The sequence below is a fragment of the Streptomyces asoensis genome (assembly GCF_013085465.1).
Classification (GTDB): domain Bacteria; phylum Actinomycetota; class Actinomycetes; order Streptomycetales; family Streptomycetaceae; genus Streptomyces; species Streptomyces cacaoi_A.
In genome coordinates, this window is record NZ_CP049838.1 from 7,318,220 (window position 1) to 7,433,562 (window position 115,343).

Sequence of the window (115,343 nt, forward strand, 5' to 3'; positions counted from 1 at the left end):
ACCCCCCCGCTGAAGACGCCGGACCACCGCAGTGCACAAGCACCTGTGCACAGGCGAGTGTGTACGCATGTCCCAGGAACCCGGTGCCAACGAGCCCCCGGAAGCGGAACACGCCTCCGCGGCCCCCGTCGAACTCGGCGACCTCGCCGCGCTCAGGGCGCTCGCCCAGCCACGCCGTCAGCGCATGCTCGAACACCTCACCCTGCACGGCCCGGCCACCTCGGCGACCCTCGCCCGCGCCCTCGGCCTGAACACCGGATCCACCAGCTACCACCTGCGTGAGCTGGCCAGGTACGGCTTCGTCGAGGAGACCGACGCAGAGAAGCCCGCGCACCGGGGCGAGCACCCGGCCGAAGCGCGGCGCGCGGAGCCGTCCACGCATCGGGAGCGCTGGTGGCGGGCGGTCCCCGGGGACCGCCGATTTCCCCCGCGCAGCCGTCAGAGTCCCGAGATGCGGCTCGTCATGGACGAGCTGAACCACCATGCCTACGCAGCCGATCCGGACCTCTTCGAGCGGCTCCAGAGGGACGCGGAGGACGACGACCCGTGGGCGGACGCGTTCCCCACGTTCAGCATCGGTATGACCGGGCGGGCTGCGCCGGCGGTCGTACCGCTCGTGTACGCCACGGTGGTTGCCGGGGCCGGGCTGCTCGCACTGGTCGCCACCGCTGTGCCGGGACGCGTGGCGCTGAGGGTGCGCGCGGTGACGGTGGCGACGGCGCAGGAGTGAGCGATCCCCCGGCCCCCTGCCGGGAGGCGTGATCTCCGAGCCCCCGGGGAGCGCAGGATTACCTTGCGCTCCCGGAGGGGTGAGCTCGCCCGGCCTGCCGGTACCGTCTGCTGCCGCCCATGAACCCCCGCCTGACGTGCGGGGGTTGCCTCCCGCACCTCCTGAAAGGCGGCCCCGCCATGCCCGTGCCCACCCGCTCCCGAAGACCGCTCGTCGTGTCGGTCCTCGGCGCCGGTCTGCTGCTCACCGGCTGTGGAGTGTGGCCTTCGCAGGCCACGGCACCGGCGGGGGCGGTCAAGGGCAGGATCACGCTGGGCTTCGTCAACGGCGGTACCACCGAGTTCCATACGTGCCTTCAGGAGTCCGTCGAGCGGACGGCCCGCAACAACGGCGTCCATCTCTTCACGGCCAACTCGCGCCAGGACGGCGACACGGAGGTCTCCAACATCGAGGCCATGATCGCCCGCAAGGTGGACGCGCTGATAGTGCAGACCGTCGACGTCGAGGCCCTCAAGGGGGACATCGCGGAGGCGAAGGCGGCCGGGGTGCCGATCTTCCTCACCTCGGTCACCCCCGACGACACGTCCGACCTGCTGGGGGCTGTCGTGGTCGATCTGAAGGAGGTGGGGGAACTGGACGCCGAGTGGATCGAGCGGGACGCCGCCGGCCGCGCGGTGAGCGTCGCGGTGATCGCGGGAGCCCCCGGTGCCGCCTCCGACCTGCTCACGGAGGCCTTCGCCCAGAGGCTGCCGGACAATGCCGAGGTGGTGGCGAGCCGGCCCGGCATGTACGACCCCGTCAAGGCGCGGACGGTCGCCGCGGCCATGATCAAGGACAGTCCCGGCCTCGACTACGCCTTCGTCGCCAATGAGGAGATGGCGTTCGCCGCCCGCAAGGCCTTCGACGCGGCCGGGGCCGAGGACGTCAGGATCGTGACGGTGAACGGCACCGACGAGGCACTGGCCGCGCTCAAGGCCGGCAGCCTCGCCGCCACGGTCTCCAACTCGGCCGCGGACACCGGTGAACTGGCGGTGCAGAACGTCGTCTCCCTGCTCCGCAAGGACCAGCGGGCCGACAGGATCGACAAGACGCCCGTCCGCCTGGTCACCCGGGACAACGCCGACACGGCCCCGCTGTACTGCCCGCCGGACTGAGCCCGGCGCGCCGCAGCCCCGCTAGGACGTCACGGGGAGCCCCGCCGCCCGCCACGCCTGGAAACCGCCGACGAGGTCGGTGGCCCGGTGCAGCCCCAGTTGGTGCAGGGAAGCGGCGGCCAGGCTCGACGCGTAGCCCTCGTTGCAGATCACGACCGCCCGCACGCCATGACTCGTGGCCTCGGGGAGGCGATGACTGCCCTGGGGGTCGAGACGCCACTCCAGTTCGTTGCGCTCGACGACCAGGGCACCGGGGATCAGACCGTCCCGCTCGCGCAGGGCCGCGTACCGGATGTCGATGAGCAGCGCCTCACCCGCGCGGGCGGCCTCGTACGCCTCTCGCGCCTCCACGCGCGCGTACCCCGCACGCACCCGCTCGAGCAGCTCGTCCACGCCCGTCGGCCGTTCGCCGTCCGGTCGGCGCTCCTGAGGTATGACCGGGCCGCTCACTGCCAGTCCTCCGGGCGCTCGACCTGCTCCAGCCGCAGGACGTGTCCCGTACGGCTGTAGCGGCGGATGCGCGGCAGCGGGGGGTAGTAGGCGTGGACGGAGACGGCGTGTTCCTCGGTGGACCGGTTGAGGACCTCGTGGACGTGGTGCCGTCCGAAGGAGCGGCCCCGGCCGGCCGGCAGTGTGCGCTCCCGGTCCACGTCGTCCGTCAGCTCGAGGGTCTTCCAGCCGTCGGTGGGCAGCCGCGCGGCGAGCGAGTACTCCTTCAGCTCGCCCTGCGCGATCAGGAAGGCGCCGACCGAGTCGGCGTGGTCGTGCCAGCCGGTGCCGGTGCCGGGCGGCCAGCCGATCAGCCAGGCCTCGCTGCCGCCGGGACCCTCCAGGCGCACCCAGGTGCGGCCCTCGGGGTCGAGGGGAAGCGAGGCGATCAGCTCGGCGTCGGCGGCCGTGCGCCGGACGAAGTCGAGGAGGTCCGCCTGTGTGGGCGCGGCGGCGACGGCGGCGATGGGCACGGAGGGAGAGACAGACACGGATACCGTCCTGGGAGCGTTCGCGGGGAGCGCGCGGCCGCGCACGAGGTGAGGTGCGCATCGGCGGCGCGCGCCGGTGGGAATGGGGGATGCGAATTCAGCAGGACGGGCGACACACGCAGCCCGCATAGCGGACGAGGTCCATATGGACCCTCCGCCACAGGCGCACATCGGTGTCGGTCACGATCCGGAGTACACCACGCCGGTGTACCCCGGTCAACTCACTGTCACCATGTGGACCGCACAGTCACAGCCGGTGCGATCGTGCGATTTTCGTTCGGCTCTCTTCCGGCTTTCGGCTCCGGTTCTCGCCCGGTCGTCGTCCGGTCGTAGTCCGGCTTCTCGTGCCGGCGTGCGCCGGGCGGGGCCGTACCGTCACTTGGCCGCGGAGCCCGCCGTGGCCCCCGCTTCGGACGGCTCCCGTGTCCCCGCAGGCCCGCCCACCGTCGCCTCCGCCGCCGCGTACAGATCGGCCGCGCGTACTCCGTCGAGCGCGGTGACCAGATGGCCGTCGGGCCGGATCAGCAGAACGGTGTGCGCGGCCGCGCCCGGATAACTCTCGGCCACCAGCAGCTCGGCCGGGCTCGGCAGGGCCGTCACCGCGGCGGCGAGCCGGGGCATGATCCCGGCGCCCACCCAGTGCCTGCGCTCCCACACGCCGGTGCCCGGCGCGATCAGCAGGACGAGCAGGGCACCGCGCCCCAGCCGGTCCCGCAGCCGTACGAACGAGCCGTCCTCCGCGGTCACGCGCACGTCCTCGACCGGCGCACCGGGAGGCGTGTCCACCGGCACCTCCGCCTCCAGATGCCGGGGCGCGAGCGGCGAACCGTCGTAGGTGCCCGGCGCGCCCAGCGGACCGCGGCCCAGGTGGCCGTCGGTGAGCAGCACGTCGTGACCGCGGGTCGTGCCGGGGACGTAGGCCCTTATGCCCGCGCCGCCGCGCAGCACCGGCAGTGCCTGGTCGGCGGCGCGCAGCCGGGCGGCGACGGCCGCGCGCCGCTCCGCCTGGTAGCTGTCGAGCAGCGCCTCGTGCGACCCGTGATGCCAGGCCAGGGCCAGCTTCCAGGCCAGGTTGTCGGCGTCCCGCAGGCCCTCGTCGAGGCCTTGGGTGCCGAACGCGCCGAGCAGATGCGCGGCGTCCCCGGCGACGAAGACCCGCCCCACGCGCCAGCGGCGGGCCAGCCGGTGGTGCACGGTGTGGACGCCGGTGTCGAGCAGCTCGTAGGCGGGCGTGGAACCGCTGCTCCAGCCCGCCAGGGTCTCCCGGACACGGGCCACGAGCAGCTCGGGCGTGACGAGGTCCTTGCCGGGCGGCAGCAGCCAGTCCAGGCGCCAGACGCCGTCCGGCAGCGGGCGTCCGGTGACTTCCCCGGCGGAGGGACCGGACACCCGCCACGGCGGGGTCCGATGGAGCAACGCCTGATCGGGCCACGGAAGTTCCGTGCGCAGCGCGGCCACGGCGTGTCGTTCCACCGCGGTACGGCCGGGAAAGCGGATGTCGAGGAGTTTGCGGACCGTGGAGCGCGGGCCGTCGCAGCCGATCAGATGGCTGCCACGCCACCACGTGCCCTGGGGGCCGCGCGTGTGGGCCGTGACGCCGGAAGGTTCCTGCTCGATGCCGTCCAGGCGGCTGTCCACGGCGATCTTCACCAGCCGCTGGCCCGCGAGTGCGGCGCGCAGGATGCCCGTCAGCACATGCTGGGCGATGTGCAGGGGAGCGGGATCCGTCGCGTCGTCGAACCTGACCTCGCGCGTCACCTGCTTGCGCCGCATCGACCGCCATCCGGCCCAGTGGACCCCGGCCTCGTCGAGGGGCACTCCGGTGAGCCGCTCGATGAGGGCGGCGGTGTCCTCGCGCAGGACGACGGTGCGCGCGAGCCGTGGTTCGTCCTTGCCGGGGCCCTCGTCGAGGATCACGGACGGCACCTGCTGGCGCGCCAGCGCAAGGGCGAGCGTGAGCCCCACCGGCCCCGCTCCGACGATGATCACCGGGTCCACGGCGTGCCGCCCCCTGCCCGCGACGGTGTCCTCAGGGACGTAAGGGAACAAGAGGTAGGAGCAGGGTGCACGATCACAGAACGTATGCAACTCATTGTCGCTGTTTGCGTCAAGTGACGGACGGACGTGGCGCCTGGAAGGATCTCCGCGTTGTTCACCTTTGCGCCAGTCGAGGGCTTTCAGTCGTGGCCTGCCCTCTTGGTCCTGCTCCCCTGGAGTGTTGCCCGGAGCGCCGATTCGAAGACCTGGAACGTTCGAGCACGGCAGGGCTTGGACCATGTCGCTCAAGTGCTCGTGGCGACCGTGCCGAAGGGCGAGAGCCCGCCAGTTCCTCAGGTGAGCGATGCCGTGCTCGACGCGGATATGCCCTGAGGAGTGGGCCTTGCGCTGTGATGCGTGCGTTTCCTTCCACCAGGCGGGGGCGCTCTTCCTGGACTTGCGGTGCGGAGGTGTCACCACGTGTCCGCCGGTCGATGCGCCCAGGCCTTGGCAGCCGGCGTTTGCGAGGACTTCTCTGAACGGGGCGTCGACAAGAAGCCTGGTCGGCCGAGCTGGCAGGGCTGGGTGATGTCCGCGCAACTGCCTGGCAGCACCGCGCCGGCGAAGAGAATCCGCCCCCCGGCGTCCGTCAGGATCATGGACCTCACGGCGTTCCGCCTGGTCTTGCCGGAGATGAACTCGTCCCGGTCCTTGCGGCCGACGGCTGGGCGGCGCACGCGGATCTCGGTGCCGTCGATGATTGCGGTCTGTCCGTCGGCGCCCAGGTGATCACGTCGGCCGGGGTATGCAGCCGAATGCCGGCGGCGATGGTGCAGCCACGATGCGCCGGCAGCGGCCGCACGGACCGATCTTCAGCCATCACGTCTGGCCGTGACCCCGGGACGCGATACTCACAAACGATCAACTCGCGCGTCTCAACCCCCATCATGCGCAGCTCAACGAGCCGCCCTTCCGCCGGGCCGCGGCCCACTGTGCACGAGCTCGTTGGCTGAACCGACGAGACCCCCGAAGGATTGAGGTCAGGCAGCGCTCTCGGTGGCCGCGATGCGAGCAAGCCATGCCACATGAGCGGCCTGGACACGCGTAGGGGCACCCAATTTCGAGCGTATGGCCCGGACGTGATCCTTTACTGTTTCCGGGCTGATGAAGAGGGTGCCGGCGATTTCCCGGTTCGACATACCTCGGCTGAGGAGGTGCAGAACCTCGTGTTCCCTGCGGCTCAAGCGGCATATTCTTTCGCGTGCAGATTCTTCCTGAGGCGTCATTACGCCATTTCTGAGGTACTCGCTGATCATCGATTCGGAGATCTCTGGCGAGACGACACGGCAGCCGTTCGATATTGCTGGAATCGCCCAGGGAATGTGCCGTGCGGCGGTATCCCGGAGTAAGATCCCGGCTGCACCCATGGCTAGGATCTGGCGAACATCGCTGTCGGGAACTCGCTCTGCTAGTACAAGGATGGGAACCCTGATGCCGGAATTCGCGGCATTGTGCAGGAATTCAACCGACTCGCTGCCTTGGGTGTGAATCCTGATAATGATGTCTGGTTTCGCTTCTGCGGCGGTGACCGTAAGAAACCTCTGAGAGGTCAGTACGGCGTGGAGAGTGTCGTTCAGTAAGTTCTCTTCACCGCTGATCACAATTCTCATTTCGAACCCCCGGAAATGCTCCACTGGGCGCGGAGTCATGCCACTAGGTCACCTGGTCAGGGTTGCCTATTTCCGATTATCCTTTCCTTGGCTTTGGTGTGACGTCAAGCGATTTCATTCTTCCCGTCGGAAGATTTGAGGTTTCCCTGAGGCCTGGTGATGTGCTCGGAGTCTTGGGGGTGCCGCTTTTGCGGTGAATAGCCGATTTGGGGGCAATGTGAGGAGAACCCCCCCGGAAAGGGGATGTTGGGGGACGCGTGAGTCGCATTGAATGGTGACCGGTTCGGCAAGGGGTCGAATCGAATGTACCGCGTTGCAGGACGTGGCGTTGTTGATCGCGATGAATGTCGGTCACCGCCGCAGGCGGCACGGCACTGCAATTGAACAAACCGTGACTCATGGAATCGGGTGAAGAAAGTTGCTAGTTGGTATCCGAGCTCGACGGGCTGTGACGACTGCGGCACTTGGAGTCCTCTTTGCCGGCGCGTTCGCGCTCCAGGCCGGGACATCCGCGTCAGCTTCAGAATCCGCGGCCGCAGGACGTCCCAGTGGTTGCCACTACGAGGTTGGCGGCTACTGGGGCTCGATCGCTCAATGCTCCGATGACAATGGCGGCTCGTACGCGGCCACTGTTGGGTGCAAGTTTCCGAACGGAAAGATCGTCGACTACGACGGCCCTTGGAGGAAGGCAGGGAAGTCCATAGCGTACTGCCAGGGAGACTCCAAGGCCGTGTACGCGGGAATCTGGACCAAGGTCTCCTGAAGTAGGCCGGACCGATCGAGAAAGGGTCAGTGAAAATGAACAAGCTGTGGAAGGCGCAAGCCGCCGCCATGGGAGTGGTGGCGTGCTTCTCTCTCGGGCTCCAAGGTACTGCCAATGCGGCGCCGGTAAGTGACGCATCCGTCATGGCTGCCCCGAGTGGATGTTACGACGGTAAGTACGACAACGGGTGGTATGTCGTTTGCACTAAAAGTAATGGCGGAAAGTATAGGGCGTGGGTGCGCTGCCTTGCTTTTGGCGGTGGCCCAGACGTTGAGCGTGATGCAGTGGTCTGGAAGTCCAGCGGGCAGTCCATCGTCTCCTGCCCACCGTTCACCCAGGTCAAGACCGGTGGTAAGTGGACAACGGGTTAACCTACTTCCGGGGACGGCCCGCCGATTTCTTCGGCGGGCCGTTTCGGCTGTCTGCCCTGATCGCAGGCAGGCTGAGGTCTGGCTGTGATGCCGAGCGGGCGCCGATGAGTTGGTCGAAGACGCCGCCGTTCACCACGCTGCGAAATACCTGTGACAGTTTCCCGGCACGCGATGCTTTCGGACCGGATAGCGCCACGGGATCCCGGCACGGGCGCCATGCAGGATGGCGTCCATGATCCGGCGCAGAATCTGCTGGGGCTGGGGCTGGGGCTGGGGAGGGTCCGGCGTCCAGACCCTCGTCTCCGCGCTTGGTGCGACGGCCGGCGATCCGTCCGATGCCTACTGAGCCTGAACGGCCACACGGAAAGATCAGGGCTCTGGCAGGGCGGAGATGAAAAATGATGGGGTGACGCCATTGTTCGCGTCACCCCTCGTGCCGAACCCGAAGATCGGTCGAACCTATTCCTTGATGCCGCCGCCCGGCTCGGGTGGGGCGTGGCCCACGGTCTCAAGGTCCTCGATCGCCTCCACTCCGACCACCGCGCCCGTGCTCTTCTTGCTGCGGCGCAGCCTGCGTTCCAGCCAACTCGCGAAGCTCGTGAGGGTGAAGTTGATCGCAACGAAGATGACGGCCACAACGGTAAAGCTGGCGATGGTGTTGGCGCCGTAGTACGAGCTCATTGGGCTCACTGCGGCGATCAGGTCGGGGAACGTGAGTACCGCGCCGCCGAGGGCGGTGTCCTTCACGATCACGACGAGCTGACTGACGATAGCCGGCAGCATTGCCGTGACTGCTTGAGGGAGCAGGATCGACGTCATGGTCTGGGTCTTGCGAAGGCCGATCGCCTGCGCCGCCTCGGTCTGGCCCTTGGGGAGGGAGAGGATGCCCGCGCGGACGATCTCCGCCAGTACTGAGGCGTTGTAGAGCACCAGGCCGGTGACAACCGCATACAGTGGGCGGTCGTCGGAACTGACGTCCGTGTACTCGGAGTACAGGGCCACACCGAAGATCATCAGGATCAATACTGGGATGGCGCGGAAGAACTCGACGATCGCGCCGGCCGGAATTCGGATCCATGTATGGTCCGAGAGGCGTGCGATCCCGAACACGGCGCCCAAAGGTAGCGCGAGGAGCATGGACAGGGCTGCCGCGATCAGGGTGTTCTTCAGGCCGGGCAGAATATATGTGGTCCACGCCTCGGAGCCGGAGAAAAATGGCTCCCACTTCACCCACTCGAGCTGGCCCTTTTCGTCCAGGCTCTTGTACACCCACCACAGCACTGCGACGAGTACGGCCAGGAACAGGACCGTGAAGAGTGCATTGCGCCGCTTGGCCCGGGGTCCCGGGGCGTCATACAGGAGGGAGCTCATCGCTTCACCGCTACCTTCTTGCCCACCCAGCCGAGAATCAAGCCGGTCGGCAGCGTCAGACACAAGAAGCCGAACGCGAATACCGCGGAGATCAGCAGGAGTTGTGCCTCGTTCTCAATCATTTCCTTCATGAGCAGGGCGGCTTCGGCGACACCGATTGCAGCGGCTACTGTGGTGTTCTTGGTCAAGGCGATCAGTACGTTGGTCAGCGGGCCGACCACCGAGCGGAAGGCCTGGGGCAGCACGATCAGTGTCAGGATCTGGGTGAAATTCAGCCCCACCGCGCGGGCCGCCTCCGCTTGGCCGACCGGCACGGTGTTGATGCCCGAGCGGATTGCCTCGCAGACGAACGCCGAGGTGTAGGCGATCAGGCCGAGCACGGCGAGCCGGAAGTTGATGCTGTCGAAGTCGTGGGCGCCGAGGCTGATGCCCAGGGTCTGGTTGAGCCCCAGCGAGGTGAACAGAATGATCACCGTCAGTGGGATGTTCCGCACGATGTTCACGTAGGCGGCGCCGAAGCCGCGCATCAGGGGCACTGGGCCGACGCGCATGGCTGCCAGCAGGGTCCCCCAGAACAGGGAGCCGACGGCCGAGAGCAGCGTGAGCTGCACAGTCACCCAGAAGGCGCCCAACAGGTCGTAACCTTCAAGAAAGTCGAACACGATCTCCCGCGCTTCCGCGTGTGGGTTGGCCCGAGTGCGCCGCCCTCAGCGGGCGACGCACTGGCTGGGCGCTTCATCAGCTCTTGACGTCGCCGATCTTCGGCGCTGCCTCCGCCTTGTAGTTGGCCGGGCCGAAGTTCTTCTCCACGGCCTTCTGCCAGGAACCGTCAGCGACCATCTCCTCAAGAGCCTTGTTGATCTTTGCCTTGAGGTCGCTGCCCTCCTTGACTCCGATGCCGTAGTTCTCGTTGGTCATCTTCAAGCCGCCGAGCTTGAACTTGCCCTTGAACTGGTCCTGAGCGGCGTAGCCGGCGAGGATCGAGTCGTCCGTGGTCAACGCGTCGATGGCCTTGTTCTGAAGACCGCTCAGGCAGGCCGAGTACGTCGGGTACTTCTGGAGGTCCGCGTCGGGAGCCAGCTTGTCCTTGATGTTCTGCGCCGAGGTAGAGCCGGTCACGGAACACAGCTTCTTCTTGTTGAGGTCCGCCGGGGACTTGATGGTGTCGTCGTCTGCGCGGACGAGGACGTCCTGGTGGGCGAGGAGGTAGGGGCCGGCGAAGTCGACCTTCTTCTCGCGCTCCGGGTTGATCGAGTACGACGCAGCGATGAAGTCGACGTCACCACGCTGAAGCATGGTCTCTCGGTCGGCGCTCTTCGACTCCTTCCACTCGATCTGGTCGGCGTTGTAACCGAGCTTCTTCGCGACGTAGGTGGCGACATCGACGTCGAAGCCGGAGTAGCCCTGCGGAGTCTTCTGGCCGATGCCGGGCTGGTCGAACTTGATGCCCACAGCGATCTTCTTGTCCCCGCCGGAGGAACCGCTGTCGTCCTTGTTGTCGTCGCCGCCGCAGGCGGTGGCGGTCAGGGCGAGGACGAGGGCTGCGGCGGAGGCGGCGGTGACCTTGCGAAGCTTCATGAGGAACTTCCTTAGAAGAGTGGTGAAGTACTGCGTGCGGTGCGGGTTCCGTCAGATGCAGGTCAGTGGTGCAGGATCTTCGACAGGAAGTCCTTGGCACGGTCGCTGCGCGGATTGCTGAAGAACTGGTCGGGCGCAGCCTCTTCGACGATGCGTCCGTCCGCCATGAACACCACGCGGTTTGCAGCCGATCGTGCGAAACCCATCTCATGGGTGACGACGATCATCGTCATGCCGTCCCGGGCCAGCTGCTGCATGACTTCGAGGACCTCGTTGATCATCTCGGGGTCCAGAGCCGACGTCGGCTCGTCGAAGAGCATGACCTTCGGGTCCATCGCCAGCGCCCGCGCGATGGCGACGCGCTGCTGCTGACCGCCGGAGAGCTGCGCGGGGTACTTGTCGGCCTGGGTGGCCACACCGACCCGGTCGAGGAGGGCGCGCGCCTTCTCCTCGGCCTTCTTCTTGTCGGCCTTGCGGACCTTGATCTGGCCGAGCATCACGTTCTCGAGCACGGTCTTGTGCGCGAACAGGTTGAACGACTGGAACACCATGCCGACGTCGGCACGCAGCCGGGCCAGCGCCTTGCCCTCCTGGGGCAGCGGCTTCCCGTCGATGGTGATCGCGCCCTCGTCGATCGTCTCCAGGCGGTTGATGGTGCGGCACAGGGTCGACTTGCCGGACCCGGAGGGTCCGATGACCACGACGACCTCGCCGCGGTCGATCGTGAGGTCGATGTCCTGGAGAACGTGCAACGCGCCGAAGTGCTTGTTGACGCTCTTCAGGACGACCAGTTCACCGCTCGCGACCGCGTCTTCCTTGGTCACCGATACTTCGGTCATCGCTCTGGTGCTCCGTCCTCCTCGGTTTCGGAGGACAGTAGTGACCTGCTGCGACCAGCGTCATTACATCTGAGGGGAATCTGAGCATCACGATCCGATAGCAATCGGACACGTGTCGTAGCACTTGTGACCTGCGGGCGTATCGGGCGGATAACGGAAGCCGGGTGCAACCGGAACCCTCTTGACGGCGTCCTCGTCCATCAGCGTGACTGCCATGATGCACACACGCGTGTGCCCGCGTTTTTCCCGACGGAGAACCGAACGCCCGTTGTAGTGAGTCAGACCGTATGCCCGATGAACCGGAGGAGGCCGGCATGAGACTGCTGCTCGTCGAGGACGACAACCACGTCGCCGCCGCCCTGTCCGCGGTCCTGAAGCGGCACGGTTTCGACGTCACCCACGCGCGCAGTGGCGAGGAAGCGCTCCAGGCGCTCGTCCCGGAGGGCCCCGGCTTCGGGGTCGTGCTGCTCGACCTGGGCCTTCCCGACCAGGACGGGTACGAGGTCTGCGGCAAGATCCGCAAGCGCACCGCCACGCCGGTGATCATGGTGACCGCCCGCTCCGACGTGCGCTCCCGCATCCACGGCCTCAACCTGGGGGCCGACGACTACGTGGTGAAGCCGTACGACACCGGGGAACTGCTCGCCCGTATCCACGCCGTCAGCCGCCGCACCGTCCACGAGGACCAGGAGGCCGGCGGGGAGGACGCGCTGCGCCTGGGCCCCGTGCACATCGAACTGCCCACCCGGCGCGTCACGGTGGACGGTTCGGTCGTCCAACTGACCCGCAAGGAGTTCGACCTGCTGGCGCTGCTCGCCCAGCGTCCCGGTGTGGTCTTCCGCCGGGAACAGATCATCAGTGAGGTGTGGCGCACCAGCTGGGAGGGGACCGGGCGCACCCTGGAGGTGCACGTGGCCTCGCTGCGCGCCAAGCTGCGCATGCCCGCGCTGATCGAGACCGTACGCGGCGTCGGCTACCGGCTCGTCGCCCCGGGCGCATAGCGGGGCCCGCGGTTGCGTACACGTCTCCTGCCGCTGCTCATCGTGCTGATGGCGGCCGTACTGCTGGCCCTCGGGGTGCCGCTGGCCGTCAGTGTGGCGGGCGCCCAGCAGCAGAACGTGGTCGTCGACCGCATCGACGACACCGCGCGGTTCGCGGCGCTCGCCCAGTTCGTCACCGCCTCGTCGGGCGTCAACGACTCCGCGTCGGCGACGAACGAGCGACGCGCGACGCTCAGCCGGGAGCTCGACAGCTACTACGACGTCTACGGCATTCGTGCCGGTGTCTTCTACGGCACCGACACCCCCATGGCTCATGCCCCCAGGGACTGGTACCTCCCCGAAACGGGGGAGGTGCGGGAAGCATTCGAGGAGGCGCTGCTCAGCCGTCGCAGCCACGACCCCCGGCAGGTGTGGCCATGGCAGCGCAACCGGCTCGTCGTGGCGTCGCCGGTCATCCGGGACGGTGACGTGGTCGCCGTCGTGGTCACCGACTCGCCCACCGGGCCGATGCGGTCGCGGATCCTGCACGGCTGGCTGGTCGTCGGCGCCGGCGAGATCGCCGCGATGCTGCTGGCCATCGGCGCCGCCCTGCGGCTGACCGGCTGGGTGCTGCGGCCTGTGCGGGTCCTGGACGCCACCACCCACGAGATCGCGAGCGGCCGCCTGAAGTCCCGGGTCGCGGTGGCCGGCGGGCCCCCGGAACTCCGGCGGCTGGCCGGGGCGTTCAACGAGATGGCGGACAACGTCGAGGACGTGCTGGAGCAGCAGCGCGCCTTCGTCGCCGACGCCTCGCACCAACTGCGCAACCCGCTCGCCGCACTGCTGCTGCGCATCGAACTGCTCGGGTACGAGCTCCCGGAGGGCAACGAGGAGATCGCCTCCGTCCAGAACGAGGGCAAGCGCCTGGCCCAGGTCCTGGACGACCTGCTCGACCTGGCCCTGGCCGAGCACGCGGAGGCCGACCTGCGGGTCACCGACATCGGCGCGCTGGCCGCCGAGCGCGTGGCCGCCTGGGCGCCCACCGCCGCGGCCAAGGGCGTCCGGCTGGTCGGCGACTGCCCGCCCACCACGGCATGGGCCGACCCGGTGACGCTGTCCAGCGCGCTGGACGCCGTGATCGACAACGCGGTGAAGTTCACCCCGGAGGGGGAGAGCGTCACGGTCACGGTCACGGCCGACGGCGAGACCTCGACCGTCGTCGTCACCGACAACGGTCCCGGGCTGACCGACGAGGAACTCACCCGCGTGGGCGACCGTTTCTGGCGCAGCGGCCGCCACCAGAACATCAAGGGCTCCGGTCTCGGCCTGTCCATCTCCCGGGCCCTGCTCGCGGCGGGCGGCGGCTCCCTCTCGTACGACCATCACGAGCCCGGTGGACTGACGGCGACCGTGTCGGTGCCGAGGTCTCCGACGTCGTAGCCGGGGGTCCTACGGCTTGACGGAGCGGTAGTAGCGCCGGGCGCCCTCGTGCAGCTTCAGCGGGTCGGTGTAGATGGCCGTGCGCAGGTCGACCAGCTGCGCGGAGTGCACATGCGCACCGATCCCGTCCCGGCTCTTGATCACCGTCCGGGTCAGCCACTCGGTGAGCCGGGGCGCCATGTCCGTACGGGTCATCAGCAGGTTGGACACCGCGATCGTCGCCACCGTCGAGCCGTTCTGGATGGTGGGGTACGCCGACTCCGGCATGTTGGTGGCCCGGTAGAACCCGGTGGAGTCGTCCTGGTCGTGCATCTTGGCGACGAGGTCGGGGCCGATCGGTACGAACCGGAAGGTGAAGGTGTCGGCCAGCTTCTCCAGCCCGGCCGTGGGCACCCCGCCGGACCAGAAGAAGGCGTCGATCTTGCCCTTCTTCAGCTGCTCGGGACCGGTGTCGATGCCCTGCGACACGGCCGTGATGTCCTTCGCCGGGTCCAGGCCCGCCGCCTTGAGCACCCGCTCGGCGATCAGCCGCACACCCGAGCGCGGCAGCCCGGTCGCCACGGTTCTGCCCCGCAGGTCGGCGACGGAACGGACGTCGGAGTCGCGCGGCACCACGAGCTGGACGTAGTCGTCGTACAGGCGGGCCACCCCGCGCAGCCGGGCGGCCGAGCCGGGGTGCTGCCGTTCGTACGTTTCCACCGCGTCGGCCGCGGCGATGGTGAAGTCGGCCTCGCCGGTCGCCACGCGCGCGACGTTCTCCTGCGATCCGTTGCTGGTCGACAGCTTCACGTCCAGATCGGGCATGTCGCGGGCGAGCTCCGCGCGCAGGCGGCTGCCGTACTCGTAGTAGACGCCGCTCGTCGTGCCCGTGCTGAAGGTGATCGACCCGCTCGGCGGGTCCTCGCCCAGCGGCAGCAGCCACCACAGCAGCAGCCCGAGGACGACGACACCGGCGGCTGTGCCCTGGAGGGCACGACGCCTGCCGATACGGGAGAACAACGGGGACATGGGCGCGATCCTGCCAGCCGGAACGCGGTGCTGACCAGGGCGGGGCTCACAGGGCCGGTTCCGGACCGGAGTGTCAGTGGCCGTCGTTACAGTCGGTGCATGAGTTCCTCGCCCGCCGAACTGGTCCGTGAGTTCCACCGTGCCTTCGGGCTCGACGCCCGCAGCACGCCGACGGAGGTGTCGCCCCGCCTCGCCGCGCACCGCGGAGAGCTCCTCGCAGAGGAGGCGGCGGAGGTCGCCGAGGTGGCGGTGAGCGGCCCGCTGGACCGGCTCGCGCACGAGCTGGCCGATGTCGTCTACGTCGCCTACGGCACGGCCCTGGTGCACGGGATCGACCTCGACGCGGTGCTCGCCGAGATCCACCGGTCCAACATGACCAAGCTGGGCCCCGACGGCCAGGTCGCCCGGCGTGCCGACGGCAAGGTCCTCAAGGGGGAGCACTACGAGATACCGGACGTGTCCGCGGTGCTGCGCCGCCAGGGCTGGACCCCTGGCGGCGCGGCCTGAAGCCGGCGGACCGGTCAGGAGGGTGACCCGCCGCCCGCCAGCTTCCACTCCCGGTGCAGCGCGCCCAGCGGGATGTCCCGCTGGAACACGGGCGTGCCGAAGATCGTCAGCTGGAGCCGCAGGGTGCCGCTCAGGTCGACCCCGCCGTACACGGACCAGGAACCGTCGGCTTCGAACACCGAATCGGTGCCGGTGACCGTGCCGGTGCCCTCGCCGCGGACGTAGGGCGCCAGATCGGCGACGACGCCGACGCTGCCGTACAGGCCGACCGTGGCCTGGGCGCCGAGCGCCGCCTGCACGCTGCCGGCGGTGGTGACGGAGGTGCGCACCGGGGTGCTCTTCATGTCCGAGGAGCTGACGGGGGTCCAGCCCTGGCCGAGGCCGAAGGTGCCGCCCGCCTTGAAGTCGCCCTGGAGGCTCTGCTCCACGTCGACGGTGATCCTGCCGTCGCCGCTCACCTGGATGTAGCAGGTCAGGTCCAGGTTGACCACGACAGGCACGGGGCCGACCTGGAGGACCGGATCGGCGTGCAGGGTGGCGAAGGGGATCCGCACCGGCGTGGCGGAGGCGCCCGCGCGGCCCTTGAGCGACCAGCCCGAGGTCCAGTCGCCGGACACGCCCAGGTACGCCGCGGCGGGCGCGGCGGCGGTGCCCTCGCCGCCGTAGCGGAAGTCGACCTGCGGGGCGACCTGCACGAAGCCGGAGACGGAGGCGGCCGCCGACGCGGACGTGTTCCCGACGGTCGGAAGGTCGGCCCGCACGTCGAGCCGCAGGCTGCCGAGCGGAACCGTCGCTCCCTCCGGGCCCACGTGCACGTCGGCCGTCTTCGACCAGGAGACGTCGACGTCGGGCAGCAGCTCGTCGATGTCGAACGCGGCCGGGTCGACCGGCACGCTGCCCTTGGCGGTGTCGTCCCCGAGCAGGGCGTTGAGCCGGGCCGGTGCGGTCTGTACCTCGGTGCCCTCGTCGGTCTCGCCGATCACCTTCGTGACCTCGGCGAGGAGCCCGTCCGGCGCACCGGGCGCGGGGGCGCTGGCGATGACGTCGCCGACGGCGGTGCGGTGCGGTGCGGCCGACGCGCTCGGCGAGGACGAGGGGGAAGAGGAGCCCGATGGGGAGCTCGTGGCGGAGGGCGTTGACGAGGGCGCGGTGTCGGAGGAGATGACGGCCCGTCGGGTCTTGCCGTCGTACGAGCTGACGCTGAGCTTCGTCCGGTGGGCCCGCCCGTCGGAGTCACCCGGGCGGGCCGTGGCGGTCGCGGTGCTGCCGGTCGGTGCGGCGGCCACCGCCAGCGAGCGGTCGGCGGCGGAGGCGGCGGTCTCCTCGTCGGCCTGACGGGCGGCCGCCGAGGAGGAGGGTTCGGCCTGTGAGGAGGGGGAGGAGCAGCCCGCGGCGAGGAGGAGAGCGGATGCGGCTAAGGCGGGCATGAGGGCACGGGAGTGCCTCGTGCGTCTGCGCAAGGTCAGTCCTGGAGATGGGGGGTGAGGGAAAGGGGGACCGGCCTGGCACTGTTCCTACTGGCCGGTAACGAGCCATGAGCATGCCATGGCGCTCTCCTCGCCACTCCGTGATCCGGACACGCTGTGCTGTGACGTATGCCACGGGGTGCGGTGAGGGCCCGGAGTGCGGTCCGGGCGCCCACCGCACCTCAGTCGCCCACTGCGCCTCAGTCGCGTACCGCCGTCTGCGTCCTCGCCTCGGGAAGCTGCTCGGTCGTGCCGTGGTCGTGGGGCGTCCGGCGCCGCGCCCACCAAGCCGCCAACGGCTCCGTGTAACGGGCGGTGAGCGGGCCCAGGACGACCAGGATCAGGACGTACGCCGTGGCCAGCGGCCCGAGAGAAGGCTCGATCCCGGCGGTGACCGCCAGCCCCGCGATGACGATCGAGAACTCGCCGCGCGCCACCAGCGCGCCGCCCGCACGCCAGCGCCCCTTGACCGAGATCCCGGACCGCCGGGCCGCCCAGTAGCCGGTGGCGATCTTCGTCGCGGCGGTGACGACCGCCAGCGCGAGGGCGGGCAGCAGGACGGGAGGGATGCTCGCCGGGTCGGTGTGCAGCCCGAAGAAGACGAAGAAGACGGCGGCGAACAGGTCGCGCAGCGGGCTCAGCAGGGTGTGCGCGCCCTCGGCGACCTCCCCGGACAGCGCGATGCCCACCAGGAACGCCCCCACGGCCGCCGACACCTGGAGCTGCTGCGCCACGCCGGCGACCAGGATGGTGAGCCCCAGCACGACGAGGAGCAGCTTCTCCGGGTCGTCGCTCGACACGAACCGGGAGATGACCCGCCCGTAGCGCACCGCCGCGAACAGCACGAGCCCCGCGACGCCCAGCGCGATCGCCAGGGTGACGCTGCCGGCCGCCAGCCCGACCCCGGCCACCAGGGCGGTGACGATGGGCAGGTAGACCGCCATGGCCAGGTCCTCGAGGACCAGCACGCTGAGGATCACCGGGGTCTCCCGGTTGCCGACCCGGCCCAGGTCGCCCAGCACCTTGGCAATCACCCCGGACGAGGAGATCCAGGTGACGCCCGCCAGCACCACGGCCGCCACCGGTCCCCAGCCCAGTAGCAGCGCGGCGGCCGCGCCCGGCAGGGCGTTGAGGGCGCAGTCGACGAGACCGGCCGGATAGTGGGCCTTGAGGTTGGAGACCAGATCGCTGGCCGTGTACTCCAGGCCGAGCATCAGCAGCAACAGGATGACGCCGATCTCGGCACCGGTGGCGACGAACTCCTCGCTCGCGCCGAGCGGCAGCAGCCCGCCCTCACCGAAGGCCAGACCGGACAGCAGGTACAGCGGGATCGGCGAGAACCGGAAACGGGCGGCGAACCGGCCGAGCAGGCCGAGGCCGAGGATGATGGAACCGAACTCGATCAGCAGGACTGCGGAGTGCACTCGATCACTCCCGCCCGAGTATGGCCGCGGCCGCGTCCACACCTTCGCGGGTGCCGATGACGATGAGGGTGTCGCCGCCCGCGAGACGGAAGTCCGGCGCCGGGGACGGGATCGCCTCGGCCCGCCGCAGCACCGCGACGATGGAGGTGCCGGTCTCCGTGCGCATCCGGGTGTCGCCCAGCAGCCGCCCGTTCCAGCGCGAGGTGGCCGCCACCTCGATGCGCTCGGCGACCAGCCCCAGGTCCGTGGTGTAGAGCAGGCTCGCGCTGTGGTGGGACGGCATCAGCGCGTCGATCAGCGAGCCCGCCTCGGCACCGGTCAGCCGCAGGGACTGGGCGCAGGAGTCGGGGTCGTCCGCGTGGTACAGGCCGACCGTCCGCGTGCCGTCGCGGTGGGCCACCACGGACAGGTGGCGCTGCTCCCGCGTCACGAGGTCGTACTGGACTCCGATGCCTGGCAGCGGTGTGGTCCGGAGGCGTGGAGCAGACACGTTTCTTCCCCTTGCTGGTCGTTGCTGGGCGTTTCCTGTGACGTCTGGGACGAGTGCCCAAAGCCGCCATGCTGCCATCCCCCCGTACGGTGACGACATGGGTGTCGTGACGGATGGACAGTGCCGACGGTGGGCGGAGAGGCTGGTCACGGCAGTGCCATGGAGAAGCGGCCGGGACCGGCCCGGGGGCCGACAGGAGCCGCGAACCGGAAGGCCCGGAAGGGCCGTAGGGGCGGGAAGGACGGCAAGAGCAGCACGAGCTGCACGAGACGAGCGAGCCGAACGAGACGGACGAGACGAGCGAGCCGGACACGACAAGCGAGCCGAACGAGATGGGCGAGTCGGACGACTCACGCGAGTCAGGCGAGTCAGGCGAGGAGGAGCCGCGCACATGTCACTGTTCTGGCGGATCTTCGTGCTCGACGCAGTCGGTCTGATCGTCGCGGCCGCACTGCTGCTGGGCCCGGTCACCGTCTCCACGCCCATACTGCCGGGTGAGGTGCTCGTCGTGGTCGCGGGTCTGGCCGCGCTGCTGACCGTCAACGCGGTCGTGCTGCGCGTCGGGCTGGCCCCGCTGGGGCGGCTGGGACGGGCCATGGCCGACGCCGACCTGCTGCACCCCGGGGCCCGTGCCGTGGTCTCGGGACCGGTCGAGACGGCCGAGCTGATCACGACGTACAACGCGATGCTGGACCGGCTGGAGGCCGAGCGCGCCGCCAGCGCGGCCGGGGCGCTGTCCGCCCAGGAACGCGAGCGCCACCGCATCGCCCGCGAACTCCACGACGAGGTCGGCCAGACCCTCACCGCCGTGCTGCTCCAGCTCAAGCGCGTCGCCGACCGGGCCCCGCGGGACCTGCGCGAGGAACTCGGCCAGGCGCAGGAGGCCACCCGGGCCGGCCTCGACGAGATCCGCCGCATCGCCCGTCGGCTGCGCCCCGGCGTCCTCGACGAACTCGGACTGCTCAGCGCCCTGCGCTCGCTCGCGGGCGAGTTCACCACCCATGGACTGACGGTGCGCCACGACCTTCGCACCGGCCTGCCCCCGCTGACCGAGGAGACGGAACTCGTGCTCTACCGCGTGGCCCAGGAGGCCCTCACCAACACCGCCCGGCACGCCGGCGCCGACCGTGCCGAGCTCCGCCTCCGCCCGGTCACCGACGGCGTCGAGCTCCTCGTACAGGACAACGGCAGGGGTCTGGGCGCGGCGGCCGGGGAGGGCGCCGGGATCCGGGGGATGCGGGAGCGGGCCCTGTTGATCGGCGCGACCCTCACGGTGTCGTCGGGGACGGACGGCGGCGGGACGGACATACGGCTGCGGGCGGCCGCGAGGGCCGGCCGGGTGGACGCGGCGGCCCCGGTCGGAGGCCGCTGATGGCGGACGGCACAGCATCGGCCGCACCTGGATCGGCGCCCTCTCCGACCCGCGTCCTGCTCGCCGACGACCACACCCTCGTACGCCGGGGTGTACGGCTCATCCTGGACGGCGAGCCCGACCTGACGGTGGTCGCCGAGGCCGGGGACGGCGCCGAGGCGGTCGAGCGCGCCCGGGCCGGGGACATCGACCTGGCCGTCCTCGACGTGGCCATGCCCCGGATGACCGGGCTCCAGGCGGCCCGTGAACTGTCCCGCCGCCTCCCGGCCCTGCGCATCCTCATCCTGACCATGTACGACAACGAGCAGTACTTCTTCGAGGCGCTCAAGGCCGGAGCGGGCGGCTACGTCCTGAAGTCGGTCGCCGACCGGGACCTGGTCGAGGCGTGCCGGGCGGTGGTGCGGGACGAGCCGTTCATCTGTCCGGGCGCGGAGCGGGCCCTGGTCCGCTCGTACCTGGACCGGCTGCATCGCGGCGACGGTGTCGACGGGTTGTCCGAGCGGCCCATCACCGAGCGCGAGGAGGAGATCCTCAAGCTCGTCGCCGAGGGGCATACCTTCAGGGAGATCGGCGCGCTGCTGTTCATCAGCGCCAAGACGGTGGAACGGCATCGCGCCAACCTCCTGCACAAACTCGGCATGCGCGACCGCCTGGAGCTCACCCGCTATGTGATCCGCGCGGGCCTCATCGACCCGTGACACCCTGGGCGGCCGCGCGCGTCACTCGTCGATCGCGGTGCCGAAGAGCGCGTCCGTGCCCGAGGTGCCGAAGGAGCCGCCGCCGTACAGCCAGCAGCCGTCGGCGGTGACGCCGGTGGTCGCGGTCGGTCCCGCGAACGGAGGCAGACGGGCGTTCTTCGGGGAGCGCCTACCCTTGAGCCATGACCAGCAGCAGCGACCGGAGCCTCGCAGTGGACGTTCACACACCCAAGAGCTACGAGATCCGCACCTATGGGTGCCAGATGAACGTCCATGACTCCGAGCGATTGTCCGGGCTGCTCGAAGAAGCCGGGTATGTGCGCGCCCCTGAGGGGTCCGACGGTGACGCGGACGTCGTCGTCTTCAACACCTGCGCGGTGCGCGAGAACGCCGACAACCGCCTCTACGGCAACCTCGGCCGACTCGCGCCGAGGAAGGCGAGCCGGCCCGGGATGCAGATCGCGGTCGGCGGGTGTCTCGCCCAGAAGGACCGCGACACCATCGTGAAGAAGGCGCCCTGGGTCGACGTCGTCTTCGGCACGCACAACATCGGCAAGCTCCCGGTCCTGCTGGAACGCGCGCGCGTGCAGGAAGAGGCCCAGGTCGAGATCGCCGAGTCGCTCGAGGCCTTCCCCTCCACCCTGCCGACGCGGCGTGAGAGCGCCTACGCGGCCTGGGTGTCGATCTCCGTCGGCTGCAACAACACCTGCACCTTCTGCATCGTCCCGGCCCTGCGGGGCAAGGAGAAGGACCGCCGCACCGGCGACATCCTCGCCGAGATCGAGGCGCTGGTCGGTGAGGGCGTCTCCGAGATCACCCTGCTCGGCCAGAACGTCAACGCCTACGGCTCCGACATCGGCGACCGCGAGGCCTTCAGCAAGCTGCTCCGCGCGTGCGGCGCGATCGAGGGCCTGGAGCGCGTCCGCTTCACCTCCCCGCACCCGCGCGACTTCACCGACGACGTCATCGCGGCCATGGCCGAGACGCCCAACGTGATGCCGCAGCTGCACATGCCCCTCCAGTCCGGCTCGGACACGGTCCTGAAGGCGATGCGCCGGTCCTACCGGCAGGAGCGCTACCTGGGGATCATCGAGAAGGTGCGGGCCGCCATCCCGCACGCGGCGATCACCACCGACATCATCGTGGGCTTCCCCGGCGAGACCGAGGAGGACTTCGAGCAGACCCTGCACGCGGTCCGCGAGGCCCGTTTCGCGCAGGCGTTCACCTTCCAGTACTCCAAGCGCCCCGGCACCCCCGCCGCGACCATGGAGGACCAGATCCCCAAGGCGGTCGTGCAGGCGCGCTACGAGCGTCTGGTCGCCCTCCAGGAGGAGATCTCCTGGGAGGAGAACAAGAAGCAGGTCGGTCGCACCCTGGAGCTGATGGTGGCCGAGGGCGAGGGCCGCAAGGACGGCGCCACCCATCGTCTCTCCGGCCGCGCCCCCGACAACCGCCTGGTCCACTTCAGCAAGCCGGAGCAGGAGGTGCGCCCCGGCGACGTCGTGACCGTCGAGGTGACGTACGCCGCCCCGCATCACCTCCTGGCGGAAGGCCCGGTCCTGGAAGTACGCCGCACGCGCGCGGGGGAAGCCTGGGAGAAGCGCACCGCCGAGAAGGCGGAGAAGCCGGCCGGCGTCCTGCTCGGCCTGCCCAAGATCGGCGTGCCCGCGCCACTGCCGGTGGCCACGGGCAGCGGCTGCGGCTGCGACTGACAGCCGGCGCGGCACCTGGCCGGTAGCCCTGTGGCTCTCGTACGGGGCTACCCTGCCGATCATGCTTGTCGCCGCCGCAGTCTGTCCCTGTCCGCCCCTGCTGGTACCCGAGGTCGCCGCGGGCGCCGCTGCCGAGCTGGATGCCGCGCGAGCCGCCTGCTCCGACGCGCTGTCCGTGCTGGCCGCCGCCCGGCCGGACCGGCTCGTGGTCGTCGGGCCGGCCGAGCAGTCCGGGCGTGGCCCGCACCCGGAGGGCGGACGGGGTTCGTTCGCCGGCTTCGGGGTGGATCTCGCCGTACGGCTGGGCCGGGGCGGCGGGGACACGCCGTCCGCACGTGAACTGCCGCCGTCCCTCGCCGTCGCCGCCTGGCTGCTCGAGCGGACGGGGTGGTCGGCCGCCCCCGTCGAGGGACTCGGCGTCGGGGAACCGATCGCGGCCGAGCGGTGCGTCGACGTCGGCCGGGGCATCGGCGCGGCGGCGGAGCGGGTCGCGCTGCTGGTGATGGGCGACGCCAGCGCGTGCCGGACGCTGAAGGCGCCGGGCTATCTCGACGAGCGCGCGGCTCCGTTCGACGCCGAGGTCGCGCGGGCGCTCGGCACGGCGGACCTCGCGGCCCTCAAGGCGCTGGACGCCGAGTTGGCGTACGAGCTCAAGGCCTCGGGCCGGGCGCCCTGGCAGGTGCTGGCGGGCGCGGCCGAGGACGCCGGGCTGACGGGCGCGCTGCTCTACGAGGACGCGCCCTACGGCGTGGGATACGTGGTCGCGACCTGGTCGTAGGCGGCCGTACGGCGGCGTCGTACGGCTCCGTCGTACGGCTTCCGGTTGAGCGGTACCGGCCGGTGAAACGGCGGACGGCCGCGAGCGTTTCCGCTGCGCGGCCGTCCGCCGATCGATGGGCCGGCGTGAGGTGCCTGCTGCTCAGGAGGCCGGCGGGGGAGTGTTCGGCGGGGTGAAGGTGTCGCCGCCCCCGGCGGGTTCGTCCTTGTGCGCGAGCCGGTCCACGGCGCCCTTGGCCTTACCGGTGCCCGAGTGGATGGTGTCGCTGTACTTGCCCTTGGTCTTCTCGTCGACGACCTTCGCGGCCTTGTCGAGACCGTGCTGGACCTTGTCCCCGTGCTGTTGCGCGAGGCCCGAGACCTTGCCCTTGGCCGGGGAGAGTTTGGCCTTCAAATTGTCGAAAAGACCCATGGGGCACCTTCCTCGCGGGTTCCGTTAGGCGCGGGCGCCTTCGCCCGCTTCGCTGTCGGCCGCCTCTTCGGCGGACTGCTGCCGGGGAATCTCGACCCCGTCGGTGGCGGCGACGGCAACCGGTTCCGTCGTCTTGTCCGGCTCCGGCTCGGCGCCGCTTCCAGCCTCTTCGGCCTCGGCCGACTCCTGCGCCGACGTCGGCGCGCCCGTCGGCTCCGCCTCGATGCCGTCCATCGGCGTACCGGTCGGTGTGTCGGCGGCGCTCGCCGTCTCCGCCGTCGCTTCCTCCGTCGCCCTCGACCTCCGAAAAATTCGCGCCAATACGCCCATATCCACTCCATACGGTACTCGTGCGGGCGAAATCCCGCGTTGGCCGGTGCGTCCGTTTGCGTCACCGGGGTCACCGCCCCCGCGAAGGGAGACGGGAATCTCGCAACGGGCAACGACCTCGCGCCGGCGTCGTCACGTAACTCGTTCGAGAGCGGTGGTCGGGGTTTGCGAGACTGGTGCCGTGAGCAGCGCACCCCCCGCCCCCCACGTCATCGCCGTCGTCGGACCGACCGCGGCCGGAAAGTCCGATCTGGGCGTATTCCTGGCCCAGCGGCTCGGCGGCGAAGTCGTCAACGCCGACTCCATGCAGCTCTACCGAGGGATGGACATCGGCACCGCCAAGCTGACGCTCGAGGAGCGCGGTGGCGTCCCGCACCACCTCCTGGACGTCTGGGACGTGACGGAAACCGCGTCCGTCGCCGAGTACCAGCGGCTGGCCCGCCAAAAGATCGACACCCTGCTCGCCGAGGGCCGTTGGCCGATCCTCGTCGGAGGCTCGGGGCTGTACGTCCGAGGAGCCGTCGACAACCTGGAGTTCCCCGGCACCGACCCCGAGGTCCGGGCCCGGCTGGAGGAGGAGCTCACGCTCCGCGGCTCGGGCGCGCTGCACGCCCGGCTGGCCGCCGCCGACCCCGAGGCCGCGCAGGCCATCCTGCCCGGCAACGGCCGCCGTATCGTCCGGGCCCTCGAGGTGATCGAGATCACCGGCAAGCCCTTCACGGCCAACCTGCCCGGTCACGACTCGGTCTACGACACCGTCCAGATCGGGGTCGACGTGGCGCGCCCCGAACTGGACGAGCGCATCGCCCGCCGCGTCGACCGGATGTGGGACGCGGGGCTGGTGGACGAGGTCCGCGCGCTGGAGGCGCAGGGCCTGCGTGCGGGGCGCACGGCCTCGCGCGCGCTCGGCTACCAGCAGGTCCTCACCGCCCTGACCGGCGAGTGCACCCAGGACGAGGCGCGCGCCGAGACGGTCCGTGCCACCAAGCGCTTCGCGCGCCGTCAGGATTCGTGGTTCAGGCGCGATCCGCGGGTGCACTGGTTGAGTGGGGCTGCGGCTGACCTCACAGAACTTCCGGAGCTCGCGCTGGCGTTGGTGGAACGACCGGTCACAGCCTGATCACGTCATGGCATCGGGACGCCCAGGCCGTCATCCGGGCATCCGACGCCGTGCCATCATCGAGCTTCGATCGACCAAGTGGAGTCCGAGTTGGGAGGGCGCGTGGCGATGGAGGCCGGCCCTCGCGACACCGCAAAAGGCACCGAGCACCTCACCACCGAGCGTGGTGAACCGGAGCCCGAGGAAGGCCGTCTGAGCCCCGACGGGCCGGACGAGGACGACACCCGGGACGGCGTGAGCGACGACGGTCCCGAGCCCGAGGAGATGTTCGCGGGCGGACCCGAGGTCGAGGTCGAGCTGCGCCCGCAGCGTCGGCTTCGGATCTGGCAGCTCGCGCCCATCGTGACGCTGGCCGCGGTCGGCTCCCTGATGTTCGCCTTCCCGCTCGCCTTCGACTTCGGTGACAGCGGCGCCATGATCGCCATGCTCGGGCTGCTCATCTGCTCCTGTGCGGCCGGCTGGGGAATGATGGCCGCGCGACGCGTGGGTTACACGTGGCCCGGCCTGCCCCAGCGCGGCTCCGGGCGCCGTCCCGACTGGCGGGTCGTCCTCGCCTACGTCGTGATGGTCGCCGCGGTGGTGGCCCTGGCCGTCGGACGGGTCGCCAGGCTGCGCTGAGCTCCACGCGCGCGTGCTCACCGGCGCGGCCGCCCCGGGACGGGGTGTCCTGGCCACCCCGTACGATCGAGGAATGAGCACGCGGATCGCCTTCCTCAAGGGTCACGGCACCGAGAACGACTTCGTGATCGTCCCGGACCCCGAGAACGCCATCGACCTCCCCCCGGCCGCCGTCGCCGCCCTGTGCGACCGCCGCGCGGGCATCGGAGGTGACGGGCTGCTGCACGTCGTGCGGTCCGCCGCGCACCCCGAGGCGAAGGACATGGCGGCCGAGGCGGAGTGGTTCATGGACTACCGCAACGGCGACGGCTCCGTCGCGGAGATGTGCGGCAACGGCGTCCGGGTGTTCGCGCGCTACCTCCAGCACGCCGGACTCGTCACCGAGGGCGACCTCGCGGTCGCCACGCGCGGGGGCGTGAAGCGCGCGCACCTCGACAAGGAGGGTGACGTCACCGTCGGCATGGGCAGGGCCCGTCTCCCCGAAGGGGACGTCACGGTGAGCGTCGGCGAGCGCAGCTGGCCCGCGCGGAACGTGAACATGGGCAACCCGCACGCCGTCGCCTTCGTGGCGGACCTCGCGCACGCGGGCGACCTGCTGGCCCCACCGCCGTTCAGCCCCGCCTCGGCGTACCCGGACGGGGTCAACGTCGAGTTCGTCGTGGACCGCGGTCCACAGCACGTCGCCCTGCGCGTGCACGAGCGCGGGGCCGGCGAGACCCGCTCGTGCGGCACGGGCGCGTGCGCCGTCGCCGTGGCGGCCGCGCGCCGGGACGGCGCCGACCCGGCGGCCACCGGCGTACCGGCGACGTACGTCGTGGACGTTCCCGGCGGACGTCTGCTGATCACCGAGCGGCCCGACGGTGAGATCGAGATGACAGGGCCCGCAGTGATCGTCGCCACAGGCGAGATCGATCCGGAGTGGCTGGAAACAGTCGCCCGCTGATTTCACGGAGGCTTGGCATCGGAGGCGGGAGCGACCTGCCGGCCCGGAGGGTCGCGCTCCGGGGGCCGGTCGTGGGCTCGAATTCACGATCGAGATCAGGCCGGGCGGCTCAAAATCGTAAACCCCCGGCCCGTCGCTCGAATGGGTGATCCGTTTCACGCTCGGCGAGAGGCGGTCAGTCGCGCGTGATGGGCTCGGTAGCATCAAGCACCGGCCCGGACGGGGGACCGTTCACCAGTCCCCTGAGCCGTGTCCGCCCTGGGACACCCCGTCCGCCGGTCCACGCAGCCGGAGGTGCCCATGAGTGCGGAGGCCACGAATCCCGCGACCCCAGGCCCGGTAGTGCCTTCAGCGCCCCGCAGGCGCAGTCGCCCCCGGATCGACCTGCGTCGCCTCGGCCGGGCTGCGCTGCTCGGCCCGGCCTCCCGCGGCCGGCTGCCCGACGCGATCGGCCACGTGGTCGAGGCCCATCGCGCCCACCACCCCGACGCCGACCTGGAACCGCTGCACCGCGCCTATGTGCTCGCCGAGTCCTCGCACCGCGGCCAGATGCGCAAGAGCGGCGAGCCCTACATCACCCACCCGCTCGCCGTGACCCTGATCCTCGCCGAACTCGGCGCGGAGACCACGGCCCTGACGGCCTCACTGCTCCACGACACCGTCGAGGACACCGATGTGACGCTCGATCAGGTCGGCGAGGAGTTCGGCGCCGAAGTGCGCTATCTCGTCGACGGTGTCACGAAGTTGGAGAAGGTCGACTACGGCGCGGCCGCCGAGCCCGAGACCTTCCGCAAGATGCTCGTCGCCACCGGCAACGACGTCCGCGTGATGTCGATCAAACTCGCCGACCGGCTGCACAACATGCGCACCCTCGGCGTGATGCGCCCCGAGAAACAGGAACGCATCGCCAAGGTCACCCGCGACGTCCTCATCCCGCTCGCCGAACGCCTCGGTGTCCAGGCCCTCAAGACCGAGCTGGAAGACCTCGTCTTCGCGATCCTGCATCCCGAGGAGTACGAGCACACCCGCGAACTGATCGTCGACAACGCCTCCCGCGCGGACGACCCCCTCGCGGAGTTCGCCGAGGCGATGCGCACGGTCCTGCGCGACGCCGACATCCAGGCCGAAGTCCTCATCCGCCCACGGCACTTCGTCTCCGTGCACCGCGCGTCCCGCAAGCGCGGCCGCATGCGGGGCGCCGACTTCGGCCGGCTGCTGGTCCTGGTGAACGAGGACGCCGACTGTTACGCCGTCCTGGGCGAACTGCACACCTGTATGACGCCGGTCGTCTCGGAGTTCAAGGACTTCATCGCCGTTCCCAAGTTCAACCTGTACCAGTCGCTGCACACCGCCGTCGCCCGCGAGGACGGCCAGGTTGCCGAAGTCCTCATCCGCACCCACCAGATGCACAAGGTCGCCGAGGCCGGCGTCATCGCCCTCGGCAATCCCTATACAGCTCCCGCGGAGGAGCAGACCCGGGGGAGGGTCCCGGCCGACGAGGAACGCGTCGACCCGACCCGGCCCGGTTGGCTCTCCCGCCTCCTGGACTGGCAGGAGGCCGCGCCCGATCCCGACACCTTCTGGTCCACCCTGCGCGAGGACCTCGCCCAGGACCGCGAGATCACCGTCTTCCGCCCCGACGGCGGCACGCTCGGCCTGCCCGACGGAGCCACCTGCGTCGACGCCGCGTACGCGCAGTACGGCGAGGACGCCCACGCCTGCATCGGCGCCCGGGTGAACGGCCGTCTGGCGACCCTCAGCACCGTTCTGCGGGACGGCGACACCGTCCAGCTCCTCATGGGCCAGGACCCCGCCTCGGAGCCCTCCAGGGAGTGGCTGGAGCACGCCCACACTCCCGCCGCCCGCATCGCCATCCAGCGGTGGCTGGCGACGCACCCGGCCCCGGCCGAGCACGAGGGAGCGGAGAGGGCGCAGGACTCCGGTGCCGCCAAGGCCGCCGAGGCCATCGCCCGGCCCGCGGCCGACACGGTCACGCCCGACGCCCCCGCCTCGCGGCCCGGCGCCGCGATCACCGTCGTCGACCGGCCCGACGCCAGCGTCCGGCTCGCCGGGTGCTGCACGCCCGTGCCCCTCGACGAGGTCACCGGCTTCGCGGTGCGCGGGGGAGTGGTGACCGTGCACCGCGCAGAGTGTTCCGCCGTGGCGCGCATGGCGAACGCCGGGCGCGAGGAGGTCGACGTGCGCTGGGGCGACACCAGCGGATGCCGGGTCACCCTGGTCGCCGAATCGTTCGGCCGCCCCCATCTGCTCGCCGACCTCACCGAGGCCATGGCGCTGGAGGGCGCCGAGATCGTCTCCGCGACCGTCGAGCCCCCGAACCAGCAGCAGGTGCGCCACACGTACACCGTGCAACTCCCCGACGCCGGCCACCTGCCCACCCTCATGCGCGCCATGCGGAACGTACCCGGCGTCTACGACGTGGGCCGCGCGCAGCATCACGCTCCCGCCTCCCCGGAACCGGCGTAGACCGTGCCCCCGCGCGCGTGAAGTGGACGGCCGTGCCGGTGTCCACGCGCGCGTGGAGCGAAGGCGCGTCGCGCAGTTGTCCTCCCGGGCGACAGGCCACGCGCGCGTGCGCAACCCGTTCGAGTGGGCCGGGCGCGCGTCGCCGACGTGACGGACGTGCGCGCTGGTAGCGGTGGTGCATGCTGCTCACCCCTCGCGCCCGGCTGAAATCCGCGCTCCTCGCCTCGGCCGTCTCCGTCTGCCTCGTCGCCGCGAGCGCCCCGGAGGTCCCGCTCGGCGTCGGCGACCGCCTCTTCCCGTACCTGGGCAACCCCGGGTACGACGTCGCCTCGTACGACCTGGCCTTCACCTATCCCGGCACCAACACCAAGCCCCTCCAGGCGGTCACCACCATCGACGCCTGGACCACCACCGCCCTGGACCGGATCAACCTCGACTTCGCGCAGGGCAAGGTGGAATCGGTCGAGGTCGACGGCGCACCCGCCACCTTCAGCAGCGCCGGCGACGACCTGGTGGTCACCCCGGAGGACTCGCTGGCCGCCGGCAGTTGGACGCGGATCACCGTGCGGCACACCAGCGATCCCGTGAGCACCGGCGGCCGGGACGGCGGCTGGGTGCGGACCGCGGACGGCCTCGCCATGGCCAACCAGGCGGACGCCGCGCACCTGGTCTTCCCGTGCAACGACCATCCGTCCGACAAGGCGATGTTCACCGTCCGGATCACCGCTCCCAACGGCTACACGGCCGTCGCGGGCGGGCTGCCGACCGGGGTCGAGCGGGCCGGCGAGGCCACCACCTGGACCTATCGCACCCAGCACCCCATGGCCACCGAGCTCGCCCAGGTGTCCATCGGCCGCTCCACGGTCGTGCACCGCGAGGGGCCGCACGCACTGCCCGTACGGGACGTCGTGCCCACCAAGGACCGCGAACTCCTCGAACCGTGGCTGAAGAAGACGCCCGACCAGATCGCCTGGATGGAGGGCAAGGTCGGCCCCTACCCCTTCGAGACCTACGGGCTGCTCATGGCGGAGGCCTCCACCGGGTTCGAACTCGAGACGCAGACCCTCTCCCTCTTCGAGAGGGACCTCTTCACCGAGCCCGGCTACCCCAAGTGGTACATCGAGTCGATCATGGTGCACGAGCTGTCCCACCAGTGGTTCGGCGACAGCGTCAGCCCGCGCACCTGGTCCGACCTGTGGCTGAACGAGGGACACGCCACCTGGTACGAGGCGCTGTACGCGGAGGAGAAGGCGGGGCGCACGCTGGAGGCGCGGATGAAGGCGGCTTACGGCGCCTCCGACCGCTGGCGCTCCACGGGAGGCCCGCCGGCGCAGCCCAAGGCCCCCAACCCCGGCCAGAAGATCAGCATCTTCCGGCCCAACGTCTACGACGGCGCCGCCCTCGTCCTGTTCGCCCTGCGCCAGGAGATCGGCCGGACCGCGTTCGAGCACCTCGAGCGGGCGTGGGTCCACAACCACCGGGACTCCACGGCGACCACGGCCGACTTCGAGCACCTCGCCCAGGAGATCTCCGGTCGCGATCTGGCCCGGTTCTTCAAGGACTGGCTGTACGGCGAGAAGACCCCGCCGATGCCCGGCCACCCGGACTGGAAGCCGGCGGCGCCGGTCGCCAAGGGCGAACCGAAGGCCGCACCGAAGGTCGCCCCGCCGGCAGCGCGGGCCGCGAAATAAGGCCGTGACGAGACGGGCCGTACCGTGCGACCATCGTGAGGTCGGTGCAGCGCGGGACACGGGAATCTCCCGGGGTGCTCGCGCGTTGTCCCTCATGAAGGCCGCCGTACCGGCATCCAACGACGTAAGGACCCAATGACCTCCTCTTCTTCCCCTTCCCAGGACACCCAGCGCGTTACGCACGCCTACCCCGAAGGTCTCCGGGCCGATGCCCTGATGGAAGAGGACGTCGCCTGGAGCCACGAGATCGACGGAGACCGGGACGGCGACCAGTTCGACCGCTCCGAGCGCGCGGCCCTGCGCCGCGTGGCGGGTCTCTCCACCGAACTCGAGGACGTCACCGAGGTCGAGTACCGGCAGCTCCGCCTGGAGCGGGTCGTGCTCGTCGGCGTCTGGACCACGGGAACCGCACAGGACGCGGACAACTCCCTCGCGGAGCTGGCCGCCCTCGCGGAGACGGCGGGCGCTCTGGTGCTCGACGGCGTCATCCAGCGCCGTGACAAGCCCGACGCGGCCACCTACATCGGCTCCGGCAAGGCCCAGGAGCTGCGCGACATCGTGCTCGAGACGGGCGCGGACACCGTCATCTGCGACGGTGAGCTCAGCCCGGGCCAGCTGATCCACCTCGAGGACGTCGTCAAGGTCAAGGTCATCGACCGTACGGCCCTGATCCTGGACATCTTCGCCCAGCACGCCAAGTCCCGAGAGGGCAAGGCGCAGGTCGCGCTCGCGCAGATGCAGTACATGCTGCCGAGGCTGCGCGGCTGGGGTCAGTCGCTGTCCCGGCAGATGGGCGGCGGCAAGGGCGGCGGCCTCGCCACCCGTGGCCCCGGTGAGACCAAGATCGAGACGGACCGGCGCCGGATCCGCGAGAAGATGGCGAAGATGCGCCGGGAGATCGCGGAGATGAAGACCGGCCGCGAGATCAAGCGCCAGGAGCGCAAGCGCCACAAGGTGCCGTCCGTCGCCATCGCGGGCTACACCAACGCCGGTAAGTCGTCGCTGCTCAACCGCCTCACGGGCGCGGGCGTCCTGGTCGAGAACGCCCTGTTCGCGACCCTGGACCCGACCGTGCGCCGGGCGGAGACCCCGAGCGGCCGCCTGTACACGCTGGCGGACACGGTCGGCTTCGTCAGGCACCTGCCGCACCACCTGGTCGAGGCGTTCCGCTCCACCATGGAAGAGGTCGGCGAGTCCGACCTGATCCTGCACGTGGTGGACGGCTCGCACCCGAACCCGGAGGAGCAGCTGGCCGCCGTACGCGAGGTGGTCCGGGACGTCGGCGCCACCGGCGTGCCCGAGATCGTCGTGATCAACAAGGCGGACGCGGCCGACCCGCTGACGCTCCAGCGGCTCATGCGGATCGAGAAGCGCTCCATCGCGGTCTCGGCCCGCACCGGCCAGGGCATCGACGAGCTGCTCGCGCTGATCGACAACGAGCTGCCGCGGCCGTCGGTCGAGGTGGAGGCGCTCGTGCCGTACACCCACGGTGGACTGGTCGCCCGCGCCCACACCGAGGGCGAGGTGATCTCCGCGGAGCACACGGCGGAGGGCACCCTGCTGAAGGTGCGGGTGCACGAGGAGCTGGCGGCGGACCTCGCGCCGTACGTACCGGCTCCGCTCGCCTGAGCCGTCGCGGCCCGCTCTACGCCCGAAGGCCCGCCCCCTGCTCGACGCAGGGGGCGGGCCTTCGGCGTGCTCGGCTCACTGACCGCCGTATGTCTTGCTCATGTTCTCGTAGAGCGCCTCGGCCTCCTGGCCGAGCCGGGGCCCCGCCAGCCAGCTGTTGTCGGCCGGGCCGATCGAGGTGTTGGAGACCAGCTCGGTCCTGCCGTCCACCACCCGGAACCAGCCGCCGCCGGACGAACCGCCGGTCATCGTGCAGCCGATGCGGTACATCGTCGGCAGCGACGCGTCGAGTGAGAACCGCCCGGGCCGGTCGAGGCACTTGAACATCTTCAGCCCGTTGTAGGGCGGTGCCGCCGGGTAGCCCCAGGCGCCCATCGAGGCGACCTCGGTCGCGGACGGCCCGGAGAAGTCCACGTCCAGCGCCGCGCCGACCGTCTCCTCCAGCGACTTGGAGCCCTGCTCCGGTGTCACGTGCAGCACGGCGTAGTCGTACGCGGCTCCCGCGCCGCCCGTGTCCGAGCCGCCGGCGATCCACTCGTTCGACGTCGACGCCCAGTCGGCCCACCAGTTGCCGTAGGGGGCGATCTCCGACGACGTGGCGTCACCGAGCTGGGCCTCCGTCTTGCCGAGGTCGTTGTAGGCCGGGACGAAGACGAGGTTGCGGTACCAGCCACCGTCGCCCCCGGCGTGCACACAGTGCCCGGCCGTCCACACGAGGTTGGACTTGCCCGGGTGGTTCACGTCCTTGACGACCGTGCCGGAGCAGACCATCGTGCCCTCGGGCGAGTCGAAGAAGACCTTGCCGACCGGGGCCGCGTTCTCGTGGTACGGCGTCTTCTCGGCCTCCGCCTTCACGGCCGTCGGATCCGGGTCGCTGACGCCCTGGTCGGCGGCGGCGTCCTTCGTGGTGACGGTCTTGTTCGCCTCCTTCGCGGACTGCATCCGCTCGGGCTTCCACAGCCCCTCGATCACCGGATTGACGAAGTCCTTGGCCGCGCTCAGCCACTTGTCCTTGTCCCAGTCCTGCCAGCCGCCGTCGGCCCACTTGTCGACGTCGACGCCGTGCTTCTCGAGCTTGTCGGCGATGTCGGCCGGGACCTGGACCTTGCCGTCACCGGCGGCCGTCCCGGAGGCGGTGGCGTCGGCCTTGGTGTCGTCGGAGCCGCTGCACGCGGTCACCGTCAGAGCCAGGGCGGTGACGAGCCCGGCCGCGAGCAGGGTGCGCCGTCGGCCGTGTGGGCGCGCGACGGGCGTACGTGTGGAACGCATGGTGCGATATCCCCCGTTGAAACCTGTGAAGGTGAAGCGTGTGGATCGTTGAACGTCCGAGCCGACCTGAAGTGTCATGGGCCTGACAGACATAGCGCCGAGTCGACCCGACGCTCGCCCACAGGCAACACCCCATCATGCCCGTGGAATTCGGGACGAACGGCGGTGGGACGGTGAAGGTTCCCGTCAGGCGTCCCACCGCCGATCAAGCTACTGACCGGCGAACTTGTCGCTCACCGAGTCGTACACACCCTTGGCCACGTCACCCAGCCGCGGCCCCGCGAGCCAACCCGCGTTCACCGGGCCGATCGAGGTGTTGGACACCAGCGCGGGTTTCCCGTCCGACCCCGCCGCGACCCAACCGCCGCCCGACGAACCGCCGGTCATCGTGCAGCCGATGCGGTACATCGTCGGGTCCGAGGAACTCAGCGAGAACCGCCCCGGCTTGTCCTGGCACTGGTAGAGCTTCTGCCCGTCGTACGGCGCCGCCGCCGGATAGCCGGTCGCGGTGATGCTGCTCACCTTCGGCACCGCCGGGGCGTTGAAGTTCACCGGGAGCGCCGAACCGACCGTCTCCTCCAGGGACTTGCCCGTGCCGCCCTCCTCCGGCGTCACATGGATGACGGCGTAGTCGTACGAGGCGCCGTCACCGCCGGTCTGCCCGCCCTGGGCGATCCACTGGTCGGACGTCTTCGTCCAGTCGCCCCACCAGACCCCGTAGGGAGCAACCTGCTCCTTGGTGGCCGTCTCCAACTCCTTGGCCGACATGCCCGAGTCGTTGTACGACGGCACGAACGCGATGTTGCGGTACCAGCCGCCGCCCTTGCCGGCGTGCACACAGTGGCCGGCCGTCCACACCAGGTTGGACTTTCCGGGGTGAGCGGGGTCCTTGACGACCGTCGCCGAGCAGACCATCGTGCCCTCGGGGGAGTCGAAGAGCACCTTGCCCGCCTCGGCGGCGTTCTCGTGGTACGAGGGCGAAACGGCCTTCGCGTCCACCGCCTGCGGCGTCGGGTCGGTCACCCCCTGGTCACCGGAGAGGTCGTTCTCGTCGACGCTCCGGTCCGGGTCCTCGGCCTCCCGCATCCGGTCCGGGTCCCACAGCCCCGCGATGATCGGGTTGACGTAGTCCTGCGCCTCACGCAGCCAGTCGTCCTTGTCCCAGTTCTTCCAGGCGCCGTTCTTCCACTTGTCGAGGTCGATCCCGTGCTCTTTGAGCCTGTCCTTGATGTCGTCCGGGATCGTGATCTTGCCGTCGCTGCCGGTCGACGCCGTCGCGCCGGCCTGGTTGTCCGCGTCGGTGTCGCCCGAATCGCAGGCGGTCGCGGTGAGCGCGAGCACCGAGGCGAGGGCCACGGCGCCCAGTACGGGGGAGGTTCTGCGGCGCGCGTTCCTCCCCCGCCGAGCGGTGAACGACGGCCGTATGGATCGCATGATCTGACTCCCCCTGCTGTCAACGAACTTGAAGTACCGGCCGCCCCCGCCGAGTGAAACTCATGGTGATCTCACACCGAGTTCAAGCGGGTCTCACGGCCATGAGTGATGCCACCACACGATATGCGGTCGCCGCGGGGGACTCCCGACCGAATGGCAACTGTTCCGCCACAGACCACCGACGGGACCGGCCAGGCGCGGGACCGCAGCGGGCGACGTGCGGCGTTCCGGCGTAGGCGGGGGCACGGTCATTCTCGTAACGACCCGTAACCAGCACGGCCGTCCGGTGTTGATAGCGATGAGGGCTGCTGTGTGTGCACGCTCTTCGACCGGCGGGAGGACAGGGGGAGGCGTGGCCGTGACCGAGCCAGTACCCGAGGAGGCCCCCTCGGGGCGTACCACCGGAACTCGCCCCGACGGAGCCTCTGACGCCGGATCTCCCGTCGCGGGAGCATTCGCCGCCGGAACGGCCGCCGCGGGGAACCGGACGGGTGGCCGGCCCGCGCACGAGGGGATCCTGCGGCGTCAGTCGGCTCGCGAGTCCGCGGCGCGCACCTACGCGCGTGCCCTGCCGATCGTGCCGGTCCGGGCGCGCGGGCTGACCATCGAGGGCGCGGACGGCCGCCGCTACCTCGACTGTCTCTCGGGCGCCGGAACCCTCGCGCTCGGCCACAACCATCCCGTCGTGCTGGAGGCCATCCGCAAGGTCCTCGACTCGGGGGCGCCCCTGCACGTCCTCGACCTCGCCACCCCGGTCAAGGACGCCTTCATCACCGAACTGTTCCGGACACTGCCGCCCGGTCTCGCCGACCACGCGCGCGTGCAGTTCTGCGGACCGGCCGGCACGGACGCCGTGGAGGCCGCCCTCAAGCTGGTCCGGGCCGCCACCGGCCGCACCGGTGTCCTGGCCTTCACCGGGGCGTACCACGGGATGACCGCCGGATCCCTCGAAGCCTCCGGGGGCGCCTTCGACGTGCGGGTGGCGCGGCTGCCCTATCCCCAGGACTACCGCTGTCCCTTCGGTGTCGGCGGCGAGCGCGGCGCCGAACTCGCCGCCCGCTGGACCGAGTCCGTCCTCGACGATCCCAAGTCGGGGGTGCGGCACCCCGCCGGGATGATCCTCGAACCGGTCCAGGGCGAGGGCGGTGTGATTCCCGCGCCGGACGGGTGGATGCGGCGTATGCGGCAGATCACGGCCGAGCGCTCGATCCCGCTGATCGCCGACGAGGTCCAGACGGGCGTGGGCCGGACCGGTGCCTTCTGGGCGGTGGAGCACAGCGGGGTCGTCCCCGACGTGATGGTCCTGTCCAAGGCCATCGGAGGCAGTCTGCCGCTCGCCGTCGTCGTCTACCGTGACGCCCTCGACGTCTGGCAACCCGGCGCCCACGCGGGCACGTTTCGCGGCAACCAGCTCGCCATGGCCGCCGGTACGGCCACCCTCGCCTACGTCCGCGAGAATCGCCTCGCCGAACGCGCGGCCACCCTGGGAGGCCGCATGCTGGGCCAACTCCGCCGTCTCGCCCAGGACTTCCCGTGCATGGGAGACGTGCGGGGACGCGGGCTGATGATCGGGGTCGAGATGGTGGACCCCGAGGGGGAAAGCGGGTCCGGCGCGATCGGCGCCCCGCAGGTCGTCGCGCAGGCCGGTGGCGAGCCCGGCCCGTCGGCCTACGGCGTCCACGCCCGTGACTCCACACCCCGCCCGACGACGCCATCGGCTCCCCGGCACACCCCCTACCCCGCCGCCCCCGCGCTGGCCGCCGCCGTCCGACGGGAGTGCCTGCGGCGGGGCCTCATCGTCGAACTCGGCGGACGTCACGCCAGCGTCGTACGGCTGCTTCCGCCTTTGACGATCACCGACGAGCAGGTCGCCGCGGTGCTCGACCGACTGGCGGACGCGATGGCGGCGGTGTCCAGCAGCCACATGCGCGGTGCGGTGCGGAGGGTGCCCGATCAGCCGAACCATCAGCCCCGGCTTGAACACCAGCCCGAGCCCCAGTCCGAGCACCAGACCCAGTCCGAGCACCAGAGCCAGCACCAGAGCCAGAAGCGGCCGAACCTGCCGTCCGGGCCGGACCGGCGCCAGGGCGGCCATGCCGAGTGGGCGGGGTAGCCCCGGGCAATCGCCGCCGCACGCCCGTGATCGCGGACGCCGGCGGTACCGGTGTCGACCTCTCCATCGGTGTGCGACGCCCACGCGACCCGCGGGCGCGCGAGCTCCGCGCCACCGCCTGCTCGCGGCCGACCCCATCACTTCACGAGGAACGATCTTGACCACCTCCTCCCACGAGTCCACCTCCCTCACCTCCCCCGTCCCCCACCAACAGGGGGACGCCGTCCACGTGGCACCGCCGAGCCGCGCCGCCGATCTCCTGGACCACCCGGATCCGCATACGGCGGCCAACGCGGCTGCCGTGGAGAACCTGCTGCGCTGCTGGGTGCGCGAGACGGGCTTGCCCGCGCCCCATGACGGCGTCCTGCGCGTGCCGCTACCCGCCGGCGGCATCACCTTGCTCGCCCCCGTCCACTACTGGTCCCCGACCGGCTGGCACCGCTTCGGCCTCCCGCGCCTGGCCGGCGCACCCGAGCAGTCCCCGCCCGCGGACGCCGTGATGATCGCGGCCCTGCTGGCCCGCGAGACGCTCCGGGACGGTGGACCGTCCGACGGAACCGCCGAAGCCGTGACAGCGGCCCACGCGGGTGCACTCGCGATGGAGCGCGCCACCCCTGCCGAGCCGACGCCCCGTCCCGCGCACACGACCATGAGCAGCGCCGAAGGCATCGACCTCGTCGCACGCGTCGCCGACTCCGTCCGCCGTACCGCGGTGTTCATCGGCGAGCGCCGGGAACGCCCCGTCGACCGACCCGACCTGTTCCTGACCGCCGAACAGGCACTGCTGCTCGGGCATCCGCTGCACCCGACGCCGAAGAGCCGGGAAGGCCTCTCGGACGGCGAAGCACGCCTCTACTCCCCGGAGTCGCGTGGCTCCTTCCCCCTTCGCTGGCTCGCTGTCGATCCCTCCGTGGTCGCCACAGACTCCGCCTGGACCGAAGGCGGCCGTCCCGTCCCAGCCGCCCGGTTGACGGCCCGGCTCGGCGGCGCCGGGCTGCCGTTGCCGACCGGGTTCGCCGCCCTGCCGGTGCACCCCTGGCAACTGCGCGAGGCGCGGCACCGTCCCGAGGTCGAGGCACTGTTCGACGCCGGAATCCTCCAGGACCTGGGCACCCATGGCCCCTTGTGGCATCCGACCTCCTCCGTACGCACCGTCCATCGGTCCGGAGCCCCCGCGATGCTCAAACTGTCGCTGGGTCTGCGCATCACCAACTCCCGTCGTGAGAACCTCCGCAAAGAACTCCACCGTGGTGTCGAAGTGCACCGCCTTCTCCGCGCGGGCCTGGCCAAGCAGTGGCAGGCGGCTCACCCGGACTTCGACATCGTCCGGGATCCGGCCTGGCTCGCGGTCGACGGTGCTGACGGCCTCCCGCTGACGGGCCTCGACGTGATGATCCGCCACAACCCGTTCGCTCCGGCGGACGACGTCTCCTGCATCGCCGGTCTCGTCGCACCCCGACCGGACTCGGCTTCCGCCCACCGCTCCCGGCTGACCGCGATCGTCAGACACCTCGCCGTACGGACTGGCCGGCCGCTGTCGGCTGTCTCCGCCGAGTGGTTCCTGCGCTACCTGGAGCAGGTCGTCCGCCCCGTCCTGTGGCTCGACGGCGAGGCAGGGATCGCCCTGGAGGCGCATCAGCAGAACACGCTCCTCCTCCTGGATCCCGACGGCTGGCCCACCGGCGGCCGCTACCGCGACAACCAGGGCTACTACTTCCGCGAGTCCAGCCGTGCGGAACTCGAGGCCCGGCTGCCCGGCATCGGCGAACGCAGCGACACCTTCGTGTCGGACGACGTCACCGACGAGCGCTTCGCCTACTACCTGGGCATCAACAACGTGCTCGGACTCATCGGCGCGTTCGGATCCCAGCGGCTCGCCGACGAGCAACTGCTGCTCGCCGCCTTCCGGCGCTTTCTCGGCGACGCCGCCTCCGGCCCCCGCCGGCTGCGCGGTTCCTTGCCGGCCCGACTGCTCGACTCGCCCCGCCTGCGCTGCAAGGCCAATCTGCTGACCCGGTTGCACGGCCTCGACGAACTCGTCGGTCCCGTGGACACCCAGTCCGTCTACGTCACCATCGCCAACCCCCTGTACTCCTGAGCCGTCGCCTCACCGGCCACCGACCCCTGCCCTTCTCCGAGGAACACGTCCCACCCGACCTGCTGAGAGGAGCTGCCGTGGCTCCCGCAGAGACAGCCGCCGACAGCCGTACCCTTACCGCCGCCTCCGACCTGCTCGACGGCGTCGGCGGATGGGGGCCTACCGCCACCCCGGCAGGTGCGTTCCGCCTGGTCCCGGTACAGGTCGAGAGAGACCTCTCCCTCGTCTGCCGGTGGATGAACGACCCCGTTGTCGCGGCGTTCTGGGAACTGGCGGGACCCGAATCCACGACGGCGCGACACCTGCGCCGCCAACTCGCCGACGACGGGCGCAGCGTCCCCTGCCTCGGGGTGCTGGAGGGCCGGCCCATGAGCTACTGGGAGATCTACCGGGCGGACCTCGACCCGCTGGCGTGCCACTATCCCGCCCGACCGCAGGACACCGGCATCCACCTCCTCATCGGTGGTGGCGCCGACCGCGGGCGAGGCCTTGGCAGCCGTCTGCTCCGAGCCGTCGCCGACCTGGTCCTCGACAGGAGGCCCGCTTGTGCCCGCGTCGTCGCCGAACCCGACCTTCGCAACATTCCGTCCATGGCCGCCTTCCTGGGCGCGGGATTCCAATTCCTCGCAGAGGTCGACCTGCCCACCAAGCGGGCCGCCCTCATGGTCCGGGACCGGGTCCCGTGTGATCCGTCATGACGCTGAGTGATCGAGCCGTCACATCTGGAACGCCCCTCGCGGCGAATCGGTTCCCGTCCCCGCCGAAGCCCGGCTTCCCCACCCCCACCGAGAAACCCACAGTCTTGATCCGTTCCCTTCCGCCCGCCTTGACCACACGTTTGTCAGTGCCTCGCCGTAGGGTGGTCGCGCTATGACGAAGCCCTCACTCCCCGAACTCCTGCACGCTGCCGTCACCGCTGTCGGCGGCACGGAGCGCCCCGGCCAGGTGACCATGGCCGAAGCCGTCGCCGAGGCGATCGACGACGGCTCCCATCTGCTGGTCCAGGCCGGCACCGGCACCGGTAAGTCGCTCGGCTACCTCGTGCCCGCACTCGCGCACGGGGAACGCGTCGTGGTCGCGACCGCCACGCTGGCCCTCCAGCGCCAGCTCGTGGAGCGGGACCTGCCGCGTACGGTCGACGCGCTGCACCCGCTGCTGCGCCGCCGCCCGGAGTTCGCGATGCTCAAGGGCAGGTCGAACTACCTCTGCCTGCACCGACTCCATGAAGGCGTCCCGCAGGACGAGGAGGAGGGCCTCTTCGACCAGTTCGAGGCGGCCGCACCCACCAGCAAGCTGGGCCAGGACCTGCTCCGGCTGCGGGACTGGTCGGACGAGACCGAGTCCGGTGACCGGGACGACCTCGCGCCCGGTGTCTCCGACCGGGCCTGGGCACAGGTGTCGGTGTCCTCCCGGGAGTGTCTGGGCGCCACGAAATGCGCCTACGGTGCCGAGTGCTTCGCGGAGATGGCCCGCGAGCGCGCCAAGCTCGCCGAGGTCGTCGTCACCAACCACGCGCTGCTCGCCATCGACGCCATCGAGGGTGCGCCGGTCCTTCCGCAGCACGAGGTGCTGATCGTCGACGAGGCGCATGAGCTGGTCTCGCGGGTCACCGGTGTGGCCACCGGCGAGCTCACTCCCGGCCAGGTCAACCGGGCCGTGCGCCGGGCTGTGAAGCTGGCCAACGAAAAGGCCGCCGACCAGCTTCAGACCGCCGCCGAGGGCTTCGAGCGGCTCATGGAACTGGCGCTGCCCGGCCGTCTGGAGGAGATCCCGGAGGATCTCGGGTACGCCCTCATGGCACTGCGTGACGCCGCGCGGACCGTCATCTCGGCCATCGGCGCGACCCGCGACAAGTCAGTCCAGGACGAGGACGCGGTCCGCAAGCAGGCCCTGGCATCCGTGGAGTCCGTGCACGATGTGGCGGAGCGGATCGTCAACGGCTCCGAGTACGACGTCGTCTGGTACGAGCGGCACGACCGTTTCGGCGCCTCCGTACGTGTCGCGCCCATGTCCGTGTCGGGCCTGCTGCGGGAGAAGCTCTTCGCCGACCGCTCCGTGACCCTGGCCTCGGCGACCTTGAAACTGGGCGGGGACTTCAACGGTGTGGGTGCCTCGATGGGGCTGGCCCCGGAGGGCACCGAGGGCGAGGACGTCCCGCAGTGGAAGGGCCTCGACGTGGGGTCGCCCTTCGACTACCCGAAGCAGGGCATCCTCTATGTGGCCAAACACCTGTCGCGTCCCGCGCGGGACGGCGACCGCGGCGACATGCTGGACGAACTGACCGAGCTGATCCAGGCGGCCGGCGGACGCACGCTCGGCCTGTTCTCCTCCATGCGGGCCGCGCAGCTCGCCGCCGAGGAACTGCGCACGCGTGTCCCCGAGTTCCCGATCCTCCTCCAGGGCGAGGAGACACTCGGCGAGCTGATCAAGAATTTCGCGGCGGATCCGAAGACCTGCCTCTTCGGCACGCTGTCGCTCTGGCAGGGCGTCGACGTCCCCGGTCCCAGCTGCCAGCTGGTCGTCATGGACAAGATCCCGTTCCCGCGCCCGGACGACCCCCTGATGAGCGCCCGCCAGAAAGCGGTGGAGGACGCGGGCGGCAACGGCTTCATGGCCGTCGCAGCCACCCATGCGGCGCTGCTGATGGCCCAGGGTGCGGGCCGGCTCGTACGGGCGTCGGGGGACCGTGGTGTGGTCGCCGTACTGGACCAGCGGCTGGCGACGGCCCGCTACGGGAGCTATCTGAAGGCGTCGCTGCCGGACTTCTGGTACACCACGGACCGCAATCAGGTCCGTAAGTCGCTCGCGGCGATCGACGCGGTGGCCAAGCAGGCGGAGGCACAGTGAAGGAGGGGCCGTCCCGCTTCCGGGACGGCCCCTCCTTCATCGTTGATCGGGCACAGCACAGGGCCCCGGAACCGGCGCAGGGATCCCGGGGCCCAGTTTCAGGGGGTGGACGGAGGCGCCCCGTCCACCGCCGTACTCAGACGCGGCGGAGTACGGCCACCACCTTGCCGAGGATGGTCGCGTCGTCGCCCTGGATCGGCTCGTAGGCCGCGTTGTGCGGGAGGAGCCACACATGGCCGTCCTCGCGCTTGAAACGCTTGACGGTGGCCTCGCCGTCCAGCATCGCCGCCACGATGTCGCCGTTCTCGGCGACGGGCTGGCGGCGGACGGTGACCCAGTCGCCGTCGCAGATCGCGGCCTCGATCATCGAGTCACCGACGACCTTCAGGACGAACAGCTCACCGTCACCGACCAGCTGCCTCGGGAGAGGGAAGACGTCCTCGACCGACTCCTCGGCGAGGATCGGGCCACCGGCGGCGATGCGGCCGACCAGCGGGACGTACGACGCGGCGGGCTTGCCGGCGGTGTCCGTGGGCTGCACGGAGCTGGCCTGGTCGGAGCCCCGCACCTCGTAGGCGCGCGGCCGGTGCGGGTCGCGGCGCAGGAAGCCCTTCCGCTCCAGTGCCATCAGCTGGTGGGCCACCGAGGACGTGCTGGACAGGCCGACCGCCTGACCGATCTCCCGCATGGACGGCGGGTAGCCGCGCCGCTGTACGGAGTCCCTGATGACCTCGATCACTCGGCGCTGCCGGTCGGTGAGTCCCGAGCTGTCGGCGCGGATGCCTGGAGGTCGCCCAGGCAGAGAGCGCTTGTGTCCCTCGGGATTCGTGGCTTCGTTCATCGCATGCACCGGCTCGAGTCGGCCCTGGGAGCGGTCCTGGGCAGTGATGGTGGCACTGTCTGCGGTGGTGGTCACGTCGGCCCCTCTCGATTGTCTCCCTGCTGGACAACGGTAGTTGCTTTCGAAAGGTTGCGCCAAACACACGTTCGAGTGAAAAAGCGTGGATAGCCTGACTTGATCACGTGTCTGGGTGTATGGCTAACGTGCCGCCCGGCGGACAAAAGGGCTCATTGTTGTACTCTTCACCGCCGAGACGGATGACCTTGTGAGGTGTGGCCTCAGTCTGCCATCCAACGCCCCGCGGGCCGGGAATTGGCCCCGCTCTGCGCGAGAGTCCCACCTCTCCTCCCTGCGACGCCCACGGTATCGCCGTATCCGGCGCGCCGATACGGGTGCACGCGCGCGTGCACGGGTGGTTTTCGGGTGCTGCGTGTGACGGCGGAATCGCGAGCGGTGAGGTCGCCGGACGCGACACGCGATACGGCCTGGGTGTATGGGCCAAGCCCCCATATGTAGTGGTTGGATTGCACCAGCGGCCCAGAAGTTGTGGTCCCCGGTGTCTTCGGATGCTCATGGATCCCCTATGCTTGGGGCTGCTTCGAGGGGCCCGAGAGGTCCGGCGAGGCCATTGAGTCTGCTGTGAGGAGGGTTGGAGTTCATGCACTGCCCCTTCTGTAGGCACCCCGACAGCCGTGTCGTCGACAGCCGTACGACGGATGACGGCACGTCGATCCGCAGGCGCCGCCAGTGCCCTGACTGCTCCCGTCGTTTCACGACCGTGGAGACGTGCTCGCTCATGGTGGTGAAGCGGTCCGGAGTCACCGAGCCCTTCAGCCGTATCAAGGTCATCAACGGCGTGCGCAAGGCATGTCAGGGGCGGCCTGTCACCGAGGATGCCCTGGCTCAGCTCGGCCAGCGGGTCGAGGAGGCGGTACGGGCCACCGGAAGTGCCGAGTTGACCACCCATGACGTGGGGCTGGCCATACTCGGCCCGTTGCAGGAGCTCGACCTCGTCGCCTATCTGCGATTCGCCTCCGTCTACCGGGCGTTCGACTCGCTCGAGGACTTCGAGGCCGCCATCGCGGAACTCAGGAACCAGACGGCACGCCCCGCCGCGGACGACGACGACCGCGAGGGCGATGCAGGGGCTGTCGTGGGGAGCCGGGAAGACGAAGGCGGGTCCGGAGGGACCGTGCAGGTCCCCGAGCCCGCCCACGCCGCCGACTGACCGGAGGACCGGAACCGGGGTTTCGAGTCCGGGGACGGCCGGGCGGCGGCGGACCAAGACCTGCTGTGGGCGATAGCGCGTGGGGCCCACAGCACAAGACAGAACACCGTGTCACGGGAACAAACGTGGCATTTTAGGGCGTTTTCGCCCGTAGAGGGAGGCGGCATGACAGAGACGGCGAGCGGTCCGGCACGAGGTTCCCGAGCCAAGGGCACCAAGACCACCAAGGGCCTGCGCATCGAGCGCATCCACACGACCCCCGGCGTGCACCCTTACGACGAGGTGGCCTGGGAGCGTCGTGACGTCGTCATGACCAACTGGCGCGACGGCTCGGTCAATTTCGAGCAGCGTGGCGTCGAGTTCCCCGACTTCTGGTCGGTGAACGCGGTCAACATCGTCACCAGCAAGTACTTCCGGGGTGCCGTCGGCACCCCGCAGCGCGAGACCGGCCTCAGGCAGCTGATCGACCGCATCGTGAAGACGTACCGGAAGGCCGGTGAGGACCACAAGTACTTCACCTCGCCCGCCGACGCCGAGATCTTCGAGCACGAGCTGGCGTACGCCCTCCTGCACCAGATCTTCAGCTTCAACAGCCCCGTCTGGTTCAACGTCGGTACCCCGCAGCCCCAGCAGGTCTCCGCCTGCTTCATCCTGGCCGTCGACGACTCCATGGAGTCGATCCTCGACTGGTACAAGGAAGAGGGCATGATCTTCAAGGGCGGCTCCGGCGCCGGCCTGAACCTCTCCCGCATCCGCTCCTCCAAGGAGCTCCTCTCCTCCGGCGGCAACGCCTCCGGCCCGGTCTCCTTCATGCGTGGTGCCGACGCCTCCGCCGGCACCATCAAGTCCGGTGGCGCCACCCGTCGCGCGGCCAAGATGGTCGTTCTCGACGTGGACCACCCGGACGTCGAGGACTTCATCGCCACCAAGGTGAAGGAAGAGGAGAAGATCCGCGCCCTGCGCGACGCGGGCTTCGACATGGACCTGGGCGGCGACGACATCACGTCCGTCCAGTACCAGAACGCCAACAACAGCGTCCGCGTGAACGACGAGTTCATGACGGCCGTCGAGAACGGCACCGAGTTCGGCCTCCGCGCCCGCATGACCGGCGAGATCATCGAGAAGGTCGACGCCAAGGCGCTGTTCCGCAAGCTCGCCGAGGCCGCGTGGGCCTGTGCCGACCCGGGCATCCAGTACGACGGTGTGATCAACAACTGGCACACCTGCCCCGAGTCCGGCCGGATCACCGCGTCGAACCCGTGCAGCGAGTACATGCACCTGGACAACACGTCCTGCAACCTCGCCTCGCTGAACCTGATGAAGTTCCTCAAGGACGACAGCAAGGGCAACCAGTCCTTCGAGGCCGACCGCTTCCAGAAGGTCGTCGAGCTCGTCATCACCGCGATGGACATCTCCATCTGCTTCGCGGACTTCCCGACCCAGAAGATCGGCGAGAACACGCGCGCGTTCCGCCAGCTCGGCATCGGCTACGCCAACCTCGGCGCCCTGCTGATGGCCACCGGCCACGCCTACGACTCCGACGGCGGCCGCTCGCTGGCCGGCGCCATCACCTCCCTGATGACGGGCACGGCCTACCGCCGCTCCGCCGAACTGGCCTCGGTCGTCGGCACGTACGACGGCTACGCCCGTAACGCCGACGCCCACAACCGCGTCATGAAGCAGCACTCCGACGCCAACGGGACGGCCGTCCGCATGGACGACCTGGACTCCCCGGTCTGGGCCGCCGCCACGGAGGCCTGGCAGGACGTGCTGCGGCTCGGTGAGAAGAACGGTTTCCGTAACTCCCAGGCGTCCGTGCTCGCCCCGACCGGCACCATCGGTCTGGCGATGTCCTGCGACACCACCGGCGTCGAGCCCGACCTCGCCCTGGTCAAGTTCAAGAAGCTGGTCGGCGGCGGCTCGATGCAGATCGTCAACGGCACCGTTCCGCAGGCCCTGCGCCGCCTGGGTTACCAGGAGGAGCAGATCGAGGCGATCGTCGCCCACATCGCCGACAACGGCAACGTGATCGACGCCCCCAGCCTCAAGCCGGAGCACTACGAGGTGTTCGACTGCGCCATGGGCGAGCGCGCCATCTCCCCGATGGGCCACGTCCGCATGATGGCCGCGATCCAGCCCTGGATCTCCGGTGCCATCTCCAAGACGGTCAACATGCCGGAGACGGCGACCGTCGAGGAGGTCGAGGAGATCTACTTCGAGGCCTGGAAGCTCGGCGTCAAGGCGCTCGCGATCTACCGCGACAACTGCAAGGTCGGCCAGCCCCTCTCCGCGAAGACCAAGGAGAAGGAGAAGACCGAGGTCACCGAGAAGGCCGAGGAGACGATCCGCACCGCGGTCGAGAAGGTCATCGAGTACCGCCCGGTCCGCAAGCGTCTTCCCAAGGGCCGGCCCGGCATCACGACCTCCTTCACGGTCGGTGGCGCCGAGGGTTACATGACCGCCAACTCCTACCCGGACGACGGTCTCGGCGAGGTCTTCCTGAAGATGTCCAAGCAGGGTTCGACCCTCGCCGGGATGATGGACGCCTTCTCCATCGCGGTCTCCGTCGGCCTCCAGTACGGCGTGCCGCTGGAGACGTACGTCTCGAAGTTCACCAACATGCGCTTCGAGCCGGCCGGCATGACCGACGACCCGGACGTGCGGATGGCGCAGTCGATCGTCGACTACATCTTCCGCCGCCTGGCGCTCGACTTCCTGCCCTTCGAGACGCGTTCCGCGCTCGGCATCCACTCCGCCGAGGAGCGTCAGCGCCACCTGGAGACCGGTTCGTACGAGCCGACCTTCGAGGAGGAGAACGTGGACGTCGAGGGGCTCGCGCAGTCCGCTCCGCGTCAGACGGACCTGAAGGCCGTCGCCACTCCCAAGGCCGAGGTCGAGGTGGCCGAGCCCGCCCCGAAGCAGGCCCACACCAGTGCCGAGCTGGTGGAGATGCAGCTGGGCATCCAGGCCGACGCCCCGCTGTGCTTCTCCTGCGGTACGAAGATGCAGCGGGCCGGCTCCTGCTACATCTGCGAGGGCTGCGGTTCGACCAGCGGTTGCAGCTGATCCCCGCTGTGCCGGTCAGGTCGCGATGATCTGACAAAGGGCGGTGGAGCCGGTTCTCGGCTCCACCGCCCTCGGTGTTTTCCGGAGGTTCCACCGTCCGCGAGGCGTCGGTGGTGCCTCCGTGCCTTCAGGAGTGGCGCACCTGGCCCATGGTCCTGGTGAACGTCGCCGGGTCGTCCTCGAAGCCCTGGACGCCGGAGTGGAACGACCATCCGTCGGACGACTCGCGCAGGAACTCCCCGACCGTCGCCGCGGTCGCACCGAGGACGCCGGCGAAGTCGTCCTCGTCCAGGACGGTGTAGCCCTCCCTTATCCGGAAGGCGGGGTTGAGCACACCGACGAACGTCCTGTGCTCCGGGTTCTGCTGGATGACGACACCGACGACCACGCGCGCGTACCGCGCGTCCAGGCGGTCGAGCTCCAGCGTCATCACCTCGTCCCAGCCGAAGCCCTTGCCGTCCTTGCTGTCCCGGTTGAGGTAGATCGTTCCGTCGGGGGAGCGACTGTCGAAGTGCACCACATAGGCAGGGGCACCATGCGGATCGCTCTCCAGGTAGGTCGCGGCCACGATGTCCAGGTCGGTGGGTGGCTGACCCGTCGGACTCGGGTCCCACTTCAGCGCCATCTCGACTTTGCGGATTCCCTTGTTGAGGCCGCTCACCGGAATTCCCCTCCCCGTTTCCCCGTCTGACATCGCCCCGAACCCGCCGACTCTCAGGGCCGGTTGTCCATCCTGCCACGCGCGCGTGGGCCATCGCAGCGTCGCTCTGTGAACGAGCGTGACCAACGCCACGCCCACTGGCCTTACGATGGCGCGGTGCTGGTCAAGTGGATTCGCTGCACCGTGGTGGACCGCCGCGGTTTCGAACGGGGACAGCGAAAGTGGGCGGGGCTTCTGGGGGAGCCGGGGTTCCGGGGGCAGGGCGGGGGCTGGAGCAGGGGGCGGCCCTCCGTTGCGCATGTCTTCGCGTTCTGGGAGAGCCGTGCCTTCTACGACTCCTTCATGGCGCGTTCCCATGACCGGCTGGCGGCGGCTCAGTCGGGCACTTTCAAGGACGCCCAGGTGCGGCTGTTCGACTACCGCTTCGACGTGAAGACGGGCTTCGAGCCCCGCTTCACCGACTCCGACCTGCTGCGGGTGGCCCTGTGCCGGGTCCACGAGGAACGCGCCGAGCACTTCACCCTCATGCAGGAGAAGGTGTGGAACCCCGCCATGGCCGGCTCGCCCGGCATGATCCGGGGGCTGTTCGCCGAGGCGCCCGGGCACGAGTTCATGGTGCTCTCGATGTGGCGCTCGGAGGCCGAACACGGAAAGTACCGGACCGAACGCGTGGAGCGGCTCGCGCTGCGCGCCCAGACGGAAGCGGACATATCCGCCCTCACCGGTGACATCGTCGAACTCGAGTCGACCTGGACGGTTTGAAAAACGGACTCACTGCCGGATGCGTCGATCGCGTGTTGTATGCGCTTTCTGTTGCGGGATTTGTGTGACCTACGCTGTATGAAGGCCGTACGAGTGCTCAGTCGGCCGTCACCCGATCTAGGGTTTTGGCATGGCACGACCACGGCGCATCGTCCTTGTCCGGCACGGGGAGTCAACGGGCAATGTTGATGACACCGTCTACGAGCGTGAACCCGACCATGCACTGGCCCTGACCGACCGGGGATGGCAGCAGGCCGAGGAGACGGGAAAGACCCTGCGGGAGGTGTTCGGCCGCGAGCGGGTCAGCGTGTACGTCTCCCCCTACCGGCGTACGCATGAGACGCTCCGGGCCTTCCACCTGGACCCCGAGCTCATACGGGTACGTGAAGAGCCCCGGCTGCGCGAGCAGGACTGGGGAAACTGGCAGGACCGCGACGACGTTCGGTTGCAGAAGACCTACCGGGACGCCTACGGGCACTTCTTCTACCGTTTCGCCCAGGGCGAGAGCGGCGCCGACGTCTACGACCGGGTCGGCGGGTTCCTGGAGAGCCTCTTCCGCAGCTTCGAGGCTCCCGACCACCCGCCGAACGTGCTCATCGTGACCCATGGCCTCGCGATGCGGCTGTTCTGCATGCGCTGGTTCCACTGGACGGTCGCGGAATTCGAGTCCCTCGCGAATCCGGGGAACGCCGAGATGCGGATGCTCGTTCTCGGGGACGACGACAAATACGCGCTCGACCGGCCCTTCAACCGCTGGCGAGATCCGGAACCGTACGGGATCACCGGGATAGAGTGGCAGAGCGATGACCGCTGACTCCTCTCCCGACCGGCGCCTGGGGCGCGCGCTGGCCAGCCTGCGCGGCCTCGCCGTGGGTGACGCGCTGGGCTCACAGTTCTTCGTGCCGGTGAACTATCCGTTGCTCCAGCGCCGCGAGCTGCCGCCCGGCCCCTGGCAGTGGACCGACGACACGGAGATGGCCTGCTCCGTCGTGGCCGTCCTGGCCGCCCACCACCGCATCGACCAGGACGCACTGGCCCAGTTCTTCGCGCGGCACCACGACTTCGACCGCGGGTACGGTCCCGCCGTCAACCGGCTGCTGAGGCTGGTCAGGGAGGGTGCCGACTGGCGTGAGCTGTCGGCCGCCCTGTTCAACGGGCAGGGGTCCTGGGGCAACGGCGCCGCGATGCGCGTCGCCCCGCTGGGGGCCTGGTACGCGGACGATCCCGAGCAGGCGACCCATCAGGCCGAGATCTCCGCCTACCCCACGCATCAGCACCGGGAGGCCGTGGTCGGGGCCATGGCCGTCGCCGCGGCCGCCGCGCTGGTCGGCGCCCCCGGAGGGCCGCCCAGCGCCGAGGCGCTCCTGGACGGCGTCGTCGCACTCGTCCCGAAGAGCGCCGTCGGCGCCGGTCTGCGGCGCGCCAGGGACATGCTCGACTACGCCGACGCGGCCACCGTCGCGGCAGTGCTGGGCTGCGGGAGGCGGACGTCTGCCCACGACACCGTCCCCTTCGCGGTCTGGTCGGCGGCACGCGCCCTCGGTGACTACGAGGCGGCGTTCTGGACGACCGCGCAGGTCGGCGGCGATGTGGACACGACGTGCGCCATCGTCGGCGGAATTCTCGCGTCCGGGAAGGCGGGGGCTCCTCCGGAGGAGTGGGCGCGGCAGGTGGAGGCGCTGCCGGGGTGGATGCCCGCGCGCCACGTGATGCCCGAAGCCTGAAAGCGACGCCTGACGTTTTTGACGGCTGAACGCCTCACCGTAGGTCTGGCGTGGTCACGCCGAACGGGGCGGAGCGGCAGCCGTTGCGAACTCTCGGTGTCCGGCGGGAACTCTGTGTGACGGCCCGCGCGTTCCTCGGACATCCGCTGCGCGACCTGTGCGTGCAGGTGGGCGGGTGACCGTGGGACGACATAGGGGGTGCGCGTGCGGTTCGACCTGTTGGCGATCATGTTGGTGTCGGTACCGAGAGGCCGCGCGGGCCGACCCGGAAGCGGTGGACGCGCCTTCGGCATGACAGGCGGTGACGCTCCCGGGTCGGTCGGCGGCGCCGTCCCGTCAGCCGGCCGTGGGGCCCGCCGTGCCGGACAGCGCCTCCAGGTCGCTCTTCTGGATACGGATGACGAACCAGGCCGTCACCAGAGCGAGTGCGGCCATTGCTGCGGCCGGGACGAAGGCCGTCGAGATGCCGTGCGCGAGTACCTCGTGCCCCCAGGGAGCGGGCAACTGGTGCGTCTTGGCGAACTCGGCCTTCTGTTCGGGGGTTCCCTCCGTGAGGAACTTCGGCAGTTGTTTCTCCGCCTCGTCCTTGCTGGCCGTGCCGAAGACGGTCGTCAGGATCGACAGGCCGAGCGAACCTCCCACCTGTTGTGTGGCGTTGAGCAGACCGGACGCGGCGCCCGCTTCGTGCGGGGCGACACCCGAGACGGCGGTGACCGTCACCGTCACGAAGTTCAGTCCCATGCCGAAGCCGAAGACCACCATCGGTCCGAGCACCCCGCCGACGTAGGAGCTGTCGGGACTGATGAAGGCCTGCCAGGTGAGGCCGAGCGCCACCAGCGCGGAACCGACGAGCATGAAGGGCTTGGGGCCGACGGCGGGCAGGAAGCGCTGCGACAGACCCGCGCCCGCAGCGATGGCGACCGTGACGGGGAGGAAGGCGAGACCCGCCTTGATCGGGCTGTAGCCCAGCACGTTCTGCACGAAGAGCACGATGTAGAAGAACATGCCGAACATGGCCGCAGCGAGGCTCAGCATGATCACGTACGTACCGGAGCGGTTGCGGTCGGCGAACATCTTCAGCGGAGTGATCGGCTCCTTGGCCCGCGCCTCCGTGAACACGAAGGCGACCAGCAGGACCAGGGCGACCGCGAAGGCGCTGACGGTCAGACCGTCCCGCCAGCCTTCCTCCGCCGCGCGGATGAACGCGTAGACCAAGGAGGCCATGCCGAGCGTCGAGGTCAGCGCTCCGGCTATGTCGAAGCGTCCGGGGTGGCGTTCGGACTCGCTGATGTAGAGCGGCGTGACGAAGGCGATGAGCACCCCGATGGGCACGTTGACGAACAGCACCCAGCGCCAGTCGAGCCACTCGGTGAGCATGCCGCCCGCGAGCAGGCCGATGGCGCCGCCGCCCGCGGAGACCGCGGCGAAGACGCCGAAGGCCCGGTTCCGCTCCGGCCCTTCAGGGAACGTGGTGGTGATGAGCGCCAGCGAGGTGGGCGACGCGATGGCGCCTCCCACGCCCTGGAGGGCGCGTGCGGCGAGCAACTGCCAGGGTTCCTGCGCCAGTCCGCCCAGGAGCGAGGCGAAGGTGAAGAGAAGGATGCCGGCCATGAACACTCGTCGCCGGCCGAGGATGTCACCCGCTCTGGCACCGAGCAGCAGCAGGCCGCCGAAGGTGAGCGTGTAGGCGCTGACCACCCAGGTGAGATCGGTGGTGCTGAAATTGAGCGAGTCTTGAATGTGCGGGAGCGCGATGTTCACAATCGTCGCGTCGAGTACCACCATGAGTTGGCAGGCCGCGATCACGGTGAGTGCGATGCCGGGGTGTCCCTCCCGACGGGCCGCCCCGGGTTTCTGGTTCTGAGTCAGCTGAGAGGTTGTCACTATGAGTCCCCCACAAGAGCATTAGTGAACGATGGCGTTCACTGGCCCGTCAACGGTAGTGAGTTCTTCATAGTGAACGCAAGCGTTCACTCGCGGCGTCGCCTCGCGGCGTGTCCCCCGTCGCGGTCGCGCAGAGCCTCGCTCCACCCCCTGATCCCCGCTTCCTCTGCTCGCTGGAGATACTCGGATGGTTACTTCGCGCTGGACGGCCGCCCCCGCTCGGGCGTCCTCTCCCCGCCGGCGCGGCGCCGTGCTCGAACGTGCGATTCTCGATGCCACGCTGGAGCAGTTGGGCACCGTCGGCTGGAACGGCCTCACCATGGAGGGAGTGGCGTCCGGCGCTCAGACCGGCAAGGCCGCCGTCTACCGCCGCTGGCCCTCCAAGGAGGCCCTTGTCGCGGACGCCCTGCGGGCCGGATTGCCCCGGCTGGATGCCGTACCCGATCTGGGCAGCGTGCGTGAGGATCTGATGGCGCTGTGCCGTGACGCCCGTGACGCGATGTTTTCCCGTCCCGGTTTCGCCTTGCGTTCGATCATTCACGAATGCGATCCGATCCAGGCGGAACGCTTCCATACCTTGATCATCGAGGGGGTGGTGGAGCCGACCGTGAAACTGCTGCACGAGGTAGTCACCCGCGGAATCGAGCGAGGTGAGGTGCGGTCCGACGCGGCGAATGGCTATGTCTTCGATGCCATTCCGGCCATGATGATGTATCGGTCGAAGATGTGCGGGTGCGAATGGAATGATCGCGAACTCGATGAGATGATCGACCGGCTCATGCTGCCGCTGCTGCGGCCGGACATGCCCTGAGCGCGGATTCGGCGCCGTTGTGATCGGTCGGCGAGGGGCCGGCGCCGACCGGGGTGTCGCGACGGGATCCCGGCGGCGTAATCTAAGGACGCCATGCCGTACGAACCACCCACTCACACCGTCGAGCGCTCCCTCCGCGCCACGACCGGAGCGAAGGTCATTGCCGGTGTCGACGAGGTGGGCCGCGGTGCCTGGGCCGGGCCCGTCACCGTCTGCGCGGCCGTCACCGGACTCCGTCGGCCCCCCGTAGGTCTCACCGATTCCAAGCTGCTCACCGTCAAGCGGCGTAATGAGCTTTCCCAGGAGCTGCTGAAGTGGGTGACGTCGCACGCTCTGGGGCACGCCTCCCCGGAGGAGATCGACGACCTGGGGATGACCGCCGCGCTCCGGCTCGCCGCCGGGCGGGCCCTGGAGGCCCTCCCCGTCCGCCCGGACGCGGTGATCCTCGACGGGAAGCACGACTACCTCGGCGCGCCGTGGAGGGTCCGCACGGTGATCAAGGGCGACCAGTCCTGCGTGGCGGTCGCGGCGGCCTCGGTGATCGCCAAGGTCCAGCGCGACAAAATGATGGCCGAACTGGGTATCGACCATGCAGACTTCGGTTTTGCGGACAATGCCGGGTATCCGTCACCCGTGCACAAGGCCGCGTTGGAGGAGCGGGGACCCACTCCGTTCCACCGGTTGTCGTGGGCGTATCTTGATGCGCTGCCCCAGTGGCGGCACCTCAAGAAGGCCCGTACCTGGGCGAGCGGGAGCGTTCCAGGAGTCGAAGGTCAACTTGGCTTCGACTTCTGACGATTCCGGTCGCACTGATGTGCCACCCGCTGGCGCTTGTCGTACCAACGTTTGATAGATAACAGCTCATGCCTCTCATTCCCCAGGAGCCTCAGATTCACGAGAGTGCCCAGGGTCCCCGCGCCACTCCGGCCAGCGGCCGCACAGCGCCGACCCCTCGACCTGTACCCGGACCCCGTCCCGCGGCTCCGTCGCGTCCCGGTCGTCCCGGACCCGTCCGGCCCACGCCACCGGCGCAACGCGCGCCGCGTGACGTGGCCGCCAAGCCCGGGCCGTCGGCCCCGGCCGCCCCTGCCGTCGCGGCGTCCGCTTCGGTGACTCCCCAGGTCCAGTTGATCCCGGCCTCGGCCGAGGGCGCGCTGGACGCCGCCGAGGAGGCCGTGGACCTCCTCCTGGACTCGGGCCGTACTCCGGGGGACGTGCTGGTGGTCACCACCGGCGAGCAGCACCCCTGGGCCACCCATGAACTGTCCTTCGGCGAGGCGCCCTACTGGGCGCAGCATGACGCGGGAGACGACGTCTTCTACGCCGATGCCGCAGTGGTGGACCGGGCGGGCGTGCGTCCCGTCGTCGTGGTCGCCGTCAACGGCGGACCCGACACCGTGGCCGCCACCGTTCTGCCGCTGGCCCGCGCCAGGGCCGCCGGCCTGCTGATCGTCTGTGGCGACCCGCAGCAGATCAACGCGGCGTTGGGCGCGGGCGTCTGAGCCGGCTCCGGTAGGCCGGTAGGCGCCGGGGTCACGGAGGCGTCGCTGTTGCGGCGCCTCTGTGGTGTGCCCGTGCGGTACGACGTTGCGCGTGCCGGACGGCCCAGGTCCCGGCGCGTGACGATGAATGTCGGCCCCCGGGAGGTTTGCGCCCCTCGGGGGCCGACTTCTATTGCGGGTCCTTGGCCGACAGGCCGCTCTCAGCGGGCAGCCGCGCGACGCAGTACCTCCGAGGCGGCGCCGCCGGTCCGGGGCAGCGGCGGTGGGGCCTCGGACAGGGCGAAGGGTTCCGGAGTCGAATCCGCGTGGGGCCGACGGCCTCCGCGACCCTCGCCGAGGACCTGCCAGCCGTCCCGGGTGAGAGTGATGTACGCCCCACAGCGCAGCCCGTGCAACGTGCAGGCATCTCGCAGACCCCACATCCACGCCCCGTCCTCCTCCGTCCAGCGTGCGTCGCCGTCCCGGCAGTAGAGCAGCACGGCGGTGCGCACGGGCGTGCGCAGCCGCAGGTCGTGCGGGATGACCCGGCGCAGCTGGGCGAGCAGGGCGTTGCGGAACATCCAGCCGTCGGCCGATGCCTGGCGCCGGGTGAACGAGGCGCTGGCCCGCACCCGTTCCTCCGGGTCGAGTACGGCCACGATCGCGGTGGCCGGCCGTGGCCGGTGCCGCGAGTGCAGTCCGCTGACGACTTCCCGCGGGTTGCGCAGCAGCGGGATGCCGGCCGCTGCCCATTCGGCGGGCTCGAGCAAGCGGGTGGCGGAGGTGGCGGACGTGGACGTCGACAACGATGCCGCCGAGGACGGAGCGAATCCGAAGGTCACGATCCTCCCTTCGGCTACGGCCCACACTGCGGGCGGGTCGGATTCGGGGGAGCGCACGCCGCAGCAGAGCCCTACCGGACTACGGGCGAGCCGTGCGGGGAGCGGACCTCAATTCTTCCTGCCGAACTTGGATGCGGCAACGAGCAATTGGGGCCACCGACCGTTATGTGACGATGAGTGACTTATATCCTTACCCAGTGATTCGCGGAAGGACACGTGAGCCGGCAGCTCACGCCTTGTGAGTGCTTCTGGAGCAGCGATTCGACGGGCAGTCACACCGGCACACCGACGCCGAGGCGCCACCGGAAGGCGGCCGGAGACGCTCGGGGCGGGCCTCGTCGGTCGCCACCTGTGGTCAGCCTTGCACGGCCAGTACCAGAGGCAACACCCCGTGCGCGCCCGCGCGACGGAGCATCCGGGCCGCGACCGCGAGGGTCCAGCCCGTCTCGGTGTAGTCGTCCACGAGCAGAACGGGCCCTGGGGCCTCGGTGAGCGCGGCGGCGAGTGCGGGCGGCACCTCCAGCATGCCGTGGAGCGCCTTGAGACGTTGGGCGCTGTTGCTCCGGGAGATCGGTGAGGCGTCAGCGGTGTACTCCACCGAGCCCAGGAGCGGCAGCCGGCCGACTTCGGCGATGCGCGCGCCCAGCGAGTGGATCAACCGCGGTCGGGTGCGGGAGGCGATGGTGACCACGCCGACCGGGCGCGGCGATGCGTCGGCCACCGCGGAGGCCCAACCGCCGGGACCCTTCGCCCAGTCGGCCAGCACCCCCACCACGGCCCTCGCCACATCGTCCGGAACCGGCTCGTCGGAAGCATGGGCAGTGAGCATCGGGCGCAGCCGGTTGCCCCAGCCGATGTCGGAGAGGCGCCCCAAAGCACGCCCGGTCGACGCCTGTTCACCGGCCGGAATGCGCCCCTTGAGCTCCACGCCGATCGCCGGGAGGCCGGTCGGCCACATCCGGCGGGGCTCCACCTCGACGCCCGCGCGGCCCAGGTCCACTCGCGCGGCGTCCAGTGCGGCCGTGGACGTCTCGGCGGCGTAACGCGCCCCCGCGCAGTTGTCGCAGCGGCCGCAGGGCTTGGCGCCTTCGTCGTCGAGCTGGCGCTGAAGGAACTCCATCCGGCAGTCCGTCGTCGACGCGTACTGCCGCATCGCCTCCTGCTCGGCCTTGCGCTGCCGGGCGACCCACTCGTACCGCTCGGTCTCGTACCTCCAGGGCTGTCCGGTCGCGAGCCAGCCGCCCTTGACGCGCTTGACCGCCCCGTCCACGTCGAGGACCTTGAGCATGGTCTCCAGGCGGGAGCGGCGCAGCTCCACCAAGGGCTCCAGGGCGGGCAGCGACACGGGCCGCTCCGCGCGCGCGAGGACATCCAGGGTGCGGCGCACCAGCTCCTCCGACGGGAAGGCGAGCGACGCGAAGTACTCCCAGATCGCCTCGTCCTCCTTCCCCGGCAGCAGAAGGACCTCCGCGTGCTCCACACCACGTCCGGCGCGGCCCACCTGCTGGTAGTACGCGATGGGGGAGGAGGGCGAGCCCAGGTGCACGACGAATCCGAGGTCGGGCTTGTCGAAGCCCATGCCGAGCGCGGAGGTGGCGACCAGCGCCTTGACCTTGTTGGCCAGCAGGTCCTCTTCGGCCTGCTGCCGGTCGGCGTTCTCCGTGCGTCCGGTGTACGAGGCGACGATGTGGCCGCGCTGCCGGAGGAAGGCCGTGACCTCCTCCGCGGCGGCGACGGTGAGCGTATAGACGATTCCGGAGCCGGGCAGGTCGTCGAAGTGATCGGCGAGCCACGCCATCCGGTGAGCGGCGTCGGGCAGCCGCAGCACGTTCAGGCTGAGGCTCTCGCGGTCCAGGGGGCCGCGCAGCACCAGGGCGTCCGAGGTGCCGCCGGTGCCGAGCTGTTCGGCGACATCAGCGGTCACGCGCGCGTTGGCGGTCGCGGTCGTCGCGAGTACCGGTACGCCCGGCGGGAGATCGGTGAGCATGGTCCGCAGCCGCCGGTAGTCCGGGCGGAAGTCGTGGCCCCAGTCGGAGATGCAGTGGGCCTCGTCGACCACGAGCAGTCCGGTCGCGGCCGCCAGTGCGGGCAGTACCTCGTCACGGAAGTCCGGGTTGTTCAGCCGCTCCGGGCTGACCAGCAGGACGTCGACCTCACCGGCGGCGATCTCGGCCTGCACGGTGGCCCACTCCTCGGTGTTCGAGGAGTTGATGGTCCGTGCGTGGATACCGGCCCGGGCCGCGGCCTCGACCTGGTTGCGCATCAGGGCGAGCAGCGGGGAGACGATCACCGTGGGGCCGGAACCGCGGGCTCGGAGCAGGGAGGTCGCCACGAAATAGACGGCGGACTTGCCCCACCCCGTCCGCTGCACCACCAGGGCCCGGCGCCGGTCCGCGACCAGCGCCTCGATCGCCCGCCACTGGTCCTCGCGCAGCCGGGCCACGCCCGTGGCGTCACCGACGAGGCGGGCGAGGACGGTGTCGGCGTCGGCCCGGAGATCCGCGTTGCTCGTGTGCTCCATGCCCCCATACAACAGGACGGCGCTGACAATCCGGTCAGTGACGGGAGGGAGCAGGGCGTTGCTCGGCGGCGACGCGGCCCCTCCACTCCGGATGCCTGACGTGTTCCTGATCGGACTTATCCACAGGCCAAGCGGAACCTCATGATCCGCGAGATCGTCGGCGCATGACGAATCACAGCGAAACCACTGGATCATCCGAAAACGGCGACCTCGCCGGACGGGACGGACGTGAGCACCCGGCCTATGTCAGCCACACGATGTACGACGGAGCTGTCGGGTACGGCGCAAGCCCCGCCGACCACCAGGTCACCCTGCGCACTCCGGGGGAGCTCGCCGACGCTCTGCCCTACCTGCTCGGGTACCGGCCGGAGGACAGCATCGTCCTGGTCGCCCTGCACGACCGCGGCGGACGAGGCCGGTTCGGCGGCCGGGCCCGGCTCGGCATTCCCGCGAACCCGGACGACTGGGGAGCCGTCGCCCAGCAGTTGGCGCAAGGGCTCGTGAAGGGCAGCGAACGCCGGGGCACCCGTCCCGCGAACATGGTCGCCTACCTCTGCCAGGAACCGGGGAAGGGGGAGACGGGCCGTCAGGTCATGGAGCGGCTCCAACCGTTGGCCCACCGACTACGTCTCGAATGCGGCCGCCTCGATGTCCCGGTGATCGAGGCGCTCTGTATCGCCGACGGCCGATTCTGGTCGTACTGCTGCGGGGGCAAGGGCTGCTGCCCGGTCGAAGGGGTGGCGATGGGCCTGCCAGGCACCTCGGTGCTGGCCGCGGCCGCGACCTACGCGGGGATCCAGGTCCGGGGCACCTTGCGCGAGTTGCGCGCCCGACTGCTGCCCCTGGAGACGGGTGCCGCACTGGAGCAGGAGATCGCCCTGGACACCGCCGGCATGGCGCTCGTCCCGAGGATCCTCGACGAGGCGAGTCGCGCGGCGGTGGCCGACGAGACGCTGGACCTGGCCGGACGGGTTGTGCGCCGCCTCGCCGAGGCGCCCGTCGTGCCGGGCGCTCTCATGGCGGACCGCCGAGACGACGAACTGCTCGGATTCGACGAGGCCGCGGCTTTGATTCTCGGCCTTCAGGACCGGGTGACGCGTGACCGGGCGGCCGGGTGGATGGAGGGCGACGAGGCGGCTCCCGCCCTGCGTCTCTGGCGGGCACTGGCACGGCGCTGCGTCGGACCCTACGGCGAACACGCGGCGGCGCCCCTCACCCTCGCCGGTTGGGTCGCCTGGTCCAGCGGCGATGACCTCGAGGCAAGGGAAGCCCTCGCCATGGCTCTGGGTGCGGACCCGGACTATCTGTTCGCCCGCCTCCTGCACCAGGCCTGCAACGAGGGCCTCGACCCCGAGTCGGTACGACGCTGCCTGCGCGGCGAGCGCGAGGGACGCGGGCTGCCCACGGCAGCGGAGACGCCTGGCAAGACGGCTGCGGCCGAGGGCTCCGAAGGTGCCGAGGGCCCGCAGGACCCCGGCGGGACGGAGTTCCGCGCAGGCCTGTGCGGAACCGAGAGGGGAGACGCGTCCACCGACCTCCGGTGTCCAGAGGCGGAGAATCACCCCGGCGAGGGAAGCTGCCCCGACCAGGGGAACTGCTCCGCGGATGAAGACAGCTCCGCCGAAGAGATCCGCTCCGGCGAACCCAACGACGTAGACGGCGCCGACGAAGCCGAGCACGAGGACCGTCCCGGCGAAGGGCACGGCGCCTCCGGCCCGCACACTCCAGCCACCTGCGCATCAGAACCTGTGCCGGTACCCGCTCCCACGGCTTCTCGCAGGCGTCGCCGTGTCCGCCCCGCCGGTGCCGAAGCGGCCCACGCACCGGCTGTGGCCGGAGCGGAGGAAAGCCAGGAACCGGAACGCCGCGCACGGGGAACGAACGAGCTTCGCGCTCGCGCACCGAGGTCGCACGTCACGCGCCCTTCCGCGCCGAGCCGAGGAGGATCCCGAACCCGCCCGGTGGGGAAGGCCTCCGCGCGGCGCCGTGACGAATGCCCGGAAGGCCTGCGGTCCGACAGCGACGACACCACGGGGAAGGGGTGACGCCCGTTCTGCCGCCGCGGTGAAGGACGGCGTCCTGCGTGTGCGGCCGACGACGACCGAAGCCGGGCCGACACCCTGCCCTGCCCGGTGAACGCCTGCGGCCGGACATCCCGCCCAAGTCGACCGGTGTGGCCGCGCAGTCGGCACGGCGGGCCCCGAAAACGGCCCGGCGTGTCCGGATCCGGAGGCCATTCGGTGGGGCCTGCGCCCCAGGGGCGTGACCTGGGGGAGTCCCGCCCCGTTCACCTGAGTGGCGGAACGCCTGCATGGGTCGTGCCGCCGCAGCGCACCCGCCCTGCCGGAGCCGTCCACCCGGCCTCGACCATGCCCGAGGCGCACAGAGAGCAGAAGAAGTCACCGCATGCATCAGCCGACTCCGCCCTCCACCGCCGACGAACGCTCCAGCTACGACACCTCGACGCCGGTCCCTGGCGCGGGAACCGACCCACCGCTCGCGGACGGGCCAGGTCCGCGGCTGGCCGGATGTCCCGGCGAGGGCCGGCGCACCTCACCACCCGCTCCACCCATCGGGCCGGAGGGAGACCCGCGCCTGTCCACCGGGCCGGGCATCCTTGGCACGTCCACCTACCCATCGGCCGGCACAGCGCGTCGCCCGCCGCCGCCCTCGTCCAGAGGCGCCGGACCTCCGCCCGGGACGCCGACCCGGCCTCGCTCGGTCGGCCTGCCTCCCGCCCACACGGCGATGATCTGCGTCGCCCTGCCGGGCCTCGCCATCTCGACGGAACAGGGGCAGCTGACGGGACATGGATTGGAGGGGTTCTACCGGGCGGGCCGGCGCGTTCTGTCCCGTTGCCAGGTGCGGGTGGCGGGACGCGAACCGCTGGCCGTCCAGGCCCGGATGACCTCGGCGGACCGGGCCCGTTTCGTCGGCACACTCCGTGTCACACCGCACGGCGGCCCGGACCCGGACATCGTCGTCGAGCGGACCCGCTCCGCGGACGGCACGGAACTGATCATGCTGCACAGCGCCGCGGCCCGGACGCTGCGCCTCCCGGTCGAGGTGGCGCTCGGCACCGATCTGGCCGACCTGGGGGCGATCGCGTCCGGCTCCGTGGGGCCCGAACTGGCCGCCAGCGTCCACGATTCCGGTCTGCGATGGTCCTGTGTCGCCGGGGCCTCGAGCGTCACGGCCGACCCGCCCCCGGCCGACGCGATCGCCTCCGCGGGTCTGCTGCGCTGGGACTTCGACGTGCCTCCAGGCGGCACCGTCCGTGTGGAGTTGAGGGTCCGCCTGGACGGTGCGGGACCGGTCCGAGCCGTGGGGCGGGCGGCCACGAGCCCGTTGGCTCCGGCACAGGCGACGGGCGACGATCCACGCGTCCGGGCGCTCCTGGCGACGAGCGTCGCGGATCTTCAGGCCCTGTTGGTGCGAGACCCCGCGCACCCCGCGGACACCCACCTCGCGGCAGGGGCGCCGTGGCGCTGCGGCCTGGCACCGGCGGACGCACTTGCCGCGGCCCGCATGACACTGCCTCTCGGAACCCGCCTCGCCTCGGGCACGCTGCGCACCCTGGCCCGTACACAGATCACGGCTCCAGGGTCACGGGACGGCATGATCCCCGGCCCGCGTCGGGACGCGGGCGCGCACCTTCCGCCGGCCTGTACGGGCACCGAGGCCACCCTGCTCTTCCCGGTGCTCCTCGCGGAGGCCCGCCGATGGGGCCTGCCCGACCAGGAGACGGAGGAACTGCTGCCGGCGGCCGAGCGCTGCCTGACCTGGCTGCGTACGACGGTCGGCGAGGGGCCCTACCTGAGCGACCCCCAGCCCGGTGGCCCCGCCCGCTGCGAGACGCAGGCCCACGCCCACCGGGCCGCACTGCTCGGGGCCGACCTGCTCGACGCCTGCGGCAGACCGGGCGGGGGCGCGCTACGGGAGTGGGCCCGGAAGCTGCGCGCCACCTTCCGGCGGGACTTCTGGATCGACGACCCGGGAGGCGGCCGACCCGCGGTCGCCTGTACCCCGGACGGGCGGTCGCTGCCCCACCTCGGCGCGACGGCCGTCCACCTGCTCGACACCGGGTTGCTGGGCGGCGGCGCCCACGCTCCCGGGCTGTTGGACCGGGTGCAGACCGAACAACTGGCCCGGCTGCTCGGCAGCCCCGCGATGGACTCCGGCTGGGGGCTCCGTGGCCTCGGCGCGAAGGAGGTCGGCTACAACCCCTTCGGCCACCGCAGCGGTGCCGTCCGGATCCACGAAACGGCGATCGCCGTCGCCGGCCTGGCCGCCGCGGGCTACGAGAAGGAAGGCGCCGCGCTGCTGCGAGGCGTACTGACGGCGGCCGAGGCCTTCGGTTACCGCCTCCCCGAGATGTACGCGGGGGAGCAACGCGGTGACGGGAGAGCCCCGCTTCCTCATCCGGCCGCCTGTCGTCCCGCGGCCACCGCGGCGGCGGCCGGTGTCCTGTTGCTGATCGCCCTGGCCGGCGTCCGGCCCGACGCTCCGGCCGGAACCGTCACCCTGCGACCCCTGCGCGGCGCGCCCCTGGGGGAGATCGGACTGACCGGGCTGCGGGTCGCCGGCGCCCCCTTCTCCGTACGGGTCAGTCGGCTCGGTCTCGCCATGGTGGAGGAAGCGGCCGACGGCCTGCAATTGGGAGTGTGACCTCGTACGACGCGGCTCGGGACGCCGGCCCGGGTGGACGAGGACGGCGGTGCGGTACCCAAGTGGATCAGTCATCGAAGCGACCGACGAAGGGAGTGTTTATCGTCAGGAAGACGACTATGATCGCCGCATGCCCTACGACCCGTCAGCCTTTCCGCCCTTCGCCGTCACCGTGGACCTGGTCGTGCTGACCGTGCGCCGCCATGCCCTGTGCGCGCTGGCGGTGCGCAGGGGTGAGGCGCCGTTCCAGGGGCGGTGGGCCCTCCCGGGCGGCTTCGTACGGGCCGACGAGGACCTGACCCAGGCAGCGGCGCGCGAGCTGGCCGAGGAGACCGGACTCCGTGCCCACGATCCCTCGGCCCCGGCCTACGACAACGGTGCCCACCTGGAACAGCTCGCCACGTACGGCGACCCCAAGCGTGACCCCAGGATGCGCGTCGTCAGCGTCGCGCACCTGGCGCTCGCCCCGGACCTGCCGGCGCCGCGGGCGGGCGGAGACGCCAGCAACGCGCGTTGGGCGCCGGTCGAGGAACTGCTTCAGCACGGCGGTTACGGCCGTGACGGCGAACCGGTCGCACCACTCGCCTTCGACCACGCCCAGATCCTCGCGGACGGCGTGGAGCGGGCCCGTTCCAAGATCGAGTACTCGTCCCTCGCGACCGCGTTCTGCCCCACCGAGTTCACGGTCGGCGAGCTCCGCCGGGTCTACGAGGCGGTCTGGGGTGTGGCGCTCGACCCGCGGAACTTCCATCGCAAGGTGACAGGCACGCCCGGCTTCCTGGTGCCCACAGGTGGTACCACCACTCGGCAGGGCGGCCGCCCTGCCCAGCTGTTCCGGGCGGGCGGCGCGACCTTGCTCAACCCGCCGATGCTGCGGCCCGAAGTGTGACGTCGGCCGACCGCACCCGCTGACCGGCGGCGAGGGGTCACGAACGGGTCGGTCGCGGCTGCGCAACGGACGGGTGATGCCACCGTGCGGTGAACGGAGAAAAGGGATATAACGCGCTATCTTGCTACGGGTGATCCAGGCCGTCGGACTGACCAGCAACTCCCGCAAAGCGCTTCCGCCCGCCGTCGACGATGTCTCCTTCGATGCGCGCGCGGGCCGCGTCACCGTGCTGCTCGGAGCGCCGGGCGCGGGCAAGACCACGGCGCTGAGACTCATGCTCGAACTCCAACAGGGCCGCGGACTCGCCTACTTCCGAGGCCGTCCGCTGCACCGCATCGCCCATCCCTCACGCGAGGTCGGCGTCCTCCTCGGCGATGTGCCGGGGCATCCGGCCCGCACGGTCCGGGGCCACCTGCGCATGCTGTGCGCGGCCGCCGGGGTTCCGGTGCGGCGGGCCGACGAAGTGCTCGAGGTGGTCGGCCTGGTCGGTCTGCGTGACGAACGCCTCGGCATCCTGTCCCGCGGCATGGACCGACGGCTGGGTCTGGCCTGCGCTCTTCTCGCGGACCCGCACACTCTCGTCCTCGACGATCCGGCAGACGGGCTCTCCGGGCGCGAGAACCGCTGGCTGTACGGCATGCTGCGCGCCCACGCGGACCAGGGCGGTACCGTCCTGACGACCACGACCGACCCCAAGGAGGCCGCCCGCACGGCCGACCGGGTCATCACCCTGGACCGGGGCACACTGGTCGCCGACCAGGAGGCCACCGACTTCGCCCGCACCCGGCTGCGTCCCCGGGTGGCCGTGCGCAGCCCGCACGCCGCCCGCCTGGCCGCCCTGCTCGCCAGGGAAGCCCGAGCCGCGCAACGCTCCGTCGAGGTGGTGCAGGAGGACGGCAACCGGCTCTCCGTGTACGGCAGTAGCTGTGCCCATGTCGGCGAGACGGCGTTCCGGCACGACATCCTGGTCCATCAACTCGCGGACGAGACCGGCGACATGGGGCCGGGAGCGGGAGCGGCGGATCAGCCGCGGGCCCACCCCGAGGCAAGGCCGGGCCCCTCGGGGCAAACAGGCAGGCACCCCTTGGGCGGGGAACCGGCCACCGCCGCCGCGCCCAAGCCAGGTACGGGACGCGCGGAGGTCCCCGAAGACGCGGGCGCGAGCGAATCCAGGCACACGGGCACCGCGGACGCGTCGCGCAGCCCCGGCGATGAACCGCCGCCGTCCCCAGCGCCGTACCGGCCGGTCGACGCGGCGCCTCGCGACGGCATCCTGCGCGACGGCACCTTGCCTTTCGAGGGCGACTCCCCGTCCGGTATCGCGGCACCGGCTGCCGTCGGCCGGGCTGCGGACACCCCGAACGCGACGGCGTCCCCGACTGTCCCTGACAAGCGCCCCGTCAGTGGGGCGACCGCCTCCGCAGGCACGATCGTCGACGAACTCCGGCGGCCCGGAGAAGCCGACACCGCCGACGGCACCACCTCGGGTGGCCACCCCGCCGCCTCCCGTTCCCCGGCCACGTCTGGCATGTCCTCGACTCGGCGCCCCACCCGCCCCTTCGCGTCCCGCGATGTGCACACCCTGCCCGCCCTGCCCGCCCTGCCACCTCCCATCTGCGTCCGCTCGGCCCCCAGCCCCTTGCGTCCGCTCCGCTACGAACTCCGCCGCGCCACCGGGATCGGCACCGGATTCACCACCGGTGCCGCCGTGCTGATCGTCTCCGCCCTCACCGCCCTGCTCCTGGCCCGCGCGGGCCACACCGCGCAGACACGGCTGCTGGCCGCGTGGCCCACGGAGCTTCCGTTGCCTCCCGCGGCGCTCGGTGCGGGACTGCTCGGTGCGCTGGCTTTCGGGGACGAATTCCGCCACCCCGCCCTGGCCGCGGACCGCGGCACCGTGCCCCGAAGGCTGGGTGTACTCACCGCCAAGCTCCTCGTCGCCGCTCTCACCGCACTGATGCTGGCCTTTCTCACGGTGGGCTGCGACGCCGAAGCGCTCTATCTCGTCTACGGACGGGAGGTCGCACAGGTTCCCGCGGACTGGCTTTCGCTGAGCGCGAGTTGGATCGGCCTTGTGGTCGGCTGCGCCTGGACCGGTGTACTGGCCGCCGGCGTCTTCCGATCCACCACGGCCGGGCTGGCGGCGGTGGTCGCCATGCCCGTCGTCGTCCTGCCCGTCGTACAAAAGGCCGTGGAGAGCTCGCCCGTGCGGACGGCTTCCGGATTCTGGACGCGGTTGCGCGAGCTGCTCCTGGTGCAGTGGCCCTTCGGTGGAGAGCGCTATCTGGCCGCCGCGGCACGCGTGATCGCCCAACCGGTCGGCGGTGCAATGGCGTTGTCGCTGACGGCCCTGCTGTGCGCGTACCTGCTCACGACCCTGCGGAACAGAGCCAGATGACCACCGTCCGGGCCGATCCGATCCCGAGTGTGCGCAACTCCCCGAAGAAAGCCCATTTCTTTCCGATAAGGCGTCAATTGCGACGGGGTGAGCGATCACCCTTTCGTGTGCTTTTCACCAAAGACCTCAAGGGAGTTGGGACCAGCGCCGACAAAGGATCCGTGAGTACCCTTGCGCACACCATGATGACCGCCGCCCGCTCCACCGACTCCGGTCTGGCCGGCCCGGGCGAACTCGACCGCTACCCCTTCGGTGAGGCTCCTGTGGCCGAACGCGTCGGAGCCCCCGTCTGGGAGTCCGCGGAACCCGAGCTGGGCCGCGTGGGCCGCCGCGCCGCGGGCAGCCGCGGACGCGGACTGCACGGCCAACTCGTCCAGCAGCTCGGTCAGATGATCGTCTCGGGCGACCTGGGTGCCGACCGACCGCTGGTGCCCGAGGAGATCGGTCAGCGGTTCGAGGTGTCCCGCACCGTCGTCCGCGAGTCGCTGCGTGTCCTCGAGGCCAAGGGCCTGGTCAGTGCCCGGCCGAACGTCGGCACGCGCGTGCGTCCCGTGAGCGACTGGAACCTTCTCGACCCGGACATCATCGAGTGGCGGGCGTTCGGTCCCCAGCGCGACGATCAGCGGCGTGAGCTGAACGAGCTGCGCTGGACGATCGAGCCGCTTGCCGCTCGCCTCGCCGCAGGGCACGGGCGCGCCGACATTCAGCAGCGAATGTCCGACATGGTCGAGATCATGGCACATGCCATGGGGCAGGGCGACGCGCTCACCTACTCCCGGGCCGACGCCGAGTTCCACTCGCTGCTCATCCAGGTCGCGGGCAACCGCATGCTGGAACACCTTTCCGGGATCGTGTCGTCCGCCCTCCAGGTCTCCGGCGGCCCGGTCACGGGCTGTGACCGGCCGAACGACGCGTCGCTGGGGCATCACGGCCGGATCGTCGACGCCCTCGCGGCGGGCGACGGCGCCGCCGCCGAGACGGCGATGCGAGCGCTGCTCACCGTTCATCCCGAGGTGGAGCGCGTCGTGCCGGCACCGCGCGAACACTGACCGCACCGCGCGGGGGGACGGGTGGGGGCGCCTTCCCCCTCCCGCGTCGTCCTCGGCCGCTCCATCCGCACTCCCGTCGGACCCCGCAGAACCCGTCACGGGGCCTGCGGGGTCCGACGGTCGACGTGGCGGAACCGGTCCTGGCGGTACCGGTAGGCTCCACGGGTGACCTCCTCTGCCCGCGTCTGACCGTTTTTGAACGCTTACGGGGTGTGACTCGGGCCACGAAGATTGGGCGTAACGCTTGTGGAAACAACGCGATGACCTAAGAGGTGACTGCCGCGGAGGGAATACGGACGCCGTTCAAGGCGCTGTGAATCCTCCCGGCCCCCGCCCGCGCCGTCGGCCCACCCCCAGGCCGGTGGTCGGCTCCTGTCCGTCACGGACGGGGCCGGAAGCCGTTTTCCAACGTTCCGAGAGGTTGTTCGTGTCGGCCAGCACATCCCGTACGCTCCCGCCGGAGATCGCCGAGTCCGTCTCTGTCATGGCGCTCATTGAGCGGGGAAAGGCTGAGGGGCAGATCGCCGGCGACGATGTGCGTCGGGCCTTCGAAGCTGACCAGATTCCGGCCACTCAGTGGAAGAACGTACTGCGCAGCCTCAACCAGATCCTCGAGGAAGAGGGTGTGACGCTGATGGTCAGTGCCGCGGAGCCCAAGCGCACCCGAAAGAGCGTCGCAGCGAAGAGTCCGGCCAAGCGCACCGCCACCAAGACGGTCGCGGCGAAGGCGGTGACCACCAGGAAGGCCACCGCCACGGCCGCCCCGGCCACCCCGGCCGCTCCCGCTGTGGACGATTCCGCAGACGAAGCCGCCCCCGCCAAGAAGGCGGCTGCCAAGAAGACGACCGCCAAGAAGGCGGTCGCGAAGAAGACCGTCGCCAAGAAGACGGCGGCCAAGAAGACCGCAGGCAAGGACGACGCCGAGGTTGCCGAGGACGAGGTCCTCGAGGACGCCAAGCCCGGCGAAGAGGAAGAGGAGGGGACCGAGAACAAGGGTTTCGTCCTCTCCGACGACGACGAGGACGACGCGCCCGCCCAGCAGGTCGCCGTGGCCGGTGCCACCGCCGACCCGGTGAAGGACTACCTCAAGCAGATCGGCAAGGTCCCGCTGCTCAACGCCGAGCAGGAGGTCGAGCTCGCCAAGCGCATCGAGGCCGGTCTGTTCGCCGAGGACAAGCTGGCCAACGCCGACAAGCTCGCCCCGAAGCTCAAGCGCGAGCTGGAGATCATCGCCGAGGACGGCCGACGCGCCAAGAACCACCTCCTGGAGGCCAACCTCCGTCTGGTGGTCTCCCTGGCCAAGCGTTACACCGGCCGCGGCATGCTCTTCCTGGACCTCATCCAGGAGGGCAACCTCGGTCTGATCCGCGCGGTCGAGAAGTTCGACTACACCAAGGGCTACAAGTTCTCCACGTACGCCACCTGGTGGATCCGTCAGGCGATCACCCGCGCCATGGCCGACCAGGCCCGCACCATCCGTATCCCGGTGCACATGGTCGAGGTCATCAACAAGCTCGCGCGCGTGCAGCGCCAGATGCTCCAGGATCTGGGCCGTGAGCCCACCCCGGAGGAGCTGGCCAAGGAACTCGACATGACCCCGGAGAAGGTCATCGAGGTCCAGAAGTACGGCCGTGAGCCCATCTCGCTGCACACCCCGCTGGGTGAGGACGGTGACAGCGAGTTCGGTGACCTCATCGAGGACTCCGAGGCCGTGGTCCCGGCCGACGCTGTCAGCTTCACGCTCCTCCAGGAGCAGCTGCACTCCGTCCTCGACACCCTGTCCGAGCGCGAGGCGGGCGTCGTCTCCATGCGGTTCGGTCTCACCGACGGTCAGCCGAAGACCCTCGACGAGATCGGCAAGGTGTACGGCGTGACGCGCGAGCGCATCCGTCAGATCGAGTCCAAGACCATGTCCAAGCTGCGCCACCCGTCCCGTTCGCAGGTGCTGCGCGACTACCTCGACTAGGTCGTAGCCGTACGAGGCCGAAGGCCCGGCTCCCGTCAGGGAGCCGGGCCTTCGGCTTGGGCGTGGGGGTGCGAGGTGCCGCGCGTTGGATCACTCTGGGTGTTCATCAGTCACTCCAGAGTGAGGATCACGCATGCGTCGTGCCCTTGTCCGGGCCTTGTCCCGGCCGTTGATCCTGGCGGCCGCGGCGGTCGCCATACCCTTGGGCTCCGCCGCCCCGGCGGCCTCCGACGGTGTTGTCGTGGGCGGCTTCCCGGTCGATGTCTCCGAGAGCCCGTGGACCGTCGCGCTGTCCAGTCGTGACCGGTTCGGAGGTATGCGCTCCGGGCAGTTCTGCGGAGGCGTGGCGGTCGGCCCGTCCACCGTGCTCACAGCGGCCCACTGCATGAGCGAGGACGTCCTGGGAGCGCCGCCGGGGCAGCTGGCCGACCTGAAGGTCGTCGCGGGCCGTACGGACCTGTACAGGGACACCGGGCAGGAGGTCTCCGTGCGCAGTGTGTGGGTGAATCCGGGCTACGACAGCGTCGGCAACGCCGGGGACTTCGCCGTACTCACCCTTGCCCAGCCGCTGCCGGCGGGCACGGTCATCGGCATGGCCGCCGAGGGTGATCCGGCGTACGAGGCCGGCACGGACGCCGTCGTCTACGGATGGGGTGACAGCACCGGGTTCGGTGCGTACTCCCACAGTCTGCGAGCGGCTCGTGTCCATGTGTTGTCCGACGCGTCCTGCGAGCGTGCCTACCCGGGTACCTCCGGCGGCACCTACGACGCGCGGAGCATGGTGTGCGCCGGGGAGGTGCGGGGCGGTCGTGATGCCTGCCAGGGGGACAGTGGCGGGCCGCTGGTCGCACAGGGCCGAGTCATCGGGCTCGTGTCGTGGGGCAGCGGCTGTGGTCGGCCGGGAAGTCCCGGCGTCTATACGCGGGTGTCCGACGCCGTGAAGACGCTCGGATGGACACGGGCGCTCAGAGACCCCACGAGGCCCCCTGAGGGCGTCTGAGCGGGTCCTGCCGCCTCTCCGCCGATCTTCGGTCACGAGAGCGGGCGGTCGCCCCTGGGAGCAGGAGCGGCCGCCCGTATACCGGCCTGTGCCGGTTCTGGCTCGTCGTGGACGCGCAGATCAGCGCTCTTCTTCCGGGGTAGAGGCCGGAACGGTCGTCAGCCGCTCTGTCTCGTCCTGTATTTCAGCGGCGATCTTCTTGAGTTCCGGCTCGAACTTGCGGCCGTGGTGGGCGCAGAAGAGCAGTTCTCCGCCGCTGAGCAGCACGACGCGTACGTACGCCTGGGCGCCGCAGCGGTCGCAGCGGTCAGCGGCCGTCAGCGGGCTCGCGGGGGTCAGAACAGTAGTCACGTCGCCTCTTCTCTAGCTCGACGAGCTGTCGTACCAGGGTCAACATCCAACCAGCCCCAAAACGTTCCCGCTCGTGGCTTGTCCTCGAAAAAATCTTTCCGAGGTGGCCGTCTGCTGCCGGTTTGGCGGCGAATGTGCCGTATTGCGTGGTCTGTAGTGCTTACGGTTTCGCGCTGTCGGTCATGGTCCGATCCTCCCGGCTGGGTTGCCGGTTTGTTCATGAGGACGTGCCCGGAGCCTAAATGGTTCATGCCCCGAAGGGAACGTGATATGTACTTCACTCAATCGAGGGATCGAACACGTATGCGACGCTGGACTAGTCTGAGTTCAGACGAGGGTGGCGTTACAACGGCTCTACCAGGCCTCGGTACCCTCTTGGCGGCAACCCAAGCCGCGCCCTTACCCAGAAGGGCCCCAAGTGAAATTCAGCGAGGAGCGAACCGCGTGACCGCCGAAACGTCCGTGCCGTCCACAGCGCTGCTGGCAGGAGCAGACCGGGACGGTTCCAACTACACCGCGCGGCACCTGCTCGTCCTCGAGGGGCTCGAGGCCGTGCGGAAGCGCCCGGGTATGTACATCGGCTCGACCGACAGCCGTGGTCTGATGCACTGCCTGTGGGAAATCATCGACAACTCCGTCGACGAGGCCCTGGGCGGCTACTGCGACCACATCGAGGTGATCCTCCACGACGACGCCTCGGTCGAGGTCCGTGACAACGGCCGTGGCATCCCGGTCGACGTCGAGCCCAAGACGGGTCTGTCCGGTGTCGAGGTCGTCATGACCAAGCTGCACGCCGGCGGCAAGTTCGGTGGCGGCTCCTACGCCGCCTCCGGCGGTCTGCACGGCGTCGGCGCCTCCGTGGTCAACGCCCTGTCCGCCCGCCTCGACGTCGAGGTGGACCGAAGCGGCCACACGCACGCGATCAGCTTCCGGCGTGGTGTTCCGGGCGCCTTCGCCGCGGACGGTCCCGACTCCAAGTTCGAGACGGGCGGTCTGCGGAAGGTCAAGAGGGTCGCCAAGAACCGGACCGGCACGCGGGTGCGCTACTGGGCCGATCGCCAGATCTTCCTCAAGGACGCCAAGCTCTCCCTGGACAACCTCCACCAGCGCGCCCGCCAGACCGCGTTCCTGGTGCCCGGCCTGACCATCGTCGTCCGCGACGAGTACGGCCTCGGCGAGGGCGGCAGCAAGGGCGAGGAGTCGTTCCGCTTCGACGGCGGCATCAGCGAGTTCTGCGAGTACCTGGCCACCGACAAGCCCGTCTGCGACGTCCTCCGCTTCACCGGACAGGGCACCTTCAAGGAGACCGTTCCGGTCCTGGACGAGCACGGGCAGATGACTCCGACGGAGGTCACCCGTGAGCTCGGCGTCGACGTGGCGTTGCGCTGGGGCACCGGCTACGACGTGAACCTCAAGTCGTTCGTCAACATCATCGCCACGCCCAAGGGCGGCACTCACGTCGCCGGCTTCGAGCAGGCGGTCGCCAAGACGATGAACGAGGTGCTGCGCGCCAAGAAGCTGCTGCGCGTCGCCGAGGACGACATCGTGAAGGACGACGCTCTGGAGGGCCTGACCGCCGTCGTCACGGTGCGTCTCGCCGAGCCCCAGTTCGAGGGCCAGACCAAGGAGGTCCTCGGCACCTCGGCGGCCCGGCGCATCGTGAACACCGTGATCGCCAGGGAGCTCAAGGCGTTCCTGACCTCCGCCAAGCGCGATGCCGCAGCTCAGGCGCGGGTCGTCATGGAGAAGGCGGTCGCCGCCGCGCGCACGCGTATCGCGGCCCGGCAGCACAAGGACGCGCAGCGCCGCAAGACGGCTCTGGAGTCCTCGTCCCTGCCCGCCAAGCTCGCCGACTGCCGCAGCGACGACGTCGAGCGCAGCGAGCTGTTCATCGTCGAGGGAGACTCCGCGCTCGGTACGGCCAAGCTCGCCCGGAACTCCGAGTTCCAGGCGCTGCTGCCGATCCGGGGCAAGATTCTCAACGTCCAGAAGTCGTCCGTCACCGACATGCTCAAGAACGCCGAGTGCGGCGCGATCATCCAGGTCATAGGAGCGGGCTCCGGGCGCACCTTCGACATCGACGCGGCCCGCTACGGCAAGATCATCATGATGACCGACGCCGATGTGGACGGCTCCCACATCCGGACGCTGCTCCTGACGTTGTTCCACCGCTACATGCGGCCCATGGTCGAGGCCGGGCGGGTGTTCGCCGCGGTCCCGCCCCTGCACCGCATCGAGCTCATCCAGCCCAAGAAGGGCCAGGACAAGTACGTGTACACGTACTCGGACCGTGAGCTGCGCGACAAGCTGATGGAGTTCCAGAGCAAGGGCGTCCGGTACAAGGACTCCATCCAGCGCTACAAGGGTCTCGGTGAGATGGACGCCGACCAGCTGGCCGAGACGACGATGGACCCGCGCCACCGCACCCTGCGTCGCATCAACCTCTCCGACCTGGAGGCGGCCGAGCAGGTGTTCGATCTGCTCATGGGCAATGACGTGGCCCCGCGCAAGGAGTTCATCTCCAGCTCGGCGGCGACGCTGGACCGGTCCCGTATCGACGCGTAGGCGCTGCGTTCGGCCCGGTCCGGGTCTCCGGTAGATCCGGCCGGGTCTCGTGCAGGTCCGGCTTGGTCTCGTACGGGTCCGGTCCGGGTCTCAGGCAGGTCCGGTCCGGGTCTCGGGCGAGTCCGGCTGAGGGTTCTCCACCCGCGGGTGGAGAACTCCGGTTTCCGGAGATCCACCCATGATCCACCCCCGCTCCGATCTGCGGACCGGCCCGTTTCCGTAGCGTCGAAGGCGTCGGCAGCGCTCGCTGCCGGCCTCCCCTTCCCGCTCACGGAGGCTGTGATGTCCGGGCTCCTCAACGCACTGGTGATCGTGGCTGTGGCCGCACTCGTGATCGTGCGGCAGTTCCGCGCGAGCCGCATCGACACGGACCGGCGATGGTGGCTCCTGCCGGGAATCCTGGCCGTCATAGCGCTGCGCGAACCCGATCTGCTCGGCGCCCGTCACCACACCGAGTCGGCCCTGGTGCTCGGTGCCGAACTGATCGTCGCTCTGGCCATGGGAGCCGCCTGGGCCTGGACCACCCGTATCTGGGTGGAGCCGGACGGCGCCGTGTGGAGCAAGAGCACCAAAGCGAGCGTGGCCGTCTGGGGGGCCGGTATCGGTCTGAGGGCGGGCCTCTTCGGGGTCGGCGCACTGCTGGGCATCCACCAGGACAGTGCGGCCCTGATGCTGGGACTCGCGGCCACCTTGCTGGTCCGCTCCGGGATCCTGATCTGGCGTGTGCAGTCTCTGAACCAGGCTCCCGCGCACGCCCCGGCGTACGGTGACCTCGTGCCCCGGTCCCCGTGGAAGGAGCGCGTGTGACGGAGAACGTCTGGACACGCTGGCCTTCGCGGGAGGCGCTGGGCCCCAGAGGGGTCTCGCGCCCCAGGCGCCTGCTGGCCTGGGCCGTAAGGCTGCTGGTCGTGGGCGCGTTGGTGTGGAGCGCCTTCCACGACAGCCGCATCCAGGGCTGGGTCGCGGTAGCCGGGGCGGGCGGCGTTCTCGTGGCAGGTGGGCTGGCGTGGGCCTTGTTCCGGACCACGCTCGAGCACCGGCTGTGGCCGTCCCTGGCACTTCTCCTCATGTTGCTGGGGCTGGCGGCCGGGGCCGAGGCCGCGGACTTCCGCTCCCCGGCCGCGGTCCTGTGGTGCGGATGCGCCATCGCGGCACTGGAGCGACTGCCTCTGGGAGCGGCGCTGCCGGCGGCTTCGGTCGGGTTCGCCGCCTTCGCCGTGGTCAACGACGACTCGGGGGTGACCTCGGCCACCGCCATCGCGGGCATGGCCCTCGCCGGATACGCACTGCGTCTGGATGCCGAAGCCAGAGGCACCACACAGCGACTGCTCACCCAGGAGCGGGCCGCGCGCGTGGCCGAGGCCGAGTCGGCCGCACTCGCGGAGCGGGCCCGCATTGCCCGGGAGATCCATGACGTCCTGGCCCACAGTCTCTCGGCGCAACTCGTGCACCTGGAGGCCGCCCGGCTGCTGATCGAGCGGGGCGCGGACCGCGAGCAGATTCTCGACCGCGTGGTGGCGGCACGAGGAATGGCCCGCGACGGTCTCGAGGAGACCAGGCAGTCGCTCTCCGCGTTGCGCGGTGAACTGACACCGCTGGAGGACTTCCTGACCGACCTCGTCCGCACGTCCGACGGCTCCGAGGTCACCGTGGGAGGCGAACGCAGACCGCTGCCGGTCGAGGCGTCGCAGGCCGTGCGCCGGGTCGCTCAGGAGGCCTTGACGAACGCTCGCAAACACGCACCGGGCGCCAAGGTTCGTGTCCGGCTGGAATACGGCCGGCATGAAGTGACCCTGGACGTGCGGGACTCGGGTGGTTCACCGGGCGAACTCGCCGAGGTCGGGGGCGGGTACGGTCTGCTGGGTATGCGGGAGCGCGCCGAACTGCTGGGTGGGTCGCTCGCTGCGGGGCCGGACGAGGAAGGGTTCGTGGTGACGCTGAAGGTGCCGGTATGACGGAGGAGGCGGCGAGGAAGCCCGCCAGGGTGGTGGTTGCGGACGATCAGACGGTCGTCCGGGAAGGCATCGTGATGCTGCTCGGGCTGTTGCCGGGAGTCGAGGTCGTGGGCGCCGCCGGGGACGGGGAAGAGGCCGTGCGGCTCGTCGCCGAACTGGCTCCCGATGTGGTGCTGATGGACCTGCGCATGCCTCGCTGTGACGGAGTGGAGGCGACCCTGCGCATCCGGTCCGAGCATCCTGGGACACAAGTCGTGGTCCTCACGACCTACGCGGACGACGAATCCCTGTTCCCGGCGCTGAGGGCGGGCGCACGGGGGTACCTCACCAAGGACGCGGGCGGGGACGAGATCGTACGGGCCGTGCACAGCGTGCTGTCCGGGGACGCGGGGCTGTCGCCGAGTGTCCAGCGGAGGCTGCTGGAGCGCCTGTCGGCGCCCGAACCGGAGCCGGCTGCGCCCGCTGTCGTGCCCGACGGGCTCACGACCCGCGAGGTGGAGGTGTTGGTACTGATCGCCGAGGGGCTCAGCAACCAGGAGATCGCCCGCAGGCTGAGCGTGTCCACCGCGACGGTGAAGACGCACATCAACAACATGTTCTCCAAGACGGGACTCAAGGACCGGGCCCAGGCGGTGCGTTACGCGTACGGGAAGGGGCTGGTCCGGCCGCCCGCGGGGTGAACGGCGCGTTGGTCACCTGATGGGGTGAAGTGTTCGGGGAACAATAGTCGGGGATCTTCCCGTTCTGTCCATCCTTGGGCATGCAGTCAAGCAACGGTCGTGCCCGCGCCGACGGGGACGGTCCCGATAGCGGTGCCCCCACACCACACGCGCACGAACATCATCAAGGCCAGGGCCAGGCGTACGCCGAGGTGCCAGGGGATGTGCGCTACGAGGACCCGTGGTACGACGCGCTCGCCTCGGGCTGGGGCGAGTCGGCCATCATGAGCCCGCCCGGGCCCGAGGTCCCCGCGGCACGTCGGCGGGAGACCGGAACCGGGGCGGCGGCTCAGATCTACCTCGAGGTACAGCACAGCGCGGCCTTTCAGGAGGTACGCAGCCGGTACCGGCGGTTCGTGGTGCCCGCCGCCGCCGCGTTCTTCGTCTGGTATGTGGCGTACGTGGTGACCGCGACGACCGCGCCCGGACTGATGGCGCGGCCGGTGGCGGGCGCGGTGAACGTGGCACTGCTCGCCGGGCTGGGGCAGTTCCTCAGCACGTTCCTGCTCACCTGGGCGTACGCCCGGCACGCGCGGCTGCGCCGGGATCGCGCCGCGCTCGAACTGCGCTGGGACACACAGGAGTTGACCCGAGGAGCAAAAGGCGGTGCGTCGTGACCGGCAACCATCAGGCGCTGGCGTTGTTGCTGTTCAGCGTCTTCGTCGCGGTCACGTTGGGGATCACGACCTGGGTGAGCCGCAACCGCCATGGTTCGGAGGAGGAGTTCTACGTCGGCGGGCGGCTGTTCTCCCCGATGGAGAATGGTTTTGCCATCGCGGGCGACTACATGTCCGCCGCCTCCTTCCTGGGTGTCACCGGGCTCATCGCGCTGTTCGGGTACGACGGGCTGCTGTATGTGGTCGGATTCCTCGTGGCCTGGCTGGTGGTGCTGTTCCTCGTCGCCGAGCTGGTGCGCAACTGCGGGCGGTTCACGCTCGCCGACGTGGTCGCCGCGCGGATGAGCGAGCGGCCGGTGCGGATCGCGGCGGGAACCTCCTCGGTCACCGTGTCCGTTCTCTATCTGGTGGCCCAGATGGTGGGCGCCGGCAGCCTGGTCGCGCTGCTCCTCGGGAACACCGGCGAGGCGGCTCGGTCCTGGGCCGTCATCGGGGTCGGTGCGCTCATGGTGATCTATGTGTCGTTGGGAGGGATGCGGGCGACCACGTGGATCCAGATCGTCAAGGCGGTTCTGCTGCTGGCGGGCACCATCGCGCTCACCGTGCTCGTCCTGGTGCGCTTCCACGGTGACTTCGACCAATTGCTGCGCACTGCGGCTGAGCGCAGTGGGCACGGTGACGCGTTCCTGGCACCCGGGCTGAAGTACGGCGGGGACTGGACCGCGCGTTTCGACTTCATGAGCCTGGGGCTCGCGCTGGTGCTGGGCACGGCGGGACTGCCGCACATCCTGTCCCGCTTCTACACCGTGCCCACCGCGCAGGCCGCCCGTCGCTCCGTCGTCTGGTCGATCGGGCTGATCGGCGGCTTCTACCTGATGACGATCGTCCTCGGGTTCGGTGCGGCGGCGATCGTCGGCCCGGAGGCGGTGCGCGGCTCGAACGCGTCCGGGAACACGGCGGTTCCGCTTCTGGCACTCGACCTGGGCGGCGGCGCCGACTCCACCGGCGGAGCGGTGCTGTTCGCGGTCGTGGGGGCCATCGCCTTCGCCACGATCCTCGCGGTCGTCGCCGGGATCACGCTCGCCTCCTCGGCGTCGGTGGCACACGACCTGTACGCCTCCCTGCGCCGCCGGCAGGCCAAACCCCGCAGCGAGGTCGCGGTGGCGCGGATCGCCGCCGTGGGCGTCGGTGTGGTCGCCATCGCCCTCGGCCTGCTGGCCCGCGATCTCAACGTCGCCTTCCTGGTCGGGCTCGCCTTTGCCGTCGCGGCGTCCGCGAATCTGCCGGTCCTGATGTACTCGCTGTTCTGGCGGGGCTTCACCACGCGGGGCGCCGTGTGGGCGGTGTACGGCGGGCTGGTCCCGGCCCTGGCGCTCGTCGTGCTGTCGCCGGTGGTGTCCGGCAGCCCCGAGTCGCTGTTCCCGAGCGTGGACTTCCAGTACTTCCCGCTACAGAACCCCGGTCTGGTCTCGATTCCACTGGGCTTCCTGGCGGGCTGGCTCGGCACGGTCACCTCGGCCGAGGTCGCGGACGAGGCCAAGCACGCGGAGACCGAGGTGCGGTCACTGACCGGGGCGGGAGCCGCGTAACGGGCGACTCCTCACCGCCGTACCGCATCGGGGTCCTGGCGCCCGGCTACGGCGCCACCCAGGCATAGCGGTGTTCCGGGCGGCCCGTGTCGCCGTACTTGAGGGAGAGGTGCAGGCGTCCGGCCTGTTCCAGGTGGCGGAGGTAGCGCTGGGCGGTGGAGCGGCTCAGGCCGGTCTCGGCGGCGACCTCGTGGGCCGACAGAGGGTGATTCGCGCGGTGCAGAACGTCGCAGATCAGGTCCGTGGTCGGTTCCGAGTGGCCGCTCGGCAGGCCGGGCGAGGACGGCGCCGGCCCGGTGCGCAGGGCGCCGAAGATCCGGTCGACCTGCTCCTGGCCGGCGACGCCGTGCCCACCGACCCGGTCCACCGTGCGGCGCAGGGCTGCATACGAGTCGAGGCGGGTGCGCAGGGCGGCGAAGGTGAACGGTTTGACCAGATAGTGCAGGGCGCCCAGGCGCATCGCGGTCTGCACCGTCGTGACGTCACCGGCCGCCGTGATCATGATGACGTCGGTGCCATGGCCCTGCTCACGCATGCGGTGAATGAGTTGGAGGCCGGTCTGGTCGGGCAGGTAGTGGTCGAGCAGCACCAGGTCGATGGTTCCGCGCTCGATGGTTCCCAGCGCCTGGGCGGCACTGTGCGCGCGGGCGGCCACCCGGAAGCCGGGAACCTTTCCCACGTACTTGGCGTTGATCTCGGCGACACGGAAGTCGTCGTCCACCACCAGGACGTCAATCATCGGGCCTCTCTCCGTCAAGGCCAGGCGGGCGTTAAGCCCGTGTTTCGGCTTCGCTGTTCTAGCGCGAGCAAAACGAGCACAACAGGCTACTGCAAGCAAAAGAAGCGCATGCGCCCAGAAGGCTGATGCCGCCTCCCGGGTCACCTCTACCGTCCCCGGCCATGAGCGCACACACCAGCCCCGCCATCGAGCTGCGGGGCGCGAGCAAGGTCTTCAGGACCCCGTCGGGTGCCCCGCACACCGCCGTGCGGGAACTCGACCTCACTGTCGGGCGTGGCGAGTTCGTGGCCGTCGTCGGCCCGACCGGCTGCGGCAAGTCGACCACGTTGACCCTGGTCAGCGGTCTGGAAGAGCCCACCCAGGGCGAGGTGATGGTCGCCGGGCAGCCCGTGCGTGGCGTCGGTGACAAGGTCGGCTTCGTCTTCCAGCAGGACGCCACTTTTCCCTGGCGTACGGTCCTGTCCAACGTCATGGCCGGGCCCCGCTTTCGCGGTGTGCCCAAGGCGGAGGCGAAGCGGAACGCGCGCGAGTGGCTGGCCCGGGTCGGGCTGACCGCCTTCGAGGACCGCTACCCGCACCAGCTTTCCGGCGGTCAGCGCAAGCGCGTGGCCCTCGCCGCGACCTTCGTGAACGACCCCGAGATCCTCCTCATGGACGAGCCGTTCTCGGCGCTCGACGTGCAGACCAGGGCGCTGATGTCGGACGAGCTCCTCGAGCTGTGGGAGGGCACGGGCGCGTCCGTCGTCTTCGTCACCCATGACCTGGAGGAGTCCATCGCGCTGGCCGACAAGGTCGTCGTGATGACCGCCGGCCCCGCCACCGTGAAGCAGGTCTTCGACATCGACCTGCCGAGGCCGCGCAAGGTCGAGTCGGTGCGTCTGGAGCCGCGGTTCATCGAGATCTACCGCGAGATCTGGGAGTCCCTCGGCGAAGAGGTCCGCATCACCCGAGAGAGAGGTGCCGCCCGTGTCGCCTGAAGTGCTCAGCACACCGGTCGTCGACACGGCCAAGGCACCTGACCGCGCCCACTCACGCGCGCGTGCCGCTCGCAGACGCAAGGCCGTCGTGACGGTGTCGCGTGTCCTGCTCCTGGTGGCCGTGCTCGCCCTGTGGGAGGCGTTCTCCCGGGCCAAGGTCATCGATCCCTTCAACTTCTCGATGCCTTCCAAGATCTGGGACCAGATCTGGACCTGGGTGACGCACGGGACCGCGCTCGGTTCTCTGGGCGAGCAGATCTGGTACACGCTCTACGAGGCACTGCTCGGCTGGGTCATCGGTGTGGTCGCCGGTGTCGTGTGCGGTATCGCACTGGGGCGGATCACCTTCCTCGCCGACATCCTTGGTCCATACATCAAGGTGCTCAACTCCATACCCAGGATCGTGCTGGCCCCGATCTTCGTGATCTGGTTCGGCCTCGGCCCCGCCTCCAAGGTCGCCTCGGCCGTCGTCCTGGTGTTCTTCCCGGTCTTCTTCAACGCCTTCCAGGGCGCCCGCGAGGTGGACCGCAACCTCGTCGCCAACGCCCGCATCCTCGGCGCGAGCGACCGCAGGGTGACGCTCCAGGTGGTCGTCCCGTCCGCCACCTCCTGGATCTTCACCAGCCTCCACGTGAGCTTCGGCTTCGCCCTGATCGGCGCCATCGTCGGTGAGTACATCGGCGCGACCAAGGGGATCGGACTGCTCGTCGCGCAGTCGCAGGGCACGTTCAACGCGGCGGGTGTGTACGCCGCGATGGTCATCCTCGCCGTCGTCGCACTCGTCGCGGAGGGTCTGCTGACCTTCGCCGAGCGGCGCATCTTCCGGTGGAAGCCGTCGGGCTCCGACAGCTGACCCTTCGTTGAACGATCCCCCGAGGAGCCGTTCCCACGAAAGGGCCCTCGGGACCTTCCATGGACCTTTCCCCGCCCTCCCCTCACCCTCGCTCCACCCCCGCATCGCCCTCTCACAAGGACGTGAACCCGCCATGCGCACAACCGCCAGATACACGGCCCTGGCCGCCGCCGGTCTGCTCGCCCTCTCCTCGCTCACCGCCTGTGCCAACGACGCGGCGAGCACCGCGTCCACGGGCTCCGGTGGCAACGGAGACGGCAAGGGCACCAAGGTCAAGATCATGGTCGGTGGCCTGGACAAGGTCATCTACCTGCCCGCCATGCTCACCCAGCGCCTGGGCTACTTCGACGCCGAGGGGCTCGACGTCGAGATGCTGAGTGAGCCGGCCGGTGTCCAGGCCGAGACGGCGCTGGTCTCCGGCCAGGTGCAGGGGGCCGTCGGCTTCTACGACCACACCCTCGACCTTCAGGTGAAGGGCAAGGAGGTGGAGTCCGTCGTGCAGTTCTCGCACGCGCCCGGTGAGGTGGAGATCGTCTCCACCGAGGCAGAAGGTGACATCACCTCGCCCAAGGACTTCAAGGGCAAGAAACTCGGCGTCACGGGCCTCGGCTCCTCGACCGACTTCCTCACCAAGTACCTCGCGGTCAAGAACGGCGTGAAGGTCAGCGACTTCACCCCGGTCGCCGTGGGCGCGGGGCCGACCTTCATCGCCGCGCTCCAGCAGGGCGCCATCGACGGCGGTATGACGACCGACCCGACCGTGGCGACCATCCTGGACAAGAAGGCCGGCAAGGTCCTGCTCGACATGCGCACCCCGCAGGGCTCCGAGGACGCGCTCGGCGGACCGTATCCCTCGTCAAGCCTGTACATGCAGACGGACTGGGTCAACAGTCACAAGGACACCGTCCAGAAGTTGGCCAATGCATTCGTCAAGACACTCAAGTGGATGTCCACCCACAGCGCGGCCGAGATCGCCGAGAAGATGCCGACGGACTACTCCCAGGGGAACAAGCTGCTGTACTCGGTGGCCATCAAGAACACGCTGCCGATGTTCACCAAGGACGGCGTGATGCCCAAGAACGGCCCCGAGACGGTCGAAAAGGTCCTCAAGGCCTTCAATCCCAACATCCAGAACGCCGACGTCGACCTGAGCAAGACCTACACGACCGAGTTCGTCGAGAAGGCAGTGGGCTGACGATCGAGCAGGCGGCGGGCGGGGATCCGTATCCCAGGAGGGCACGGTTCCTTCCCCCGCCCACGAGAACCGAGCCCTCAGGCGCGGGTCGCCCACACGTAACGGTGTTCCGGGCGGCCCGCGTCGCCGTACTTCAGGGTCAGCCGGGCCCGCCCCGTGCGCTCCAGGAGCTTCAGGTAACGCTGGGCGGTCTGGCGGCTCACCCCGGTCCGGTCGGCGATCTCCTGGGCCGACAGGGGTCCTTCGGCGTTCATCAGGGACTGGCGTACGAGTTCGGCGGTGGTGGGGGAGTGCCCTTTGGGCAGGCCGGGTTCGGAGGAGGCGGACAGTGCGCCGAAGATGCGGTCGACATCGGCCTGTTCGGCCTCCCCGCCGCCGTCCAGGGTGCGGCGCAGCTCGGCGTACGCCTCCAGCTTGGCGCGCAGACCTGCGAAGGCGAACGGTTTCACCAGGTACTGAAGGGCGCCCTGGCGCATCGCCGCCTGCACCGTCGTGACGTCCCGTGCGGCCGTCACCATGATCACGTCGGTCTGGTGGCCGCGCCGACGCATCTCCTGGACGACCTCGAGACCCGTCTCGTCGGGCAGGTAGTGGTCCAGCAGGACGAGGTCCAGGCGGGGCAGCAGCTCCAGCTGGCGCAGCGCGTCGGCCGCGCTGTGAGCCTCGCCGGCGACGTGGAAGCCCGGCACCTTCTCGACGTAGGCGGCGTTGACCTGGGCGACCCGGGTGTCGTCGTCCACGACCAGGACCTCGATCATCGCGCCTCCTCCTCGGCAGTGCTCTTCGCCGGTGCGGCCAGGGCGGGTTCCAGGTCGGGCTCGGTGAGTGCCTCGGGCAGGACGACGGTGAACTCGGCGCCCCCGCCGGTCGCTTCGTCCACCGTGGCATGGCCGCCCTGCCGCTCGGCGAGCCTGCGCACCAGGGAGAGCCCGATCCCACGCTTGCCGTGCGCCGGCGGCTTCTTCGTGGACCAGCCCTCGGTGAAGATCAACTCGCGCTGCTCGGCCGGGATGCCGGGGCCCGTGTCCCGCACCCGCAGGACCGCGGTACGGCCCTCCGCGCGCAGTTCGACCTCCACGCGCGCGTGCGGCTTGCCCGCGACGGCGTCGAGCGCGTTGTCCACCAGATTGCCGACGATCGTGACCAGCCCGCGCGGGTCGATCAGGCGGTCGGGCAGGCGGGTGCGGTCGGACACCCACAGGGCGACACCGCGCTCGGCCGCGACGGTCGCCTTGCCGACCAGCAGGGCGGCGAGCAGCGGGTCCTCGATCTTCTCGGTCACCTGCTCCGCGGTCGCCCGGTGATCGCCGACCACCTCCCCGACGAAGTCCACCGCGTCGTCGTACATCTCCAGTTCGAGCAGCCCCAGCAGCGTGTGCATGCGGTTGGCGTGCTCGTGGTCCTGGGCGCGCAGCGCGTCGATGAGGCCGTGCGTCGAGTCGAGTTCGCGCCCGAGCTGCTCCAGCTCGGTGCGGTCGCGCAGGGTGGCCACCGCGCCGCCGTCGTCGGTGGGCATGCGGTTGACGACCAGGACGCGCTGTCCGCGGACGGCGATCAGGTCCGTGCCGGTCACCCGGCCCGCCAGGACATCGGCCGTACGTCCCCCGCCGAGCGCCTCGTCGGGCGAAGCGCCCACCACCTCCTCCCCGATGCCGAGGAGGCGCTGGGCCTCGTCGTTGAGCAGCCGGACGCGGCCGGCGCGGTCCAGGGCGACGACGCCTTCCCGGATGCCGTGCAGCATCGCCTCGCGCTCGGCGAGCAGCGCCGAGATGTCGGAGAAGGCCAGGTCGCGGGTCTGGCGCTGGACCCGCCGGGAGATCAGCCAGGCGGCCAGCGCGCCCACCGCGAGGGCGCCGCCTGCGTAGGCGAACAGTCCGGGGATCGCGTGGATCAGGCGGGCGCGCACGCTGTCGTACTCGATACCGACCGAGACCGCGCCGATGATCTTGTCGTCACCGTCGCGCAGGGGCACCTTGCCGCGGGCCGAGCGGCCCAGGGTGCCACTGTCGATCTCCATGACGTCCCTACCCGCCAGGGCCTGGCTCGGGTCCGTCGACACATGGCCACCGACCTGCTCGGGGTCGGCGTGCGACCAGCGGGTGCCATGGAGGTCCATCACCACGACGTACTCCGCGCCGCTGGCCTTGCGGATCCGCTCGGCCTCCCGCTGCACCGGTCCGTCGACCGACGGCCGCGTGCTCCGGAGGTCCTCGGCGATCTGCGGCACAGCCGCGGTGGTCTGCGCGATGGCGAGGGCACGGCGCATCGCCTGGTCGTCCAGCTGATCGCTGAGCGGAGCGAGGAACAGCCCGGTCGCGAGCACCACGACTCCCGCGGCGATCGTCAGCTGCATGAGCAGGACCTGCGAGAACATGCGCCGCGGCATTCCGAGGCGCAGGCGGCGGGCGGGGGGAGTGGGGCTCATACCCAAGACGGTACGTGGGTGGAGCGGCACAGCCGTAGGGGTGGGTGGTGTGGATCTCTTGACCGACTCAAGAGGAAACGATTCCTTGGTGCCCGCGCCGGGTGCGGCCGGATCGTGTCCGTAAGTGTGTCAGCCCACCAGGGCCGTTCCAGCCGGCTCGCGTACCGCCACCACGTCCATCCGCGCAGGTGAACCAAGGACCGAGGCGCCGCAGCTTTCCGGCCGGGGCGGCAGGGAAGCACCCTGGTCGACGACGACCTGCCAGTGGCGTCCGTCCCTGTGCGCGACGGTCACCTCCCAGCGCGGTGCGCCGCCCGTGGTCCGGACGACGCTCAGCGCCTCCGCCGCGTCCTCGCCGGTCGCCGAGCGCACCGCCAGTTCCGCCGCCTGGCCGGGCCGATCCCAGGCCGAACACCCGCGGCACCCCTCCACGACGATCCGCCCGTCCTGGACGCCTTGCAGGATCTCCTTGACGGTGTGGGCCGCTGCGCGGCCGTACGCGTACCCGTACGGCAGGACGAGCAGGGTGGGCGAGAAGCGATGACCCCCCAGATGGGTGACCTCCCAGGCGCCCCGCACCCCCGAGGCGGCGAGCTCCGCGGCCAGCGGACGGCCGAGGAGCGCGCAGCAGCGGTCGCGCTTGCCGTTGGTGCAGACGAGGGCGAGCGGGTCGCCCGTGTGGGGCCCGCCCCGCAGCGCGGTGTCGAAGGTCCGGTGGTCGCCCTTGCCGAGCGCGGCGAAGTCGAGGTCCAGCAGCTGCCGTGGGTCGTGGGTGGTGGCGCTGCGCAGCCACACCCTTCCGGGGACGGTGTGGGCCGCGTACACCTGCCGCAGGGGCGGTGCGCCGAAGTCCGCGTGGCGGCCGGGGCGGCGGATGAGCGCGACGCGTACGCCCGTGTCCCGCGCGGCGGCATCCAGGGCGCGGCCCAGGGCCGGGTCCAGGTGGCTCGAAACCAGGGCTTTGGCACCCCAGGGGCCGGGCTGTTCCAGGAGGAGCCAGGTCGTTGCCGTGGCCGCGGTTCCGGAAATGGGCTCGTCGAGATCCCGCGAGACGGTCGCGCACGTACTCACAGAGGTGAGCCTAACCTGACTTGCCGGAGTGTGACTTCCGGCCGGGGTATGTGCTCGGCCGGGCGGGTACGCGTGCGCGTGCGGCGAGGGACGGGGCACCCTGGCCTGCCCGGGCGTCGCCCCTGGTCACAGCAGTGTCGGCCACCCGAGCAAGGGGCGCCCCGGGCCGCCCGAGCGGGGGTGCGCCCCGGGCCGCCCGAGCGGGGGTGCGCCCCGGGCCGCCCGAGCGGGGGTGCGCCCCGGGCCGCCCGAGCGGGGGTGCGCCCCGAACGGTGACGCCCGCCCGCTCGCGACGGCTTCCGCGGCCCTCCTACTTCGGTAGCGGCTGGGGCGGCTTCGGCCCCACGTAGTGTCCGCTCGGGCGCATCCGCAGAGGGCGTTCGCCGTACTCCTCCAGGGCGTGGGCGATCCAGCCCGCCGTACGGGCCACGGCGAAGATCGTCTCGCTGGCCGAGGACTCCATGCCGCAGGACGCGGTGAGAACGGCGAGCGCCAGGTCCACGTTGGCGTGCAGCGGCGTGTGGCGCGCGGTCGTGGCCACGATGTCCCGGGCCGCGGCGAGTGCCGGGCCGGCAGCGGGAATCTCCTCCAGGAGGGCGAACAGGGCACGTGCGCGTGGGTCCTCGCCGAGGTAGAGCCGGTGACCGAGACCCGGAATGCGGCGGCCCGCGCGCAGTTCCTCGGCGATCACCGGGGCGGCACTGCCCACGTCGAGCACCTCGAGCAGCATGCGGTGGGCCAGCCCCCCGGCCGCGCCGTGCAGCGGTCCCTCGAGCACTCCGAGCCCCGCGGAGACGGCCGCGTAGGCGTGCGCACGGGCCGAGGCGGCGACGCGCACCGCGAGCGTCGAAGCGGCCAGGTCGTGGTCGACGAGCAGGCCGAGCGCCGTGTCGAGGACGTGCAGCTGCGTCTTCTCGGCGGGCCGTCCGCTGAGTCGACCCCACAGGCGCAGGGCGAGCGGGCCTTCGTCACGGTGCGTGGGAAGCTTCGGGGGCAGGGCGGCGACGAGGGTGGGGATCAGGATGCGGGCGGTGCCGAGCACGGCGTCCTCGGACAGGTCGAACCGCAGCGGGTCCGCGGCCGCGGCGGCGACGGCGGCGACCCGCAACCGGTCGGTGGGACCGGTGTGTTCGGGCAGCGCCTCGGCGACACGTCGGGCGGCCTCGACGGACGCCTCGGGCGCGGTGAAGGTGACGCCGGGCCGCAGCCGGCCCGTCCACAGCCACTCCGCGACCTCTTCGTAGGAGTACCGGGAGGCCAGTTCGACCGCGTCGACGCCCCGGAAGTAGTAGCGGTCCTGGTCGATGAAGGTGACGCGCGTGCGGACGGACAGTTCCGCCCCGGAGCCCGGAATCCCGCTGCTCTCCCGCTTGTTGCGCCGCGCGAGCGCCTCGACCTCCGCGGCGTCGAAGGTGCTGCCCCGGCCCCCGGGCGTGCGCCGGCTCCTCAGCTGGCCACGACTGACATACGCGTACACGGTCTCGGGCTTCACGCCGAGCAGCTCGGCGGTCTCCTTGGTGCTCAGCCGTCGTTCGGGGTGGCCGGGTCCGGGTTCGTGATCGCGCATGGGGTCACCGTATCCACGGAACAGGTGTGGACTCCGCCAATGTGAACAGAGCCGTTTTCGGATGCGGTGCGCTATTGCGGTGAAGGTGTATCCCCGTCCTGTGCTTCTCGGATTGCCTGCTCGAACAGCCGGAACAGTCGGCCTTCGGCACTGTCGGCGGGAAGTTCTTCCTTCGCGGCGCGCGAAGCTTCCCAGTACCGCTGAAATGCCGCGCTTCGGACCAGGGAGCGCGCGTACGCCAGTACCTCCGCTTCGGTGCTTCCTCCCCACCTGTAAGCGAGCAGATAGTGACCGAAGACAAGGTTGGCGAACAGATGCTGGCGCACTACTTCGGTGGATTCGCCGGGGTAGTCGTTCCAGACGTCGGCAAGGGCGGGATCGTCCATCGCCATCTGGGTCAACTGAACGTGCAGCGCGCGCATGTCCGACTCGGCACTCCGGCGCAGCTCATCTCGGGAGGAAACCAGCTCCTGACGTTGCATGGAGAGCTCATGACGCTGCAGCCGCAACTCCCGCTGTTGGAACATCAGCGTGGCGACGAGCAGCAGCAGGGCCATTCCCGAGAAAACAGCGCTTATTCCGCCGAAATAGTCCCCGATGGCACTGCGCTCCGCAGCGGCGTGTCGTCCCCCGTTGGCCTCCTCCACGCCAGTGAGAAGCCAACCGCTCATCACAATGGACGCAGCCCCGATGATCGCGGCACAGGCGACGGTCGCGACGCTCCACGCTGATATCCGGAGCAGTGAACGTCCTGTCGGTTGATGCTCCACGTCGTCCTCCCCAGGTCTGCGGAATCGTTCCGGTGCGCATTCCCGGGAAACCGGGCCACGCCGTAGGAGGCGGGCCTGCGTCGCAGGGACGCAGGCCCTTCACTGCGCCGGCCTACCGGGCCGGCCCATGACCGCAAAGGCGCGGCCACATGGATTAGATGTCGGGAATGTCCATCCTGGCGCGGACGAGGGTCGCCCTGGTGATCACAACGATCCGCTCCTTCGGGCCTCGCGACGCATCGGACGGAAGTTCTCCGTCCAGCTTCTCTGTGGCGTCCGTCCCGATGACGGCGAAGTTCCCGTCGCTCAGTTCGAAGATGTCGGGACAGTTCGCGCCCGAAGCGCTTCCTCGCTCACGCGGGGAAGCGCCGATCCGTCGGACGATTTCACTCACTGCTGTTCCCTCTGGTCCATGGCTCGAGGCCTGGGCGGCGGTAGGACGAGGCGTGCGGGAAGCGGCCCTGTGGGGCGTCTCGCGCCTCGGCGGGAGTGAGCGACTCTTGTGGAATCGCTCCGCTGGTGAGGCAGTAAAACCTACTGACGCGGCCGGTGTTGGCGAGCTTGGGCCGTTCGTTACCAACCAGGTGTCCGGGATGTGCCGTATGAGAGTCGACGACCCGTCATTGCGTGGTCGGTCACTCCCCGATCGAGCGGCCGTGCGCCGGTCGTCGGGGTGCGGGTGGACGTGACGGGGACCGGCGAGCGGTGGGCGGCGCTTGCCGTCTCCCAGGGTGCCGAGCGGCTCTGATCGGCGGGGGAGGCGGAGGGGAGGCGCACGGAGGGAAGCGAGGGTCGCACGCCAGGGCGCCTTGCCCAGGGGCTGCCCCGCGGACGCTGCTCACGACCGTTCACTTCGCGGTGATTCCCGCGGCTCGTATCCTGGGGCGGCATTCAATCCTCGTACGCGCGCCCGGGCCGCGCGCCGGTGCACGCGTAGGTTTCGGAAAGGTCGCACGTGTCGCAGAGCCGCAGTCCGCAGCAGATCCCGGTCGTCGTACTCGCCGGATTCCTCGGTTCCGGCAAGACGACCCTGCTCAACCATCTCCTGCATCGCAGCGGAGGCAGCCGCATCGGGGCGATCGTGAACGACTTCGGCGCCATCGAGATCGACGCCATGGCCGTGGCCGGTGCGCTCGGCGACTCCACCGTCTCCCTCGGCAACGGCTGTCTGTGCTGCGCCGTCGACGCCAGTGAACTCGACGTGTACCTCGAACGGCTCGCCGGGCCGACCCTCGGCATCGATGTCATCGTCATCGAGGCCAGCGGTCTCGCCGAGCCCCAGGAACTCGTGCGGATGGTGCTGGCCAGTGAGCATCCCGGCATCGTCTACGGCGGGCTCGTCGAGGTCGTGGACGCCGCCGAGTTCGACGAGACCCGGACGAAGCACCCCGGGATCGACCGGCACCTCGCCCTCGCCGACCTCGTCGTGGTGAACAAACTCGACCGCGCGCCCGACGCCGACCGGGTCCTCGGACTCGTCCGCTCCCTCACCGACCGGGCCGCCGTCGTCCCCGCCACCTACGGCCGTGTCGACCCCGAGTTCCTCTTCGACTGCCGGCCGGGCGAGGAGCGTGTCGGGCAGCTCTCCTTCGACGACCTGCACGACCGCTCCGGAGACGACCACGCCGACCACCTCCACAGCTCCTACGAAAGCCTCTCCTTCACCTCTGAAGTGCCCCTCGGCCCCCGCCGGTTGATGGAGTTCCTCGACAGCCGGCCCGAGGGGCTGTACCGCGTCAAGGGGTATGTCGACTTCGGTCCGCACGACCCGGCCAACCGGTACGCCGTGCACGCCGTCGGGCGCTTTCTCCGCTTCTACCCGGAGCCCTGGCCGGCCGCCGACGCCCGCATGACCCAGCTCGTCCTCATCGGCTCCGGCATCGACACCGCCGCCCTCGGCAAGGAACTCGAGGCGTGCAAGGACGACGCCCCACACGCCGACGAGCACGGCATGTGGGGCGTCCTGCGCTACGTACAGGCCCCCGACGACGAGGCCTTCCAGGAGGTCGAGGCCTAGACCGGCCCCGCCACCACCGAGACCGTCTTCGTCAGCGAGACGCCCGAGCCGTCACGGCGCGGGTCCATCTCCGGCAGCTCGGCCGGCAGGCCGTTCTTCTGAGCCGCCTTGGCCGGGACGGGACCCGCCCAGGCCAGGGACAGGCAGTCCTCGCCCTTCAGGAACCGCTGGCAGCGCACACCGCCCGTGGCACGGCCCTTGCGCGGGTACTGGTCGAACGGGGTGACCTTGGCGGTCGTCTGGACGGAGTCGTCCAGGGTTCCGCGCGAGCCCGCGATCGTGAAGACCACCGCGTCCACCGCGGGGTCCACGGCGGTGAACGAGATCACCTTTGCGCCCTCGGTGAGCTTGATGCCCGCCATACCGCCCGCCGCGCGGCCCTGCGGACGCACCTGCGAGGCCTGATAGCGCAGCAGCTGGGCGTCGTCGGCGATGAAGACCAGATCCTCCTCGCCGGTACGCAGTTCGACGGCACCGACGATCCGGTCGCCGTCCCGGAGGGTGATGACCTCCAGCTCGTCCTTGTTGGTCGGGTAGTCGGGCACGACCCGCTTGACGACGCCCTGTTCCGTGCCGATGGCCAGGCCCGGGGACGACTCGTCGAGCGTGGTCAGGCAGACCACCGTCTCGTCGCCCTCCAGGGAGACGAACTCCGCCAGCGGGGCACCGCCCGAGAGGTTCGGCGCCGAGGCCGTGTCCGGGAGCTGCGGCAGGTCGACGACGTTGATCCGCAGCAGACGGCCCGAGGAGGTGACCGCGCCGATCTCCCCGCGCGCGGTGGCCGACACCGCCGAGACGATCACATCGTGCTTGGTGCGCTTGCCGCCCCCGTCCTCGGCGTCCTCGGCGTTCTCCGTGAAGGGCTCGCCGTTCGCCGTGCGGGCCAGCAGGCCCGTGGAGGACAGCAGGACACGGCACGGGTCGTCCGCGACCTGGAGGGGCACGGCGGTGGCCGTGGTACCCGACGACTCCAGCAGGACCGTACGGCGCTCGGTGCCGAACTTCTTCGCCACCGAGGCCAGTTCGGCCGAGACCAGCTTGCGCAGCTCCGCGTCCGAGTCCAGGATCCGGGTCAGCTCGGCGATCTCCTCCTTGAGCTTCTCCTGCTCCGCCTCCAGCTCGATGCGGTCGAACCTGGTGAGCCGGCGCAGCGGGGTGTCCAGGATGTACTGGGTCTGGATCTCCGACAGCGAGAAGCGCTCCATCAGGCGCTCCTTCGCCTGCGCGCTGTTGTCGCTGGAGCGGATCAGGCGGATGACCTCGTCGATGTCGACGAGCGCCGTCAGCAGGCCCTCCACCAGGTGCAGCCGGTCACGGCGCTTGGTGCGGCGGAACTCGCTGCGGCGGCGCACCACGGTGAAGCGGTGGTCGAGGTAGACCTCCAGGAGCTCCTTGAGGCCCAGCGTGAGCGGCTGGCCGTCGACCAGCGCCACGTTGTTGATGCCGAAGGACTCCTCCATCGGGGTCAGCTTGTACAGCTGCTCCAGGACGGCCTCCGGCACGAAGCCGTTCTTGATCTCGATGACCAGGCGCAGACCGTGCGCGCGGTCGGTGAGGTCCTTGACGTCGGCGATGCCCTGGATCTTCTTCGAGCCGACCAGGTCCTTGATCTTGGCGATGACCTTCTCGGGCCCGACCGTGAAGGGCAGTTCGGTGATGACCAGGCCCTTGCGGCGGGCCGTGACGGTCTCCACCGACACCGTGGCGCGGATCTTGAACGTGCCGCGGCCGTTCTCGTAGGCGTCCCGGATGCCGGAGAGGCCGACGATCCGGCCGCCGGTGGGCAGGTCGGGGCCCGGAACGTACTTCATCAGGGCGTCCAGATCCGCGCCGGGATAGCGGATCAGGTGGCGGGCGGCCGCGATGACCTCGCCCAGGTTGTGCGGCGGCATGTTCGTGGCCATGCCGACCGCGATCCCGGACGAGCCGTTGACCAGGAGGTTCGGGAAGGCGGCGGGCAGCGCGACCGGCTCCTGCTCCTGACCGTCGTAGTTGGGCGTGAAGTCGACCGTGTCCTCGTCGATCGACTCCGTCATCAGGCTCGTCGCCGCGGCCTGGCGGCACTCGGTGTACCGCATGGCGGCCGGCGGGTCGTCGTTGCCCAGCGAACCGAAGTTGCCGTGGCCGTCGACCAGCGGCACCCGCATGGAGAAGGGCTGGGCCATCCGCACCAGCGCGTCGTAGATCGACGCGTCGCCGTGCGGGTGCAGCTTGCCCATGACCTCGCCGACGACCCGGGCGCACTTCACATAGCCGCGCTCCGGGCGCAGGCCCATCTCGTTCATCTGGTAGACGATGCGGCGGTGCACCGGCTTGAGGCCGTCACGGGCGTCCGGCAGGGCGCGGGAGTAGATGACCGAGTACGCGTACTCGAGGAAGGAGCCCTGCATCTCGTCGACGACGTCGATGTCGAGGATCCGCTCCTCGTACGAGTCGTCGGGCGGCGGGGTCTTCGTGCTGCGGCGGGCCATCGCTGCCGGCTCCTTGCTGGGGCGTGATACGGGATCTGACGCGGACCATTGTGGACCGTGGCACTGACAGCGCGGGCGAGGACCCGGCGTCGGCCGTCCGGGCCCGAACGCAGAGGCATCTCCTCCACGGCTGCCCGCAGGCTACGCGATCTCGCTCTCGGCGTATGTCGTCCGGGAACTTCGCGGACCGTCCGCACGCTTGCATACAGTGGCAGGACCGGCAGGAAAACCGCGGTTTCGACGACCGCGTCCGCGATCGGAAGGGACGTACATGCCCATGGGTCACACGGCCACAGCCCAGGCAGGCTCCGGGGGCCTGGAAGCGACCGAGCACCGTCTGGCCAACGGCCTGCGCGTGGTGCTCTCGGAGGACCACCTGACCCCCGTCGCGGCGGTGTGCCTCTGGTACGACGTCGGTTCACGCCACGAAGTCAAGGGGCGTACGGGTCTTGCTCACCTTTTCGAGCACCTGATGTTCCAGGGCTCCGGCCAGGTCAAGGGCAACGGCCACTTCGAGCTGGTCCAGGGGGCCGGCGGCTCGCTCAACGGCACCACCAGCTTCGAGCGCACGAACTACTTCGAGACCATGCCCACCCACCAGCTGGAGCTCGCCCTCTGGCTGGAGGCCGACCGCATGGGCTCGCTGCTCACCGCGCTGGACGACGAGTCGATGGAGAACCAGCGCGACGTCGTCAAGAACGAGCGCCGTCAGCGCTACGACAACGTCCCCTACGGCACGGCCTTCGAGAAGCTGACCGCTCTCGCCTACCCGGACGGCCACCCGTACCACCACACGCCGATCGGCTCGATGGCCGACCTGGACGCGGCGACCCTGGAGGACGCGCGCGCGTTCTTCCGCACGTACTACGCGCCCAACAACGCGGTCCTTTCCGTGGTCGGTGACATCGACCCGGAGCAGACCCTCGCCTGGGTCGAGAAGTACTTCGGCTCCATCCCCGGCCACGACGGCAAGCCCGCGCCCCGTGACGGCGGGCTGCCCGACGTCATCGGCGAACAACTGCGCGAGATCGTCGAGGAGGAGGTGCCGGCCCGCGCGCTGATGGCCGCCTACCGGCTCCCCGAGGACGGCACGCGCGCGTCCGACGCCGCCGACCTGGCGCTCACCGTCCTCGGCGGCGGCGAGTCCTCCCGCCTGTACAACCGCCTCGTGCGCCGCGACCGTACGGCCGTCGCGGCCGGCTTCGGCCTGCTGCGGCTCGCCGGAGCGCCCTCCCTGGGCTGGCTGGACGTGAAGACGTCCGGTGACGTCGAGGTGCCCGTCATCGAGGCCGCCATCGACGAGGAGCTCGCCCGGTTCGCCGAGGAGGGCCCCACGGCCGAGGAAATGGAGCGGGCCCAGGCGCAGTTGGAGCGCGAGTGGCTCGACCGGCTCGGCACGGTCGCCGGCCGCGCCGACGAACTGTGCCGGTTCGCCGTCCTGTTCGGCGACCCGCAGCTCGCCCTCACCGCCGTCCAGCGCGTGCTCGACGTGACGCCCGAGGAGGTGCAGGAGATCGCCAAGGCCCGCCTGCGCCCCGACAACCGCGCGGTGCTCGTCTACGAGCCGACCGCCGCCGAAGCCCCTGCCGACCAGGACGAGAACGAGGAGGCGGCCCGGTGACCGAGCTCGCCACGATGGACTTCCACCCCCAGCCCCGGGCGGGCGAGGCCAAGCCGTGGGCGTTCCCGGCGCCCGAGCGCACCGCGCTGGCCAACGGCCTGACCGTGCTGCACTGCCACCGCCCCGGCCAGCAGGTCGTCGCCGTCGAGATCCTCCTCGACGCACCCCTGGACGCGGAACCGGCCGGCCTCGACGGCGTCGCCACGATCACGGCGCGGGCCTTCTCCGAGGGCACCGACAAGCACTCCGCCGAGGAGTTCGCCGCCGAACTGGAGCGCTGCGGCGCCACCCTGGACGCGCACGCCGATCACCCCGGCGTCCGGCTGAGCCTCGAAGTGCCGGCCTCGCGCCTGCCCAAGGGCCTCGGTCTGCTCGCCGACGCCCTCAGGGCCCCCGCGTTCGCCGACAGCGAGGTCGAGCGCCTCGTCCGCAACCGCCTGGACGAGATCCCGCACGAGCTGGCCAACCCCTCCCGGCGCGCCGCCAAGGAGCTCTCCAAGGAGCTGTTCCCGGCCACCGCGCGGATGTCGCGGCCGCGCCAGGGCACCGCGGAGACGGTCGAGAAGATCGACTCCGCCGCCGTACGCGCCTTCTACGAGAAGCACGTCCGTCCCGCCACGGCCACGGCCGTGGTCGTCGGCGACCTCACCGGTGTCGACCTGGAGGCGCTCCTCGGCGACACCCTGGGCGCCTGGACGGGCTCCTCGGCCCAGCCGCGGCCCGTGCCGCCGGTGACTGCCGACGACGCCGGCCGGGTCGTCATCGTGGACCGTCCCGGCGCCGTTCAGACGCAGTTGCTGATCGGCCGGATCGGTGCCGACCGGCACGACCGTGTGTGGCCCGCGCAGGTGCTCGGCACGTACTGCCTCGGTGGCACCCTCACCTCCCGGCTGGACCGCGTCCTGCGCGAGGAGAAGGGCTACACCTACGGTGTCCGCGCGTTCGGGCAGGTCCTGCGGTCCGCCCCGGACGGCTCGGGCGCCGCGATGCTCGCCATCAGCGGCTCCGTCGACACCCCGAACACCGGTCCCGCTCTGGACGACCTGTGGAAGGTGCTGCGCACCCTCGCCGCCGAGGGGCTGACCGACGCCGAGCGTGACGTCGCCGTGCAGAACCTGGTCGGTGTGGCGCCGCTGAAGTTCGAGACCGCCGCGGCCGTCGCCGGCACGCTGGCCGACCAGGTCGAGCAGCACCTGCCCGACGACTTCCAGGCCACGCTGTACCGGCAGCTCGCCGCGACCGGCACGGTGGAGGCCACCGCGGCGGCTGTGAACGCCTTCCCCGTGGACCGGCTGGTGACCGTCCTCGTCGGTGACGCGGCCCAGATCAAGGAGCCGGTCGAGGCCCTCGGCATCGGCGAGGTGAAGGTCGTGTCCGCGGAGTAGATCCCGGCAACGGCACACGCGTGTGGGGGCCCTGGTCGACGAAAGCGTCACCAGGGCCTCCGTATGTCCGAATTGATGCGGAGGTTGCCCGTCTGCCCTGTGGGATGCGCTACAAAAACCGGGATCCGTTTGAGGATTGAAACCCGCGCCGCTTAGCGTCATCCGGGCTGTTCGTCAGGCAGTGCGCCGCAGCCGCGGCACCGGACAGTCATCGCCGAGTCCCCGTACGGCGCGAGCCAGGGGAGCCGGGGACCCACTTGTGAAGTCCCTGGGGTGAATCGGACGCCCGCGCGTGAACGCGAGGGGGTCCGTAGGAGACCTTCCTGCTCCGAACCCGTCAGCTAACCCGGTAGGCGAGAGGGAAGGAAAGGACACCCCCAACTTCATGGCGTTCACCTGCGCCACCGGGAAGCACCGTCGGCCCAGCCGGATGCAGCGCAGCAGCGTCCGCGCGGCGGGCATCGCGGCGCTCACCACCACCGGTGTCATGGCCACCGTCGCCTCCACCCCGGCCTTCGCCGCCGAGCCCACCCCCGAGCAGACCGGGCTGATCCCCGTCGTCACCGCCGGCGAGTCCGTCGCCGAGCAGATCGACGACCAGGTCGCCGTGCAGAAGCACGCGGCCTTCGAGGAGGCCGCCCGGCAGGCCGCCGCCAAGAAGGCCGTGGAGGAGCGCGAGGCACGCGTGCGTGCCGCCCGCGAGGCCGAGCGCAAGCGCCTCAACACCTTCGTGCTGCCGATCACCGGTTCCTACGTCTCCACCGGCTACCAGGCCAGCAGCTCGCTGTGGTCCTCCGGCAGCCACACCGGCATCGACTTCCACGCCGCGAGCGGTACCTCCGTGCACGCGGTCGGCTCCGGCACCGTGGTCGAGGCCGGCTGGGGCGGGTCCTACGGCAACCAGATCGTGATCAAGATGAACGACGGGACGTACACCCAGTACGGTCACCTGTCGTCCCTCGCGGTGTCGGTGGGCCAGACGGTCACCCCGGGCGAGCGGATCGGCCTGTCGGGCGCCACCGGCAACGTCACCGGCCCGCATCTGCACTTCGAGGCCCGCACCACCGCGGAGTACGGCTCGGACATCGACCCGGTCGCCTACCTCCGCAAGCACGGCGTGAACGTCTGACGACCCACGGCGACAGATCGTCTTGCCCCGGCCCTCCCGGCCGGGGCTTTCGCCGTTTTCGAGGCCCTGCTGTCCAAAAAATATCCCTGGATTCCAGCCCGCCATCGGAAATTCCCGCTCATTGCAATAGAGTCACGGAACACACGTCAATCGTCGACGTTTCACGGGGATTAAGGCGGAGGTCCGTCATGCGTATTCCGGCGCACTCGGTGTGCACGGCCATTCGGGACGACATCGTCGCGGGTGTCTACGAGCGCGGCAGCCGCCTCACGGAGGAACTCCTCGCCCGCCGCTACGGCGTTTCCCGCGTCCCCGTCCGAGAGGCGCTGCGCACGCTGGAGGCCGAGGGCTTCGTCGTCACACGGCGGCACGCGGGCGCGTGCGTCGCGGAACCGACCGAGCAGGAGGCCGCGGACCTGCTGGAGATGCGCATGCTCCTGGAGCCGCTCGGTGCCTCCCGGGCCGCCCAGCGGCGCACCGAGGCCCATCTGAAGGTGCTGCGCGGACTCGTCCGGCTGGGCCAGGAGCGGGCCAGGCGGGGCAACAGCGAGGATCTGCGCTCCCTGGGGGGCTGGTTCCACGAGACGCTCGCCCAGTCCTCAGGAAGCCATGCCCTGACGTCGATGCTCACTCAGCTGCGCCACAAGATCGCCTGGATGTACGCGGTGGAGGCCCCGGCCAACCCCGCGGAGTCCTGGGCGGAGCACGGCGCGATCGTGGACGCGGTGGCGCGCGGCGACGGCGAGCGTGCGCGGGCGATCACGGCGCTGCACACCGAGCGTGCGACGGCCGCGCACCGGCTGCGCTTTTCCGGCGGCCCCGAGCGCGCCGACCGTGTGAGGACTTCGCAACCTCCCGTAAACATGACGGGTCTGCGGCATTAACACGAGGGCCGTATACAAAGAGGGGATAATTCGCGGGGGATTATTTCTGCTGCCCGTGAACGGGAAATACGAAGGGCTCGCCCGATAATTCGGACGAGCCCTTCGGGGTTAGCGGGACGACACCTTTGAAGCGACGAACACCGCCACCGTCAATTGAGCAACCCCGACGACGCGCAACCACGTCCGCGAGAGCGGCGTCGGCTTGGGCGCAAAGGGGGCCTGCGCGCTCAGACGGTCTCGGGGAGCTCCTCGAGCCCCTCGGCGACCAGCTTCGCCAGACGGTCGAGGGCGACGTCGGCGCCGTCGGCCTCGGAGGCGAGGACGATCTCCTCGCCGCCCTGGGCGCCCAGGCCGAGAACGGCCAGCATGGAGGCCGCGTTGACGGGGTTGCCGTCGGCCTTGGCGATCGTCACCGGGATACCTGCGGCCGTGGCGGCCCGGACGAAGATGGAAGCGGGGCGGGCGTGAAGGCCCTCGGCCCAGCCGACGTTGACGCGGCGCTCAGCCATGTGATGCTGCCCTTCAGTGTTCAGGTTGTCTAGACCAGTGTTCCACACGTGAAGCGTGTGAGGGAGGGGTCGTTCGGTCCCCTCCCGACGTGGTCGTCGGATCGCGGCCTCGATCCGACGTGCGTCCTCCACAGACTGCCTCGCGCCGTTGTCGTACGCGAGCCGTACTCTGGGCCCCATGCAGAGCGCGTCGGACCGGCACGAGTACCCCGCCCACTGGGAGGCCGACGTGGTGCTGCGCGACGGCGGCACCGCGCGCATCCGCCCCATCACCGTCGATGACGCCGAGCGCCTGGTCAGCTTCTACGAGCAGGTTTCGGACGAGTCGAAGTACTACCGCTTCTTCGCGCCCTACCCGCGCCTGTCCGACAAGGACGTCCACCGCTTCACGCACCACGACTTTGTGGACCGGGTGGGACTCGCGGCCACGGTCGGCGGCGAGTTCATCGCCACCGTACGCTATGACCGCATTGGTGCCGACGGCATGGCCGCCTCGGCCCCTGCCGACGAGGCCGAGGTCGCGTTCCTCGTACAGGACGCCCACCAGGGCAGGGGCGTCGCCTCCGCGTTGCTCGAGCACATCGCCGCCGTGGCGCGCGAGCGTGACATCCGCCGCTTCGCGGCCGAGGTACTGCCCGCCAACAACAAGATGATCAAGGTGTTCACGGACGCCGGCTACACCCAGAAGCGCAGCTTCGAGGACGGCGTCGTACACCTGGAGTTCGGCCTCGAACCCACCGAGCGCTCCGTCGCCGTGCAGCGCGCGCGGGAACAGCGCGCCGAGGCGCACTCCGTGGGGCGGCTGCTGGCGCCCGGCTCCGTAGCCGTCGTCGGCACCGGCCGCAGCCCCGGAGGCGTCGGCCGAAGCGTGCTCGGCAACCTCCGCGAGGCGGGCTTCACCGGGCGGCTGTACGCCGTGAACAAGGCCTTCCCCGAGGACCTGAAGGAACTGGACGGGGTGCCTGCCCACCGCTCGGTGCGCGACATAGCGGAGCCCGTCGACCTCGCGGTCGTCGCCGTCCCGGCGGAGCAGGTCCCCGAGGCCGTGACCGAGTGCGGCGAGCACGGCGTGCAGGGACTCGTGGTCCTCTCCGCCGGCTACGCCGAGAGCGGCCCCGACGGGCGGGAGCGCCAGCGCGAACTCGTCCGGCACGCACGCGCGTACGGCATGCGGATCATCGGCCCCAACGCCTTCGGAGTCATCAACACCTCCCCGGAGGTGCGGCTGAACGCCTCACTGGCCCCGGAGATGCCGAGACCCGGCAGGATCGGCCTGTTCGCCCAGTCCGGCGCCATCGGCATCGCCCTGCTGTCCCGTCTCCACCGGCGTGGCGGAGGCGTCACCGGCGTCACCGGCGTGTCGACCTTCATCTCGTCCGGCAACCGCGCGGACGTCTCGGGCAACGACGTCCTCCAGTACTGGTACGACGACCCCGACACCGACGTCGCCCTCATGTACCTGGAATCCATCGGCAACCCGCGCAAGTTCACCCGCCTCGCGCGGCGCACGGCGGCCGCCAAGCCCCTGGTCGTCGTCCAGGGCGCCGGGTCCGCCCCGCAGGGGCACGCCGTACGGGCGACCCGGCTGCCCCACGCGACGGTGTCGGCGCTGCTGCGGCAGGCCGGCGTGATCCGCGTGGACACCATCACCGAACTGGTCGACGCGGGCCTGCTGCTCGCCCGTCAGCCACTGCCGACGGGCCCGCGGGTGGCGATTCTCGGCAACTCCGAGTCGCTGGGCCTGCTGACGTACGACGCCTGTCTCTCGGAAGGGCTGCGTCCGCTGCCGCCGCTGGACCTGACGACCGAGGCGTCGGCCCGGGACTTCCACGCGGCGCTGGCCCGGGCGCTGGCCGACGAGACGTGCGACGCGGTGGTCGTGACGGCGATCCCGGCGATCGGGGAGAGATCGCCCGGGGACGCGGAACTCGCGGAGGCCCTGCGGTCGGCCGCGGCGGCCGCTCCCGCCAAACCGGTGCTCGTCGTGCACGTGGAACTCGGCGGTCTCGCCATGGCGCTGTCCGCCGCGACGAGTACCGCACCGCGCGCGGAAGCGGCCCCACGCGCGCGTACCGACGTCCCCGAGGGCGAGCAGCCGGTGCCCACCGCCGTCGACGCACCCGAGGGGGCGCACCTCATCCCCGCCTATCCCGCCGCCGAACGCGCCGTCCGCGCGCTCGCGGAGGCTGTGAAGTACGCCCAGTGGCGGCGCGAGGCGGCCGACGCCGGCAAGGTGCCCGAGTACGAGGACATCGACGAGAAGGGCGCCGCCGAGCTGATCGGCGGGCTCCTCGCGCGCGGGCAGGGCCTGACCCTCGGCACCGACGAGACGTGCGAGCTGCTCGGCCGCTACGGCATCCGCACCCGCCGGGCCATCCCGGCGCCCACCCCGGACGAGGCCGCGCGGGCCGCGGCCGCCCTCGGCTACCCCGTCGCCCTCAAGGCCACCGCCCCGCACCTGCGGCACCGCGCCGACCTGGGCGGCGTACGGCTCGATGTGGCCGACGAGGAGCAACTGCGCCGGTCGTACGCCGAGTTGACCGAGCTCTTCGGCAAGCCGCAGGAGATCCGCCCGGTCGTCCAGGCGATGGCACCGCGCGGCGTCGACACGGTCGTCCGCGCGGTCATCGACCCGGCGGCCGGAGCCGTACTGTCCTTCGGGCTCGCCGGGGCCGCCTCGCAACTGCTCGGGGACATGGCGCACCGGCTGGTTCCGGTCACCGACCGCGACGCGACCTCGCTGATCCGGTCCATCCGGACCGCCCCGCTCCTCTTCGGCTGGCGCGGCTCGACGCCCGTCGACACCGCCGCCCTGGAGGAGCTGCTGCTGCGCGTGTCCCGGCTGGTCGACGACCACCCCGAGGTCGTCGCGGTCACCCTGGAGCCGGTCGTCGTCGCCCCGCACGGGCTGAGCGTCCTCGGCGCCTCCGTACGCCTCGCACCCCCGCCGGCGCGTGACGACCTCGGACCGAGGACGCTGCCGACGTACTGAGCGGACCGTCCGGGAGCGCGCCGTCGGGCGCGCGCGAGGACGCGCCGCCCGGGCAGCGGCTCGCCCCGTGGAGGCGTCCCCCGGAGCACCGACGGAGCGCGCCCCGGCCGCCGCCGACGTACCGAAGCGGGCCTCAGCGGTGCCTCGCAGTCAGTGGGTCCCCGTAGGATGGAGGGCATGGCCAAGACCAGTACGACGACCCAGGGGCTGCGCGCGGCGATCGAGCGCAGCGGCTACTACCCGGCCCTCGTGGCCGAGGCGGTGGAGGCCGCTGTGGGCGGCGAGCCGATCCGGTCGTACCTGGTCCACCAGGAGACCACGTTCGACCAGAACGAGGTGCGCCGGCACGTGACCGTGCTGGTTCTCACCGGCAACCGCTTCATCGTCAGCCACACCGACGAGCAGGCCGCCGACACCACCTCCCCGACGCCGTACGCCACGACCTCCACGGAGTCCGTGAAGATCGGCCGGATCTCGTCCGTCGTCCTCAGCCGGGTGGTCGCCAACCCGGAGTCGTACACGCCGGGCACCCTGCCGCGCGAGGTCGTGCTGACCATCGGCTGGGGCGCCGTCTCCCGTATCGACCTGGAGCCGGCCGCCTGCGGCGACCCCAACTGCGACGCCGACCACGGCTACACCGGCAGCTCGACGGCGGACGACCTCAGCCTGCGTGTGAGCGAGGCCGGCGACGGCCCGGAGACGGTCCGCCAGACGCTCGTCTTCGCGCAGTCGCTCTCCGAGGCGACAGCGGACGTCACCCGCTGATGTCGCGCTCCGTGCCCACCCCTTTCGACTCCGCGCCCTGGGACTTCCCCGAACCGCTCGCGGTCGGCTCCGCGCCCGTCCCCGAGTACGGCTCCGGCTCCCTCGCCGACCTGCTGCCCACGCTGGCGGCGGGCATGGGCGTACCCGGCACGACCGCGGCGATCCCGGAGCTGACCCCGGCCGACCGCAACTGCGTCTTCCTGATCGACGGCCTCGGCTGGGAGCAGATCAAGGACCACCGCGACGAGGCGCCGTATCTCCACGCGTTGCTCGGCAGCTCGCGCGGCGGCACCGGACGTCCGCTCACCGCCGGCTACCCGGCGACCACCGCGACCTCCCTCGCCTCCGTCGGCACCGGTCTTCCCCCGGGCGCGCACGGCCTGCCCGGCTACACGGTGCGCAACCCGGCGACCGGCGCCCTGATGAACCAGCTCCGCTGGCAGCCGTGGACGGCCCCGGGCGCCTGGCAGCCGTACCCCACCGTCTTCCAGCTCGCCCACGAGGCGGGCGTGCACGCCGCCCAGGTGTCGTCCCCCACGTTCCAGAACACCCCGCTGACCAAGGTCGCGCTCAGCGGCGGAACGTTTCACGGGCGGCTGACCGGCGAGGAGCGCATGGACTTCGCCGCCGAGCAACTCGCCGCCGGCGACCGCTCCCTCGTCTACACGTACTACGCGGAACTGGACGGCGCCGGGCACCGCTACGGCGTCGCCTCCGACACCTGGCGCGGCCAGCTCATGTACGTCGACCGGCTCGTCCAGCGCCTCGCCGAGCAGCTCCCGCAGCGCAGCACGCTCTACGTCACCGCCGACCACGGCATGGTCGACGTGCCCTTCGACGAGGAGCACCGCATCGACTTCGACGCGGACTGGGAGCTGCGCGCCGGGGTCGCCCTGCTGGGTGGTGAGGGCCGCGCCCGCCATGTCTACGCCGTACCGGGCGCCGAGAACGACGTCCTGACCTGCTGGCGCGAGGTGCTCGGCGAGCAGTTCTGGATCGCCTCGCGCGACGAGGCGATCGCCGCGGGCTGGTTCGGGCCGCAGGTCGACGATCGGGTGTACGCCCGCCTCGGCGACGTGGTCGCGGCCGCCCGGGACGACGTCCTGATCATCGCCTCCGAACGGGAGCCCAAGGAGTCGGCGATGGTCGGCAACCACGGCTCGATGACCCCTGCCGAGCAGCTGGTCCCGCTGCTCGAAGTACGCTCCTGACGCCCAGAACCGTTTCTTCCTCACCCTCACCGAAAGGCGCTCAACTCCCCATGCCCGAGCTGGTGTTCTTCTCCGGAACCATGGACTGCGGGAAGTCGACGCTGGCTCTCCAGATAGAGCACAACCGCTCCTCGCGCGGTCTCCAGGGCATGATCTTCACGCGGGACGACCGCGCGGGCGAGGGCAAGCTGTCCTCCCGCCTGGGCCTGGTCACCGACGCGGTGGAGGTCGAGGACGGTCAGGACCTCTACGCCTCCCTCGTCGACCACCTCTCGCAGGGCGGCCGTGCGGACTACGTGATCGCGGACGAGGCGCAGTTCCTGGCCGAGGAGCAGATCGACCAGCTCGCGCGCGTGGTCGACGACCTGGACATCGACGTCTACGCCTTCGGGATCACCACCGACTTCCGCTCCAAGCTGTTCCCCGGCTCCCAGCGGCTCGTCGAACTCGCCGACCGCGTCGAGGTCCTCCAGGTCGAGGCCCTGTGCTGGTGCGGCGCCCGCGCCACGCACAACGCCCGCACGGTGGGCGGTGTCATGGTCGTGGAGGGCGCCCAGGTCGTCGTCGGCGACGTAGATCAGGCGGACACGGTCGGCTACGAGGTCCTGTGCAGGCGCCACCACCGCCGCCGTATGACCTCGGCGTCGGCGCGGGCGGCGGCCCTGTCGCCGGATGTGCTGCCGGTGCAGCCGGTCTAACAGCCGGCGGCTTCAGGAACCGTCGTTCACCGAGGCGCCTGGACCACGGAGAAGCGGGCCCCCTCGAGGTCGGCCACACTCGCCACGCGCCCGTGCTCGCTGTCCTGGGCCGGCTCGAGGACCCGCCCGCCGAGATCGACGACGAGACTGAGCGCCGCGTCCGTGTCGGCCACCTCGAAGTACGTCGTCCAGTGCGGTCCCCGGTCCCGGGGCAACGCGGCGCCCACGCCGTGGATGCCGGCGACGGGGCGGCCGGCGACGTGCAGGGTCACGTGGTCGAAGTCGGCGGACACCACCGTCTCCTCGTAGCCGAAGACCGTCTCGTAGAACTTGCGGACGCTCGCGGCCTCGTAGGTCGTCAGCTCGTTCCAGGCGGGGGTGCCGGGCACGCCGGTGATGGTGGTGCCGACATGGGCCGCCGCCTGCCAGACGCCGAAGACGGCGCCGGACGGGTCGGAGCCGATGGCCAGTCGCCCGGCGTCGGAGGCGTCCAGCGGGCCGACTCCGACCGTGCCGCCGCACAGCCGGACCGTTTCGGCGGTCGTGTCCACGTCGTCCGAGGCGAAATAGGGCGTCCAGGCGACCGGGAGGTGGCGGTCCGGGGGCAGTTGACCGATCCCGGCCACCTCGCGGCCGTCGAGCAGCGCCCGCACATAGGGGCCCAGCTGCTGCGGGCCGGGCCGGAACTCCCAGCCGAACAGCTCGCCGTAGAACTCCTGCGTCGCGGTCAACCCGTGCGCCATCAGACTCACCCAGCAGGGTGTACCGGGCGCGTACCGGGCGTGTGCTGCGCCGATCGGGCCGGCCGACCCACCTGCCTCGGTCATCGTCACTCTCTCCTCGGCCCCTTGCGGTGGCCGTGTCGCTTCCGCCCTCGGAGGATGCCTGATAGGGGGTTTCTCGTTGGTTTACGTGTGGTTGTCGCCGTATGTCGATCGCCTGTACGGCATGTGCTCGATCCCGCACGCCCCGTGATCGAGCCTGTCCGGCCGAGCAGAGTAGCCGGACATGGGCGATGGGGCCACCCCGTGCGCGAGGATGGTGACCATGAACGCCATCATCACCGCATCGGAACTGGCCGGCGACCTGGCGGGGGAGAACCCGCCCGTCGTCCTCGACGTCCGCTGGCAGCTCAGCGTGGCGAAGGCGGCGGGGGAGCCGCCGTTCGACGGACGCGCCGCGTACGAGGCCGGGCACGTGCCCGGCGCGGTCTACGTCGACCTGGACCGGGAGCTCGCGGGAGCGCCGGGCGGCCGCGGCCGGCATCCGCTGCCCGACATCGCGCTGTTCGGTTCCGCGATGCGCCGGGCGGGTGTCTCGGCGGGCAGGCCGGTGGTCGTGTACGACGGCGGGCAGGGCTGGGCGGCGGCCCGCGCGTGGTGGCTGCTCCGCTGGACGGGTCACCCGGACGTGCGGGTCCTCGACGGCGGGTTGCCGTCGTGGCAGGGGGACCTCTCGGACGACGTCCCCGCGCGCGTGGAGGGCGACTTCGAGCCGGTGCCGGGCGCCACGGGACTTCTCGACGCCGACGGGGCCGCCGCTCTCGCCGGCTCCGGCGTGTTGTTCGACGCCCGCGCGGGGGAGCGGTACCGGGGCGAGGTCGAGCCGATCGACCGGGTCGGCGGCCACATTCCGGGTGCCGTCTCCGCGCCCACGAACGACAACGTGGGCCCGGACGGCCGCTTCCTGGCCGCCGAGGACCTGAGGGACCGCTTCAAGGCGCTGGGGGCGTCCGACGGCACCGGGGTCGGCGTGTACTGCGGCTCGGGCGTCTCCGGCGCCCACGAGGTGCTGGCCCTGGCGGTCGCGGGCATTCCGGCGGCCCTGTACGTCGGCTCCTGGTCGGAGTGGTCCTCGGACCCGGCCCGGCCGGTCGCCGTGGGCCCCGATCCCCGGTAGTCCCGCCGCGCGGGCACATGGGGGAGGGCCGCACCGAACAGGTGCGGCCCTCCCTCACGTATGTACTGGTGTGCCCACCGGATTCCGCGAACCGGCCGACGCCTCGGGCGAGTTGCCCGAGGGTCGGTTACTCCTGCTTCTTCCGCCGGGTGCCGAACACGATCTCGTCCCAGCTCGGCACCGCGGCCCGGCGGCCCGGACGGACGCCGTCCGCCTCGGCCTGACGGTCGGTGGCGCCGATGAGACGGTCGCGATGGCTGCCGACGGAACGCGGCATGAGGACATCCGCGTAGGCGGATCCGGCGGAGGCGGCCGGTGCCGGGGGTTCCTCGGTGACGGGCTCCTGCTCGTCGGGCTCCTCCGTCGCGGGCTCCGCCGGGCGCTCCGGGACGACCATGTCGCCACGGAAGCTCGGCACCGCCTCCAACAGACTGGTCAGCGAGTCGCGTTCCCGCTCGCCGGTGCTCTCCTCGGCCGGCTCGGACGGCTGGGCCGGCAGGCTGGGCCGGTCGAGCGCGCGGTCCAGCGGACGGTCGCGCGGCAGCCGTGCGATGCGCGGGACGAACGGAAAGCTGGGCTCGGGAGCGGCCAGGTCGTCGGACTCGCCGATCAGCGAACGTGCCTCGTCGTCGACGGCCTGGACGAGCCGCCGGGGCGGGTCGTACGTCCAGCTCGCCGAGTGCGGTTCGCCCGCGACCAGGTAGACCAGCAGAACTTCCCAGGTGCCGTCGTCGCGACGCCACGAGTCCCACTGGACGGTGTCCTTGTCGGCGCCGCGCAGCAGCAGCCGTTCCTGGACGGCCTCGCCGAGTTGGGGTCCGGCGTTCTCACCGGGCCGACGGACCGGAGTCTTCCGGGCCCGCTCGGCCATGAAGGCGCGCTCGGCCAGCACGGGGCCTTCGAAGCGGCGCACACGGTCGACAGGGATGCCGGCCATCTGGGCGACTTCTTCCGCGGTGGCCCCGGCACGTATACGCGCCTGGATGTCACGGGGGCGGAGATGGCTCTCCACCTCGATCTCGATCTGGCCGAGGCGGGGACGGTCGCCGCGGACGGCGGCGCGCAGACGCTCATCGATCGGAAGCGTGTACTCCGTGCTGTCCGCAGCCTTCAGCACCAGCCGTGTGCCGTCATTCGAGACGGCCACGACACGCAGTTCGGGCATGGGGACCTCCCGGGTGGTGCCTGCCGACGTCACGTGCGTCGCTGCTTCCGCTAGTCGAGTGTGGCCTGCCCGGGTGCAGCCTGCCACTACCTTGCCGAGTTGCCCGGCGTGTCGGGCACAGGCCCTGCGCCGTCGTTATGGCACGGTTACCTATTCGCCACGCTAAGTGACCAACACCGTCACCCTGTGCAACTAGCCCCCCTCAAGCGGTCCAGCGAGGCCCCGGACATCCTGGAGGGAGACCGGGCCCAGGGCTCGCAACAGTACTCCATTTGGGCCACGTGCGTGGATTGGCGCGCCATCCAACTTCTGTGGAGGGGTGCGAATTGACCCTCCGTGGCGGGCGTTTAGCGATCTTGGGCGTGGCGTAGTTCACGCAATCTCCCGAAAAGGAACTATCGGTTTCGTCCGTACGTCCCCTTCTCGTGCAGTTGATTGATCAAGTGCGGGAAAGGCAGGCAAGCTCCCGGTATGCGTGAAAGGCCCGAAGTCGTTGGTGAGCCGAGTGCCGGGGAGGAGGTGAAACGGAAGCGGATCGACCTGAGCGTGCCTCAGGTCGCCGGCAGCGCCGTGGCCGCGGTCGTGGCCGCGAAACTCGCCTCGTACTTCGGGGTCTACGGCACGATCCTCGGCGCGGGTCTGGTCAGTGTCGTCGCCACCTGTGGCGGATCGCTCTTCCAGCACTTCTTCAGACGCACCGGCGAGCAGTTCCGCGACACACAGGTCCGCGACGTACAGGTCCACGACGTACAGGTCCGCGACCTGGAGGTGGCTGCGAAACCGGGGGTGCGAACGCCGCCCGCGCCGGGCGAGTTCACCGAGGGCACCGTCCACCGCGCCCGGATCGGGCGCCGTAAGCGGCCGGTGGTGGCGGCCGCGCTCGTCTTCGGGGTCGCGATGGCCGGGATCACCACGTACGAGCTGGTGTCGGGCGACAGCTTCAGCGGAGACAAGGGCACGACGGTCACCGAGGCGGTCTCGGGCGGCGGTTCCTCGTCCGGTACCTCGTCCGGCTCCCCCGACGAGGACTCGACCACCCCCTCGCCGTCGCCGTCCTCGTCCTCGCCCTCCTCTCCCCCGACCGGGGAGTCGGCTCCCTCGGGCGGGGCCTCCTCCCCGGCGAGCGACAGCGGGGAGGACGCGGGCGACGGCACCGGTGACGGTACGACGGCCGGGACGGCGCCGACTCCCACGGCCACGGAGGGCGGCACGGGGGCCGACGACTCGGCGACCCCCACACCCACGGAGTCCGCTACGTCCCCAGAACCCTCCGCAAGTAGTCGTTCTGGAACAGGCGATCAGGATCCAGCCGATCCCGCAGCGCCGTGAACTCGCCGAAGCGCGGATAGACACCGGCGAAGTACTCCGCGTCCCGCGTGTGCACCTTGCCCCAGTGCGGCCGGCCCTCGTGGGCGGTGAAGATGCGCTCGGCGGCGGTGAAGTACCCCTGGTAGGGCGTGCCCTTGACCATGTGGACGGCGATGTAGGCGCTGTCGCGGCCGGAGGCGGTGGACAGGGTGATGTCGTCGGCGGGCGCGGTGCGCACCTCCACGGGGAAGCTGACCCGCAGGCCCGAGCGGTCGAGCATCGCCTTCAGCTCGCGCAGCGTCTCGGTCACCGCCTCGCGCGGGACGGCGTACTCCATCTCCACGAAGCGCACCCGGCGCGGAGACGTGAAGACCTTGTACGGGATGTCCGTGTAGGTGCGCGCGGACAGGGCCTTGCTGGACACCTGCGCGATCGTCGGGATCGTGGCGGGCACCGCCCGGCCCACCCACTGGGCCACCTGGAAGACGCCGTTGGAGAGGAACTCGTCCTCGATCCAGCTCGAGACCTGGCTCACCGGTTTGCGGGGGCCCGCGCTGCGGTTGTTGCGCTTGGTGTTGGTGCTGCCGGTGTGCGGGAACCAGTAGAACTCGAAGTGCTCGTTCTCGGCCCACAGTTCGTCGAAGTCGGCGAGGACCTTGTCGATGGGCATCGGTTCCTCCCGCGCGGTGAGCAGGAAGATCGGTTCCACGGCGAAGGTGATCGCGGTGATGATGCCGAGGGCGCCCAGGCCGATCCGGGCGGCGGCGAAGAGCGCGCGCTCCTCCTCGGTCCCCTTCTCCGAGCAGGTGAGCACCGAGCCGTCAGCCGTGACGAGCTCGAGGCCCTTGATCTGGGCGGCGATCGAGGCGGACTCGCGGCCGGTGCCGTGCGTGCCGGTGCTGGTGGCCCCGGAGACCGTCTGTTCCATGATGTCGCCCATGTTGGTGAGCGACAGGCCCTCGCGCGCGAGCGCCAGGTTGAGCCTCTTGAGCGGGGTACCGGCCTCGACCGTGACGGTCATGTTGTCGCGATCAATGTTGCGGATGCCGGTCAAGAGTTGAGGGCGGATCAACACACCGTCGGTCGCCGCGATCGACGTGAAGGAGTGGCCGGTGCCGACCGCCTTCACCTTCAGCCCGTCCTCGGCGGCCCGGCGCACGGCCTCGGCCAGTTCGTCGACGGAGGCGGGCGTGACCTCCCGCGCGGGGCGTGCGGCGACATTGCCGCCCCAGTTACGCCACGTGGCGTTCGTCCCGCTCGCTGTCCTGCTCAACGCTGCCTCCCCGACCCGGCGCCGGCCTGCTCAGCCGGCGGTACCCCAGGAAACCGACCGCGACCGCGACGGCTCCGGACACCGCCGGAACCCCGTACCCGGCCCGTGCGCCCGCCGAGTCGATGACCCAGCCGGCGATGGAGGAGCCGAGCGCGACGCCGACCGCGAGCCCGGTGCTGATCCAGGTCATGCCCTCGGTCAGTTGTGCGCGTGGTACGTGCTCTTCGATGAGGGACATCGTGGTGATCATCGTGGGAGCGATGGCCAGACCCGCAAAGAACAGCGCCACGGCCAGAAACGGCAAGTTTCCGACCAGTAGGAGGGGGATCATACTCACGCCCATCATGAACACGCCCAGCAGCCAGCGCCGTTCCGGTGCTCCCTTGAGGTGCAGCAGGCCGAACACGAGCCCGGCCACGCAGGAACCGGCCGCGTAGAGGGCCAGGACGACACTGGCGGCGCCCTTGTGGCCCTGCTCGTCGGCGAAGGCGACGGTGACCACGTCGACCGCCCCGAAGATCGTTCCGGTCGCCACGAAGGTGGCCACCAGGACCTGGAGTCCGGGCGAGCGCAGGGCCGAACCGCCGCCGCGCTGCTCGCGCGGGTGCGGCGCGGGCTCGGTGGCCCGCTGGGCCGTCAGCCAGAAGACGCCGACGGCGAGGAAGCAGGCCGCCAGCAGGGGTCCCGCCTCCGGAAACCAGGCCGTGGAGAGGCCGATGGAGATGATCGGCCCGAAGATGAAGCACACCTCGTCCACCACGGACTCGAAGGAGTACGCGGTGTGCAGTTGTGGCGTGCCCCGGTACAGGGCCGCCCAGCGGGCCCGGATCATCGCGCCGAGGCTCGGCACGGAACCGATCCCGGCGGCGCACACGAACAGCACCCAGTCCGGCCACTCGAAGTGCGCGGCCAGCAGCAACCCGGCCGCGGCGGCGAGCGCGACCAGCGTCGCGGGGCGCAGCACCCTGCGCTGACCGTGCACATCCACCAGCCGCGAGATCTGCGGCCCGAAGGCGGCGGCCGCCAGCGCGATGGTCGCCGACAGCGCACCCGCCAGCCCGTAGCGCCCCGTGAGCTGGGAGACCATCGTGACCACGCCGATGCCCATCATCGACAGCGGCATCCTGCCGAGGAACCCCGCGGCGGAGAAACCCTTGGAGCCGGGGGCGGCGAACAGGGCGCTGTACGGGCTGGGCACGGGGTCTCCGGAGGGTCCGGGCACGCGCGCGTGACGGCTCGGCGCGGCGTGAGGGAGGGCGGCTCGGCAGGGACTCGGTAAGGCGTGCGGTGAGCCCGGCAGAACCGGTAAGGCGTGAATGCAGCTCATACAGCTTACGAAGTTAGGCAACCCTAACGCATCCGGATATGGACAGCGCCCGCCCGGCACCCCGCCGTTTCCCGCCTGTCAGAGGGGGGTGGCAGGATCGACTTATGCGAGACGCGCTCGATGCCACCCCCTACGACGCCCTGCTCCTGCTCTCCTTCGGCGGACCGGAAGGCCCGGACGACGTGGTTCCGTTCCTGGAGAACGTGACGCGCGGGCGCGGCATCCCCAAGGAACGCCTCAAGGAAGTGGGCCGGCACTACTTCCTGTTCGGCGGGGTCAGCCCCATCAACGACCAGAACCGCGCCCTGCTGGACGCCCTGCGCAAGGACTTCGCCGACCACGGCCTGGACCTGCCGATCTACTGGGGCAACCGCAACTGGGCCCCGTACCTCACGGACACCCTGCGCGAGATGGTCACCGACGGCCGTCGCCGCATCCTCGTTCTCGCCACCAGCGCCTACGCCTCGTACTCCGGCTGCCGTCAGTACCGCGAGAACCTCGCCGACTCGCTGGCCACGCTGGAGGCCGAGGGACTCGAGCTGCCGACGGTCGACAAGCTCCGGCACTACTTCAACCACCCCGGCTTCCTGGAGCCCATGATCGAGGGTGTGCTGCGGTCGCTGGCCGACCTTCCCGAGGAGGTCAGGGACGGCGCGCACCTCGCCTTCTCGACCCACTCCATCCCGAACGCCTCCGCGGACACCTCCGGCCCGGTCGAGGACCACGGCGACGGCGGCGCGTACGTGAAGCAGCACCTGGACACCGCGCGGCTCATCGCCGACGCCGTCCGCGAGCGCACCGGCGTGGACCACCCCTGGCAGCTCGTCTACCAGTCCCGCTCCGGTGCCCCGCACATCCCCTGGCTGGAGCCCGACATCTGCGTCCACCTGGAGGAGCGGCACGCGGCCGCCGTCCCGGCCGTCGTGATGGCCCCCATCGGCTTCGTCTCCGACCACATGGAGGTCCTCTACGACCTCGACACGGAGGCCAAGGCCAAGGCCGAGGAACTGGGCCTGCCGGTGCGCCGCTCGGCCACCGTCGGCGCCGACCCGCGCTTCGCCGCCGCGATCCGTGAGCTCGTCCTGGAGCGCGCCGCGGCGGAGAGCGGCCTCGAGGTCACCCCGTGCGCCCTGGGGGCGCTCGGCGCGAGCCACAACCTGTGCCCGGTCGGCTGCTGCCCCGCCCGCGCCCCCAAGCCCGCCGCCGCGGGCGCCGACAGCCCCTACGCGTGAGGAACGGCGTGACCGACCCCCTGCACACGGAACTGCTCGAGCTCGCCAAGGAGGCCGCCCGCCGGGCCGGCGAGCTGCTGCGGGACGGCCGCCCGGCCGATCTCGCGGTCGCCGCCACCAAGTCGAGCCCGATCGACGTGGTCACCGAGATGGACATCGCGGCCGAGAAACTGATCACCGGCCTCATCTCCGAACACCGCCCCGACGACGGCTTCCTCGGCGAGGAGGGCGCCTCCAGCAAGGGCACCAGCGGCATCCGCTGGGTGATCGATCCCCTCGACGGCACGGTCAACTACCTCTACGGACTGCCCACCTGGGCCGTCTCCATCGCCGCCGAGCAGGACGGCGAGACCGTCGTCGGGGTCGTCGAGATCCCGATGCGCGGCGAGACGTACCACGCGGTGCGCGGCGGCGGGGCGTGGGGGAGCGGGGCCCGGGAGGGCGAGCGTGCCCTGTCCTGCCGTGCCGCGGCGCCCCTCGAGCAGGCCCTGGTCTCCACCGGCTTCAACTACGTCACCGAGGTCCGTGCCCACCAGGCCGAGGTCGCGCAGCGGCTGATCCCGCTGCTGCGGGACATCCGGCGCAGCGGCTCGGCCGCGGTCGACCTGTGCGACGTGGCCGCGGGACGCCTCGACGGCTACTACGAACGCGGGCTGCACCCCTGGGACCTCGCCGCGGGCGACCTGATCGCCCGGGAAGCGGGCGCGCTGACCGGTGGGCGGCCCGGAGAGCGCCCCGCACGTGACCTGACGGTGGCGGCCTCCCCCGGCGTCTTCGAGCCCCTCCAGCGACTCCTGGAGGACTTCGGCGCCTGGCACGACTGAGCCGCTCCCGCGCGGCCACGCGAAGGGGCCCCGGCGCTGGATTCGCCGGGGCCCCTCCGCGTACCTGCGAACTGCTCAGACGCTCGTCGCGCCGACCTCCACACCGTGCTCGGCGGCGAGGCGGCGCAGGTCGTCGAGCTCGGCCTGTTCCACCTCGACGAGGAAGTCGTCGCCCTCGTCACGAGCCCGCGTCAGGTCGGACTCGGTCGTCCTTATGCGGTGCAGAAGTCCTGCGGTGAATGCGTCCATGCTGCGCCCCCTCGTCCTGGGTCGTGGGTCGGTGGCACGGGGGTGTGCCGGTTGGGAAGGGGCGATCACGTCTGCCATAGGTGCCCAGCGCTGCCCTGCCGGGCGGCGACGGTGCCGGACACCCACGCCCGCTCTGCGGCAAACGGACCGCGGAGTACCGCATGGTGCTGCGGCACATGCAGAGCGTGATCGCGGGGTGTAAAGCCGTCCTCCCCCCGCTCCCTTCCGCGGAAACCTCAACCTCACGAGAAAATCTCGCATTCCCGGGCTTCACACCCGGCCTTCATCTTCCGCGCACCCGCCTTACCGCCGACTTATGGCCGAAAAGGGCAGGATGGAAGCCCACACTCACCAAAACCCCTGCCCGCGTGCGCTCACGGAGCGCTACGCGGGTGGACACAGGAAGGACAAGCGACGTGCGCGTACTCGTCGTCGAGGACGAGCAGCTGCTCGCCGATGCGGTGGCCACCGGACTGCGCCGGGAGGCCATGGCCGTCGACGTCGTGTACGACGGTGCGGCCGCCCTGGAGCGCATCGGCGTCAACGACTACGACGTGGTCGTCCTCGACCGGGACCTCCCCCTCGTCCACGGCGACGACGTCTGCCGCAAGATCGTCGAACTCGGCATGCCCACGCGCGTGCTGATGCTCACTGCCTCCGGTGACGTCAGCGACCGCGTCGAGGGCCTGGAGATCGGCGCCGACGACTATCTCCCCAAGCCCTTCGCCTTCAGCGAGCTGATCGCACGCGTGCGTGCCCTCGGCCGGCGCACCAGCCTGCCGCTGCCGCCCGTCCTGGAGCGGGCCGGCATCAAGCTCGACCCCAACCGCCGTGAGGTCTTCCGCGACGGCAAGGAGGTCCAGCTCGCGCCCAAGGAGTTCGCCGTCCTGGAGGTGCTGATGCGCAGCGAGGGAGCGGTGGTCTCCGCGGAGCAGCTCCTCGAGAAGGCCTGGGACGAGAACACCGACCCGTTCACCAACGTCGTACGCGTGACCGTCATGACGCTCCGCCGCAAGCTGGGCGAACCTCCGGTGATCGTCACCGTCCCCGGTTCCGGCTACCGGATCTGATCCGCCGTGGCATCGACACCCGCGCCTCCCCAGGCGCCCCCGAAGCCCACCTGGGACCCCAGGAGCCCGCAGACCCCCTTCCCCTGGCTGCGCCCGACCATCCGCATACGGCTCACGCTGCTGTACGGCGGGATGTTCCTGATCGCCGGCATCCTGCTGCTGTCGATCATCTACCTGCTCGCCGCGCAGGCCCTCCACGAGGGCGGCGGCGGCCAGTCCTTGCAGGTGCGCGGGGTCAATCTCAACGTCACCAGCGCGACCTGCCCCGCCGTGAACTCCGCGACCGGGGACGAGATCAACTCGGTGCTCAAGCAGTGCGACGCCGTCCAGCGGCAGCACGCCCTGGACGACCTCCTCAGCCGGTCCCTGCTGGCCCTCCTGGGCCTCGCCGTGATCGCCTTCGCCTTCGGTTACGCCATGGCCGGCCGGGTGCTGTCCCCGCTCGGCCGCATCACCCGGACCGCGCGCGCGGTGGCGGGCTCGGACCTGTCCCGCCGTATCGAGCTGGACGGACCGGACGACGAGCTGAAGGAGCTGGCCGACACCTTCGACGACATGCTGGAGCGCCTCCAGCGGGCCTTCACGGCCCAGCAGCGCTTCGTGGGCAACGCCTCGCACGAGCTGAGGACACCGCTGGCGATCAACCGCACGCTGCTCGAAGTGCATCTCTCCGATCCGAACGCGCCGGTGGAGCTCCAGCAGCTCGGCAAGACGCTGCTGGCCACCAACGAGCGCAGCGAACAGCTCGTCGAGGGCCTGCTGCTGCTCGCCCGCAGCGACAACCAGATCGTCGAGCGCAAGCCGGTCGACCTCGCGGAGGTCGCCGAGCAGGCCATCGACCAGGTGCACGGGGAGGCGGCGGCCAAGGGCGTGGTGATCCGCGGAGAGCAGAAACCCGCCGTCGTCCAGGGCAACGGCGTCCTGTTGGAGCGGATCGCGCTGAATCTCGTGCAGAACGCCGTACGGTACAACGTGTCCGAGGACGGCTGGGTCGAGGTGACCACCGAGGTCCAGCACGGGCAGGCGGTCCTCGTCGTGTCGAACACCGGGCCGGTGGTGCCCGCATATGAGATCGATAATCTGTTCGAGCCCTTCCGTCGCCTGCGTACGGAGCGGACGGGCAGTGACAAGGGGGTCGGGTTGGGCCTGTCCATCGTGCGGTCCGTGGCCCGGGCGCACGGCGGTCATATCGCGGCCCAGCCGCGCGAGGGGGGTGGGCTCGTGATGCGGGTCACCTTCCCCGTCTGAGATCATGTCGCCGACACACGCGGGGATGTTCGCTTTGCGCGGAATTTTCTGGGTCCCGACCTGGGTTCCCCGTGTGTGATCGATCACAAGGGCGAATTTCCGGCCATCTACTCTCCGTGATCATGAATGCCGTCGTAAAGCCCGGAAAATCCGGGTTTTCAGGGGTCCTGATCACGGGAAGTACACGGTGAGACGCCTTTGAAGTGCGGCATTCGGACCGTGTACGGTCCCGATCGCCATCCAAGCCGATCACTCGTGAGGAGTTCGGTTGGGTGTCGATTGAGTAACAGACCTTGATGTGAGGCAAAATCTCCGCCTCGAGGCGGGCACAAGTCCGGCCTCTCACGCGTTACGTGCGCTGGAGACACCGCAGACACCCAGAGGGGGAGAGGCGAAATGGCTACCGATTACGACACCCCACGCAAGACCGATGACGACGTCGACTCAGACAGTCTCGAAGAGCTGAAGGCAAGGCGGAACGACAAGTCCGCTTCCGCAGTCGACGTCGACGAATTCGAGGCCGCGGAAGGACTCGAGCTGCCCGGCGCAGACCTCTCGAACGAGGAACTGGCCGTCCGGGTGCT

At 70.4% G+C, this 115,343-nt stretch carries 97 protein-coding genes and 1 riboswitch (1 of these 98 cut by a window edge); of the genes, 59 read left to right on the plus strand and 38 right to left on the minus strand.

What is annotated here, in order from left to right; all coding sequences use genetic code 11:
• Positions 1-67: 67 nt before the first annotated feature.
• Both G9272_RS32960 and G9272_RS32965 read left to right on the plus strand, forming a co-directional pair.
• Entirely contained in the window at positions 68-730 is a 663-nt protein-coding gene (locus G9272_RS32960) for a winged helix-turn-helix domain-containing protein (RefSeq protein WP_253268012.1), read from the plus strand.
• Positions 731-909: 179 nt separating this feature from the next.
• Positions 910-1,884, plus strand: a complete 975-nt coding sequence (locus G9272_RS32965; RefSeq protein WP_171399886.1) for a sugar ABC transporter substrate-binding protein — start codon at positions 910-912, stop codon at positions 1,882-1,884.
• A gap of 21 nt (positions 1,885-1,905) precedes the next feature.
• Here the strand turns inward: G9272_RS32965 and G9272_RS32970 are convergent, their stop codons facing one another.
• The 10 genes from G9272_RS32970 to G9272_RS33005 form a co-directional block, all read right to left on the minus strand.
• Complete coding sequence (locus G9272_RS32970) at positions 1,906-2,334, minus strand: rhodanese-like domain-containing protein (RefSeq protein ID WP_171399887.1); 429 nt, start codon at positions 2,332-2,334, stop codon at positions 1,906-1,908.
• Positions 2,331-2,864, minus strand: coding sequence for a cysteine dioxygenase (locus G9272_RS32975; RefSeq protein WP_171399888.1), 534 nt, complete (start codon positions 2,862-2,864; stop codon positions 2,331-2,333). Before G9272_RS32975 ends, G9272_RS32970 begins: the two co-directional genes overlap by 4 nt.
• A gap of 97 nt (positions 2,865-2,961) precedes the next feature.
• Complete coding sequence (locus G9272_RS46240; RefSeq protein WP_311605579.1) at positions 2,962-3,048, minus strand: putative leader peptide; 87 nt, start codon at positions 3,046-3,048, stop codon at positions 2,962-2,964.
• A gap of 191 nt (positions 3,049-3,239) precedes the next feature.
• On the minus strand, positions 3,240-4,862 hold the full coding sequence (locus tag G9272_RS32980) for an FAD-dependent monooxygenase (protein WP_171399889.1): 1,623 nt from the start codon (positions 4,860-4,862) through the stop codon (positions 3,240-3,242).
• A gap of 452 nt (positions 4,863-5,314) precedes the next feature.
• On the minus strand, positions 5,315-5,578 hold the full coding sequence (locus G9272_RS45550) for a transposase family protein (protein WP_253268013.1): 264 nt from the start codon (positions 5,576-5,578) through the stop codon (positions 5,315-5,317).
• 303 nt (positions 5,579-5,881) lie between these two features.
• Complete coding sequence (locus G9272_RS32985) at positions 5,882-6,511, minus strand: response regulator transcription factor (protein ID WP_171399890.1); 630 nt, start codon at positions 6,509-6,511, stop codon at positions 5,882-5,884.
• A 1,593-nt stretch (positions 6,512-8,104) separates the two neighbouring features.
• Complete coding sequence (locus G9272_RS32990; protein ID WP_171399891.1) at positions 8,105-9,016, minus strand: amino acid ABC transporter permease; 912 nt, start codon at positions 9,014-9,016, stop codon at positions 8,105-8,107.
• Complete coding sequence (locus tag G9272_RS32995) at positions 9,013-9,678, minus strand: amino acid ABC transporter permease (protein ID WP_171399892.1); 666 nt, start codon at positions 9,676-9,678, stop codon at positions 9,013-9,015. Before G9272_RS32995 ends, G9272_RS32990 begins: the two co-directional genes overlap by 4 nt.
• 76 nt (positions 9,679-9,754) lie before the next feature.
• Positions 9,755-10,594 (minus strand): glutamate ABC transporter substrate-binding protein, encoded by an 840-nt coding sequence (locus G9272_RS33000; protein ID WP_171399893.1) that lies wholly within the window; start codon positions 10,592-10,594, stop codon positions 9,755-9,757.
• A gap of 62 nt (positions 10,595-10,656) precedes the next feature.
• On the minus strand, positions 10,657-11,433 hold the full coding sequence (locus G9272_RS33005) for an amino acid ABC transporter ATP-binding protein (protein ID WP_171399894.1): 777 nt from the start codon (positions 11,431-11,433) through the stop codon (positions 10,657-10,659).
• Positions 11,434-11,747: 314 nt separating this feature from the next.
• Between G9272_RS33005 and G9272_RS33010 the strand changes: the two genes are divergently transcribed.
• Together G9272_RS33010 and G9272_RS33015 are read left to right on the plus strand one after the other, a co-directional pair.
• Entirely contained in the window at positions 11,748-12,434 is a 687-nt protein-coding gene (locus tag G9272_RS33010) for a response regulator transcription factor (RefSeq protein ID WP_171399895.1), read from the plus strand.
• 12 nt (positions 12,435-12,446) lie between these two features.
• On the plus strand, positions 12,447-13,853 hold the full coding sequence (locus G9272_RS33015; RefSeq protein WP_171399896.1) for a sensor histidine kinase: 1,407 nt from the start codon (positions 12,447-12,449) through the stop codon (positions 13,851-13,853).
• A 9-nt stretch (positions 13,854-13,862) separates the two neighbouring features.
• Here the strand turns inward: G9272_RS33015 and G9272_RS33020 are convergent, their stop codons facing one another.
• On the minus strand, positions 13,863-14,861 hold the full coding sequence (locus G9272_RS33020; RefSeq protein WP_171399897.1) for a TAXI family TRAP transporter solute-binding subunit: 999 nt from the start codon (positions 14,859-14,861) through the stop codon (positions 13,863-13,865).
• 99 nt (positions 14,862-14,960) lie between these two features.
• On the opposite strand from G9272_RS33020, the gene G9272_RS33025 reads away from it, so the two are divergent.
• Entirely contained in the window at positions 14,961-15,368 is a 408-nt protein-coding gene (locus G9272_RS33025; RefSeq protein WP_171399898.1) for a MazG nucleotide pyrophosphohydrolase domain-containing protein, read from the plus strand.
• Positions 15,369-15,382: 14 nt separating this feature from the next.
• Here the strand turns inward: G9272_RS33025 and G9272_RS33030 are convergent, their stop codons facing one another.
• From G9272_RS33030 to G9272_RS33040, 3 genes are all read right to left on the minus strand, one after another.
• On the minus strand, positions 15,383-16,795 hold the full coding sequence (locus tag G9272_RS33030; protein WP_171399899.1) for a hypothetical protein: 1,413 nt from the start codon (positions 16,793-16,795) through the stop codon (positions 15,383-15,385).
• Positions 16,796-17,034: 239 nt separating this feature from the next.
• Positions 17,035-18,258 (minus strand): cation:proton antiporter, encoded by a 1,224-nt coding sequence (locus G9272_RS33035; protein ID WP_171399900.1) that lies wholly within the window; start codon positions 18,256-18,258, stop codon positions 17,035-17,037.
• 4 nt (positions 18,259-18,262) lie between these two features.
• Entirely contained in the window at positions 18,263-18,748 is a 486-nt protein-coding gene (locus G9272_RS33040) for a cation:proton antiporter regulatory subunit (RefSeq protein WP_171399901.1), read from the minus strand.
• Between the two features lie 391 nt (positions 18,749-19,139).
• On the opposite strand from G9272_RS33040, the gene G9272_RS33045 reads away from it, so the two are divergent.
• The 4 genes from G9272_RS33045 (at position 19,140) to G9272_RS33060 (ending at position 23,308) form a co-directional block, all read left to right on the plus strand.
• Entirely contained in the window at positions 19,140-20,120 is a 981-nt protein-coding gene (locus tag G9272_RS33045) for a sensor histidine kinase (protein WP_171399902.1), read from the plus strand.
• Positions 20,120-20,818 (plus strand): response regulator, encoded by a 699-nt coding sequence (locus tag G9272_RS33050; protein ID WP_171399903.1) that lies wholly within the window; start codon positions 20,120-20,122, stop codon positions 20,816-20,818. The genes G9272_RS33045 and G9272_RS33050 overlap by 1 nt, the downstream gene beginning before the upstream one ends.
• Before the next feature lie 182 nt (positions 20,819-21,000).
• Positions 21,001-22,530, plus strand: coding sequence for a tRNA (N6-isopentenyl adenosine(37)-C2)-methylthiotransferase MiaB (gene miaB / locus G9272_RS33055; protein WP_171399904.1), 1,530 nt, complete (start codon positions 21,001-21,003; stop codon positions 22,528-22,530).
• Positions 22,531-22,591: 61 nt separating this feature from the next.
• Complete coding sequence (locus G9272_RS33060; RefSeq protein WP_171399905.1) at positions 22,592-23,308, plus strand: class III extradiol dioxygenase subunit B-like domain-containing protein; 717 nt, start codon at positions 22,592-22,594, stop codon at positions 23,306-23,308.
• Positions 23,309-23,449: 141 nt separating this feature from the next.
• Here G9272_RS33060 and G9272_RS33065 read toward each other — a convergent pair whose 3' ends face one another.
• Complete coding sequence (locus G9272_RS33065; RefSeq protein WP_171399906.1) at positions 23,450-23,719, minus strand: antitoxin; 270 nt, start codon at positions 23,717-23,719, stop codon at positions 23,450-23,452.
• A gap of 24 nt (positions 23,720-23,743) precedes the next feature.
• The gene (locus G9272_RS33070; protein ID WP_253268014.1) at positions 23,744-23,953 is read right to left on the minus strand and encodes a gliding motility protein; all 210 of its coding nucleotides are present in this window, start codon (positions 23,951-23,953) and stop codon (positions 23,744-23,746) included.
• A gap of 277 nt (positions 23,954-24,230) precedes the next feature.
• Here G9272_RS33070 and miaA point away from each other — a divergent pair, with 277 nt between their 5' ends.
• From miaA to hflX, 6 genes are all read left to right on the plus strand, one after another.
• Entirely contained in the window at positions 24,231-25,169 is a 939-nt protein-coding gene (miaA, locus tag G9272_RS33075; protein WP_171399908.1) for a tRNA (adenosine(37)-N6)-dimethylallyltransferase MiaA, read from the plus strand.
• Positions 25,170-25,277: 108 nt separating this feature from the next.
• Positions 25,278-25,787, plus strand: a complete 510-nt coding sequence (locus G9272_RS33080; protein WP_171402272.1) for a hypothetical protein — start codon at positions 25,278-25,280, stop codon at positions 25,785-25,787.
• A 73-nt stretch (positions 25,788-25,860) separates the two neighbouring features.
• The gene (gene dapF / locus G9272_RS33085; protein WP_171399909.1) at positions 25,861-26,730 is read left to right on the plus strand and encodes a diaminopimelate epimerase; all 870 of its coding nucleotides are present in this window, start codon (positions 25,861-25,863) and stop codon (positions 26,728-26,730) included.
• A gap of 300 nt (positions 26,731-27,030) precedes the next feature.
• A complete protein-coding gene (locus tag G9272_RS33090) occupies positions 27,031-29,217 on the plus strand; it encodes a RelA/SpoT family protein (RefSeq protein WP_171399910.1) in 2,187 nt (728 codons plus the stop codon).
• Between the two features lie 179 nt (positions 29,218-29,396).
• Entirely contained in the window at positions 29,397-30,908 is a 1,512-nt protein-coding gene (locus G9272_RS33095; RefSeq protein ID WP_171399911.1) for a M1 family metallopeptidase, read from the plus strand.
• Positions 30,909-31,043: 135 nt separating this feature from the next.
• The gene (gene hflX, locus G9272_RS33100) at positions 31,044-32,537 is read left to right on the plus strand and encodes a GTPase HflX (RefSeq protein ID WP_171399912.1); all 1,494 of its coding nucleotides are present in this window, start codon (positions 31,044-31,046) and stop codon (positions 32,535-32,537) included.
• A gap of 75 nt (positions 32,538-32,612) precedes the next feature.
• On the opposite strand, the gene G9272_RS33105 is transcribed toward hflX, so the two are convergent.
• A complete protein-coding gene (locus G9272_RS33105) occupies positions 32,613-33,806 on the minus strand; it encodes a trypsin-like serine peptidase (RefSeq protein WP_171399913.1) in 1,194 nt (397 codons plus the stop codon).
• Between the two features lie 210 nt (positions 33,807-34,016).
• The gene (locus G9272_RS33110) at positions 34,017-35,240 is read right to left on the minus strand and encodes a trypsin-like serine peptidase (RefSeq protein WP_171399914.1); all 1,224 of its coding nucleotides are present in this window, start codon (positions 35,238-35,240) and stop codon (positions 34,017-34,019) included.
• A gap of 352 nt (positions 35,241-35,592) precedes the next feature.
• Between G9272_RS33110 and G9272_RS33115 the strand changes: the two genes are divergently transcribed.
• The 4 genes from G9272_RS33115 (at position 35,593) to G9272_RS33130 (ending at position 42,298) form a co-directional block, all read left to right on the plus strand.
• Positions 35,593-37,353: a diaminobutyrate--2-oxoglutarate transaminase family protein gene (locus tag G9272_RS33115; protein WP_253268015.1), complete on the plus strand. Its 1,761-nt coding sequence runs from the start codon at positions 35,593-35,595 to the stop codon at positions 37,351-37,353.
• A gap of 157 nt (positions 37,354-37,510) precedes the next feature.
• Complete coding sequence (locus G9272_RS33120; RefSeq protein ID WP_171399915.1) at positions 37,511-39,451, plus strand: IucA/IucC family protein; 1,941 nt, start codon at positions 37,511-37,513, stop codon at positions 39,449-39,451.
• A 59-nt stretch (positions 39,452-39,510) separates the two neighbouring features.
• The gene (locus G9272_RS33125; protein WP_437184385.1) at positions 39,511-40,149 is read left to right on the plus strand and encodes a GNAT family N-acetyltransferase; all 639 of its coding nucleotides are present in this window, start codon (positions 39,511-39,513) and stop codon (positions 40,147-40,149) included.
• A gap of 172 nt (positions 40,150-40,321) precedes the next feature.
• Positions 40,322-42,298 (plus strand): ATP-dependent DNA helicase, encoded by a 1,977-nt coding sequence (locus G9272_RS33130; RefSeq protein ID WP_171399916.1) that lies wholly within the window; start codon positions 40,322-40,324, stop codon positions 42,296-42,298.
• A 136-nt stretch (positions 42,299-42,434) separates the two neighbouring features.
• Here the strand turns inward: G9272_RS33130 and lexA are convergent, their stop codons facing one another.
• A complete protein-coding gene (gene lexA, locus G9272_RS33135; RefSeq protein ID WP_171399917.1) occupies positions 42,435-43,214 on the minus strand; it encodes a transcriptional repressor LexA in 780 nt (259 codons plus the stop codon).
• Between the two features lie 583 nt (positions 43,215-43,797).
• Between lexA and nrdR the strand changes: the two genes are divergently transcribed.
• Positions 43,798-44,367 (plus strand): transcriptional regulator NrdR, encoded by a 570-nt coding sequence (gene nrdR, locus G9272_RS33140; protein WP_171399918.1) that lies wholly within the window; start codon positions 43,798-43,800, stop codon positions 44,365-44,367.
• Positions 44,368-44,532: 165 nt separating this feature from the next.
• Positions 44,533-47,433 (plus strand): vitamin B12-dependent ribonucleotide reductase, encoded by a 2,901-nt coding sequence (locus G9272_RS33145; protein WP_171399919.1) that lies wholly within the window; start codon positions 44,533-44,535, stop codon positions 47,431-47,433.
• A gap of 127 nt (positions 47,434-47,560) precedes the next feature.
• Here the strand turns inward: G9272_RS33145 and G9272_RS33150 are convergent, their stop codons facing one another.
• Positions 47,561-48,094 (minus strand): TerD family protein, encoded by a 534-nt coding sequence (locus tag G9272_RS33150; RefSeq protein WP_054243672.1) that lies wholly within the window; start codon positions 48,092-48,094, stop codon positions 47,561-47,563.
• Between the two features lie 156 nt (positions 48,095-48,250).
• On the opposite strand from G9272_RS33150, the gene G9272_RS33155 reads away from it, so the two are divergent.
• The 3 genes from G9272_RS33155 to G9272_RS33165 all read left to right on the plus strand — a co-directional run bounded on the left by G9272_RS33155 (position 48,251) and on the right by G9272_RS33165 (position 50,580).
• The gene (locus G9272_RS33155) at positions 48,251-48,856 is read left to right on the plus strand and encodes a YdbC family protein (RefSeq protein WP_171399920.1); all 606 of its coding nucleotides are present in this window, start codon (positions 48,251-48,253) and stop codon (positions 48,854-48,856) included.
• A 130-nt stretch (positions 48,857-48,986) separates the two neighbouring features.
• Positions 48,987-49,670, plus strand: coding sequence for a histidine phosphatase family protein (locus G9272_RS33160; RefSeq protein WP_171399921.1), 684 nt, complete (start codon positions 48,987-48,989; stop codon positions 49,668-49,670).
• Complete coding sequence (locus tag G9272_RS33165; protein ID WP_171399922.1) at positions 49,660-50,580, plus strand: ADP-ribosylglycohydrolase family protein; 921 nt, start codon at positions 49,660-49,662, stop codon at positions 50,578-50,580. The genes G9272_RS33160 and G9272_RS33165 overlap by 11 nt, the downstream gene beginning before the upstream one ends.
• 336 nt (positions 50,581-50,916) lie before the next feature.
• On the opposite strand, the gene G9272_RS33170 is transcribed toward G9272_RS33165, so the two are convergent.
• Positions 50,917-52,464 carry an MFS transporter gene (locus G9272_RS33170; RefSeq protein ID WP_171399923.1) on the minus strand — a complete coding sequence of 516 codons (1,548 nt, stop codon included), beginning with the start codon at positions 52,462-52,464 and terminating at the stop codon, positions 50,917-50,919.
• Between the two features lie 187 nt (positions 52,465-52,651).
• On the opposite strand from G9272_RS33170, the gene G9272_RS33175 reads away from it, so the two are divergent.
• From G9272_RS33175 to G9272_RS33185, 3 genes are all read left to right on the plus strand, one after another.
• Positions 52,652-53,275, plus strand: a complete 624-nt coding sequence (locus G9272_RS33175) for a TetR/AcrR family transcriptional regulator (protein WP_171399924.1) — start codon at positions 52,652-52,654, stop codon at positions 53,273-53,275.
• A 93-nt stretch (positions 53,276-53,368) separates the two neighbouring features.
• Positions 53,369-54,070 carry a ribonuclease HII gene (locus tag G9272_RS33180; protein WP_171399925.1) on the plus strand — a complete coding sequence of 234 codons (702 nt, stop codon included), beginning with the start codon at positions 53,369-53,371 and terminating at the stop codon, positions 54,068-54,070.
• A gap of 68 nt (positions 54,071-54,138) precedes the next feature.
• Complete coding sequence (locus G9272_RS33185) at positions 54,139-54,777, plus strand: hypothetical protein (RefSeq protein WP_171399926.1); 639 nt, start codon at positions 54,139-54,141, stop codon at positions 54,775-54,777.
• A gap of 200 nt (positions 54,778-54,977) precedes the next feature.
• Here G9272_RS33185 and G9272_RS33190 read toward each other — a convergent pair whose 3' ends face one another.
• Together G9272_RS33190 and G9272_RS33195 are read right to left on the minus strand one after the other, a co-directional pair.
• Positions 54,978-55,598: a hypothetical protein gene (locus G9272_RS33190; protein WP_171399927.1), complete on the minus strand. Its 621-nt coding sequence runs from the start codon at positions 55,596-55,598 to the stop codon at positions 54,978-54,980.
• Between the two features lie 355 nt (positions 55,599-55,953).
• Entirely contained in the window at positions 55,954-58,119 is a 2,166-nt protein-coding gene (locus tag G9272_RS33195; RefSeq protein ID WP_171399928.1) for a RecQ family ATP-dependent DNA helicase, read from the minus strand.
• 164 nt (positions 58,120-58,283) lie between these two features.
• Here G9272_RS33195 and G9272_RS33200 point away from each other — a divergent pair, with 164 nt between their 5' ends.
• The 7 genes from G9272_RS33200 (at position 58,284) to G9272_RS33230 (ending at position 70,089) form a co-directional block, all read left to right on the plus strand.
• Positions 58,284-60,164 carry a DUF4192 family protein gene (locus G9272_RS33200; RefSeq protein ID WP_171399929.1) on the plus strand — a complete coding sequence of 627 codons (1,881 nt, stop codon included), beginning with the start codon at positions 58,284-58,286 and terminating at the stop codon, positions 60,162-60,164.
• Between the two features lie 703 nt (positions 60,165-60,867).
• Positions 60,868-62,787, plus strand: a complete 1,920-nt coding sequence (locus tag G9272_RS33205; RefSeq protein WP_171399930.1) for a glycogen debranching N-terminal domain-containing protein — start codon at positions 60,868-60,870, stop codon at positions 62,785-62,787.
• Positions 62,788-62,917: 130 nt separating this feature from the next.
• A complete protein-coding gene (locus tag G9272_RS33210) occupies positions 62,918-63,676 on the plus strand; it encodes an NUDIX hydrolase (RefSeq protein ID WP_020125089.1) in 759 nt (252 codons plus the stop codon).
• 130 nt (positions 63,677-63,806) lie between these two features.
• Positions 63,807-66,074: an ABC transporter ATP-binding protein gene (locus G9272_RS33215; protein ID WP_171399931.1), complete on the plus strand. Its 2,268-nt coding sequence runs from the start codon at positions 63,807-63,809 to the stop codon at positions 66,072-66,074.
• Between the two features lie 161 nt (positions 66,075-66,235).
• Entirely contained in the window at positions 66,236-67,123 is an 888-nt protein-coding gene (locus G9272_RS33220) for a FadR/GntR family transcriptional regulator (protein ID WP_171399932.1), read from the plus strand.
• A gap of 427 nt (positions 67,124-67,550) precedes the next feature.
• Entirely contained in the window at positions 67,551-69,089 is a 1,539-nt protein-coding gene (locus G9272_RS33225) for an RNA polymerase sigma factor (protein WP_028806035.1), read from the plus strand.
• A 133-nt stretch (positions 69,090-69,222) separates the two neighbouring features.
• Positions 69,223-70,089, plus strand: a complete 867-nt coding sequence (locus tag G9272_RS33230; protein ID WP_171399933.1) for a serine protease — start codon at positions 69,223-69,225, stop codon at positions 70,087-70,089.
• 120 nt (positions 70,090-70,209) lie between these two features.
• Here G9272_RS33230 and G9272_RS33235 read toward each other — a convergent pair whose 3' ends face one another.
• On the minus strand, positions 70,210-70,440 hold the full coding sequence (locus tag G9272_RS33235) for a DUF7455 domain-containing protein (protein WP_020125094.1): 231 nt from the start codon (positions 70,438-70,440) through the stop codon (positions 70,210-70,212).
• A 444-nt stretch (positions 70,441-70,884) separates the two neighbouring features.
• On the opposite strand from G9272_RS33235, the gene G9272_RS33240 reads away from it, so the two are divergent.
• The 6 genes from G9272_RS33240 to G9272_RS33265 all read left to right on the plus strand — a co-directional run bounded on the left by G9272_RS33240 (position 70,885) and on the right by G9272_RS33265 (position 77,885).
• The gene (locus G9272_RS33240; protein ID WP_171399934.1) at positions 70,885-73,005 is read left to right on the plus strand and encodes a DNA gyrase/topoisomerase IV subunit B; all 2,121 of its coding nucleotides are present in this window, start codon (positions 70,885-70,887) and stop codon (positions 73,003-73,005) included.
• Between the two features lie 282 nt (positions 73,006-73,287).
• Entirely contained in the window at positions 73,288-73,812 is a 525-nt protein-coding gene (locus G9272_RS33245; RefSeq protein WP_171399935.1) for a DUF1453 family protein, read from the plus strand.
• Entirely contained in the window at positions 73,809-74,960 is a 1,152-nt protein-coding gene (locus G9272_RS33250) for a sensor histidine kinase (RefSeq protein ID WP_171399936.1), read from the plus strand. The genes G9272_RS33245 and G9272_RS33250 overlap by 4 nt, the downstream gene beginning before the upstream one ends.
• Positions 74,957-75,640 (plus strand): response regulator transcription factor, encoded by a 684-nt coding sequence (locus G9272_RS33255; protein ID WP_171399937.1) that lies wholly within the window; start codon positions 74,957-74,959, stop codon positions 75,638-75,640. Before G9272_RS33250 ends, G9272_RS33255 begins: the two co-directional genes overlap by 4 nt.
• Before the next feature lie 80 nt (positions 75,641-75,720).
• A complete protein-coding gene (locus tag G9272_RS33260; RefSeq protein WP_171399938.1) occupies positions 75,721-76,296 on the plus strand; it encodes a DUF485 domain-containing protein in 576 nt (191 codons plus the stop codon).
• The gene (locus G9272_RS33265) at positions 76,293-77,885 is read left to right on the plus strand and encodes a solute symporter family protein (protein WP_171399939.1); all 1,593 of its coding nucleotides are present in this window, start codon (positions 76,293-76,295) and stop codon (positions 77,883-77,885) included. The genes G9272_RS33260 and G9272_RS33265 overlap by 4 nt, the downstream gene beginning before the upstream one ends.
• A gap of 46 nt (positions 77,886-77,931) precedes the next feature.
• Here G9272_RS33265 and G9272_RS33270 read toward each other — a convergent pair whose 3' ends face one another.
• On the minus strand, positions 77,932-78,624 hold the full coding sequence (locus tag G9272_RS33270; protein WP_171399940.1) for a response regulator: 693 nt from the start codon (positions 78,622-78,624) through the stop codon (positions 77,932-77,934).
• A 161-nt stretch (positions 78,625-78,785) separates the two neighbouring features.
• Between G9272_RS33270 and G9272_RS33275 the strand changes: the two genes are divergently transcribed.
• The 3 genes from G9272_RS33275 (at position 78,786) to G9272_RS33285 (ending at position 81,649) form a co-directional block, all read left to right on the plus strand.
• Positions 78,786-79,601 (plus strand): ABC transporter ATP-binding protein, encoded by an 816-nt coding sequence (locus G9272_RS33275; protein ID WP_171399941.1) that lies wholly within the window; start codon positions 78,786-78,788, stop codon positions 79,599-79,601.
• Entirely contained in the window at positions 79,591-80,454 is an 864-nt protein-coding gene (locus tag G9272_RS33280; RefSeq protein ID WP_171399942.1) for an ABC transporter permease, read from the plus strand. Before G9272_RS33275 ends, G9272_RS33280 begins: the two co-directional genes overlap by 11 nt.
• Before the next feature lie 133 nt (positions 80,455-80,587).
• Positions 80,588-81,649 (plus strand): ABC transporter substrate-binding protein, encoded by a 1,062-nt coding sequence (locus tag G9272_RS33285; RefSeq protein ID WP_171399943.1) that lies wholly within the window; start codon positions 80,588-80,590, stop codon positions 81,647-81,649.
• A 77-nt stretch (positions 81,650-81,726) separates the two neighbouring features.
• Here G9272_RS33285 and G9272_RS33290 read toward each other — a convergent pair whose 3' ends face one another.
• From G9272_RS33290 to G9272_RS33315, 6 genes are all read right to left on the minus strand, one after another.
• Positions 81,727-82,407, minus strand: coding sequence for a response regulator (locus tag G9272_RS33290; RefSeq protein ID WP_054243652.1), 681 nt, complete (start codon positions 82,405-82,407; stop codon positions 81,727-81,729).
• A complete protein-coding gene (locus G9272_RS33295; protein WP_171399944.1) occupies positions 82,404-84,074 on the minus strand; it encodes an ATP-binding protein in 1,671 nt (556 codons plus the stop codon). The genes G9272_RS33290 and G9272_RS33295 overlap by 4 nt, the downstream gene beginning before the upstream one ends.
• Before the next feature lie 129 nt (positions 84,075-84,203).
• Positions 84,204-85,145: a sucrase ferredoxin gene (locus tag G9272_RS33300; RefSeq protein WP_171399945.1), complete on the minus strand. Its 942-nt coding sequence runs from the start codon at positions 85,143-85,145 to the stop codon at positions 84,204-84,206.
• A 310-nt stretch (positions 85,146-85,455) separates the two neighbouring features.
• Positions 85,456-86,712, minus strand: a complete 1,257-nt coding sequence (locus tag G9272_RS33305) for a citrate synthase (RefSeq protein ID WP_171399946.1) — start codon at positions 86,710-86,712, stop codon at positions 85,456-85,458.
• 71 nt (positions 86,713-86,783) lie between these two features.
• Entirely contained in the window at positions 86,784-87,482 is a 699-nt protein-coding gene (locus G9272_RS33310) for a DUF6082 family protein (RefSeq protein WP_253268017.1), read from the minus strand.
• Between the two features lie 154 nt (positions 87,483-87,636).
• Entirely contained in the window at positions 87,637-87,876 is a 240-nt protein-coding gene (locus G9272_RS33315; protein WP_171399947.1) for a hypothetical protein, read from the minus strand.
• 561 nt (positions 87,877-88,437) lie between these two features.
• Here G9272_RS33315 and G9272_RS33320 point away from each other — a divergent pair.
• Entirely contained in the window at positions 88,438-89,499 is a 1,062-nt protein-coding gene (locus G9272_RS33320) for a CobW family GTP-binding protein (protein ID WP_171399948.1), read from the plus strand.
• Here the strand turns inward: G9272_RS33320 and G9272_RS33325 are convergent.
• The gene (locus tag G9272_RS33325; RefSeq protein WP_171399949.1) at positions 89,496-91,970 is read right to left on the minus strand and encodes a DNA gyrase/topoisomerase IV subunit A; all 2,475 of its coding nucleotides are present in this window, start codon (positions 91,968-91,970) and stop codon (positions 89,496-89,498) included. The two genes, G9272_RS33320 and G9272_RS33325, sit on opposite strands and share 4 nt — an antisense overlap.
• 271 nt (positions 91,971-92,241) lie before the next feature.
• On the opposite strand from G9272_RS33325, the gene G9272_RS33330 reads away from it, so the two are divergent.
• From G9272_RS33330 to G9272_RS33345, 4 genes are all read left to right on the plus strand, one after another.
• Positions 92,242-93,591: a M16 family metallopeptidase gene (locus G9272_RS33330; protein ID WP_171399950.1), complete on the plus strand. Its 1,350-nt coding sequence runs from the start codon at positions 92,242-92,244 to the stop codon at positions 93,589-93,591.
• Positions 93,588-94,976, plus strand: coding sequence for a M16 family metallopeptidase (locus tag G9272_RS33335; RefSeq protein WP_171399951.1), 1,389 nt, complete (start codon positions 93,588-93,590; stop codon positions 94,974-94,976). Before G9272_RS33330 ends, G9272_RS33335 begins: the two co-directional genes overlap by 4 nt.
• A 202-nt stretch (positions 94,977-95,178) precedes the next feature.
• Positions 95,179-95,347: riboswitch (cyclic di-AMP (ydaO/yuaA leader) on the plus strand.
• 14 nt (positions 95,348-95,361) lie between these two features.
• A complete protein-coding gene (locus G9272_RS33340) occupies positions 95,362-96,105 on the plus strand; it encodes a M23 family metallopeptidase (protein ID WP_171399952.1) in 744 nt (247 codons plus the stop codon).
• 188 nt (positions 96,106-96,293) lie between these two features.
• Complete coding sequence (locus G9272_RS33345; protein WP_171399953.1) at positions 96,294-96,989, plus strand: GntR family transcriptional regulator; 696 nt, start codon at positions 96,294-96,296, stop codon at positions 96,987-96,989.
• A gap of 227 nt (positions 96,990-97,216) precedes the next feature.
• On the opposite strand, the gene G9272_RS33350 is transcribed toward G9272_RS33345, so the two are convergent.
• Positions 97,217-97,498, minus strand: a complete 282-nt coding sequence (locus G9272_RS33350) for an HPr family phosphocarrier protein (protein ID WP_054243640.1) — start codon at positions 97,496-97,498, stop codon at positions 97,217-97,219.
• A 178-nt stretch (positions 97,499-97,676) separates the two neighbouring features.
• On the opposite strand from G9272_RS33350, the gene G9272_RS33355 reads away from it, so the two are divergent.
• The 4 genes from G9272_RS33355 to G9272_RS33370 all read left to right on the plus strand — a co-directional run bounded on the left by G9272_RS33355 (position 97,677) and on the right by G9272_RS33370 (position 103,164).
• Positions 97,677-100,490, plus strand: a complete 2,814-nt coding sequence (locus tag G9272_RS33355) for a bifunctional acetate--CoA ligase family protein/GNAT family N-acetyltransferase (protein WP_171399954.1) — start codon at positions 97,677-97,679, stop codon at positions 100,488-100,490.
• Between the two features lie 168 nt (positions 100,491-100,658).
• A complete protein-coding gene (locus tag G9272_RS33360; protein ID WP_171402276.1) occupies positions 100,659-101,255 on the plus strand; it encodes a DUF5998 family protein in 597 nt (198 codons plus the stop codon).
• A complete protein-coding gene (locus G9272_RS33365; RefSeq protein WP_171399955.1) occupies positions 101,255-102,466 on the plus strand; it encodes an alkaline phosphatase family protein in 1,212 nt (403 codons plus the stop codon). Before G9272_RS33360 ends, G9272_RS33365 begins: the two co-directional genes overlap by 1 nt.
• 50 nt (positions 102,467-102,516) lie before the next feature.
• Complete coding sequence (locus tag G9272_RS33370) at positions 102,517-103,164, plus strand: thymidine kinase (RefSeq protein ID WP_020125121.1); 648 nt, start codon at positions 102,517-102,519, stop codon at positions 103,162-103,164.
• 26 nt (positions 103,165-103,190) lie between these two features.
• Here the strand turns inward: G9272_RS33370 and G9272_RS33375 are convergent, their stop codons facing one another.
• A complete protein-coding gene (locus G9272_RS33375; RefSeq protein ID WP_171399956.1) occupies positions 103,191-103,991 on the minus strand; it encodes a VOC family protein in 801 nt (266 codons plus the stop codon).
• Positions 103,992-104,211: 220 nt separating this feature from the next.
• Here G9272_RS33375 and G9272_RS33380 point away from each other — a divergent pair, with 220 nt between their 5' ends.
• On the plus strand, positions 104,212-105,063 hold the full coding sequence (locus G9272_RS33380; protein WP_171399957.1) for a sulfurtransferase: 852 nt from the start codon (positions 104,212-104,214) through the stop codon (positions 105,061-105,063).
• Between the two features lie 127 nt (positions 105,064-105,190).
• Here the strand turns inward: G9272_RS33380 and sepH are convergent, their stop codons facing one another.
• Positions 105,191-106,228: a septation protein SepH gene (gene sepH, locus G9272_RS33385; protein ID WP_171399958.1), complete on the minus strand. Its 1,038-nt coding sequence runs from the start codon at positions 106,226-106,228 to the stop codon at positions 105,191-105,193.
• 519 nt (positions 106,229-106,747) lie between these two features.
• Here sepH and G9272_RS33390 point away from each other — a divergent pair.
• A complete protein-coding gene (locus G9272_RS33390) occupies positions 106,748-107,557 on the plus strand; it encodes a hypothetical protein (RefSeq protein WP_437184328.1) in 810 nt (269 codons plus the stop codon).
• Here G9272_RS33390 and G9272_RS33395 read toward each other — a convergent pair.
• A complete protein-coding gene (locus tag G9272_RS33395; protein ID WP_171399960.1) occupies positions 107,481-108,809 on the minus strand; it encodes a D-arabinono-1,4-lactone oxidase in 1,329 nt (442 codons plus the stop codon). The genes G9272_RS33390 and G9272_RS33395 overlap by 77 nt on opposite strands.
• Positions 108,769-110,007, minus strand: a complete 1,239-nt coding sequence (locus tag G9272_RS33400) for an MFS transporter (protein WP_171399961.1) — start codon at positions 110,005-110,007, stop codon at positions 108,769-108,771. The genes G9272_RS33395 and G9272_RS33400 overlap by 41 nt, the downstream gene beginning before the upstream one ends.
• Positions 110,008-110,240: 233 nt before the next feature.
• Between G9272_RS33400 and G9272_RS33405 the strand changes: the two genes are divergently transcribed.
• Together G9272_RS33405 and G9272_RS33410 are read left to right on the plus strand one after the other, a co-directional pair.
• Positions 110,241-111,368, plus strand: coding sequence for a ferrochelatase (locus G9272_RS33405; protein WP_171399962.1), 1,128 nt, complete (start codon positions 110,241-110,243; stop codon positions 111,366-111,368).
• An 8-nt stretch (positions 111,369-111,376) separates the two neighbouring features.
• Entirely contained in the window at positions 111,377-112,192 is an 816-nt protein-coding gene (locus G9272_RS33410) for an inositol monophosphatase family protein (RefSeq protein ID WP_171399963.1), read from the plus strand.
• A gap of 75 nt (positions 112,193-112,267) precedes the next feature.
• On the opposite strand, the gene G9272_RS33415 is transcribed toward G9272_RS33410, so the two are convergent.
• The gene (locus G9272_RS33415; protein ID WP_171399964.1) at positions 112,268-112,441 is read right to left on the minus strand and encodes a hypothetical protein; all 174 of its coding nucleotides are present in this window, start codon (positions 112,439-112,441) and stop codon (positions 112,268-112,270) included.
• A 416-nt stretch (positions 112,442-112,857) separates the two neighbouring features.
• On the opposite strand from G9272_RS33415, the gene G9272_RS33420 reads away from it, so the two are divergent.
• From G9272_RS33420 to G9272_RS33430, 3 genes are all read left to right on the plus strand, one after another.
• The gene (locus G9272_RS33420; protein WP_020125132.1) at positions 112,858-113,511 is read left to right on the plus strand and encodes a response regulator transcription factor; all 654 of its coding nucleotides are present in this window, start codon (positions 112,858-112,860) and stop codon (positions 113,509-113,511) included.
• Between the two features lie 6 nt (positions 113,512-113,517).
• Positions 113,518-114,759, plus strand: coding sequence for a sensor histidine kinase (locus G9272_RS33425; RefSeq protein WP_171399965.1), 1,242 nt, complete (start codon positions 113,518-113,520; stop codon positions 114,757-114,759).
• Positions 114,760-115,155: 396 nt separating this feature from the next.
• A protein-coding gene (locus tag G9272_RS33430; RefSeq protein ID WP_003993510.1) for a DUF4193 domain-containing protein crosses the window boundary here: on the plus strand, positions 115,156-115,343 show its 5' portion. The gene runs 109 nt beyond the window's last position; the window shows 188 of its 297 coding nt (coding positions 1-188); the start codon lies at positions 115,156-115,158; the stop codon falls past the right edge of the window.

What these genes read in the sequence shown, in the direction of transcription:
- G9272_RS32960 (WP_253268012.1), top strand. Translation starts at nt 68, where the DNA reads ATGTCCCAGGAACCCGGTGCCAACGAGCCCCCGGAAGCGGAACACGCC.
- G9272_RS32965 (WP_171399886.1), top strand. Translation starts at nt 910, where the DNA reads ATGCCCGTGCCCACCCGCTCCCGAAGACCGCTCGTCGTGTCGGTCCTC.
- G9272_RS32985 (WP_171399890.1), bottom strand. Translation starts at nt 6,511, where the DNA reads ATGAGAATTGTGATCAGCGGTGAAGAGAACTTACTGAACGACACTCTC.
- G9272_RS32990 (WP_171399891.1), bottom strand. Translation starts at nt 9,016, where the DNA reads ATGAGCTCCCTCCTGTATGACGCCCCGGGACCCCGGGCCAAGCGGCGC.
- G9272_RS33000 (WP_171399893.1), bottom strand. Translation starts at nt 10,594, where the DNA reads ATGAAGCTTCGCAAGGTCACCGCCGCCTCCGCCGCAGCCCTCGTCCTC.
- G9272_RS33005 (WP_171399894.1), bottom strand. Translation starts at nt 11,433, where the DNA reads ATGACCGAAGTATCGGTGACCAAGGAAGACGCGGTCGCGAGCGGTGAA.
- G9272_RS33010 (WP_171399895.1), top strand. Translation starts at nt 11,748, where the DNA reads ATGAGACTGCTGCTCGTCGAGGACGACAACCACGTCGCCGCCGCCCTG.
- G9272_RS33020 (WP_171399897.1), bottom strand. Translation starts at nt 14,861, where the DNA reads ATGTCCCCGTTGTTCTCCCGTATCGGCAGGCGTCGTGCCCTCCAGGGC.
- G9272_RS33025 (WP_171399898.1), top strand. Translation starts at nt 14,961, where the DNA reads ATGAGTTCCTCGCCCGCCGAACTGGTCCGTGAGTTCCACCGTGCCTTC.
- G9272_RS33030 (WP_171399899.1), bottom strand. Translation starts at nt 16,795, where the DNA reads ATGCCCGCCTTAGCCGCATCCGCTCTCCTCCTCGCCGCGGGCTGCTCC.
- G9272_RS33045 (WP_171399902.1), top strand. Translation starts at nt 19,140, where the DNA reads ATGTCACTGTTCTGGCGGATCTTCGTGCTCGACGCAGTCGGTCTGATC.
- G9272_RS33050 (WP_171399903.1), top strand. Translation starts at nt 20,120, where the DNA reads ATGGCGGACGGCACAGCATCGGCCGCACCTGGATCGGCGCCCTCTCCG.
- miaB (WP_171399904.1), top strand. Translation starts at nt 21,001, where the DNA reads ATGACCAGCAGCAGCGACCGGAGCCTCGCAGTGGACGTTCACACACCC.
- G9272_RS33060 (WP_171399905.1), top strand. Translation starts at nt 22,592, where the DNA reads ATGCTTGTCGCCGCCGCAGTCTGTCCCTGTCCGCCCCTGCTGGTACCC.
- G9272_RS33065 (WP_171399906.1), bottom strand. Translation starts at nt 23,719, where the DNA reads ATGGGTCTTTTCGACAATTTGAAGGCCAAACTCTCCCCGGCCAAGGGC.
- G9272_RS33070 (WP_253268014.1), bottom strand. Translation starts at nt 23,953, where the DNA reads ATGGACGGCATCGAGGCGGAGCCGACGGGCGCGCCGACGTCGGCGCAG.
- G9272_RS33080 (WP_171402272.1), top strand. Translation starts at nt 25,278, where the DNA reads ATGGAGGCCGGCCCTCGCGACACCGCAAAAGGCACCGAGCACCTCACC.
- dapF (WP_171399909.1), top strand. Translation starts at nt 25,861, where the DNA reads ATGAGCACGCGGATCGCCTTCCTCAAGGGTCACGGCACCGAGAACGAC.
- G9272_RS33090 (WP_171399910.1), top strand. Translation starts at nt 27,031, where the DNA reads ATGAGTGCGGAGGCCACGAATCCCGCGACCCCAGGCCCGGTAGTGCCT.
- G9272_RS33095 (WP_171399911.1), top strand. Translation starts at nt 29,397, where the DNA reads ATGCTGCTCACCCCTCGCGCCCGGCTGAAATCCGCGCTCCTCGCCTCG.
- hflX (WP_171399912.1), top strand. Translation starts at nt 31,044, where the DNA reads ATGACCTCCTCTTCTTCCCCTTCCCAGGACACCCAGCGCGTTACGCAC.
- G9272_RS33105 (WP_171399913.1), bottom strand. Translation starts at nt 33,806, where the DNA reads ATGCGTTCCACACGTACGCCCGTCGCGCGCCCACACGGCCGACGGCGC.
- G9272_RS33110 (WP_171399914.1), bottom strand. Translation starts at nt 35,240, where the DNA reads ATGCGATCCATACGGCCGTCGTTCACCGCTCGGCGGGGGAGGAACGCG.
- G9272_RS33130 (WP_171399916.1), top strand. Translation starts at nt 40,322, where the DNA reads ATGACGAAGCCCTCACTCCCCGAACTCCTGCACGCTGCCGTCACCGCT.
- nrdR (WP_171399918.1), top strand. Translation starts at nt 43,798, where the DNA reads ATGCACTGCCCCTTCTGTAGGCACCCCGACAGCCGTGTCGTCGACAGC.
- G9272_RS33145 (WP_171399919.1), top strand. Translation starts at nt 44,533, where the DNA reads ATGACAGAGACGGCGAGCGGTCCGGCACGAGGTTCCCGAGCCAAGGGC.
- G9272_RS33160 (WP_171399921.1), top strand. Translation starts at nt 48,987, where the DNA reads ATGGCACGACCACGGCGCATCGTCCTTGTCCGGCACGGGGAGTCAACG.
- G9272_RS33165 (WP_171399922.1), top strand. Translation starts at nt 49,660, where the DNA reads ATGACCGCTGACTCCTCTCCCGACCGGCGCCTGGGGCGCGCGCTGGCC.
- G9272_RS33175 (WP_171399924.1), top strand. Translation starts at nt 52,652, where the DNA reads ATGGTTACTTCGCGCTGGACGGCCGCCCCCGCTCGGGCGTCCTCTCCC.
- G9272_RS33180 (WP_171399925.1), top strand. Translation starts at nt 53,369, where the DNA reads ATGCCGTACGAACCACCCACTCACACCGTCGAGCGCTCCCTCCGCGCC.
- G9272_RS33185 (WP_171399926.1), top strand. Translation starts at nt 54,139, where the DNA reads ATGCCTCTCATTCCCCAGGAGCCTCAGATTCACGAGAGTGCCCAGGGT.
- G9272_RS33195 (WP_171399928.1), bottom strand. Translation starts at nt 58,119, where the DNA reads ATGGAGCACACGAGCAACGCGGATCTCCGGGCCGACGCCGACACCGTC.
- G9272_RS33200 (WP_171399929.1), top strand. Translation starts at nt 58,284, where the DNA reads ATGACGAATCACAGCGAAACCACTGGATCATCCGAAAACGGCGACCTC.
- G9272_RS33205 (WP_171399930.1), top strand. Translation starts at nt 60,868, where the DNA reads ATGATCTGCGTCGCCCTGCCGGGCCTCGCCATCTCGACGGAACAGGGG.
- G9272_RS33210 (WP_020125089.1), top strand. Translation starts at nt 62,918, where the DNA reads ATGCCCTACGACCCGTCAGCCTTTCCGCCCTTCGCCGTCACCGTGGAC.
- G9272_RS33230 (WP_171399933.1), top strand. Translation starts at nt 69,223, where the DNA reads ATGCGTCGTGCCCTTGTCCGGGCCTTGTCCCGGCCGTTGATCCTGGCG.
- G9272_RS33245 (WP_171399935.1), top strand. Translation starts at nt 73,288, where the DNA reads ATGTCCGGGCTCCTCAACGCACTGGTGATCGTGGCTGTGGCCGCACTC.
- G9272_RS33255 (WP_171399937.1), top strand. Translation starts at nt 74,957, where the DNA reads ATGACGGAGGAGGCGGCGAGGAAGCCCGCCAGGGTGGTGGTTGCGGAC.
- G9272_RS33260 (WP_171399938.1), top strand. Translation starts at nt 75,721, where the DNA reads ATGCAGTCAAGCAACGGTCGTGCCCGCGCCGACGGGGACGGTCCCGAT.
- G9272_RS33270 (WP_171399940.1), bottom strand. Translation starts at nt 78,624, where the DNA reads ATGATTGACGTCCTGGTGGTGGACGACGACTTCCGTGTCGCCGAGATC.
- G9272_RS33275 (WP_171399941.1), top strand. Translation starts at nt 78,786, where the DNA reads ATGAGCGCACACACCAGCCCCGCCATCGAGCTGCGGGGCGCGAGCAAG.
- G9272_RS33285 (WP_171399943.1), top strand. Translation starts at nt 80,588, where the DNA reads ATGCGCACAACCGCCAGATACACGGCCCTGGCCGCCGCCGGTCTGCTC.
- G9272_RS33290 (WP_054243652.1), bottom strand. Translation starts at nt 82,407, where the DNA reads ATGATCGAGGTCCTGGTCGTGGACGACGACACCCGGGTCGCCCAGGTC.
- G9272_RS33295 (WP_171399944.1), bottom strand. Translation starts at nt 84,074, where the DNA reads ATGAGCCCCACTCCCCCCGCCCGCCGCCTGCGCCTCGGAATGCCGCGG.
- G9272_RS33305 (WP_171399946.1), bottom strand. Translation starts at nt 86,712, where the DNA reads ATGCGCGATCACGAACCCGGACCCGGCCACCCCGAACGACGGCTGAGC.
- G9272_RS33325 (WP_171399949.1), bottom strand. Translation starts at nt 91,970, where the DNA reads ATGGCCCGCCGCAGCACGAAGACCCCGCCGCCCGACGACTCGTACGAG.
- G9272_RS33330 (WP_171399950.1), top strand. Translation starts at nt 92,242, where the DNA reads ATGCCCATGGGTCACACGGCCACAGCCCAGGCAGGCTCCGGGGGCCTG.
- G9272_RS33340 (WP_171399952.1), top strand. Translation starts at nt 95,362, where the DNA reads ATGGCGTTCACCTGCGCCACCGGGAAGCACCGTCGGCCCAGCCGGATG.
- G9272_RS33345 (WP_171399953.1), top strand. Translation starts at nt 96,294, where the DNA reads ATGCGTATTCCGGCGCACTCGGTGTGCACGGCCATTCGGGACGACATC.
- G9272_RS33350 (WP_054243640.1), bottom strand. Translation starts at nt 97,498, where the DNA reads ATGGCTGAGCGCCGCGTCAACGTCGGCTGGGCCGAGGGCCTTCACGCC.
- G9272_RS33355 (WP_171399954.1), top strand. Translation starts at nt 97,677, where the DNA reads ATGCAGAGCGCGTCGGACCGGCACGAGTACCCCGCCCACTGGGAGGCC.
- G9272_RS33360 (WP_171402276.1), top strand. Translation starts at nt 100,659, where the DNA reads ATGGAGGGCATGGCCAAGACCAGTACGACGACCCAGGGGCTGCGCGCG.
- G9272_RS33365 (WP_171399955.1), top strand. Translation starts at nt 101,255, where the DNA reads ATGTCGCGCTCCGTGCCCACCCCTTTCGACTCCGCGCCCTGGGACTTC.
- G9272_RS33370 (WP_020125121.1), top strand. Translation starts at nt 102,517, where the DNA reads ATGCCCGAGCTGGTGTTCTTCTCCGGAACCATGGACTGCGGGAAGTCG.
- G9272_RS33375 (WP_171399956.1), bottom strand. Translation starts at nt 103,991, where the DNA reads ATGACCGAGGCAGGTGGGTCGGCCGGCCCGATCGGCGCAGCACACGCC.
- G9272_RS33380 (WP_171399957.1), top strand. Translation starts at nt 104,212, where the DNA reads ATGAACGCCATCATCACCGCATCGGAACTGGCCGGCGACCTGGCGGGG.
- sepH (WP_171399958.1), bottom strand. Translation starts at nt 106,228, where the DNA reads ATGCCCGAACTGCGTGTCGTGGCCGTCTCGAATGACGGCACACGGCTG.
- G9272_RS33405 (WP_171399962.1), top strand. Translation starts at nt 110,241, where the DNA reads ATGCGAGACGCGCTCGATGCCACCCCCTACGACGCCCTGCTCCTGCTC.
- G9272_RS33415 (WP_171399964.1), bottom strand. Translation starts at nt 112,441, where the DNA reads ATGGACGCATTCACCGCAGGACTTCTGCACCGCATAAGGACGACCGAG.